The organism is Pseudarthrobacter sp. 902506025 (genome assembly GCF_040702325.1).
GTDB lineage: Bacteria > Actinomycetota > Actinomycetes > Actinomycetales > Micrococcaceae > Arthrobacter.
The window spans coordinates 1-115,343 of record NZ_JBFBKW010000005.1 but is presented as its reverse complement, the minus strand read 5'-3'; the positions used below and the strand labels follow the sequence as shown (position 1 = coordinate 115,343).

At 65.4% G+C, this 115,343-nt stretch carries 105 protein-coding genes, 3 tRNA genes and 1 riboswitch (1 of these 109 running past the window's edge); of the genes, 46 read left to right on the top strand and 62 right to left on the bottom strand.

Features of this window, described 5'->3' with window-relative positions; genetic code table 11:
• The 6 genes from AB0280_RS11775 to AB0280_RS11750 all read right to left on the bottom strand — a co-directional run.
• A protein-coding gene (locus tag AB0280_RS11775; protein ID WP_159629536.1) for a branched-chain amino acid ABC transporter permease crosses the window boundary here: on the bottom strand, window positions 1-608 show its 5' portion. 274 nt of this gene lie to the left of the window's left edge; the window shows 608 of its 882 coding nt (coding positions 1-608); the start codon lies at window positions 606-608; its stop codon lies beyond the left edge, outside the window.
• 4 nt (window positions 609-612) lie between these two features.
• Window positions 613-1,323: an ABC transporter ATP-binding protein gene (locus tag AB0280_RS11770; protein WP_366367308.1), complete on the bottom strand. Its 711-nt coding sequence runs from the start codon at window positions 1,321-1,323 to the stop codon at window positions 613-615.
• Window positions 1,310-2,092: an ABC transporter ATP-binding protein gene (locus tag AB0280_RS11765; protein WP_159629532.1), complete on the bottom strand. Its 783-nt coding sequence runs from the start codon at window positions 2,090-2,092 to the stop codon at window positions 1,310-1,312. The genes AB0280_RS11770 and AB0280_RS11765 overlap by 14 nt, the downstream gene beginning before the upstream one ends.
• A gap of 134 nt (window positions 2,093-2,226) precedes the next feature.
• Window positions 2,227-2,514, bottom strand: coding sequence for a MoaD/ThiS family protein (locus AB0280_RS11760; protein ID WP_159629530.1), 288 nt, complete (start codon window positions 2,512-2,514; stop codon window positions 2,227-2,229).
• Complete coding sequence (locus AB0280_RS11755; protein WP_366367307.1) at window positions 2,507-3,616, bottom strand: WD40/YVTN/BNR-like repeat-containing protein; 1,110 nt, start codon at window positions 3,614-3,616, stop codon at window positions 2,507-2,509. Before AB0280_RS11755 ends, AB0280_RS11760 begins: the two co-directional genes overlap by 8 nt.
• 72 nt (window positions 3,617-3,688) lie before the next feature.
• A complete protein-coding gene (locus AB0280_RS11750) occupies window positions 3,689-3,889 on the bottom strand; it encodes a hypothetical protein (protein WP_366367305.1) in 201 nt (66 codons plus the stop codon).
• 277 nt (window positions 3,890-4,166) lie between these two features.
• On the opposite strand from AB0280_RS11750, the gene AB0280_RS11745 reads away from it, so the two are divergent.
• From AB0280_RS11745 to AB0280_RS11720, 6 genes are all read left to right on the top strand, one after another.
• On the top strand, window positions 4,167-4,931 hold the full coding sequence (locus AB0280_RS11745; protein WP_366367304.1) for a hypothetical protein: 765 nt from the start codon (window positions 4,167-4,169) through the stop codon (window positions 4,929-4,931).
• A 105-nt stretch (window positions 4,932-5,036) separates the two neighbouring features.
• Window positions 5,037-5,792, top strand: coding sequence for a class F sortase (locus tag AB0280_RS11740; RefSeq protein ID WP_366367302.1), 756 nt, complete (start codon window positions 5,037-5,039; stop codon window positions 5,790-5,792).
• An 80-nt stretch (window positions 5,793-5,872) separates the two neighbouring features.
• Window positions 5,873-6,382 (top strand): universal stress protein, encoded by a 510-nt coding sequence (locus AB0280_RS11735; protein ID WP_224023842.1) that lies wholly within the window; start codon window positions 5,873-5,875, stop codon window positions 6,380-6,382.
• 298 nt (window positions 6,383-6,680) lie between these two features.
• Window positions 6,681-7,040, top strand: coding sequence for a metal-sensitive transcriptional regulator (locus AB0280_RS11730; RefSeq protein ID WP_159629518.1), 360 nt, complete (start codon window positions 6,681-6,683; stop codon window positions 7,038-7,040).
• A gap of 52 nt (window positions 7,041-7,092) precedes the next feature.
• Entirely contained in the window at window positions 7,093-7,332 is a 240-nt protein-coding gene (locus AB0280_RS11725) for a heavy-metal-associated domain-containing protein (protein ID WP_307490817.1), read from the top strand.
• Between the two features lie 28 nt (window positions 7,333-7,360).
• Complete coding sequence (locus AB0280_RS11720; protein WP_307490815.1) at window positions 7,361-9,643, top strand: heavy metal translocating P-type ATPase; 2,283 nt, start codon at window positions 7,361-7,363, stop codon at window positions 9,641-9,643.
• A 29-nt stretch (window positions 9,644-9,672) separates the two neighbouring features.
• Here the strand turns inward: AB0280_RS11720 and AB0280_RS11715 are convergent, their stop codons facing one another.
• Window positions 9,673-9,945 (bottom strand): DUF2277 domain-containing protein, encoded by a 273-nt coding sequence (locus tag AB0280_RS11715; RefSeq protein WP_224023850.1) that lies wholly within the window; start codon window positions 9,943-9,945, stop codon window positions 9,673-9,675.
• A 213-nt stretch (window positions 9,946-10,158) separates the two neighbouring features.
• On the opposite strand from AB0280_RS11715, the gene AB0280_RS11710 reads away from it, so the two are divergent.
• Window positions 10,159-10,422, top strand: coding sequence for a WXG100 family type VII secretion target (locus AB0280_RS11710; protein ID WP_110545130.1), 264 nt, complete (start codon window positions 10,159-10,161; stop codon window positions 10,420-10,422).
• Between the two features lie 105 nt (window positions 10,423-10,527).
• Here the strand turns inward: AB0280_RS11710 and AB0280_RS11705 are convergent, their stop codons facing one another.
• A complete protein-coding gene (locus AB0280_RS11705; protein WP_307490810.1) occupies window positions 10,528-11,562 on the bottom strand; it encodes an EamA family transporter in 1,035 nt (344 codons plus the stop codon).
• 71 nt (window positions 11,563-11,633) lie between these two features.
• On the opposite strand from AB0280_RS11705, the gene AB0280_RS11700 reads away from it, so the two are divergent.
• Window positions 11,634-12,179 (top strand): CGNR zinc finger domain-containing protein, encoded by a 546-nt coding sequence (locus AB0280_RS11700; RefSeq protein WP_307490808.1) that lies wholly within the window; start codon window positions 11,634-11,636, stop codon window positions 12,177-12,179.
• A 42-nt stretch (window positions 12,180-12,221) separates the two neighbouring features.
• Here the strand turns inward: AB0280_RS11700 and AB0280_RS11695 are convergent, their stop codons facing one another.
• The 3 genes from AB0280_RS11695 to AB0280_RS11685 form a co-directional block, all read right to left on the bottom strand.
• Window positions 12,222-12,599 carry a hypothetical protein gene (locus AB0280_RS11695; protein WP_224023856.1) on the bottom strand — a complete coding sequence of 126 codons (378 nt, stop codon included), beginning with the start codon at window positions 12,597-12,599 and terminating at the stop codon, window positions 12,222-12,224.
• A 100-nt stretch (window positions 12,600-12,699) separates the two neighbouring features.
• Window positions 12,700-13,290, bottom strand: a complete 591-nt coding sequence (locus AB0280_RS11690; protein ID WP_307490807.1) for a hypothetical protein — start codon at window positions 13,288-13,290, stop codon at window positions 12,700-12,702.
• Window positions 13,291-13,358: 68 nt separating this feature from the next.
• Window positions 13,359-14,711 carry an MATE family efflux transporter gene (locus tag AB0280_RS11685; protein ID WP_307490804.1) on the bottom strand — a complete coding sequence of 451 codons (1,353 nt, stop codon included), beginning with the start codon at window positions 14,709-14,711 and terminating at the stop codon, window positions 13,359-13,361.
• Between the two features lie 109 nt (window positions 14,712-14,820).
• Here AB0280_RS11685 and AB0280_RS11680 point away from each other — a divergent pair, with 109 nt between their 5' ends.
• Both AB0280_RS11680 and AB0280_RS11675 read left to right on the top strand, forming a co-directional pair.
• On the top strand, window positions 14,821-15,258 hold the full coding sequence (locus AB0280_RS11680) for a DoxX family protein (protein ID WP_224023859.1): 438 nt from the start codon (window positions 14,821-14,823) through the stop codon (window positions 15,256-15,258).
• 132 nt (window positions 15,259-15,390) lie between these two features.
• Window positions 15,391-16,407: an acyl-CoA thioesterase gene (locus AB0280_RS11675; protein ID WP_307490802.1), complete on the top strand. Its 1,017-nt coding sequence runs from the start codon at window positions 15,391-15,393 to the stop codon at window positions 16,405-16,407.
• Here the strand turns inward: AB0280_RS11675 and dnaB are convergent.
• Window positions 16,404-17,789, bottom strand: coding sequence for a replicative DNA helicase (gene dnaB / locus AB0280_RS11670; RefSeq protein ID WP_159629496.1), 1,386 nt, complete (start codon window positions 17,787-17,789; stop codon window positions 16,404-16,406). The two genes, AB0280_RS11675 and dnaB, sit on opposite strands and share 4 nt — an antisense overlap.
• A 642-nt stretch (window positions 17,790-18,431) precedes the next feature.
• On the opposite strand from dnaB, the gene AB0280_RS11665 reads away from it, so the two are divergent.
• Both AB0280_RS11665 and AB0280_RS11660 read left to right on the top strand, forming a co-directional pair.
• A complete protein-coding gene (locus AB0280_RS11665; RefSeq protein WP_307490799.1) occupies window positions 18,432-18,749 on the top strand; it encodes a hypothetical protein in 318 nt (105 codons plus the stop codon).
• 2 nt (window positions 18,750-18,751) lie between these two features.
• The gene (locus AB0280_RS11660) at window positions 18,752-19,318 is read left to right on the top strand and encodes a hypothetical protein (protein ID WP_307491047.1); all 567 of its coding nucleotides are present in this window, start codon (window positions 18,752-18,754) and stop codon (window positions 19,316-19,318) included.
• Here AB0280_RS11660 and AB0280_RS11655 read toward each other — a convergent pair.
• From AB0280_RS11655 to rpsF, 6 genes are all read right to left on the bottom strand, one after another.
• Window positions 19,315-19,941 (bottom strand): FMN reductase, encoded by a 627-nt coding sequence (locus AB0280_RS11655; RefSeq protein ID WP_159634976.1) that lies wholly within the window; start codon window positions 19,939-19,941, stop codon window positions 19,315-19,317. The two genes, AB0280_RS11660 and AB0280_RS11655, sit on opposite strands and share 4 nt — an antisense overlap.
• A 105-nt stretch (window positions 19,942-20,046) precedes the next feature.
• Window positions 20,047-20,895: a PhzF family phenazine biosynthesis protein gene (locus AB0280_RS11650; protein WP_307490797.1), complete on the bottom strand. Its 849-nt coding sequence runs from the start codon at window positions 20,893-20,895 to the stop codon at window positions 20,047-20,049.
• Window positions 20,896-20,976: 81 nt separating this feature from the next.
• Window positions 20,977-21,429, bottom strand: a complete 453-nt coding sequence (rplI, locus tag AB0280_RS11645; protein ID WP_018769834.1) for a 50S ribosomal protein L9 — start codon at window positions 21,427-21,429, stop codon at window positions 20,977-20,979.
• A 17-nt stretch (window positions 21,430-21,446) separates the two neighbouring features.
• A complete protein-coding gene (rpsR, locus tag AB0280_RS11640) occupies window positions 21,447-21,686 on the bottom strand; it encodes a 30S ribosomal protein S18 (protein WP_003800144.1) in 240 nt (79 codons plus the stop codon).
• Window positions 21,687-21,811: 125 nt separating this feature from the next.
• A complete protein-coding gene (locus AB0280_RS11635; protein ID WP_141158852.1) occupies window positions 21,812-22,387 on the bottom strand; it encodes a single-stranded DNA-binding protein in 576 nt (191 codons plus the stop codon).
• A 72-nt stretch (window positions 22,388-22,459) separates the two neighbouring features.
• Complete coding sequence (gene rpsF / locus AB0280_RS11630; protein WP_015939036.1) at window positions 22,460-22,765, bottom strand: 30S ribosomal protein S6; 306 nt, start codon at window positions 22,763-22,765, stop codon at window positions 22,460-22,462.
• Window positions 22,766-23,152: 387 nt separating this feature from the next.
• Window positions 23,153-23,304: riboswitch (cyclic di-AMP (ydaO/yuaA leader) on the top strand.
• Window positions 23,305-23,307: 3 nt separating this feature from the next.
• Here rpsF and AB0280_RS11625 point away from each other — a divergent pair.
• The 3 genes from AB0280_RS11625 to AB0280_RS11615 all read left to right on the top strand — a co-directional run bounded on the left by AB0280_RS11625 (window position 23,308) and on the right by AB0280_RS11615 (window position 27,210).
• The gene (locus AB0280_RS11625; protein ID WP_366367300.1) at window positions 23,308-24,411 is read left to right on the top strand and encodes a glycoside hydrolase family 16 protein; all 1,104 of its coding nucleotides are present in this window, start codon (window positions 23,308-23,310) and stop codon (window positions 24,409-24,411) included.
• A 121-nt stretch (window positions 24,412-24,532) separates the two neighbouring features.
• Window positions 24,533-25,726, top strand: a complete 1,194-nt coding sequence (locus AB0280_RS11620) for a glycosyltransferase (protein ID WP_366367299.1) — start codon at window positions 24,533-24,535, stop codon at window positions 25,724-25,726.
• On the top strand, window positions 25,723-27,210 hold the full coding sequence (locus tag AB0280_RS11615) for an oligosaccharide flippase family protein (protein WP_366367298.1): 1,488 nt from the start codon (window positions 25,723-25,725) through the stop codon (window positions 27,208-27,210). Before AB0280_RS11620 ends, AB0280_RS11615 begins: the two co-directional genes overlap by 4 nt.
• 12 nt (window positions 27,211-27,222) lie before the next feature.
• Here AB0280_RS11615 and AB0280_RS11610 read toward each other — a convergent pair whose 3' ends face one another.
• The 7 genes from AB0280_RS11610 to AB0280_RS11580 all read right to left on the bottom strand — a co-directional run bounded on the left by AB0280_RS11610 (window position 27,223) and on the right by AB0280_RS11580 (window position 36,470).
• On the bottom strand, window positions 27,223-28,236 hold the full coding sequence (locus AB0280_RS11610) for an aminoglycoside phosphotransferase family protein (RefSeq protein ID WP_364398293.1): 1,014 nt from the start codon (window positions 28,234-28,236) through the stop codon (window positions 27,223-27,225).
• Complete coding sequence (locus tag AB0280_RS11605) at window positions 28,233-30,209, bottom strand: dTMP kinase (RefSeq protein WP_366367297.1); 1,977 nt, start codon at window positions 30,207-30,209, stop codon at window positions 28,233-28,235. Before AB0280_RS11605 ends, AB0280_RS11610 begins: the two co-directional genes overlap by 4 nt.
• A 50-nt stretch (window positions 30,210-30,259) precedes the next feature.
• Window positions 30,260-31,063: a glycoside hydrolase family 16 protein gene (locus AB0280_RS11600; RefSeq protein ID WP_366367296.1), complete on the bottom strand. Its 804-nt coding sequence runs from the start codon at window positions 31,061-31,063 to the stop codon at window positions 30,260-30,262.
• 7 nt (window positions 31,064-31,070) lie between these two features.
• Window positions 31,071-33,284 carry a hypothetical protein gene (locus AB0280_RS11595; RefSeq protein ID WP_366367294.1) on the bottom strand — a complete coding sequence of 738 codons (2,214 nt, stop codon included), beginning with the start codon at window positions 33,282-33,284 and terminating at the stop codon, window positions 31,071-31,073.
• Window positions 33,285-33,359: 75 nt separating this feature from the next.
• Entirely contained in the window at window positions 33,360-34,661 is a 1,302-nt protein-coding gene (locus AB0280_RS11590; protein ID WP_307490775.1) for a glycosyltransferase, read from the bottom strand.
• Window positions 34,658-35,662, bottom strand: a complete 1,005-nt coding sequence (locus AB0280_RS11585) for a glycosyltransferase family 2 protein (protein ID WP_201302369.1) — start codon at window positions 35,660-35,662, stop codon at window positions 34,658-34,660. Before AB0280_RS11585 ends, AB0280_RS11590 begins: the two co-directional genes overlap by 4 nt.
• Complete coding sequence (locus AB0280_RS11580) at window positions 35,655-36,470, bottom strand: glycosyltransferase family 2 protein (RefSeq protein ID WP_236560671.1); 816 nt, start codon at window positions 36,468-36,470, stop codon at window positions 35,655-35,657. The genes AB0280_RS11585 and AB0280_RS11580 overlap by 8 nt, the downstream gene beginning before the upstream one ends.
• Before the next feature lie 516 nt (window positions 36,471-36,986).
• Here AB0280_RS11580 and AB0280_RS11575 point away from each other — a divergent pair.
• From AB0280_RS11575 to AB0280_RS11565, 3 genes are all read left to right on the top strand, one after another.
• Window positions 36,987-39,230, top strand: coding sequence for a PKD domain-containing protein (locus AB0280_RS11575; RefSeq protein ID WP_366367293.1), 2,244 nt, complete (start codon window positions 36,987-36,989; stop codon window positions 39,228-39,230).
• Between the two features lie 430 nt (window positions 39,231-39,660).
• Window positions 39,661-42,345, top strand: coding sequence for a helix-turn-helix transcriptional regulator (locus tag AB0280_RS11570; protein ID WP_366367292.1), 2,685 nt, complete (start codon window positions 39,661-39,663; stop codon window positions 42,343-42,345).
• A gap of 180 nt (window positions 42,346-42,525) precedes the next feature.
• Window positions 42,526-43,185 (top strand): NeuD/PglB/VioB family sugar acetyltransferase, encoded by a 660-nt coding sequence (locus tag AB0280_RS11565; RefSeq protein WP_307490766.1) that lies wholly within the window; start codon window positions 42,526-42,528, stop codon window positions 43,183-43,185.
• Window positions 43,186-43,187: 2 nt separating this feature from the next.
• On the opposite strand, the gene AB0280_RS11560 is transcribed toward AB0280_RS11565, so the two are convergent.
• The 15 genes from AB0280_RS11560 to AB0280_RS11490 all read right to left on the bottom strand — a co-directional run bounded on the left by AB0280_RS11560 (window position 43,188) and on the right by AB0280_RS11490 (window position 61,274).
• Entirely contained in the window at window positions 43,188-44,489 is a 1,302-nt protein-coding gene (locus tag AB0280_RS11560) for a M18 family aminopeptidase (RefSeq protein ID WP_307490763.1), read from the bottom strand.
• A gap of 22 nt (window positions 44,490-44,511) precedes the next feature.
• Window positions 44,512-45,918 (bottom strand): amino acid permease, encoded by a 1,407-nt coding sequence (locus AB0280_RS11555; RefSeq protein WP_224023908.1) that lies wholly within the window; start codon window positions 45,916-45,918, stop codon window positions 44,512-44,514.
• 271 nt (window positions 45,919-46,189) lie between these two features.
• A complete protein-coding gene (locus AB0280_RS11550) occupies window positions 46,190-47,083 on the bottom strand; it encodes an ABC transporter permease (protein ID WP_307490761.1) in 894 nt (297 codons plus the stop codon).
• Window positions 47,080-48,006, bottom strand: coding sequence for an ABC transporter ATP-binding protein (locus AB0280_RS11545; protein ID WP_366367291.1), 927 nt, complete (start codon window positions 48,004-48,006; stop codon window positions 47,080-47,082). The genes AB0280_RS11550 and AB0280_RS11545 overlap by 4 nt, the downstream gene beginning before the upstream one ends.
• 145 nt (window positions 48,007-48,151) lie before the next feature.
• Window positions 48,152-49,648 (bottom strand): bifunctional phosphatase PAP2/diacylglycerol kinase family protein, encoded by a 1,497-nt coding sequence (locus AB0280_RS11540; RefSeq protein WP_307490757.1) that lies wholly within the window; start codon window positions 49,646-49,648, stop codon window positions 48,152-48,154.
• A gap of 21 nt (window positions 49,649-49,669) precedes the next feature.
• The gene (locus AB0280_RS11535; protein WP_159629439.1) at window positions 49,670-50,884 is read right to left on the bottom strand and encodes an MFS transporter; all 1,215 of its coding nucleotides are present in this window, start codon (window positions 50,882-50,884) and stop codon (window positions 49,670-49,672) included.
• Window positions 50,881-51,654 (bottom strand): DeoR/GlpR family DNA-binding transcription regulator, encoded by a 774-nt coding sequence (locus AB0280_RS11530; RefSeq protein WP_366367290.1) that lies wholly within the window; start codon window positions 51,652-51,654, stop codon window positions 50,881-50,883. Before AB0280_RS11530 ends, AB0280_RS11535 begins: the two co-directional genes overlap by 4 nt.
• 49 nt (window positions 51,655-51,703) lie before the next feature.
• Complete coding sequence (locus AB0280_RS11525) at window positions 51,704-53,386, bottom strand: ATP-binding cassette domain-containing protein (RefSeq protein ID WP_366367289.1); 1,683 nt, start codon at window positions 53,384-53,386, stop codon at window positions 51,704-51,706.
• Window positions 53,387-53,410: 24 nt separating this feature from the next.
• Window positions 53,411-55,399: a penicillin-binding transpeptidase domain-containing protein gene (locus AB0280_RS11520; protein ID WP_366367288.1), complete on the bottom strand. Its 1,989-nt coding sequence runs from the start codon at window positions 55,397-55,399 to the stop codon at window positions 53,411-53,413.
• 72 nt (window positions 55,400-55,471) lie between these two features.
• Window positions 55,472-56,914 (bottom strand): phytoene desaturase family protein, encoded by a 1,443-nt coding sequence (locus AB0280_RS11515; RefSeq protein ID WP_366367287.1) that lies wholly within the window; start codon window positions 56,912-56,914, stop codon window positions 55,472-55,474.
• Window positions 56,907-58,370, bottom strand: a complete 1,464-nt coding sequence (locus AB0280_RS11510; RefSeq protein WP_366367286.1) for a glycosyltransferase family 87 protein — start codon at window positions 58,368-58,370, stop codon at window positions 56,907-56,909. The genes AB0280_RS11515 and AB0280_RS11510 overlap by 8 nt, the downstream gene beginning before the upstream one ends.
• 47 nt (window positions 58,371-58,417) lie before the next feature.
• Window positions 58,418-58,549: a hypothetical protein gene (locus AB0280_RS11505; protein WP_263422181.1), complete on the bottom strand. Its 132-nt coding sequence runs from the start codon at window positions 58,547-58,549 to the stop codon at window positions 58,418-58,420.
• Window positions 58,550-58,894: 345 nt separating this feature from the next.
• On the bottom strand, window positions 58,895-59,029 hold the full coding sequence (locus tag AB0280_RS11500) for a hypothetical protein (protein ID WP_255173822.1): 135 nt from the start codon (window positions 59,027-59,029) through the stop codon (window positions 58,895-58,897).
• A gap of 155 nt (window positions 59,030-59,184) precedes the next feature.
• Window positions 59,185-59,769 (bottom strand): histidine phosphatase family protein, encoded by a 585-nt coding sequence (locus AB0280_RS11495; protein WP_159629414.1) that lies wholly within the window; start codon window positions 59,767-59,769, stop codon window positions 59,185-59,187.
• Window positions 59,766-61,274, bottom strand: coding sequence for a CCA tRNA nucleotidyltransferase (locus AB0280_RS11490; protein WP_366367285.1), 1,509 nt, complete (start codon window positions 61,272-61,274; stop codon window positions 59,766-59,768). The genes AB0280_RS11495 and AB0280_RS11490 overlap by 4 nt, the downstream gene beginning before the upstream one ends.
• 208 nt (window positions 61,275-61,482) lie before the next feature.
• Between AB0280_RS11490 and AB0280_RS11485 the strand changes: the two genes are divergently transcribed.
• From AB0280_RS11485 to AB0280_RS11460, 6 genes are all read left to right on the top strand, one after another.
• On the top strand, window positions 61,483-61,983 hold the full coding sequence (locus AB0280_RS11485) for an NUDIX hydrolase (RefSeq protein ID WP_159629410.1): 501 nt from the start codon (window positions 61,483-61,485) through the stop codon (window positions 61,981-61,983).
• A gap of 60 nt (window positions 61,984-62,043) precedes the next feature.
• Window positions 62,044-64,185, top strand: a complete 2,142-nt coding sequence (gene murJ / locus AB0280_RS11480; protein WP_307490740.1) for a murein biosynthesis integral membrane protein MurJ — start codon at window positions 62,044-62,046, stop codon at window positions 64,183-64,185.
• Window positions 64,186-64,352: 167 nt separating this feature from the next.
• Complete coding sequence (locus AB0280_RS11475; RefSeq protein WP_366367283.1) at window positions 64,353-66,038, top strand: discoidin domain-containing protein; 1,686 nt, start codon at window positions 64,353-64,355, stop codon at window positions 66,036-66,038.
• Between the two features lie 215 nt (window positions 66,039-66,253).
• Window positions 66,254-67,210, top strand: coding sequence for a thioredoxin-disulfide reductase (trxB, locus tag AB0280_RS11470; RefSeq protein ID WP_275181734.1), 957 nt, complete (start codon window positions 66,254-66,256; stop codon window positions 67,208-67,210).
• A 36-nt stretch (window positions 67,211-67,246) separates the two neighbouring features.
• Window positions 67,247-67,573, top strand: coding sequence for a thioredoxin (trxA, locus tag AB0280_RS11465; protein WP_307490734.1), 327 nt, complete (start codon window positions 67,247-67,249; stop codon window positions 67,571-67,573).
• 1,184 nt (window positions 67,574-68,757) lie between these two features.
• The gene (locus AB0280_RS11460; RefSeq protein WP_307490732.1) at window positions 68,758-69,099 is read left to right on the top strand and encodes a hypothetical protein; all 342 of its coding nucleotides are present in this window, start codon (window positions 68,758-68,760) and stop codon (window positions 69,097-69,099) included.
• A 3,235-nt stretch (window positions 69,100-72,334) separates the two neighbouring features.
• Here AB0280_RS11460 and AB0280_RS11455 read toward each other — a convergent pair.
• The 8 genes from AB0280_RS11455 to rpmH all read right to left on the bottom strand — a co-directional run bounded on the left by AB0280_RS11455 (window position 72,335) and on the right by rpmH (window position 78,071).
• Window positions 72,335-73,639, bottom strand: coding sequence for a ParB/RepB/Spo0J family partition protein (locus AB0280_RS11455; RefSeq protein ID WP_307493222.1), 1,305 nt, complete (start codon window positions 73,637-73,639; stop codon window positions 72,335-72,337).
• 65 nt (window positions 73,640-73,704) lie between these two features.
• On the bottom strand, window positions 73,705-74,787 hold the full coding sequence (locus AB0280_RS11450; RefSeq protein WP_307493224.1) for a ParA family protein: 1,083 nt from the start codon (window positions 74,785-74,787) through the stop codon (window positions 73,705-73,707).
• An 89-nt stretch (window positions 74,788-74,876) separates the two neighbouring features.
• Window positions 74,877-75,527 carry a 16S rRNA (guanine(527)-N(7))-methyltransferase RsmG gene (rsmG, locus tag AB0280_RS11445; protein WP_307493225.1) on the bottom strand — a complete coding sequence of 217 codons (651 nt, stop codon included), beginning with the start codon at window positions 75,525-75,527 and terminating at the stop codon, window positions 74,877-74,879.
• 20 nt (window positions 75,528-75,547) lie between these two features.
• Window positions 75,548-76,111, bottom strand: a complete 564-nt coding sequence (locus AB0280_RS11440; RefSeq protein ID WP_307493227.1) for a protein jag — start codon at window positions 76,109-76,111, stop codon at window positions 75,548-75,550.
• Window positions 76,111-77,082: a membrane protein insertase YidC gene (gene yidC / locus AB0280_RS11435; RefSeq protein ID WP_307493229.1), complete on the bottom strand. Its 972-nt coding sequence runs from the start codon at window positions 77,080-77,082 to the stop codon at window positions 76,111-76,113. The genes AB0280_RS11440 and yidC overlap by 1 nt, the downstream gene beginning before the upstream one ends.
• 15 nt (window positions 77,083-77,097) lie before the next feature.
• Window positions 77,098-77,490: a membrane protein insertion efficiency factor YidD gene (yidD, locus tag AB0280_RS11430; protein WP_201302365.1), complete on the bottom strand. Its 393-nt coding sequence runs from the start codon at window positions 77,488-77,490 to the stop codon at window positions 77,098-77,100.
• A complete protein-coding gene (gene rnpA, locus AB0280_RS11425; protein WP_224023943.1) occupies window positions 77,483-77,893 on the bottom strand; it encodes a ribonuclease P protein component in 411 nt (136 codons plus the stop codon). Before rnpA ends, yidD begins: the two co-directional genes overlap by 8 nt.
• A 40-nt stretch (window positions 77,894-77,933) precedes the next feature.
• The gene (rpmH, locus tag AB0280_RS11420) at window positions 77,934-78,071 is read right to left on the bottom strand and encodes a 50S ribosomal protein L34 (protein ID WP_003800212.1); all 138 of its coding nucleotides are present in this window, start codon (window positions 78,069-78,071) and stop codon (window positions 77,934-77,936) included.
• A 470-nt stretch (window positions 78,072-78,541) separates the two neighbouring features.
• On the opposite strand from rpmH, the gene dnaA reads away from it, so the two are divergent.
• The 12 genes from dnaA to AB0280_RS11360 all read left to right on the top strand — a co-directional run bounded on the left by dnaA (window position 78,542) and on the right by AB0280_RS11360 (window position 91,850).
• Entirely contained in the window at window positions 78,542-79,963 is a 1,422-nt protein-coding gene (dnaA, locus tag AB0280_RS11415) for a chromosomal replication initiator protein DnaA (protein ID WP_224023945.1), read from the top strand.
• Between the two features lie 538 nt (window positions 79,964-80,501).
• Window positions 80,502-81,626 (top strand): DNA polymerase III subunit beta, encoded by a 1,125-nt coding sequence (dnaN, locus tag AB0280_RS11410; protein WP_214945168.1) that lies wholly within the window; start codon window positions 80,502-80,504, stop codon window positions 81,624-81,626.
• A gap of 135 nt (window positions 81,627-81,761) precedes the next feature.
• A complete protein-coding gene (gene gnd, locus AB0280_RS11405) occupies window positions 81,762-82,646 on the top strand; it encodes a phosphogluconate dehydrogenase (NAD(+)-dependent, decarboxylating) (protein WP_224023949.1) in 885 nt (294 codons plus the stop codon).
• Window positions 82,647-82,691: 45 nt separating this feature from the next.
• Window positions 82,692-83,897, top strand: a complete 1,206-nt coding sequence (gene recF / locus AB0280_RS11400; RefSeq protein ID WP_366367278.1) for a DNA replication/repair protein RecF — start codon at window positions 82,692-82,694, stop codon at window positions 83,895-83,897.
• Window positions 83,887-84,441 carry a DUF721 domain-containing protein gene (locus tag AB0280_RS11395; protein WP_224023953.1) on the top strand — a complete coding sequence of 185 codons (555 nt, stop codon included), beginning with the start codon at window positions 83,887-83,889 and terminating at the stop codon, window positions 84,439-84,441. The genes recF and AB0280_RS11395 overlap by 11 nt, the downstream gene beginning before the upstream one ends.
• A 378-nt stretch (window positions 84,442-84,819) precedes the next feature.
• Complete coding sequence (gyrB, locus tag AB0280_RS11390) at window positions 84,820-86,907, top strand: DNA topoisomerase (ATP-hydrolyzing) subunit B (RefSeq protein ID WP_275181753.1); 2,088 nt, start codon at window positions 84,820-84,822, stop codon at window positions 86,905-86,907.
• A gap of 55 nt (window positions 86,908-86,962) precedes the next feature.
• The gene (gene gyrA / locus AB0280_RS11385; protein ID WP_141158797.1) at window positions 86,963-89,641 is read left to right on the top strand and encodes a DNA gyrase subunit A; all 2,679 of its coding nucleotides are present in this window, start codon (window positions 86,963-86,965) and stop codon (window positions 89,639-89,641) included.
• Window positions 89,634-90,284 (top strand): DUF3566 domain-containing protein, encoded by a 651-nt coding sequence (locus tag AB0280_RS11380; RefSeq protein WP_307493238.1) that lies wholly within the window; start codon window positions 89,634-89,636, stop codon window positions 90,282-90,284. Before gyrA ends, AB0280_RS11380 begins: the two co-directional genes overlap by 8 nt.
• Window positions 90,285-90,382: 98 nt before the next feature.
• Window positions 90,383-90,456 (top strand) — tRNA-Ile (locus AB0280_RS11375).
• A gap of 8 nt (window positions 90,457-90,464) precedes the next feature.
• On the top strand, window positions 90,465-90,644 hold the full coding sequence (locus AB0280_RS11370; RefSeq protein WP_425328600.1) for a DLW-39 family protein: 180 nt from the start codon (window positions 90,465-90,467) through the stop codon (window positions 90,642-90,644).
• Between the two features lie 72 nt (window positions 90,645-90,716).
• Window positions 90,717-90,792: transfer RNA gene (locus AB0280_RS11365), tRNA-Ala, on the top strand.
• 83 nt (window positions 90,793-90,875) lie between these two features.
• Window positions 90,876-91,850, top strand: a complete 975-nt coding sequence (locus AB0280_RS11360) for a DMT family transporter (protein WP_307493239.1) — start codon at window positions 90,876-90,878, stop codon at window positions 91,848-91,850.
• A 3-nt stretch (window positions 91,851-91,853) separates the two neighbouring features.
• Here AB0280_RS11360 and AB0280_RS11355 read toward each other — a convergent pair whose 3' ends face one another.
• Window positions 91,854-92,729: a glycosyltransferase gene (locus AB0280_RS11355; protein ID WP_275181758.1), complete on the bottom strand. Its 876-nt coding sequence runs from the start codon at window positions 92,727-92,729 to the stop codon at window positions 91,854-91,856.
• Between the two features lie 101 nt (window positions 92,730-92,830).
• Entirely contained in the window at window positions 92,831-93,772 is a 942-nt protein-coding gene (locus AB0280_RS11350; RefSeq protein ID WP_275181759.1) for a hypothetical protein, read from the bottom strand.
• A gap of 154 nt (window positions 93,773-93,926) precedes the next feature.
• Here AB0280_RS11350 and AB0280_RS11345 point away from each other — a divergent pair, with 154 nt between their 5' ends.
• The 3 genes from AB0280_RS11345 (at window position 93,927) to AB0280_RS11335 (ending at window position 96,372) form a co-directional block, all read left to right on the top strand.
• Window positions 93,927-94,472 carry a peptidylprolyl isomerase gene (locus AB0280_RS11345; protein ID WP_141158792.1) on the top strand — a complete coding sequence of 182 codons (546 nt, stop codon included), beginning with the start codon at window positions 93,927-93,929 and terminating at the stop codon, window positions 94,470-94,472.
• A gap of 9 nt (window positions 94,473-94,481) precedes the next feature.
• Window positions 94,482-95,360 (top strand): rhomboid family intramembrane serine protease, encoded by an 879-nt coding sequence (locus tag AB0280_RS11340; RefSeq protein WP_307493243.1) that lies wholly within the window; start codon window positions 94,482-94,484, stop codon window positions 95,358-95,360.
• Window positions 95,361-95,904: 544 nt separating this feature from the next.
• Complete coding sequence (locus AB0280_RS11335) at window positions 95,905-96,372, top strand: carboxymuconolactone decarboxylase family protein (protein ID WP_224023963.1); 468 nt, start codon at window positions 95,905-95,907, stop codon at window positions 96,370-96,372.
• Between the two features lie 215 nt (window positions 96,373-96,587).
• Here the strand turns inward: AB0280_RS11335 and AB0280_RS11330 are convergent, their stop codons facing one another.
• Both AB0280_RS11330 and AB0280_RS11325 read right to left on the bottom strand, forming a co-directional pair.
• The gene (locus tag AB0280_RS11330; protein ID WP_159634951.1) at window positions 96,588-97,199 is read right to left on the bottom strand and encodes a DNA-3-methyladenine glycosylase I; all 612 of its coding nucleotides are present in this window, start codon (window positions 97,197-97,199) and stop codon (window positions 96,588-96,590) included.
• 34 nt (window positions 97,200-97,233) lie between these two features.
• A complete protein-coding gene (locus AB0280_RS11325) occupies window positions 97,234-97,485 on the bottom strand; it encodes a cell division protein CrgA (protein WP_141158788.1) in 252 nt (83 codons plus the stop codon).
• 173 nt (window positions 97,486-97,658) lie between these two features.
• Here AB0280_RS11325 and AB0280_RS11320 point away from each other — a divergent pair, with 173 nt between their 5' ends.
• From AB0280_RS11320 to AB0280_RS11310, 3 genes are read left to right on the top strand one after another with little or no spacing between them, the layout of a single operon-like run.
• Window positions 97,659-98,453, top strand: coding sequence for a class E sortase (locus AB0280_RS11320; RefSeq protein ID WP_159629355.1), 795 nt, complete (start codon window positions 97,659-97,661; stop codon window positions 98,451-98,453).
• Between the two features lie 2 nt (window positions 98,454-98,455).
• A complete protein-coding gene (locus AB0280_RS11315; RefSeq protein ID WP_201302364.1) occupies window positions 98,456-98,626 on the top strand; it encodes a hypothetical protein in 171 nt (56 codons plus the stop codon).
• On the top strand, window positions 98,623-99,264 hold the full coding sequence (locus tag AB0280_RS11310; protein WP_159629353.1) for an aminodeoxychorismate/anthranilate synthase component II: 642 nt from the start codon (window positions 98,623-98,625) through the stop codon (window positions 99,262-99,264). Before AB0280_RS11315 ends, AB0280_RS11310 begins: the two co-directional genes overlap by 4 nt.
• Before the next feature lie 27 nt (window positions 99,265-99,291).
• On the opposite strand, the gene pknB is transcribed toward AB0280_RS11310, so the two are convergent.
• Genes pknB through AB0280_RS11275 form a run of 7 tightly spaced genes read right to left on the bottom strand, consistent with a single transcriptional unit; the run spans window position 99,292 to window position 108,820 of the window.
• Entirely contained in the window at window positions 99,292-101,301 is a 2,010-nt protein-coding gene (pknB, locus tag AB0280_RS11305; protein WP_307493248.1) for a Stk1 family PASTA domain-containing Ser/Thr kinase, read from the bottom strand.
• Between the two features lie 15 nt (window positions 101,302-101,316).
• Window positions 101,317-103,047 (bottom strand): protein kinase domain-containing protein, encoded by a 1,731-nt coding sequence (locus AB0280_RS11300; protein WP_307493249.1) that lies wholly within the window; start codon window positions 103,045-103,047, stop codon window positions 101,317-101,319.
• A complete protein-coding gene (locus AB0280_RS11295; RefSeq protein ID WP_307493251.1) occupies window positions 103,044-104,504 on the bottom strand; it encodes a peptidoglycan D,D-transpeptidase FtsI family protein in 1,461 nt (486 codons plus the stop codon). The genes AB0280_RS11300 and AB0280_RS11295 overlap by 4 nt, the downstream gene beginning before the upstream one ends.
• The gene (locus AB0280_RS11290) at window positions 104,501-105,889 is read right to left on the bottom strand and encodes an FtsW/RodA/SpoVE family cell cycle protein (protein WP_307493253.1); all 1,389 of its coding nucleotides are present in this window, start codon (window positions 105,887-105,889) and stop codon (window positions 104,501-104,503) included. Before AB0280_RS11290 ends, AB0280_RS11295 begins: the two co-directional genes overlap by 4 nt.
• Complete coding sequence (locus tag AB0280_RS11285) at window positions 105,886-107,595, bottom strand: PP2C family protein-serine/threonine phosphatase (protein WP_370871850.1); 1,710 nt, start codon at window positions 107,593-107,595, stop codon at window positions 105,886-105,888. Before AB0280_RS11285 ends, AB0280_RS11290 begins: the two co-directional genes overlap by 4 nt.
• 2 nt (window positions 107,596-107,597) lie before the next feature.
• Entirely contained in the window at window positions 107,598-108,080 is a 483-nt protein-coding gene (locus tag AB0280_RS11280) for an FHA domain-containing protein FhaB/FipA (RefSeq protein WP_159629345.1), read from the bottom strand.
• Window positions 108,077-108,820 carry an FhaA domain-containing protein gene (locus AB0280_RS11275; RefSeq protein WP_159629343.1) on the bottom strand — a complete coding sequence of 248 codons (744 nt, stop codon included), beginning with the start codon at window positions 108,818-108,820 and terminating at the stop codon, window positions 108,077-108,079. The genes AB0280_RS11280 and AB0280_RS11275 overlap by 4 nt, the downstream gene beginning before the upstream one ends.
• Window positions 108,821-109,216: 396 nt before the next feature.
• Between AB0280_RS11275 and AB0280_RS11270 the strand changes: the two genes are divergently transcribed.
• Window positions 109,217-109,299 (top strand) — tRNA-Leu (locus AB0280_RS11270).
• A 173-nt stretch (window positions 109,300-109,472) separates the two neighbouring features.
• On the opposite strand, the gene AB0280_RS11265 is transcribed toward AB0280_RS11270, so the two are convergent.
• Window positions 109,473-110,177: a FadR/GntR family transcriptional regulator gene (locus AB0280_RS11265; protein ID WP_307493257.1), complete on the bottom strand. Its 705-nt coding sequence runs from the start codon at window positions 110,175-110,177 to the stop codon at window positions 109,473-109,475.
• A 23-nt stretch (window positions 110,178-110,200) separates the two neighbouring features.
• The gene (locus AB0280_RS11260; RefSeq protein WP_307493259.1) at window positions 110,201-111,328 is read right to left on the bottom strand and encodes an L-talarate/galactarate dehydratase; all 1,128 of its coding nucleotides are present in this window, start codon (window positions 111,326-111,328) and stop codon (window positions 110,201-110,203) included.
• Window positions 111,329-111,480: 152 nt separating this feature from the next.
• Between AB0280_RS11260 and AB0280_RS11255 the strand changes: the two genes are divergently transcribed.
• A complete protein-coding gene (locus AB0280_RS11255) occupies window positions 111,481-112,410 on the top strand; it encodes an NADP-dependent oxidoreductase (protein ID WP_307493260.1) in 930 nt (309 codons plus the stop codon).
• Between the two features lie 15 nt (window positions 112,411-112,425).
• Here the strand turns inward: AB0280_RS11255 and AB0280_RS11250 are convergent, their stop codons facing one another.
• A complete protein-coding gene (locus AB0280_RS11250; RefSeq protein ID WP_307493262.1) occupies window positions 112,426-113,136 on the bottom strand; it encodes a TetR/AcrR family transcriptional regulator in 711 nt (236 codons plus the stop codon).
• A gap of 82 nt (window positions 113,137-113,218) precedes the next feature.
• Between AB0280_RS11250 and AB0280_RS11245 the strand changes: the two genes are divergently transcribed.
• Complete coding sequence (locus tag AB0280_RS11245) at window positions 113,219-114,664, top strand: flavin monoamine oxidase family protein (RefSeq protein ID WP_307493264.1); 1,446 nt, start codon at window positions 113,219-113,221, stop codon at window positions 114,662-114,664.
• Window positions 114,665-114,731: 67 nt separating this feature from the next.
• A complete protein-coding gene (locus AB0280_RS11240; RefSeq protein WP_159629334.1) occupies window positions 114,732-115,214 on the top strand; it encodes a pyridoxamine 5'-phosphate oxidase family protein in 483 nt (160 codons plus the stop codon).
• Window positions 115,215-115,343: the final 129 nt, after the last annotated feature.

Genomic DNA, 115,343 nt, shown 5'->3' with positions numbered 1-115,343 from the left:
CCGGCAATCGCCCCCAGGGTGGCGGCAAGTCCCCATCCCACCATGAGCAGGCGGCCCACCGGCAAGCCGGAAAAAGCGGCCGACGCCGGGTTGTCGGCAACGGCGCGAAGGGCCAGTCCCAGCTTGGTGCGCAGGAAGAGCAGCTGCAGGACCACCATGATCACCACGATGGTCACGGCGGTGGCAAGGGACCTGACGCTCACCACGGCCCCCAGGATTTCAACGCTGGTCAGCGGGAAAAGCGACGGGAAGCCCAGGTTGTTGTAGCCCCAAAGGACCGCGCAGATGCCGGTGACCAGGGTGAGCAGGCCGATGGTCACCACCACTGCGGTGTCCGGATCCCCCCGTTCAAACCGCCGGATCAGGAAGCGTTCCACCAGTGCGCCGAAGAGGAAGGACAGGACAATGGCAATGATGATGGCCAGGATGAGCGGCAGGCCGAGCTGCACGAAAACGTAGGCGATGTAGGCGGACAGCACAGCCATGCCGCCCTGCGCGAAGTTGATCAGGCCGGTGGCCTGGTTCACCAGCACGATGGCCAGGGCCAGGGCGGCGTAGATGGAGCCGGTGGCCAGGCCGTCGACGACGAGTTGGATGAAGGTTCCCATACGCTCAGCCCCCCAGGTAGGCGCGGCGGATTTCGTCCATGCCCTTGAGTTCGGCCGAGGTTCCGGTGAGGACGTTCCGGCCCGTTTCCAGGACGGTAGCGGTGTCCACCAAGGAGAATGCGAGGTTCGCATTCTGTTCCACCACCAGCATGGCGATCCCGGATTCGAGCCGCAGCCGCCGGATGGCCTCGTAGACCGTCTTGGCGGTGCTCGGCGCCAGCCCCAGCGAGGCTTCGTCCAGGAGCAGCAGTTTGGGTTTGGCCATGAAGGCGCGGCCAACCGCGAGCATTTGTTGTTCGCCGCCGGACAGTGCCGCTGCCCGCGAGCCAACCCTGTCCTGCAGTTGCGGAAACAGGTACAGGCAGTAGTCGATGTCGCCGGCGATGGCCTTCCGGTCCTTGCGCAGGTAGGAGCCCACCATCAGGTTCTCGCGCACGCTCAGCTGGCCCAGCGTGCCCCGGCCCTCGGGCACGTGGGCTATGCCCAGCGCGGCCACCTGGTCCGGCCGCAGGCCCCGGATGTCCCGGCCATCGAACCTGATCCGTCCACCGGTCCTGACGCTGCCGCTGATGGCGCGGAGCGTGGTGGTCTTGCCCGCCCCGTTCGCACCCAGGATGCCCACGGACCCGCCGTCCGGCACGCTGAGCGCGACCCCGTCCAGGACCTGCACGGGGCCGTAGGACGCTGTCACGTCCGTGAGTTCAAGCAGCGTCATCAGCGGCGTCCTTCCCAATGTAGGCCTCGATGACGCGCGGATCGGACTGGGCCTCCGCGGCAGTTCCCGACATCAGCTTCCGCCCGTGATCCAGGACCACCACCTGGTCCGTGAGCGCGGAGATGAGTCCCATGTGGTGCTCCACGATGATGATGGTGACGTCCTGCTCGGCGCGGAGGCGCTTCACGGTGGCGATGAGTTGTTCAACTTCCCCGTGGGAGAGCCCGGCTGCCGGCTCGTCGAGAAGAAGCAGTGCGGGCCTGGAAAGAAGGGCCCGCCACAGCTCGATGCCTTTATGAAGCCCGTGGGAGAGTTCGTCGGCAGGCACATCCGCCGCCCAGCCCAGCCCGGCCTTGGCGAGGAGTTCGAGCGCCTCGCTGCGGACGGCGCGCTCGGCCCGGACGGTGTAGGGCATCCTGAGCGCCCACGAGACCGGGCCGCCGGGCAGCCGCGTGTGCCCTCCGAGGAGCACGTTCTGCAGAACTGTGGCGTTCAGCTGCAGTGCCGGATGCTGAAAGGTGCGTGCAAGTCCAAGGCGGGCCATCCGGGACGGGGCGCTCCCGGAAACCTCGGTCCCGTCGATGGAAATCGAACCGGAGCTTGGCCGGTAATGGCCGCTGATGCAGTTGAACAGGGAGGTCTTGCCGGCACCGTTCGGGCCCACCAGGCCAAAGATCACGCCGGGCTCGACGTCGAAACTGACGTCCTGCAGCACCTTGACCCCGCCGAAGTGCAGGCTGACGTCCTTGAGGCTCAGGCTCGCGGCCACCCTGTACCTTCCTGTCGCATCATCGCTAGGAATGGGTGCAGTCGATCACCACTGCACGAAACCGACGGTACGGATCGCGGACGAAATTGTCAACGATTTTGGAATCGTTTGGCGGTCAGGACTTCGGGCGCGGCTTAGCCACCCGCAACGGACTGGATCACCAGCACTTCCTGGCCGGGTTGTACCTCGGTGTCCAGGCCCTGCAGGCGCCGGACTTCGTCGCCGTTCACATAGATGTTGACGAATTTGCGCAGGGCCCCGGTCTCGTCGCGGAGCCGCCGGCCCAGCACGGCATAGTCCGCGGCCACCGCGTCAAGCAGGTGTGCCACCGTCACCGGCCCGTCGGCCCGGGTGGATAGGACGGCCTGCCCGCCGGCCAGCGGCTGCAGGACACCGGGAAGCAGCAGCGAGATTTCAGGCACCGGCCACCACTGCCGCCCGGACGCAGAGGACGTCCGGCAGGTGCGATGCCACTTCACTGAAAGTCTCCCCTTCGTCGGCACTCGCGTAGACGGACCCGCCCCGGGTGCCGAAGTAGACGCCGGCGGGTTCGGCCGTGTCCACCGAGGCGGCGTCCCTGAGCACGCTGTTGTATTCGTGCCCGGGGAGTCCGGTGCTGAGCCGCTTCCAGCTGTTCCCGGCGTCGTCCGTGCGGTGGACGGCGAGCTTTCCGTCGGGAGGAATGCGTTCGCCGTCGGCCTTCAGCGGAACAACCCAGGCGGTGCCGTCCCGGCGCGGATGCGTCAACATCACGAAGCCGAAGTCCGCGGGCAGGCCCTCGGCGATGGAGTTCCAGCTGTCGGCATTGTCGTCTGTCCGGTAGACCCCGTGGTGATTCTGCGCGTAGAGGCGTCCTGCCACCGCGGCATCGGCAGCGATCTTGTGAACGCACTGGCCGAACTCCGGGTTGGGGTCCGGCATGAAGTAGGCCGAGATGCCCTTGTTGCGCGCTTCCCAGGACGTGCCGCCGTCGAGCGAGCGGTACACGCCGCCGGTGCTCATGGCGACGTGCACGGTTTCACCGGCAGGGTCCACCACGATCGAATGTGCCGCTGCACCGCCATAGCCGGCTCCCCATTCACTGCGGTGCGGGTGGTCCCACAGGCCCCGGTTCAACTCGAAGTGCTCGCCGCCGTCCGTGGACTTCCAGACGGAGATGGGCTCGGCGCCGGCCCACACCACCCCGGGACGGGACTCTGCGTCCGGGTGGATCTGCCACACACGGTCCAGGGCGGCGCCGGTGTCCTCGGGAAACGTGATGGCACCATGTTCCGGCTCGGACCACGTGGCGCCCAGGTCATCGGAGTGTGCAACCGTGGGCCCCCAGTGCGGGCTGCGGACGCCCACCAGGATGCGGGTGCGGCCCTCCCTGGTATCGATTCCGATGCTGGGGATTTCAGCCATGAGGAAATGCGGGCCGGTGAAGGACCACTCCCGCCTGTCCGGGCTTGTGGCGAGCCACAGCCCTTTCTTGGTGCCGATTGCCAGGAGGAATGATTCTGCCGCCGTTGCCATGCGGACCATGCAACCACCGCAGTGGCCAAGGCGCAACGGGTACAGGCCCCCTTCAGCTCCCGAACTGCCGGCGGTTGGGGGTCAGTCCACGAATTCCGACTGGGTCTCGATGAAGTCCCAGTCCGCGGCGGTCAGTACAGCAGCGGGGTTGCCGGGGTGCGGACCGCCCGCCTCTGCGATCCCCTGGAGCACCGGAAGCGGCAGTTCCTCTGCATGGAGGTTTTGGCGCAGCCACTCCTTGCTGGCGAGGTCCAGGTCCAGCCACCACATGAAGATTTCCACGATTCCCCTCCTTGCTTCACTTAAAACGTTAGGCGCGGCCCACCCGGCGGACAAGGTCCGGCGCGGAAAGCAGGTGGCGCGGCCCGGCTTTAGGGTACTGGCAGGTAACTTGGCAGGCCTGCCCCGGTGAAAGACAAGTACCCCCTACTGGCGACTGCCCCGGGCGGCGCCCCTAGCCTGAAATCTCAAGGCAAGCTGACCGTGCTGCTGGGGCATACGGCGCCACCGCTGGTACGTCCCCGCCATGGTCCGTTTCACACATATATGGGGAGAAATCATGAAACGCACCTTAGCCACACTGGGGGTGGTTGGGCTCGGCCTGATCAGCCTCACGGCGCCCGCCATGGCCGCGGGAGAGAAAGTCACCGTTTGCCACAGCGACGGCAGCACCTGGGCACCATTGGAATTCAGCATCAATGGGCTTGGCGGCCACGACCAGCATCCGCTGGACATCATTCCGCCGACGTCCAAATCGCCGGGCAAGAACTGGACCAGCGCCGGAAAGGCACTTTACGTCGCCAAGTGCGCGCCGCTGCCGCCCGGCGAGGTGCTCGATCCCGTGGATCCGCCGGTCGTCGTCGATCCTCCCGTCACGCCGCCGGTCGTTACCCCGCCCGCCGTCGTCGACCCTCCCGTGGTCACGCCGCCAGCTGAGCAACCGCCGGCGGTGACTCCCCCGGCCAACGAAACGCCCGTCGTCGTGGACAAGCCCGTGGAACAACCCGCGGTGCAGCCTCCAGCGGAGAGCCCTGTTGCGGAAACCCCTGCGGTGGTGCCACCGGCCGCAGTGGCACCGGCAGCGGTGGCACCGGCAGCCGTACCCGCCCAGGCAACCCCTGCCCAGCAGGCCGCCGCCGCTCCCAAGGCAGCCCCCGCCGCAGCGGCCGCCAGCGTGGGAACCAACCAGGGCTACAACGCCCAGACGGCTGTGGGCGCCGCCGACGGCGCGCCCGGCTGGCTTGCAGGTGTGGGAGCGCTGGCTGCCGCAGGAGCAGCAGTGGCAGTACGCCGCCGGCCACGCCCACTGCACACCGCCGGCTAGCCCGCCATCCGCCACTTCCCGTGGCTTCCCGACAAGGAAGGCGTCCTGCCAGTGCCCGGCAGGGCGCCTTCCTTCCTTTTCACCGACCACCCGTGAGGAAATGCCATGCCACAGGACCGACGCCGGCACGCAGCGCCAGGGCGACGCATCGCCACCTGGCAGCGGTGGAACAGCGGCGATCTGGCCATCCTTTGCTGCGGCGTCCTCACCTTCCTGTCGTTTACGGCGGGCGCACCCCTCTTCCACGAGGCACCCGTAATGACCGTCCCCGGCATCTCCACTTCGACTCTCGGCGTCCGCGCCGCCGCGGCGCCTGCCGGGGCAGCGGCCCCGATAGCGGAAACCGGTGTGCCACAGCCGGCAGCGGCGGCCGCCCAGGCTCCGGCCCGTCCGGCGGCGGCAACACCTGCCCTTCCCCCGGCTGCCCAGCCAATCCATATCCGTTACCCGGCCGCCGCCTTTGACGTAGCCGTCCAACCCCTGGACCTGGACGGAGAAGCCCAGGCCAGCCGCACCATAGAACCCCCTGCCACCAAGGACGGGTACTGGCTCACGGCCTTCGGCACCCCCGGGAAGGGCTCCGGCAACACCACCTACGTCATCGGCCACAGCTGGGAGGGCGCGGACGCCCCGTTCAACCACCTCAGTTCCGCCGCGGCCATTGGCGACCTGCTTGATGTCCAGACTCCGGCCGGAACCATCAGCTACCGCGTGGACAGCGTCACGACCTACCTGAAGACCGGCCTCAAGGACAGCCCGGTCTGGGACATGGTGCCCAACCGGCTGGTCCTCATCAGCTGCTACACGGAAGATCCGTGGGGCAGGAACGTGGTTGTCACCGCCTACCCCGCAGTTCCCTAGCTCCGGGCCCGGCGCTCCGGGACCTGCCCGGGCCTAACGTACCTGTTCAGGCGGCCTTGGGCGGGCGGACAATGGGCAGCATGACGTGGGAACATTTCGACGGGGCCCCGCTGCTGGTGGGAATCATGCCCAAACAGCACCCGGAGGTCATCCAGACCGCAGCCACCCTGGCTGCCCGGCTGGGCGCCCCCTTGGTCTGCGCGTACGTGGACGAAGCCAGCTACCTCGTGGAGTGGGATCCGGCCCGCTCCGCCCACCGCCTTTCCCGGCACCCGGACGCTGATGACGACATGCTGGAACTCGCAACGGAGCTCAAAGCACAGGTCCAGGCCACCGTGGACAAGCTGCCCGGTGGCAGCCCCCCTGACTGGTCCTTCCGCACCCTTACGGGCGACGCAGCCCGTGCGCTGGGACAGCTGGCCGCGGAAGTGGATGCCCCCATGATCATCGTGGGAACCTCGGAACGTGGATTGTCCCATCGCCTTTCCGAGGCTTTGGGTGGGTCCGTTGGGGCGTGGCTCAGCCACCATCAAAGCCGGCCGGTGCTGGTGGTTCCCTACCGGATGCCCGCACATGAGGACCGGCCATGACCGGCGCATCCAGGGCAAAATGCCTCCGTTCCGGGCGTGATTAAAGTAAAGCGAAAGTAGTTATTCGCGGTGCTGGCGCAGTCCCGTACCAGCCAGTAAGCTGATTCAAGCAAGGCCGATCCACCCAGGTGGAAGCCGGAATTGCCCAAGAGCTGCTCCGGAGTGCGTATCCCCCAATAACGCACTCCGGAGCTTTTTTATGCCCTGACGGACCGGGCCTTGCGTGTGCCGCGGCCCTTCTGCAGATACCCCCAGGGGGTACTTGCATTGATACCCCCAAGGGGTATATGTTGGCTCCATGAACGCTACCGAAGAAGCCGTTGCGGCCGCCGAACAGCCGGCTGTGGAGGATGGCGCTGCCCCACAGCACGGGTACACGGGTAACAAGGACGCATACCTGCGGCGCCTGAAGCGGATTGAGGGCCAGGTGCGGGGCATTGCCCGGATGGTGGATGAGGACAAGTACTGCATCGACATCCTGACCCAGGTTGCCGCCGTCACCAAGGCCCTCCACGCCGTCAGCCTGGGGCTGGTCGAGGAACACATCGGCCACTGCGTGGTGGGGGCGGCCTCCGAGCCGGACCCCGACGCACGCGCAGAAGCCATCGATGCCAAGGTAAAGGAAGCTGCCGACGCCATCGGCCGGCTGCTTCGCTGACACACCCCCACACCAACCCGGCCACCGCCGGCACCACATGAAGGAGCAAGCCATGAGCACCACCTCACCCACCACCACAACCATCAGCGTCTCGGGCATGACCTGCGGACACTGCGTGTCGGCAGTCAGCGAAGAACTCGAAGCCATCGACGGCGTTGAAGCAGTGGCCGTGGACCTGAACGCCGGCGGCATCTCCACGGTGACCATCACTTCAGGCAGGGAACTCTCCCCCGCGGAAATCGGCGAAGCCGTAGCCGAAGCCGGCTACCTGGTGGTTGCCAACGAAGCCTAGAAATCCTTCCACCACCGGAAAGCTGACAATGAGCCACCAGGAACTGCTCCACCCGCCGGGCACCCGCGTCGTCGAACTCGACATCGAGGGGATGACCTGCGCGTCCTGCGTCAACCGCGTGGAGAAGAAGCTCGGCAAGCTCGACGGCGTGGCTGCAACCGTCAACCTGCCACTCGAGTCGGCCTACGTCACGGTCCCGGACGGCGTCACCGACGAGCAGCTGGTGGATACGGTCAACGCCGCCGGCTACAAGGCCCGGGTACGCCAGCAGCGCCCCGCAGGCCCGGAAGCCGGCACCGCGGCTGAGCCCGCTGCAATCCCTGCATCCCTGCTCCGCCCGCGCCTCATCCTGGCCGCAGTCCTGACCGTCCCGGTGTTCCTGGTCAGCATGGTCCCGGCGTTCCAGTTCGCCAACTGGGGCTGGGTGGCGGCGGTGCTGGCGCTGCCGGTGGTCACGTGGGCCGCGTGGCCCTTCCACCGCGCGGCCGCCATCAACGCGCGGCACTTCGCCTCCACCATGGACACCCTGGTGTCCCTCGGGGTCGCCTCAGCGTACCTGTTCTCGGCCTGGCAGCTGCTGGCGGATCCCCGCATGACTGAGCACCCTGGCATGGAGGGCATGTCCGGCGGCCTGTACTTCGAGGTGGCGGCCGTTGTCACCACCTTCCTGCTCCTGGGCCGGTACCTGGAGGCCAATGCCAAGCAGAAGGCCGGTGACGCCCTCCAGGCACTGCTGAACCTGGGCGCCAAGGATGCCACGGTCCTGCGCAACGGCAAGGAAGAGAGGATCCCCGCCGACCTGCTGCAGGTGGGCGACGTCCTGGTGGTCCGCCCGGGAGAGAAGATCGCCACGGACGGCGTGGTGGTGGACGGCGCCTCGGCCGTTGACGCCTCGCTGGTGACGGGTGAATCAGTCCCCGTGGAGGTGGGGCCGGACAGCCGTGTCACCGGCGCCACCATCAGCACGTCCGGCCGCCTGCTGGTCCGGGCTACCCGGGTTGGTTCCGAAACCACCCTTGCCCAGATGGCGCGGCTGGTGTCGCAGGCCCAGACCGGGAAGGCGCCCATCGCGCGGCTCGCCGACCGGATCAGTGCCGTCTTCGTGCCGGTGGTCCTGGCACTGGCGGTCGTGACGTTCGTGCTCTGGCTCCTCCTCGCAGGCCCCGCCGCTGACGGCGACAACCTTCGGCAGGCCTTTACGGCCGCCGTCGCCGTGCTTGTCATTGCCTGCCCCTGCGCACTCGGCTTGGCCACGCCGGTAGGCCTGCTGACCGGCACCGGCCGCGGCGCGCAGCTGGGCATCCTGATCAAGGGCCCGCAGGTCCTGGAGGACACCCGCACCGTGGACACCATCCTGCTGGACAAGACAGGCACGGTCACCACCGGCGTCCTGGCCGTGGACGCCACGGCAGCCTTCACCGGTTTCCAGGACGGGGCCGTCCTCCGGCTTGCCGGAGCCGTCGAGGCAGCCTCCGAGCACCCGGTGGCCCGCGCCATCGCTGCCGCAGCTGCCGCGGTCCCGTCCACGGGCGCCACGGCCGGCGCCGGCACGTTGCCATCCGTGCAGGGTTTCAGTTCCGCGCCGGGCGGCGGAGTGTCGGGAACCGTTGAGGGCAGGGCCGTGATGGCCGGGCGGCGCGGCTGGCTGGAGCAGAACGGGATCATTCTGGACGCCGCCCAGCAGGCCACGCTCGCATCGGCAGAAGAGGGCGGCGCAACGGCCATCTGCGTCGCCGTGGACGGGAAAGCCGCCGGAATCATCAGCCTCAGGGACACCGTCAAGGCGGGGTCCGCGGCCGCCGTCGCCCGGCTGAAGGCACTGGGCCTGCGGCCCATCCTGCTGACCGGTGACAACGCCGCCGTGGCCGCCCGGGTGGCTGCCGCCGTCGGCATCGCTCCGGACGATGTCTACGCCGGCGTCCTGCCCGAAGGAAAGGTCGAGGCAGTACGGAAGCTCCAGGCCGGCGGTGCCACGGTGGCCACGGCCGGCGACGGCGTCAATGACGCTGCGGCGCTGGCGCAGGCCGACTTGGGAATTGCGATGGGGTCGGGCACGGATGTGGCCATCGAAGCCGCGGACCTGACGGTGATGGGCAACGACCTCGCCCAGGTGGCGCAGGCCATTGAGCTGTCCCGGAAGACCCTGGGCACCATCAAGACCAACCTGTTCTGGGCGTTCTTCTACAACGCGGTGGGTATCCCGGTGGCCGCCCTGGGGCTGCTCAATCCGATGATCGCCGGCGCCGCCATGGCCGCCAGCTCGGTCCTGGTGGTGACCAACTCGCTGCGGCTGCGGAGCTTCGGCAAGTAGCCGCAGTCCCGGCGGGTGCGGGCGGGGGCTCAGGCCGCGCCGTACCGCACCGCGGCACGCGCCTTGGCCTTGGCCGCCTCCGCCTCCCTGTCCTTGGGCGGGGCCTGCGTCACCAGCGCATCCAGCAGATGCTGCGTGATGTGCGCGATCTCATGCACGGCGTCGTCAAAGGCCTCCTGGTTGGCCTTTGACGGCTTGGTGCTGCCGCTGATCTTGCGGACATACTGCAGTGCGGCCGCATGCACTTCCTCGGATGTGGCGTGTGGCTCGAAGTTGTGGAGGGTTCGGATATTCCGGCACATACCGCCATGCTAGGCTCTTCCAACGCCTGGGATCGACCCCTTTTTTCATGGTCTCCACCCGGCGTCCATGGGGAGCCCGGCATGGGCAGGGCTGCCCATCGACACTGTTTGGGGGCCCGGGATAGGTTTTAGGCAATGGATATTCCGGATGAGCCGGGGGGCCGCTGGGGATGCCGATCTGGTTCGGATCCACAACCTAACAAGGAGAAACTGATGGCTATTTGGGGTGCAGACGTTGAGCAGCTTCGCCAGCTCGGCAGCAAGCTTCAGGCAGGGGCGTCCGAGATCGAGACGCAGAAGTCCACTCTCACCAAGGTTCTGAGCAGCACCAACTGGGAAGGCCCGGACGCAACCAAGTTCCGCAACGAGTGGTCCGGTACCCACACCGCGATGCTCACCAAGGTTGCCGAGGCACTGAAGGAAGCCGGCTCGCAGGCCAAGCGCAACGCTGAAGAGCAGAGCCAGGCCTCCCACTAGGCTTACCGCCGCTGGCGGGGGCAGGGACACCAACCGGTGTCCCTGCCCTTTTTTGTTGCATCTTTTGTTGGCGTCCGACGCCGGCGCCTGGCTGTGCAGGTCCGCCTAGGGGACGGGTTCGACGTCGTTCGCGTGTTCCAGGGGTGATGGCGGAACCCCGGCGCGCTCTCCGGCGGCGGCGGGGGCGGGGGCCCGGAGCTCATCCACCCGGACCAGGATGACGCCGCCGACGATGAGGACTCCGCCGAGGAGCTGGATGGCGCCGGGAAGTTCCCCGAGCAGCAGCCACGCCCACAGCACGGCGAACAGGACCTCGGTGAGCGACACGAAGGAGGCCACCTTGGAGCCGAGGGCCCGGGCGGCCATGATGCCCGAGGTGTATGCGAGTACGGTGGCGAGCACCACCAGCCCGGCCAGGGATACCCACCAGGGAGTGGTCCAGGGACCAAGCGTGGTGTCCGCGGTACTGAACGCCATGGGCAGCAGGCCGGTGGCGGCAGCGAGCCACATGACCGCCGCGCCCGTCAGGAGACCGCCGGATGCGAGCACGATGGGCGGCAGGGTGTCGTTTTCCCTGGCCGTGATGAAGAAGTAGATGGCCAGGCAGACTGCCGCCGCCATGCCCCAGAGGACGCCCACCAGGTCCACTTTCACCGCTCCCGTGAGGTCAAGGACCAGCACCAGCCCGGCCAGGGACAGCAGTGTTCCGCCGGAGGTCAGCAGCCGGGGGCGCCGGCGGCTGGCCGCCCACAGCCACAGGACGATGATCACCGGGGCAAGGTACTCCAGCAGGAGTGCCACTCCCACGGACAACCGTGCCACTGCGTTGAAGTAGAACAGCTGGCAGGCCGCGACCCCGATGAGCCCGAACAGCATGATGGTGAGCCAGTTGTCGCGCAGCTGGTGCCAGCGGCCCCTAAGCGCCCAGGCGGCGGGCAGGGCGAGGATCAGGGCGGCACCCGTCAGGCGGGCGGTGACGGCCGCCCCCGGCGACCAGCCGGTTTCCAGCAGTGACTTGGCGAACGATCCGGACAGGCCAAAGACTGCGGAAGAGAAGAGCGCGGTCCCAATTCCGGAGGCCAGGAAGCCGGGCCGCCCGGTGGGAAGCCCCGTGGTGGTGTGGTTGTTGGCGGCAGGCAACGTCGCCTCCTGTCAGGAGTAAAGTGGGGTAATGCCCATGACACTACGCCCGGGTGCTGTAAGGAGTCAACATGGTTTTCGCCCCTGACACTGAGGTGGCGCTGCGGACGGTGGTAAACCTCATCAATACCGCTGCGAATGGCAGGGAAGGACTGTCCTCGGTTGCGGACCTGGATGCCTTCCTGGCCGCTGAGGGGTTTTCCGGAGGGCGGGCCCGGGATGCCGCGGAACTGGAGAGTGTGCGGCAGCTGCGCCGTGAACTGGCGGCGGTGTGGACAGCAGATGAGGATGCCGCCGTTGACACCGTCAACCGGCTCCTGCGGGACGCGAACGCACTGCCTCAGCTGATGAAGCACGACGGCTGGGACTGGCATCTGCATGCAACGGCACCGGAGGCTCCCCTGGCGGACCGGATGAGTACCGAGGCAGCCATGGCGCTGGCAGACGTGATCCGCGGCAAGGAGAGGGAGCGGCTGCGCACCTGCGAATCCGACGACTGCGATGCCGCCGTGCTGGATCTGAGCCGCAACCGGTCAAAGCGGTATTGCGACACGGGAAACTGCGCCAACCGGGCCCACGTTGCGGCCTACCGGGCCAGGCAGGCGGCCGCGAACTAGCAGGCCGGCGCGGCCAGCGTTCCGTTGTGCGCCGGTGTGGCCCTAGCGCTGGGGTGTGCCGTCGGCGCCGTCGCCGGATGCCGGCGGGTTCTGGCTGCCCGGAGCACCGAAGCCGTGGCCGGATCCTCCATGGGGGGATGCCTTGGGCGCCGAGCTCAGGTTCACGCCCGAACCCTTGCCCAGGTGTTCGGCGTTCTCCTTGTAGCTCATCGAGAGCATGGCCGCGATTACCAGGGTCACGATGAAGGCGATGCCGGCCGCCGTGAAGGCGAGGTCGAAGCGGGGCGCCCGGGCGCTTCCCCCGGAGGCGAAGATCAACACTGCAACGAAGGCGACGACGGCCCAGAAGGCCGAAAACATCAGCGGCCCCTTCACCGAGGTCCGCAGCTTGCGCGGTTTTCCTTGATGCTGGTCAGCCACGGTGGTTCCTCCCTGCAGGCGGCGCACGGCCGGCCTGGTGTACGAATTGCGATTTTCGCACCCGATTTTCTACAGAAAGTAGAAGGGCGCTCCTCCTAGTTTACGGCTTTCCTGCGCCGCCCCGGGCATCGTGCCGCAGGGTCAGGCCGGACAGCACCCACAGGACGCCGGAAATAATCGCCCCTCCACCGGCCACGCCCAGCAGGGCGTGGGCGCCGAGGTTGATGAAGAACGGCAGCAGCACCGCTGTTCCAATCCCGATGATCCCGGACGCTATCCAGTCGCGCGCCAGGACGTGGCGGCCCCGGCGCTGCAGGCCACAGGCCAGCTCGAGGACACCGGCCACCCCCAGGCCCAGGGCGGCAATCACCCCGAACAGCAGGTCGCTGTGCAACAGGAGCACCGCAAAGCCTGCGCCGGCCAGGACGGCGCCGGCGCCGGAAAGCAGCTTGCCGGAGAGCGACTTCGGGGCGATCCCCGCGGCAGGGATGGCGCGGAGGGAAACCACGCCCGTGGCCAGGAGATACAGGCCGCCGGCCCAGCCCATGACCTCCACGGAAGGCGAAGTCCAAAACACCGTCACGGCACCGAATGCCAGGGCAGCAGCCGAGCGCAGCAGGACCGGCTTCCAAAGGTCGTTACGGGGGGCAGTTCCCGGGGCAGCGCCCGCAGGGGTGGATGGTTGCGTCACCGGTCCAGTTTAGTGGGGGCTGCCGGAAGGTCGAACCGGGCACTGCGCCCACTTTGCCGGCACTCGATTCAGGCGGAGCCCAGGACCATCCAACGGTCGGACCGGGCGCGCACGCCCAGCGTGAGTGCCCGCGCGGCCATGTATCCCACGCCAAAAGCGGCCCACAGCCAGCCCAGCCCTGCGGCGCCGGTGGCACCGGAGAATGCCACCCAGGCCAGCAGCGGCACGTAGATGGCGATGTTCACCAGCCCGGCGAGGGCGAGGTACCGGGCGTCGCCCGCGCCGATCAGCACCCCGTCCAGGACGAAGACGTAACCCGCGATGGGCTGCCCGGCAGCCAGGACCCAGAGGGCGACCATGAGCGCCGACTGCACCTGGGGATCCGGGGTGAACAGGGCTCCTGCCCAAGGGGCAACCACGGCCAGCAGCAGGCCGGTCACCACGCCGAACCCCGCGCCCCATCTGATCATGGTGCCGGTCAGAAGCCTGGCCCTGCCGGCATTCGAAGCACCCAGCTCCTTCCCGATGAGCGCCTGCGCGGCGATGGCCAGGGCATCCAGGGCGAACGCCAGGAAGGAAAAAATGGTCATGGCAAGTTGGTGGGCGGCGAGGTTGACCTCACCCTGGGCCGTCACCACCAGCACCGTGGCCAGGATGGCTGCCCGCAGGCTGAGCGTGCGCAGCATGAGCCAGGATCCGACGCGGGTCATGCTGCGGATTCCCCGCCAGCTGGGCAGCAGGCTTACGCCGTGGCGGACGGCGTTCCGGCGCACCATCACCACATAGACCGCGGCCATGGCCCACTGGGCCACGCTGGTGCCGATCGCCGAGCCCGCCACGGACAAGCCCAGGCCATAGACCAGCCACAGGTTCAACACAATGTTCACGCCAAATCCGGCCGTTGCCACCACCAGCGGAGTCCGGGTGTCCTGCAGCCCCCGCAGCACGCCGGTGCCGGCGAAGATCAGCAGCATCGCCACCAGGCCCGGCATGGACCAGCGGAAATAGTCGACGGCAAACGTGCGGGCACTGCCCTCCGCGCCCAGCAGGTCGATGAGCGGTTCGGCCGCGGCGAACCCGGCCACCGCCAACAGTACGCCGAGGAGGGCTGCCAGCCACACGCCGTCGCGCCCCGCGGCCAGCGCCTTGCCCAGCTGCCCTTCGCCGATGGCGCGGGCCACGGCGGGTGTCGTGGAGTAGGCCAGGAAGACCATCAGTCCGACGGCGGTCTGCAGCACGGCCGATGCCAGCCCCACCCCCGCGAGCTGGGCGACGCCGAGATGCCCCACGATGGCAGAGTCCGCCAGCAGGAAAAGGGGTTCAGCCACCAGCGCCCCGAAGGCAGGGACGGCGAGGCGGAGAATTTCGCGGGCGGGGGCGCGGGTGCCGGCCGCGGCGGCAAGGGCAGGTTGTTGGGGCACGCTGCCAGCTTAACCGCGCCTGCCGGCCGGACCGCCTCCGGCATGACAAATCCCACAACCAGGGCAACTTAGTTGACACTTCAACTAGATATCGGGAACAGTGGAGGGCATGAACAAGCAAGCACTGACCACTACTGCCCTTGCCGCCCTCCGCATCATCCTTGGTTTTCTCTTCGCAGCCCACGGCTGGCAGAAGTTCAACGAATGGACCATCGCCGGCACCCAGGCTTCCTTCGCCAAGATGGGAGTTCCGGCCGCCGACGTCATGGCGCCCGCCATTGCGGTCCTGGAACTTGCCGGCGGTATTGCCCTGATCCTGGGGATCCTCACCCGCGTGGTGGCCGCCCTCCTCGTCCTGGACATGCTGGGCGCCCTGTTCCTGGTGCACGCGCCTGCCGGCGTGTTCGCGGCAAACGGAGGCTACGAACTCGTGCTGCTTCTGGCTGCGGCATCCTTCGCCCTGGCCCTCACCGGAGCCGGCCGGCTCTCCCTGGACCGCGCCCTGTTCGGCCGCCGCCCGGAGTCCCGCCTGGCGGTCCTCGCCTAGCGGCTCCTGCATGACCGAACGACGGCGGCAAGGCACCCAGGGTGCCCTGCCGCCGTCGGACTTTTAAGCTGCGCCTTGGCTTTGTTGCAGCGCCAACCGGCCGGTAACCGGGGCCGCCAGTAGGATCGCAGCATGACTGAGTCCGGCCGTCCCAACTCCGTAACCCTCCGCTTCCTCGCCGCTCCCACCGACGTGGGGCACAGCGGCTCGGTGGATGCCGGCACGGTGCTCGAGTGGGTGGACAAGGCCGCCTACGCCGCAGCGGTGGGGTGGGCCAAGTCCTACTGCGTGACTGCCTATGTGGGAAACATCCACTTTGCCGATCCCGTCAACAGCGGGGACATGGTGGAGGTGGAAGCGACCATCGTCTATACGGGCCGGTCCTCCATGCACATCCACACGGTGGTCTCTTCCGGGGATCCGAAAGGCGGCCCGGCCACAATGCGCAGCCAGTGCATGGTGATCTTCGTGGCGGTGGGGGCGGACGGCAAGCCCATCCCGGTGCAGCAGTTCGAACCCGCCACCCCTGCCGAGATCGAGCAACGCGACCACGCACTGGCCCGGATCAAGGTCCGCGAGCAGATTGTGGAAGCCATGAACCGGCAGGAATATACGGATGCCGGTACGGCCGAACGCGTAACGCTGCGCTTCATGGCCGCCCCTACCGATGTGAACTGGGGCGGCAAGGTGCACGGCGGCATCGTTATGAAGTGGATCGACGAAGCCGCGTACGTCTGCGCGTCCCGGTACTGCGGCCGGGACACCGTGGCGGTCTTCTCCGGCGGCGTGCGCTTCTACCGGCCCCTGCTGATTGGCCATGTTGTGGAGGTGGAGGCGAGGCTGGTCTACACGGGGACCAAGGGCATGCACATCGCGGTCCACGTCCGTTCCGGCGATCCGAAGGGCCGGGAGTTGAACCTCACCACCTATTGCCTCACCGTGATGGTGGCGCGCGACGACGAAGGAAACTCAGTGCCCGTCCCGGCATGGGTGCCGGTCAGCGAGGAAGACAAGCGGCTCCACGCACACGCCCGCGAACTCCTCGAGATCCGGGGTACGGCTCCGGGGAACCGCCTGCCGAACCATCTTCTCGCCGCAGCGGGACCTGCCGGCAGCGCCGCGTCCCGCTCCGGGAGCGAAGGCCCCTAGAAGCCGCCACCGCCGCCGGCGTCGCCCGCCATGTTGGCAAAGCGGGAGTAGTGGCCCTGGAACGCCACCACAATGTCCTTGGTGGGGCCGTTACGGTGCTTGGCCACCAGGATGTCCGCCTCGCCGGCGCGGGGTGATTCCTTGTCATACACGTCTTCGCGGTGGAGCAGGATGACCATGTCGGCATCCTGCTCGATGGAACCGGACTCACGGAGGTCCGACACCATGGGGCGCTTGTCCTGGCGCTGTTCCGATCCACGGTTCAGCTGGGACAGGGCGATCACGGGAACCTGGAGTTCCTTGGCGAGGAGCTTCAGCGCACGCGAGAACTCGGAAACTTCCTGCTGGCGGGACTCCACCTTCTTACCCGAGCTCATGAGCTGCAGGTAGTCGAGGATAACCAGCTTGAGGTCATGCTGCTGCTTCAGGCGGCGGCACTTGGCCCGGATTTCCATCAGGGACATGTTGGGGCTGTCATCGATGAACAGCGGGGCATCGTTCATCCGGCCCATGGTGGTGGCAATCTTGGACCACTGCTCGTCCTTGATGGTTCCCTTGCGGAGGTCCTGGAGCCCAATGGTGGCTTCGGCGGACAAAAGCCGCATCGCGATCTCGTTCCGGCCCATTTCCAGGGAGAACATGACCGTGGAGAGGTTGTTCTTGATGGCCGCGGACCGGGCGAAGTCCAGGGCGAACGTTGACTTACCAACGGCGGGGCGTGCGGCGATGACGATCATCTGTCCGGGGTGGAGTCCGTGGGTCAGCTCGTCGAGTTCGTAGAACCCGGTGGGGACACCGGTCATGCCCTCCCCGCGGTGGCCGGACGCCTCAATTTCGTCCACCGTGGACTCCATGACGTCCTTCAGCACCACGTAGTCCTCGGCGGTGCGGCGTTCAGCCACGGCGTAAACCTCCGCCTGGGCCTGGTTGACCAGGTCCTCCACCTCGCCGTCGGAGCCGTAGCCCAACTGGACGATCTTGGTGCCGGCGTTCACCAGGCGGCGAAGCACCGCACGTTCAGCGACGATCTCGGCGTAGTAGCCGGCGTTGGCTGCAGTAGGCACGGTCTGGATGAGCTCGTGCAGGTAGGCAGGGCCGCCGATCCTGTTGATCTCGGCACGCTTGGTCAGTTCATCGGATACCGTAACCGCGTCCGCGGGCTCCCCGCGGCCATAGAGGTCGATGATGGCCTCGTAGATGGTCTCGTGCGCCGGGCGGTAGAAGTCCTGGCCGCGGAGGATTTCAACAACATCCGCGATGGCGTCCTTGGACAGCATCATGCCGCCAAGAACCGACTGTTCGGCGGCGATGTCCTGCGGCGGCTTCCGGCTCGCGTCCGATCCACGGGTTGCCTCAACAGGGTCCAGATGCGCGATTGACAAAGCTGCCGTCCTCCATTTGTACCGGGCGTGCGGCCCGGTGGTCCATCCTGTTCACGGCCTCCGACAACCGGATCCGCCACCCATCCAGGTCTACCCGCAGGCCCTGACAATCAAGCTCCGGGGTCCGGAAACCAGCTCCGGGCCGGAGTTATCCCCAATATCCACAGCTTTTCCACAGAAAGACGTGGGAGGCGGCGCGAAGGGCCCCGAAAACCGACCCAGGGACCCTGTTTCGACTGTGGAGAACAGGTACCCCGCTACGCTAGCCGCCACGGCGCCACCCGCAAAGCCAGCATGCCGCAGGCCCTGTGGATAACCTGTGCAGTATGCGGCATAGCTTGTGCACAGCCTGTGGGGAACTCTGTGGATACAAAATTTTTTTGGCCCACTTTCAGCGTCTGACCTGCGGAAACAGGAGGGCTTGCTTGTGGAGTAAATATTTCCTCCAAGGAATTTCATCCACAGGCGCTGAAGGGGATGTGCAGCGGCAGGAGGGCTGCAGGGTCCCCGGAGCGTCCCTCTCCGCAGGCCCGTGGTGCTCCTCATATTCCGTGCCGGAAGTTTGACTGCCGCGCGCCAGGGCCTGTATGCGCACACGTGAATATTGCTGTGGATAAACCCAATCTGGATTAAGCTCTACGTATGGGCGATCTCCTGCTGGTGCTGTTGCCGGCGATAGCTTTAGTGGCGCTCATCTGGGGCATTGCCACCGCACTGCGGCCGCGTGATGCGGGAACGTCGGAAGCCGACAAATACCAGCGCGAGCTTGCCGAGCGCTCGGCACGCCATTACGCAGCCCAGGTCCAGGCTGCCACCGCTGCCAGGGCCCGCCTGGCGGCGGCTACCCACCCCAGCCAGAACGCCCAGCAGCACAACCAGCAGCAGGAATATATCCGGGCGGGTGGCCAGCAAAGCAACCGCACCTGGCAACGGCCAGGAAGTACAAAGAACGGCTCATGAAAATGGAATCCCTTGTGGCCCCGGTCCTCATCCTGCTCGCGGTGATTGCGGGGGTCCTGGTGGCATACAGCGCCGCCCGCAGGCGCAAAGCAGCCCGCGGCGCCGCCCCGTCCCAGCCCGCCGCCACACCCCAGGAACTGGCCCGGACAGCTGCCGGGCGCCTGACGGAGGAACAGCACCGGCGGATCTACGCCCTGATCGCGCAGGGCCAGGCCATGGCCGCCATCAAGCTCTACTACGAGGTCACCGGTGAAGGGCTGCGGGCCTCACGCGATGCGGTGGGCGCGTTGGCGGCCCACCCCCAGCCCTACGTGGGCAAGGAGCCCGTACCGGTCCTCGAGGAGGACGACGACGAGCCGCAGCGGTTCCCGTACCGCTACCGGGCGATCGCCAGCAAAGGCGACGTGACCCGGGAAGTCAGCAGCAACATGCTCAATGACGAGATCTACGGAAGGATCCGCACGCTGGCCCGGAGCGGCGACACCGAGGCGGCGGCCACGGCGCTGACGCGGCACTCCGATATCTCACTCAAGCAGGCACGGGAATTCATCGCGCTGCTGGACGACTAGCGGGATCCGGAAATACCGGCCAGCAACTGCTCGAACGGGAGGGATTCCAGCGGGGCGGACTTCCGGCCCGGCTGAAGGCCCTCCAGCAGGCGGGTGAACTCCCCGGCAGCACGTTCGATCCGGTCCGCGAGGGATGCCCCGCCTTCCTCGGCGGTTCCCCAGTCCTGGGGCCCAGCGAAGACGCCGGTGGCCGCAATGCGCGTCCGAAGGTAGCTGAACAGGGGCCGAAGAGCGTAGTCCAGGACCATCTGGTGCCGGTCCGTTCCACCGGTGGCGCCCAGCAGGACGGCCTTGCCATCCAGCGACTTGGGATCCAGGACGTCGATGAAGGACTTGAAGAGGCCACTGTAGGAGGCGCTGAAGACCGGGGTCACGGCGATGATTCCGTCCGATGCCTCCACACCCGCGATGACGTCCGCCAGCCTCGGGGCGGCGTAGCCGGTGACGAAGTTGTTGGCGATGTCCACCGCAAGGTCGCGGAGCTCGACGACGTCCACGGCCACCTGGTAGCCGCCTGCCTCAAGCTGCCTCGCAGCAGCCGCTGAAAGCTGGTCGGCCAGCAGCCGGCTGGATGAGGGTACGCCAAGTCCTGCGGAGAGGACGGTGATGCGGCGGGTTTCCATGGCATTCTCCTGGTGCTCGTTCAAATCATCATACATGCGTTTGCATCTATACCGTTGAACTGCCGCAGGTGGCGGAGTATTCCCGGAGGTTCTGCGGGACCCTGATCAGAGCAGGACGGTTCCCTGGATGCACGTGGTCGATTCGCCGCCCACCCAGATGTCCCCGCCCTCAGCGCTCACATGGATGCGCCCGGCCCGGCCCAGCACGGTCCCCTGCGAGGCCACATACTGCTCCGGCGCCCTGCCGGTTCCCATCAGCCATTGGGCTGCACCGGCATTGAAGCTGCCGGTGACGGGGTCCTCCGCCATCGCGTCACCGGGCAGGAACGTGCGCACCTCAAAGTCGGCGCCGACGCCGGGAGCGTGCGGCCCTATGACGCCGATCTTTAGGTCGCCCATGGCTGCGTGGTCCGGTTCCAGGGCCAGCACCTGCCCGGCGGACTCCAGCAGGACACCGATCCATTCCGGCCCGTTCACCAGCCAGCACGCGTCGACGATGTCGCCGGGGGCCACGCGCAGCGCCGCTGCCAGCTGCCGGCGGACGGGCTCCTCCACGGGGCCGGATCGCGTCAGGGGCGGCGCCGCGAAAGCCAGCCTCCCGCCGTCGCGCTTGATCCGGACAAGCCCCGCCGCGCATTCCTGCACCACGCAGCCGTCGGACTTCGGCACCCCTCCGCTTTCCAGCCAGGTATGGGCAGAGCCCAGCGTCGGGTGGCCCGCAAACGGGAACTCCTCGCTCCCGGTGAAAATCCTGACCCGGTAATCGGCGCGGGGATCCCGGGGAGGCAACAGGAAGGTGGTTTCCGAAAGGTTGGTCCAGTTGGCGAAGTGCTGCATGGTTGCCGCGTCCAGGCCTTGGGCATCAAGCACGACGGCGAGCGGATTTCCACGGTAGGCCAGGCCGGCGAAAACATCCACTTGGTGGAAGGGGCGGGGGCGGGGGTTCGGGTTCACCGGAGCAGGCTACCACCGCACAAACGAAAGACCCCCGCCGCCGGAGTCCGGCGACGGGGGTCGTGACGTGGAGTGGGGAAATTACTTTCCTGCCACCACGTCCAGTTCGATCACAGCGGCAACGTCAGCGTGGAGGCGGACGTTGGCCTGGTAGGAACCGACCGACTTGATGTGTGCGGGCAGTTCAACCTTGCGCTTGTCGATCTTGCCAAGGCCAGCGGCCTCAACAGCGTCGGCGACGTCGCCCTGCTTGACGGTGCCGAACAGGCGGCCGGACTCGCCGGCCTTGACGACCAGCTTGACCGGCTTGGCGGACAGTGCAGCGGCCTGCTTCTGAGCATCTTCCAGGGAAGCGTGCTCGCGGGCGGCGCGGGCAGCCTTGATGGACTCAACCTGCTTCTCGCCACCCTTCGACCAGGTCAGGGCGAAGTTACGGGGCAGCAGGTAGTTACGTGCGTAACCGTCCTTGACCTCGACAACATCGCCGGCAGCACCGAGACCGGTGACTTCGTGGGTCAGAATGAGCTTTGCCATGTTAGTTAATCCCTTCCTTAGCCGCGGCCAGCGCCGGAGTAAGGCAGCAGAGCAACTTCGCGGGCGTTCTTGATTGCCTGGGCGATCTTGCGCTGTTCCTGCACCGTGACGCCAGTGACGCGACGGGCACGGATCTTTCCGCGGTCGGAGATGAACTTGCGCAGCAATGCTACGTCCTTGTAGTCGATGACAGTGATGTCAGCGGCCTTCAAGGGGTTGGACTTTGGTTTGGGCTTACGGAGTTCAGCCTTAGCCATCGTGGAGCTCCTATTCTAGGGAGCCCGTGGATATTGATCCACGGGATGGTGGTGGTCCGACGGCGGCAGTGCCTTGGGTGCGTTTCGCACCCGGGCAGTCCCGGCGCCGGGCCGTTATTTGGGTTTTAGAAGGGAGGTTCGGAATCGGGGCCGTTGCCCCAGCCGCCTGCGTTGGAGACACCGGGCGTAGCCCAGGGATCGTCCTGTGCAGCCTGCTGGTTGCCGCCGCCCCAGCCTCCACCGGAGTTGCCGCCCTGGTTTCCACCAGAGTTGCCTCCTCCGAAGCCACCGCCGCTGTTGCCGCCGCCGAAGCCGCCGCCACCCTGTCCGCCGGAGCGCTGGGTGCGGTTGACCTTGGCATTGGCGTAGCGCAGGCTGGGGCCGATTTCGTCGACCTCAAGCTCGATAACGGTGCGCTTTTCGCCTTCTTTTGTTTCGTAGGAACGGCTCTTCAGGCGGCCGGTCACGATGACGCGCATGCCCTTGGTCAGGGATTCGGCGACGTTCTCGGCTGCTTCACGCCATACGGCAGCGCGGAGGAACAGGGTTTCCCCGTCCTTCCACTCGTTGGACTGGCGATCAAAGGTGCGGGGGGTGGAAGCGATGGTGAAGTTCGCTACTGCCGAACCTGACGGTGTGAACCGCAATTCCGGGTCATTGGTGAGGTTACCGATGACCGTAATGGTGGTCTCGCCTGCCATCTACTGCCTCCTTGTTCGATCCTGGGTGAAGAGTGCGTTTCCTGCGGGGTAAAGAATGAAGACGGTGCTGAATTACTCAGCAACAACCTTCTGCTCTTCGGGGCGGGTGATCTTGGTGCGCATGATGGTCTCGTTAAGAGACAGCTGGCGGTCAAGTTCCTTGGCGGTCTCCGGCTTGGCAGTGAAGTTCACCACGGCGTAGATCCCTTCGGACTTCTTCTTGATGTCGTAAGCCAGACGGCGACGGCCCCAGATGTCAACCTTTTCGATGGTTCCACCATCGTTGGTGATGACGTTCAGGAACTTCTGAAGCGACGGCTCAACGGTACGCTCTTCGACCTCGGGGTCGATGATTACCATCAATTCGTAAGGACGCATATGTGAACCCACCTCCTTTGGGCTAAGCGGTTACGGCATTTCCGTAACAGGAGGTTCATTTGCGATTCCGTGCAATGCCTTGCCGCCGGAACGGAGGCAGGACGCAGCACAGACTTCAATATCTTAGTGCATTTGGACCCGATAGGCGATTCGCGCCTGACCCTAGGCTAGCCCCGGTGGAGGTGGGCAGCAGCCGTAGGTTCAGCCATGTGGAAAACCCTGCCGTCAGTGGCGCCTATTACCAATGCACTTTTGCCGACTGGGGAGCGCCACGCCAACTCAGTGAGGTCCGTTACCTAATTGTGATTCTTGGACCCTTTTCGTGTACGGTCGTCCGGGGGCCGCCCCCAGCCGGCTCCAGTCCCGGATGCCGCCCAACTCTGCCGCGTCCGTGATTCACCAGATTCCAGGCAGAGGCGGGGGACCCAAGCGTCCCGGGCACGGCCACGCGCCTGCCCTTGGGGTGAAGCCGCAGCACGCGGCCGAATGCCCTCATTCGAACCCGACAGCTAACTCCGCAGGCGACGAGAGGTAGCATCCCCATGCCCGCACCCCGCAAAGGCAGCGCCACACGAGCGCACCGTTATCAAAATGAGACAGATCCCGCCGGGACATCCCCGGCCTCCAAGTCCGGTGCTCCGGCCCGGGCGCGCCGCCGCTGGCCCCTTGCCGCCGGTCTTGCCGCAGCACTCCTCGGAGCAGGTTCCCTTGGCCTGGGCCTGACCCACGGTGACGGAACCGCTGACGTGGCGCGGGTGGCGAGTGCAGAGGATGCCGGCAGCGCCGCACCCACCCAAACTCCCGACGTTCGGGTCCCCGCTCCAGCGCCGGTCCCGGCAGTTGATGCCGCTCCTGCCGCCCCTCCTTCCCCGGCAGAGGCACCGGCACCTGCCCCCGCAGCAGTACCGGCACCCGCTGCCCCTGCCCCTCCCTCCGAGGCCCCCATCGCCGTGGCGCCTGCGGCGGCACAGCTGGCCAGCACCGGGACGCCTGCGCCCGCCGGGGTCCCGGGGAACTGGACCATGACCTTCGCCGACGAGTTCAACGGGGCCGGACTGGACACCGCGAAGTGGTCCGGCTGCTGGTTCTCCCCCGGTTGCGGAACCATGAACAAGGTCTCCACCAGCCCGGCGAACGTCTCCGTGGCCAACGGGAACCTGGCCCTGGGGCTCAGCTCATCCACCTCCGGCGGACTGGTATCCACCAACCCGAAGGGCGGGGCGGGGACCGGCTTCCAGTTCACCACCGGCTACGTCGAGGCCAGGATCAAGTTCCCGGGCAACGCCAACGGCCTCTACAACTGGCCTGCCTTCTGGACCACCGGACAGTCGTGGCCGGCCACCGGCGAGAATGACATCGCCGAGGTCCTGCAGGCCAAGATGACCGTGAACTACCACTCCGGTTCCGGCTCCCACAACCAGGGCGGCGTGGGCGGCAACTGGGCCAACGAGTACCACACCTTTGGCCTGCACCGGATGGCAAACTCCTCGGACGTGTACTTCGACGGCGTCAAGGTCAAGTCCTACCCCACCGACGACGGCAATGCCCCGCAGTACATCGTGCTGAATGTCGGCGCCTCCTCCACGAACCCGGCCTACGGCGCGCCGTCCCAGATGATGGTGGACTACGTGCGCGCCTGGCAGTAGCAGGCCACGCACCCAGGTGAAAGGGCGACGGCGGGACCTCCCGCCGTCGCCCTTTTTCGGCTTCCCTCAAGGTTGCCTAAAGCAACCCTCCGGGGACGATGTGATCCAGTACACTCTTGCAATGAAGCTCCTGTACGTGACGGAAAGCGTGCCCAACCGGGATCCGGAACTGGGGGATGGAAGCTCGATGATCCCGTACGAAGTGATCCTGCACCTCCCCCCTGGCGTTGCCGTCACGCTGCTGACTTTCTCGGGTCCTGTTCCGGTTCCGGCAGAGATCAGGAACCGCTGCGATACCGTGTACGAACTGGCCCGGCGCGAAGAACTTTCGGCCTTTGCCCGCTCCGTGGGCGGCCTCACCGGACTGGGAAAACACCGGCGGTCCACCCCGTCCGCCCGCGCCGCCGCGGCCCGGTTGTCCGCAATCCGGGACGCCACCCTGATCCATGGCCCCCATGCCCTCTTCCTGTCCCACTGCGTCACCGGTCCCCTGGTGCTGCAGACAGTGGACCCCTGGTCCATCCGGGCCGGCATGGACACCGCCATCGCCCGTACCTTCCGGCCCGCCTACCGGCTGCGCGAACAATTGGCCGCCCGCGCTGAACGTCAGCTGCCGCCCCGGGCCAGGCTCCTGACCGTCGGAGCCCAGGACGCAGCGGCCTGGTCCGCCACGCTCGGCAGGCCAGTCACGAGCATCCCCAACGGCACGGCGGTGGCCACCGGTCCCCGCCGGGAGCGGAAAGCCCCGGTGGTGTGCTTCGCAGGCAGCCTGAACTACGCGCCGAACGTGGACAGCGCCACGGTACTGGTCAACAGGATCGCGCCGCTGGTGTGGCGGGAGGTCCCGGACGCCCGCTTCGTCATCGCAGGGCGGCGCCCCACACCGGCGGTTCAGGCGCTGGCCGGACCCCGGGTGGACATCCTGGCCAACGTGCCTTCCATCCTGGACGTGTTCCAGGGCGCGGATGTGGCGGTTTTCCCGGACGAACACGGCGTGGGTATCCGGAACTCCGTCCTGGAGGCCCTCGCCGCGGGGCTGCCCGTGGTGGCCACGCCTGTGGCCGCGAGGGAACTTCCCGCACATCCGCTGCTGGCGGTTCGGGACAGCCAGGACGCCCTTGTCCGCGAGGTGGTGGAGCACCTCACCGCCCCCAAGCAACCGCCCGGGCCTTCCCACTGCGCTGCCGGAACGGCCGCCGCAGGCGCAGTCCGCACTTGGGACACCGTGGCAGGCGAATACCTGGCGGAAGTCCGTGCGGCCATGGCCGGTTCATCCCCGGCGGGGGAGCTTACCCGGACGAACAGGCAACCATGACGTACGCGCCGGGGGAACTGGAGCGGAAGGGAGTCCGGGGAGCCCTGTGGCAGGGGCTGGCCTTCGCCTCGGGCAGGGTGATCGTGCTGGTGACCACGGTGGTCCTGGCACGGCTGCTCTCACCTGAGGAATACGGCCTCGTCGCCTTGGCGCTGGTGCTGATGGCGTACGCCGAGACCATCGCCGATGCCGGGGTGGGTCAGGCGTTGGTCTACCTGCCCAAGACACCGGTCATCGCCAGGTCGGCGCTGCTGCTTTCCGTTGCCCTGGGCGCATTGCTGGCCGTGGCGGCCCTGCTCGCTGCTGACGCGGTGGAGGACCTCCTTGGGCTGGACGGCGTGGCCCCGCTGGTGCAGGTCCTTGGCGTTTCGGTGCTTGCCACGGCCTGCGGTGCCGTCCCGGAAGCCATCATGCGCCGGGACCTGAAGTTCAGGCAGCTCACGGCGGCTCCTGTACTGCGCGCCGCAACCATGGGAACGGTGACCCTCTACCTGGCCTTCACCGGCCACGGCGCCTGGTCACTCGCCGTCGGAACGGCTGCCGGGTCGGTGGCCTATGCCGCCACCTGCTGGTTCCTGGTCCGCCGCGAGGCGCCCTGGCAAATCTGGCGCGTGAGCAAAAGCGCCATCGGGGAAAATGTCCGCTTCGGTGCCCCCGTCGCCGGCAGCACCATGCTTGCCCGGGCGATCTTCGACGTCGACTACCTGGTCATCGGCATTGTGCTGGGCGCACACGCCCTGGGTCTCTACACCCTCGCCTTCCGGCTGCCGGAGGCCCTGATCCTGAACGTGTTCTTTGTGCTGTCCACCGTCCTGTTCCCCCTGTACACGCAGGTCCGGGGCGACCGGCAGCGGCTGCGGGACGGCTACCTGAAGAGTGTCACCGTGCAGGCGCTCTACGGCATCACGGCAGGTGTGGGCCTGGCCGTGGTGGCGCCCGTCCTGGTCCCGGTCCTTTTCGGGCAGCAATGGGAGGAGTCGGTCACGCCGCTGGTATTCCTGGCCCTGTACGCGGCCGCCCGCTCCCTGGGCGCCGGGGCCAATGACGTCTACAAGGCGATGGGCCGGCCCGGTCTTTCCATCTGGATCTCCGTGGTCCGCCTGGTGGTCCTCCTCCCGGCCCTGGTCTTTGCCACCCAGTGGGGCATCGTGGGGGTCGCCTGCGCCCAGATGGTGGTGGCCGTGGTCTTCGCGTTCGGCATGCAGGCAGTAGCCGCCAAGGTCATGGGGACAAGGATGCGCCGGATGATGCGGGCCGCCGCTCCGGGCCTGGTGTGCGGCGCCGCGGTTGGCCTGGTGGGCCTGGTCAACCTGGCACGGCATGCCCTGGGACCGGTCCCCACACTGGCTGTCATGGTGGTGGCCGGAGTGGGCGCGGTGTACGCGGTGCTGCGGTTCGGCTACCGGGACCTGCACGACGAGATCCTGGGCCTTTTCCGGCGCACCCACGAAAACCCGGGAGCGGCGGACAGCCGGACCTCCTAGCGGGTGGCCGCCCTACGCGGCTTCCACAACATGGCGCCACAACCAGAAGTCCCTGTCCGCCTGGAGGGCGGCCCGGACTTTCCCGTTTCCCTGCGTCGGATCAGCCTCCGCCTCCTGCGCCAGCCGGTCGGCGAGCGTGGCGGTGGACCGCGCCCACGTGGCGATGACCAGCAGCGGGAGGAGTGAGTGGTCCACTCCCCTCATGCCAAGGTGGCGGGAAAGCGGCTCCAGCGCCCAGCCGCCCTTGCCGAAGGCTTTGTCAAAGGCCGCCATCTGGGCCTCCCGGGCGAACGCCTGTTCACTGGATTCGCTCAAGTACTGGAGGTAGAACACCAGGTCGTGCCCGGGCACTCCATCCGTGAGCGAGCGTTCCCAGTCCATGACCTGCAGGGCGCCGCCGGGTTTAACAAGGAGGTTCGGATGGCTCAGGTCGCCGTGTTCGATGACCGCGGGCAGTTGCGAGCGGCGCAGCGGGGCAAGGAGTTCGTGCGTGCGCCCAACGAGTTCGTTTGTCCGGGCATCCGGGCCGGCCAATCCTTCCAGGGCCGCCAACGGCGCGGCGACGGCGCGCTGGTACCAGTCCACGTTGCCGGCGGCGGGCTGCGTGCAGGGAAGTGCCCCCACGAACGCGGCCCCGGTGGCGACGGCGGCAGGAAGGTCCGCTGCCACCGTCCTGGGATCGAGCGGCAGGCCGGTCAGCGCGGTTTCGACCAGCACCGTGTACGGCCCCACGTCCCGGATTCCCACCAGTCGTGGAACACCGGCGCCTGAGTCGCGGACGGCGGCGGAGAGTTGGGCCAGCATGGCCGCCTCACGGCGGACGCCGCTGTTGTCCCCGGGCTGCCGCGGCACCTTCACCACCAGGGCCGGTTCGCTGTGCCGGGAGGGGAACACCAGGGCCACCACGTGCCGGGAGGTTGCGAACCGCGGGGTCAGCAGCAGCGTCTCCCATTGTTTGCCCAGGCCGTACTGGTCCAGGGAGAACTCGTCGAAGTGGTCCCGCAGGAACTGGTCTATGAAGCTCATTGCGCCGCGTTCCTCTCCGGAAGCCGCCCGGTGACGGTGCCCTCGGGGACCAGGAGGTCGAAGACGTGCAGCGCCAGGGCCATGTGCACCGCAGCCGCTTTGAGGGCCCCGAAGCGCACATCCTTGCGCAGGGCCAGGGTGTCCCGGATGGATACTCCGGACCGCACCGGAACCAGCCGGGCTGTCCGCTCCCGGTTGGGGGCGTTCCAGTACAAGGCAACGTCCTGGTACCCCCGGCGTTCCAGCGTCCGCTTCCACCCTCGCAGCGTCCGGGGTCCGGAACGCTGGAGCAGGGACCGGCTGGCTTCCACGCAGATCCAGCCTCCCGGTTCCAGTGCCAAGCCTGCGCTTTCGATCTGGCCGGGGCCCGGCGAGGCCAGCAGCACCACGTCGCATGTCCTGCCGGCCGGCCTCGTGTCCGGCTCGTCCAGCCGCACAGCCTGCGGGTCCAGCAGGCGCAGCGCCGATTCTGTTTCCGCGCTCACCCTTCCGGCGAAGCCCAGGGTGCGCGGCTGCAGGACCGGAAGCAGGAACCGCCAGTCCAGGAGCCGCCACAGGTGCAGTGACAGGGCCTCCCCGGCGACGGTTTCCGCCGCGGCCGGGATCTGGGAAGTGGGGCCGACGGCGGTGGTGCGGTGCGGGGCCCGTCCTGGGGTGGTTGCCCTCCCGGCAGCCGGGGAGCACGTGTCCCAGATGATGCCGGTAGCCACGCGCTGCACGGCCTCCACCGGCTGGGCCGCATCAACCACCCGGCTGCCGGGGAGCCGGCCCGCCAGCTGGAGGTAGTCGTTCCGCCAGGACTCCAGGAGCTCCGGGCTGTGTTCACCTTTACGCTCGAACATCACCGCGCCGGGAACATCAAGCACCAGGAGCACGTCCGGGGCAGGGATGACGGCCAGGGCCAGGGCGTTGCTGATGCGTGCCAGGGGACCGCCGCCGGGGCCGGCCAGCAGCGCGTCGTACGCCACGCGGTCCATCAGCACCACTTTGCCCATGCGGCGGTAGAACCTGGCCAGGATCCCGCCACGGACCAGCCGGTACACCTTCTTGGCCGTCCTTCCGCCGGGAATCCGGTTGAGCACAGCATCAAAAGGCCCCGCGCCCCACAGGCCCATATATACGTATTTGGTGGGCAGCGGCACGTCGGCGTGGAGTCCGTTCAGCAGGGTGGTCTTTCCCGCTCCGTCCGGAGCCATGACGCCCAGCAAGGGAGTGTGCCCCCGGAGCCGGGCGCCCGAGCGCCTCAGTGTCCGTCTGACCGCTTCCATGAACGCAGGGTTCGCCCCGCCACTCCAGGACGCCCTCATCCTGGAGGCCATCGCGGGAGCATCCCCGAACCGGCCGGCGAGGACCAGGTTCAACATGTCGGTTGCCAGCCCCGCACCCACCCTGCGCCGGACCGACTCCGCAATCCTGCCGCCGTCGGCCGCCACCTTGGCAGCCGCCCGCGCAGCCTCCTGCCGCGCCGGCGTGATTCCACCCTTGTCCATGAACAGATGCAGCAGCAGCAGCCAGGCTTGGTCCGCGGCGTCGGGCATCCAGTAGGAGCCATGCCGGATCCTGCGGCGCAGGCAGCGGGGCGCCCACGGGGTACGCCACTGCTGGCAGGAGCCGAATGCCAGGTCGGAGACGACGTCAAGCTTGATCCAGGCTCCGTCGCCGGGTGAGTAGCTGAAGTAGAACCTGTGGCTGCCGTGTCCCCATGCAAGGACCCTGCAGAACCCTGCTGCCGCCATCACGTCGTCGAGCCGGGAAAGGAGGTGCTTGTCCACGAGGATGTCCACGTCCCCCGCAGGCAGGGCCAGATCGTCCTCGCCGCGGAGCAGGAGCCACGGCAACCCGGTCCCGTCGAGGGTGTCGAAGACCGCTGCCACCCGGGGGTGGATCTGTTGCCTTCCGGCGACGTCGGGCTCCGTCAGGGCACCCGGGTGACCCAGCTCTTCGGGAACCGGAAGGTCACTGGTGATTTCCATGGTGCAATCCCCCAAATCGTCCTAAACCGCGGTCGCGGCACTTGGTTCGTTCACGGCGTGTAGGCATACTGGGCCACCCAATCAACCTGCAGGTGCCCTGCCGTGCCGGCGGCCGGAAAGGTTGCTTTGGCGTCATCGGCGGTCTCCGCCTGAAGGGTCCAGCGCATGGGCGTGTTCGGCACACCCTTGGGTTTGGTTGTCTGGTCCACCAGCCCGCCGTCCAGGAACCACCGGACCAGGCCGGGGCTCCATTCGATGGTGGCAACATGCCACTGGCCTGCGCGGGAGTCCGAGTACTTCTTGTCGGCGGGGTCGAACTCCATCCCGTCGGTGGTGCGGGTCCCTTTGATGGCGGAGTTCCCGTAGAGGGACCCGTCCAGGGCTCCTTCCGGCCAGTCGATCTCCCCTTCGTTCCAGTCGTCGCTGGCCGGCCAGAGAAGGAACGCGATCTTGTAGCCCGGGATGGAATCGTACCGGAACCTCACCGAGTACCTTCCGTACGTCTGGCCGGTGTAGCCGAAGGGAATGACGCTGGCCACCCGCGGACTGCTGTCCGAGTAGTGAAGGTAGAAATCGAGGTAGCCGTCATGGACCGAAAGGACATCGTCGGGCGTGTACGTGCCAAAGCCCGATGAGTCGGAAAAACCGGAATATCCACGCATGTCCGGCCCGTACACCTGGCCCACCGCCCCCAGCGGGGCCGGGACGTCGAAGTCCTGGACCATGGTCTGCCGCCAGGACGGCAGATCCCCTTTCGGAGCCCCGGTAACCTTCGAGGAATCCGCGTGCAGGGCCAGCAGCGCCGCCCCGACGATGGACAACGACGTTACCGTGACGAGCGACAACTGGTACACCCGTCCGCTACTTTCCCCAGTCAGCACGTGAAACCTCGTAGATCCGCACCGACTTGTTCTCAAACACCAGCTCGGTGCCCCTGGCCACGTTCAGGTCATGCTCGAGCGGGACCAGGACATCCTTGGGGAACTGGCGTGGAACGCCGGTGGATGTGCGCTGCTGCAGGTCCGATACCACCACGAAGACCCGGTCCGAGGGGCGCAGCCTGGCTGCTGCCCTGGTCTTGTCAACGTAGGCCAGCATGTCATCCCCGGTGAACGGCTGGGCGGTGTTGTGCAGCTTCGGCGCCACCGAAACAAGCTGCCCGGTGCGGAGGTAGAAGGCGTAGTGCGAGCCGACCAGCAGCGGCAGGTGGTAGTTCGTTTCCACCACTGCGTCACCCCGGCGGACGTTGGAGTCGAGCCAGCGGCTGGCCGATACGTCTGCGGCCGGTACCCGGACGTTGGCTTCATTCTGGAAGTACACGGCCGTGAACAGCACGGCCATGACCGAGATGGCCGAGGTTACGCCCACTACGGCCTTCCTGCCCGGGAGTTTCCCGGACCAGAAGAGCCAGGCCGCGCCGATGGCGAGCCACGGAAGGGCGAACATGAAGACGCGGAGCCTGCCCTCGCCGCCGTAGGACGTGCCGAAGAGGCCAATGATGGGGGTTGCCGCAAGCGTTCCCACGATCAGGGTGGTGCGGACATTGCCCCGGAGGATGTTGCGGATGAACCCCAACCCGGCAAGCAGGGCGGTGAACAGGGACAACGCCAAGGCTTCGCGTGCCAGCCACCGTCCGGAGAGGAGGGACGGTCCTGGTGCGCCGCTGGAGGCTTTGTAGCCGGCGTTGGCGAGGAAATCGAAGCCGTTGAGCAGGCCGTACTTGTCCTTGACGAACTCGGCGTTGGGAAGGAGGTAGAGCAGGGCCATCAGGAGCAGCGCGGGCGCTACCCAGGCCGGCTTGAAGTAGCGGGCCAGGAAGAGGGGGAAGAGCCCCAGGATGGCCAGGTACGGGGTCAGCTGGTGGCTCATTACAATCATTGCCTGCAGGACCAGGACTGCGGCGATGGCCAGTGCCTGCTGGCGGCCGCTGTAGGTCCTGACCTCCTCCGGCTCGGGGGCCTCTTTTGAGAAACGGCCGGACAGCCGCTCCTCAAGCCTGAGTACCCAGGGGGCCGGGTTGCCGCGAAGGTAGGTGAGGATCAGCAGGCACATGGTCAGGTGCAGCGTGTAGGCGAAGGCCTGCGGCGAGTAATAGTTTTGGTTCAGCCAGTTGGAGAGGGCGAAAACCAGCGCACTCGTCCAGTAGATCCGCGGGTTCTTTGTCAGGGCCCGGGCGATGGCAAGCACCAGGGCGACGTTTATCAGCGCGAATACCGGCTCGGCCCATCCGGCGTAGGCCATGGCGTCCTTGTAGCCGCTGGATTCACCCAGGAACGCGCTGAACAGGAAGAAGCCGGGCCAGCGGTTGTAGATGTCGATGTCCGGGTCGAACTGGCCGATGGTCTGGATCAAGTCGGTGACGGCTATGTGCTTGTAGGTCCAGGGCAGCCGCGGGACGTTGGCCAGCAGCCCGGCGGAAGAATAAAGGATGACCACCAGGCCCGTGATCGAGGCACCGGTAAGCCACCCGGAGTGCTCGCCCTGCCGGACGATGCTCCAGATGCAGAGTGCCACCACGACGGCCAGCGCCAAGTACCAGGTGACAGGGAAGGCGGCGAGCAGGCCCAGGTCGCCGAGGTGGGGGTTTGTGAGCCCTAGTGTGGCGGCCCACGTGACCATGGCGGCCAGGAGAACCAGCCAGGGTGCATAGGTTTTGAGCTCCGGACGTGGCAGCCGGGTTGCGGCGGCCCGGGGGCTGGGTGGCCCCGGCACCAGGAGGGCGGCCGCGGAGGCCAGCATGATGCCGACGGCGGCGGGCCGGGGATTCCAGAGCTGGAGCCACCCCATGACGGCGGCGGCCAGGGCAAGTGCCGTGGCGCCGGCGACGACGGTGAAGATCAGGCGGGCCACCGGGTCCACATTCCGGACCCACCGCACCAGTGCCCAGCCCGGAATGAGGAGGCACACCAGGAGTTTGGCGCCCGCAATGGACTCGCCCCCGACGTCGAACACGATCAGGACCGCCGTCACGGCACCGAGCAGTGCCAGGACGTAATCGGAATACCCTGGCCTGCGCCGGCGTGAAGGGCGGGAGTTCATCGGGCCGGACACGTCACCCCTGATGAGAAGCGCCATACTGTTTCAACTCCTGGATTGCTTGCCGCCGGTGGAGCGACCCTCCGCCAACGGCCCCGACTGTGGACTGTTGTCTTAGCTGCCCGCGGCAGCCCTGCGCGATTGCAGATATTTGTAGGGGCCCAGGGCCACAGCCAGAAGCTGCAGCCAGACGAGCCGGTCGACCTGGGCCTCCAGCGAACTGTGGATCGGCGGCCCCTGGAGCGCCGGCTGGCCGGCCTGTTGGCGCCGGTTCAGGAACTCGAGTCCAACGCCCCAGCTCCTGGCCAGGGCCAGCCTCGCGGTATGGGGGTCCATCATCACCTTCGTCATCCAGGCCCCGAGGCCGTTGCCGTAGCCCCGCGCCTGTACCCGCAGGTCTTCGAGGCCGTCCCGGTGTCGGTGCCAGACAATGGCGGCCGGCTGGACCACCAAAGCGTGCCCCGCGAGGATGACCCGGGTGAACATGTCGATGTCTTCCCCGCCGCCCGTGGGAGTTCCCACCCCCAGGGCGGGATCGAACCCGCCGAGGCGAAGTGCCGGCTGGCGCCTGAGGGCGAAATTGGCTCCCGTACCGAAAGCACCGGGGCTGAACGGGAACTTGGGGAGCGCCGCGGGCGGGTTGGCGAGCGAGTAGACCTGCGGAACCAGGCTCCGTGACCAGCTGACCTTCGAATCGAAATAGCCCTGGGTGGGGGTGCGGAGCTCTCCCGCGGGAACCAGCCCCGTAACGCAGGCAGCCCCGGGAACGGCTTCGAAGGCGGCGGCGATCTCCCGCAGCCAGGACCTGTCCACCACCACGTCGTCATCGGTGAAGGCTACGACGTCTCCCCTGGCGTGCCGAAGGCCGGTGTTCCTGGCGTGGGAGAGGCCCGGAACGGGTTCGGTCACCAGCCGGACCCGCTGGTCCCTGAACTCGCGCCGGACCAGTTCTTCAGTGGCTTGCGTGGCGGGGGCGTTGTCCACCACCACCACGTCAAAGTGCGGGTAGTCCAGGGCAAGGATGGTCAGGAGCGCACCCCGCAACTGCAGGGTGCGGTCCCTGGTGCACACCACCACCGTGATGTGCGGGGTGGTCACCGCCGGCGGGAACGATGCGACTGGCGGCAGGGCCGCCAGGGCGTCCTCGAAGACAGTCCGATCCACGATTCCCGCCGGCGACGGCACGTCGACAAATCCCCGCACAGCCCCCGACGCACGCACCAGCAGCCGTGCCCGCTCGTATCCAGCATGGTTCTCCAGTTCAAAGCGCGAACAGTCCGCGAGGTCTTCCAGGTCCACCGACCCGATCCACCGCGCCCCCGGCCAGGCCGGCGGCAACAGCGACTCCATGGCGGGCACCAGGATCAGCGCCTCGCCCTGGAGATCCTCAAGCACCTGGCCGGCACCTTCGCTCATTGCACTTCCCTCCACTGTGCCCCGGCCGGGACCAGGACCACGTCCTCTTCCTCCGGGCCCGTCCAATGCTGAAGCCGGCGCCCCTGGAAGTACCCGGCCGCGGTGCAGGCCAGGACCGCGATGACCGCGCCGGCACGGCCCAGCCCGTCGGGACTGCCATCGCGCCCCCACGACTTCAGGCCGGTGAACACGGCGCGCGGGAGCACGCTGCGGACGTAGCGGCGTTCCGGGCCGAGTGCCCGTTTGTGGCCCACCAACTGGCTGACCTGGGCTTTGGACAATCCCTCGGCCCAGGACCGGGACATCATGTAGCGCCATGTCCCACGGGATGCGGGAACATGATGGTGTACCAGCGCCGCGGGTTCATAGACGATCCGCGAACCCGGCAAACCCATCCGGGAGCGGATGCAGATTTCGGTCTCCTCGCATCCCAGTGGCAGCGTGCCTTTGCGGCCCAGCGACTGGTTGAAGCCGCCCACCTGGCGCAGCACCTCAAGCCGGAAGGACATGTTGGCGCCGATCACGTTGCGGACTTCCGAAGCGACGCGGGGCAGGCCGCGATGGCTGCAGCCCACAATCCAGTCCAGTTCCTCCGCGAAGTACCCCGGGCGGCCGGATTCCCACAGCGGGACCACCTTCCCGCCCACACCCAGGACATCCGGATCGTCGTACAGCGCAACCAGGCGTTCGAGCCAGTCCGGCGCCGCCTCGGCGTCGTCATCAAGGAAGGCGACGATGTCCGATTCGGCGAGCCCCACGCCCGTGTTGCGGGCCCCTGACAACCCGGGCAGGCCTTCGCTCTCAACCACCGTGACGTCGTCGACGATCTCGATGAGCCGCTCGTAGAGGTCCTCGTTGTGGTCGATGACCACCAGCACCTGGTCCGGGGCAAGCGTCTGGTTGCGGACTGATTCGATGACGTCGAGCAGCATTCCCCACCGCTCGGAGGTATACGCGCAGATCACCACTGTCACGGACAGTGGCTTGATGCGGTCAAGCATGCCGGCTCACCGCCGCGACGAGGGTGTCATGCTGTTTTACGGCCGGGGCGAGGACGCTGTGCGGATCCACCGGAAGCCGTGGGAAGTGGACGTTGGAGTAGGTGTACTTCACGCGGCGGAGCGCCTCCGGGCGGGCACCTGCCGTGGGTGCCTCCCACAGGGTGCATTCCCGGGCCAGCGTGTGCAGCACCCGCCACCCGTCGCGGAACGTCTGGAGGTTGGATGCTCCCGAAATCCGGTCGAGCTCAAGGCTGGGAACCTCGGCGATCCTCAGCCCGCCCTTGGCGGCCCTGACGATAAGTTCCGTCTCGATCTCGAAGCCGTCCGACTGCAGCTCCAGCACCTGCAGGCATTCCCGGCGGAAGGCGATGTACCCGTAGCAAAGGTCCGAGTAGTTGCTGTGCAGTACAGCATTAGCGAGTCCGGTCAGCGCCCGGTTGCCGGCCTTCCGCAGCCGGGTCAGGTCTTCCGACCCGCCGCCGGTGACGTGCCGGGAGCCCTTCACGAAATCAAAATCGTGCTGGAGGGGTGCAACGAACCAACCAATCTCCTGGGGGTCCATGCTCCCGTCCGCGTCCAGCATCACGATGATGTCCCCCTTGGCGGCGTTGAAGCCGGCGCGGAGGGCCACACCCTTCCCTTTGCGGGTTTCATTGACCACCACCACGTCCGGGCGGAGGGCCTTGGCCACTTCAACAGTCTTGTCCTGCGAGCGGCCGTCGACGATGATCACCTCATCGACGTAAGAGGGCATCCGGCGGAGAACCCAGGGGAGGTTCTTTTCCTCGTTCAGGGTGGGAATGACCACGCTGATTGAGGCTTGTGGAAATAAATGTCCCGGCTCGGAAAAGAGAGCTGGAAGTTGGGGGGAAATCGACAATTGCCTCACCACTTCATGACAGTTCGGATTCTTGACAAGGCCGCCGGCCGTTATGGCGGTGGCACTAACGCTTCATCCGGTCATGGTCTGGTCGCTGACCCCCCAGCAAACCGTCGCCAATCCTCTGGCCGTTCCGGAAGACTACCCCCTACCTAATGCGGGTATCACGAGTAGTAGGTACTCACTTTTTACCCGGGGTTTACCCCCTGTTAGGCAAGTAAAGGGCTTGGGGGAGGCCGAAAAGATTAGGTATAGGGGGAACCGGGTGCCGGGAAAACGTTAGGTAGGGGGATGGGAGAAACCCCTATTTAGGTATGGCACTTGCATTGCCCCAGCTCCTGTCCGGGCATACGCTTCTCGGTACTTGGGGGCTGAGAGCTCTTTGTGACTGGGCCAAACGGGCAGACGTTCCCCGAATTCTTCCTATGCCCCAGGAGTTCCCTTATGAAGCTCAGACGCAGACACTTTTTCAGCCGGACAGGCCAGGCCCTTGCCGTTGCAATGGTTCTGGCGGCCTCCATCCTCGGTTTGCCCGGTACGGCCTTAGCGGATCCCGTCTATGGCACGCAGAGCATTGCGTATTCAGGGGTGTCCAATCCGCCGACGTCGGACAAGCCGCAAAGCAAGCTGTGGTGGAATGACGGATCGTGGTGGGCCGACATGTGGAAGTCCGGCACCGGATGGAGCATCTACCGGCTGGACCGGGCCTCCAACAGCTGGGTGGACACCGGGGTGGTCAATGACACCAGGGGAAGCACCTTGGCGGACACCATGTGGGACGGGTCCCACCTCTACATTGCCTCCCACGTGGTGACCATCACCGGCGATGGAACACCCAAGCCGTCACTTTCCAACTCCCCGGCCAAGCTCTACCGGTACAGCTACGCCGGCGGCAAATACACGCTCGACAGCGGATTCCCCACCACCATCACCAACAATTCCAGTGAATCCATGACGATCGACAAGGACACCACCGGCCGGGTCTGGGCGACCTGGACGCAGGTGGCCGGAAACTCTACGTCGGGATACACCAACACCGTGTACATGAACGCCGCCACCAACAGCGGCACCTCCTGGGGGACCCCCTTCGTCCTTCCCGTCAGCAACCCGAACCCCGCTCCGGATGACATCTCCGCGGTGGTGGCTTTCGGCAACGGGCAGGTCGGTGTCATGTGGAGTGACCACAAGTCCGACACCGTCTGGTGGGCCACGCACAAGGATTCAGATGCTGCCAACTCCTCCTGGAAACTGCAGCCGGCCCTGCGCGGCAACGGCCAGTCCGATGACCACATGAACCTCAAGACGCTGCAGGCGGACACCACCGGCCGGGTCTTCGCGGCGGTCAAGACGAGCCTGAATGACATCTCCAGCGACAAGACGCTGCCGCAGCTGATCCTCCTGGTCTTCAAGCCCGGTACCGGAGCATTCACTCAGTCCACGATTGCAAAGACCGGCGACTGCGTCTCGCGGCCGCAAATCATCCTGGACACCCAGAACAACCTGGTGCGGGCGTTCCACACGGCACCGCCAACGTCGGTTTCCGGCTGTGCCTACTCCGGCGTCGCGGGAAGCATCTATGAGAAGACCGCGTCCATGGACAATCCCGTCTTCGGTTCCGGCCGCGGCACGCCCATCATGCAGGCAGCGTCGTCGTCGAACATCAATGACGTGACCACCAGCAAGCAGAGCGTGAACAACACCACCGGACTGGTGGTCATGGCCAGCGACAACGTAGCAAAGCGCTACTGGTTCTCGGACCGGTCGCTCGGCGGCACCCCGCCGCCCGCGGGCCAGGCTCCGGTAGCGTCATTCACCGCCAACCCGACGTCGGGTGCCGCGCCGCTGAATGTGACCTTTACTGATACGTCCACCAATGCACCCACCTCGTGGGCATGGACCTTCGGCGACGGCGGCACGTCCACAGCACAGAACCCCAGCCACTCGTACACGACGGCCGGGACCTACACCGCCAAACTCACGGCGACCAATGCCACGGGATCATCGTCGGCGACGGCCACCATTACCGTTGGCTCGGCACCACCGCCGGCAACAGGCGGCATTACCGTGGTGAATTCCAGCACCTCCAACTCCGGGACTGCCGTGACCACTGCGTCATTGACAGTTCCTGCCGGTACCGCGGCGGGTGACGTCCTGGTCGCCTCCATCACCACGGACCTCAACCCGAACCTTACCGCCCCTGCCGGCTGGACGGCAATGGTCAATGCAAAATCCATCAACAGCACCTCGACCTCCGGTGCACGGGCGTTCGCGTACTACAAGGTGGTGGGTGCCTCGGATCCGGGAACGTACAGCTGGGCGCTCAGTTCGGCGGCCAAGTGGGGTGGCGGCATCACCGCCTACCGCGGCGTCAACAACACCACGCCCCTGGACAGCCCGGTGGTGACGGCCGCTGACACCAGCTACTCGGCCACCAGCATCACGGTGGGCAGCATCACCACGGCCAGCAACGGCGCGATGCTGATTGGCGGGGTGGCCTGCGACTGCAGCGCACCCGTGGTCACAGCCCCGTCGGGCTGGACCGAACGCTGGGAGGCAGCGGCTGGGCAGATCGCCGAGCAGGCGGACAAACCGCAGGCAACGGCGGGCGCCAGCGGAACGGCCACGTGGACCCTGAGTGCCGCACGGGCTGTTGCCGCCTGGCGGACCGCCCTCAAGCCGGCGGCCTAGTGGAACCCATAACTGAATAGACAACTGAATGAATAACTGAACAAGGAGCGGCTCCGGCCCGCCGGCATGGCGGACCGGGGCCTATTCGATTCAAGATCGTTCCACTTGCTCACAATGGTGAAGCGGTCCACGAATGAAAAGCCTGATTTAGAATCTGCGATCCGACCTCGAAGCGGGCCGGAGTTCTTCCCGAGCAGAACGGTCAGGGCCCCCGTGATGAGGTGTTCCGCCGCGTGTCCAGGGATCGCGTCTTGAGCAAATGCAGCGTCCAATCTTGATGCAATCCAGCGGTAACCCTGCGGTGTCCTTGTTTGTGGGGGCGTTATATTCGCTCTATATCGGCCTAGGCCCGCGCTGGGGAGCGGGAGCCGGGGCAGTGAAAATTGGTTCTGCTGGAAGCGGTCTCCTTCTTTGATGATTGGGGAACGCCATGGCGCTTTTTGGCCGTCACAGAGAACTTGACCGCATCCATTCGGTCATCCGCGGGCCAAAGGAAGCAGTTCTCTCAGTAGTCGGACGCAAGGGGGCAGGCAAAACTGCCCTGCTGTCGGAAATTCCTACTCTTTCCGATTACCGCACCGTGTTCCTAGCCGCCAGTGCTGCAGAATCGGACTGGCCGTATTCGGGGCTGACCGCACTTCTGAACGACATGGACGATCCAGTCCTGAACCGCCTCCTCGACGAGCTCCTGGGGGACATCGGTGCCATGAGCACCCAAACGGTGTCTAGCATGCTCCTCAACGGCTTGCACCAGCGCTCGTCATCACGCACCATCGTCGTCATCGACGACGCCGACCATCTGGATCCCGGCAGCCAGGCAGTCATCGGATTTATGGCCAGGCGGTTAGCAGGTACGGACATCGTCCTGATTGTCAGCGTGCGGGAGGACCTCCCCGAAAGCCCATTCAGCGGCCTTTCTGCCCTTCGCCTCGGCCCATTGGACTTCAGCGACACCGTTCGGATGTTGGAGAGCATCCCGGCTAAACGGACCACGACAGCGGCACCCCACGCGGTTGCATCAGCCAGTCGCGGAAACCCACTTGCAGCCATCGGCCTCTACGACCGGCTGTTGGAGAGGCATGCCGAGGGCATATACGCGCTGCCCGTCCCGCTACCTTCAGGGGGCAGCTTTGACGCGGAGTACGCGTCGGCCCTGAATGCGCTGACCCCTGCCGCCCGCAACATCCTGGACCTGCTGGCCCTTTCCTTCCGCAGCGACATCTCGACGATTGAGAAGATCGACCGCGACGTGTGGACGGTCATTGACGAACTGCTGGCTGCCGGCTTGGTCACCCGAAGGGGGTCTCATCTGTGGATCGGCGACCAACTGCTAAGGGGATATGTCTTCATGGCCATGGCACCGGCCGTGCGCATGGCCAACCACCACGTCCTCGCGGAAGCAGCAAGCGACACGGACCCCAACGCCTGTAGGTGGCACGTCAGCTTCACTGCGCTGGAACAGCAAACCCCGTTCCAGCTGCTGCAGCACGCCCTTGAACTGGTCCACGGCGGTGAAGTGAGTTTTGCGGTCGAGTACATTGAGCGCGCCCTCACTATCAGCCCTTGCGAAGCCGAAACCGCGGCGCGGTTGACCAGCTTGGCTGAACTTCTGTTCAACCGGGGTGAATTCGTTTACGCGCGCCGCTACCTGGAATGGGCACAGCGGATTACCCGCAACCCTGGACTTATCCTGCGATTGACCGGCTTGTCATTCGAAATTCAGTTCGCTCAGGGCGCTGCCGTGCGTTCAAGCATGGTGCTCCGGCTCGTACAGGAATTCGGCCACCACGATCCAGCGTATGCCGCCAGGCTGCTGGCCATCGGCGCAATTTACTACACCGAACGGTGGGAACTGCAGGAAGCCTCCGAGCTCTTAGGCCACCTTAGTGAGCTACGCAGTTCGGCATCTGCGCAGTGCCTGGGTATCGCCGATCGCGCCAAGCTGCTGATCGAATCGATCGGGGGTGACACTGTCAGTCGCGGCCGCCAGCAGGAGCGAACGGGCACCGCCCGGATAGTCGGCCTTCTGATGCAGGGCCGGACCCACACTTATGCCGAGCACTATGAAAGCGCCCACGAGGCCTTCGCCTTGCTCAATAGTTTCGACGAACCGGGCCACGTTAACTGGCAAAGAACCGCAGCCTACATGGCAGTGGACAATGCAATCCGCGCCGGTAACGTGCGCGCAGCCGTCCGGATGATTGACGAGCTTGAACTTTCTGACCCCGAACTCAAGTACCACCGCGGGACGCGGCACCTTTTCCGGGTGTGGCGCGCGCATTCCCTTGGCGACGATGCACAGGCCAATGCCTATGCAGCCGAGGCACTTCGGTATGGCGGTGCGGACAGCCACCCCGCCATCACGGCCCAGCTGGCGGCCTACCAAGGCCACTTCGCGCTGCTGCGGGGCGATTTAGCAGAATCCGCTGCCCAGCTGTCCAGGGCCGCCGAAATTGGCATGCGGTTTGGCAACCCTACCCTTCTTCGCTGTGAAGCGGACTTGGTGGAGGTTCTTATCCGCTTGGGAAGGCACCACGAGGCGACACAGGCGCTTCTGCGCCTCGAAAGCCGCTCTGTGGGGCTGCGGTCCCCGTGGCTAATGATGGCTGTTGCCCGGAGCCGTGCGCTTCTCGCGGACGGTGAACAGTCGCTGCAGCTTTTCAGTGAGGCTCTCCAGAACAGGAACGGACATTCGCTTGAAAGGGCGAGAATTCTTATGTGCTATGCGGAGCGACTGCACGCGTTCGGCAGGCTGCGCGATGCCCGGGACGCACTGCTCCGGGCCAAGGTAATGTTCGATGAAGTGGGCGCGAATGCGTGGGCCCAGCATGTGGACGCCCTTTTGCTGGATGAACGCATGGAGCCTGCCCGTCCCAAAGGCAATCCGGCGATGCTGGTGCTGGCGGACCACGAGCAAGCACTGGCCAAGATGGTGGCCAGGGGCATGCGCAACAAGGAAATTGCCGCCACCCTGTATGTATCCGTACGTACGGTCGAAGTGCGCCTCACCGCCATCTACCGCAAACTGGGCGTTGAATCCAGGGCGCAGCTAACCGCCTTGGCCGCAGGCAAGGGAACCGGGGCCACCGAGCCGTATCTCCTGCCTGTCCTGTAATCCGGGATTTTGTCATTGCAGGTCCCGCAGTTCCCACAATTCGTCGTGGGAAGGCACAAACTAGCCCCGCCTTCCATGGTGTACTGCCACTTTGGCGGCTAGCTTGGCAGCACGCCGGCAAGGAAAGCGAGGGCGGAAAGGTGCAGCAATGGCAGGGACACACCCGAGTAAGGCCCCTCTATGAGCGAACTCATCCTGATAGGTGGCGGCGGCCTTGCCCGTGAGGTGCTCGCAATGGTTCGCAGCAGTGGGCAATACGACGTTGTGGGCGTGCTGGACGACGACAAGGAAATGGCTGGGAGCTCTGTGGACGGTGCGCCCGTACTGGGCAGCATTGACAGTGCACCCAATTACGTCCACGCCTTCTTCCTGGTCTGTGTGATGCCCAGCAAGGAACGTGAGGCAATGGTTACGCGACTTGCGGCAATAGGAGTCAGCGAAGCGCAGTACGCCACGGCAGTGGATCCCTCCGTCCAGTACCCAGAGGGGTGCCGGATAGGGCGGGGTAGCATACTTTTACGAAACGTCACTCTCACGGCCGCCGTTAATCTTGGTTCTCACGTGGCTGCCATGCCGTCCGTCACGTTCTCGTACGACGACCACGTATCCGATTTTGCGACGTTCTCTGCGGGTGTCTCCCTTGGGGGCGGAGTACGAATCGGTAGAGGTGCCTCTCTAGGCTTGAATTCCAGTGTTCGGGAAAGGACCTCGGTCGGAGCCTACGCGACCATAGGGATGGGCGCTGCTGTACTAAGTAATGTCCCCGACGGGGAAACGTGGGTGGGCGTTCCCGCACACGAGATCGACCCCAGTGAGTTTCACTATCGCAGGACACATTAGAACTACGCGCCCGTCCGGAAGAACAGATCCGTGACGGCGGCCAGGCGAAGGGGATCCTCCACGCCGCACAGCTCACGGGCGGAGTGCATGGACAGCAGCGGCACGCCCACGTCGACGGTGCGGATCCCGAGCCGGGTGGCGGTGAGCGGGCCGATCGTGGAGCCGCAGGGCATCACGTTGTTGGAGACGAATTCCTGGTACGGCACCCCGGTTTCGCCGCAGAGCCGCGCCCAGAACGCCGCACCAAAGGCATCCGTGGCGTAGCGCTGGTTGGCATTGATCTTCAGCAGCGGACCGCCGTTCAGCACGGGGTGGTTGGCGGGATCATGCCGCTCGGGGTAGTTCGGATGCACTGCGTGGCCGGCGTCGGCGGAGAGGCAGAACGACGCCGCCAGGGCCTGCCGCCGCTGGCTCACCGTTGCACCCAGTCCGTCGGAGATGCGCACCAGGATGTCTTCCAGGATGGGTCCGCACGCACCGGAGCGGGAGTTGGACCCGATTTCCTCGTGGTCGAAGGCAGCGAGCACCGCAATGGGACTGCCGGTGCCGGCGGAACCCGCGTGCGCAATCAGTGCCGCCAGGCCGGCGTGCGTGGCCGAAAGGTTGTCCAGCCGCCCGGATGCGAAGAACTCCCCCTTGCCCCCGAAAACTGCCGGTGCCTGTGTGTCCGCAATGACGACGTCGTACCCGCCGATCTGCGCCGGATCGACGGATGTGCCGGCAACCGAAGCTGCCAGCACACCCAGCAGGTCCGAGTCCGTGGGATTCCCCAGGCCCCAGACGGGGTTCATGTGCCGCTGTTTGTCCAGGGTGAGACCCTCGTTCACCGCCCGGTCCAGGTGGATGGCCAGTTGCGGGAAGCGCAGCAGCGGTCCGGTGGCCGCGAGGTGCTCCGTGCCATCGAGCATCACCAGGCGGCCCGCGAGCCGGAGCTCGCGGTCCAGCCAGGAATTCAGCAGCGGTCCACCGTAAATCTCCACCCCGGCCTGCAGCCACCCGTGGGCGCCGGTGGTGGGTTTGGGCTTGAGTTTGAACGACGGCGAATCGGTGTGCGCGCCGAGGATGTTGAACCCCGTGGCCGGTCCCGCACCGTCCGGGACCACCCACGCGATCAGTGCACCGTCGCGGATCACGAAGAATGATCCGGCGCCACCCTCCCACGGCTGCAGTTCATCCAGGCGGACGAATCCGGCTTCCTCCAGCCGCCTGCCTCCCTCATGCGCAGCATGGAAGCTCGACGGCGATGCGCTCACATACGCGCCAAGGTCCTGGATGTGGTCTGCGGCAGAGGAAGGAAAAGGCATGGTCCCGAGTCTAGCGCCGCGCCTATTCTGCGGGCGCCGGAGCTGCCTCGGCTGCTACTGCGGACTGTCCGGCGGCTTCCGCGCCCTTCCGCCGGTAGCGGAGCACGCCCACTGCCACCACTACGGCAGCCAGTGCCAGCGAGAGCAGCAGGGATTCACGGGTGGATTCCACGATCACCATGCCGATGAGCAGGGCCACGATGCTGATGATGGCCGCCCAGGTGAGGTACGGGAACAGCCACATCTTCAGCTGCAGGTCCTTGGCTGCGGCACCCATCCGACGGCGGAGGACCAGCTGCGAGGCCGAGATGACCAGCCACACGAACAGGGCAATGGCGCCCGAGGTGTTGACCAGGAACAGGAACACGGTGTCCGGGGCAATGTAGTTCAGGCCAACCGTCACGAAGCCCACCACGGTGGAGGCGAGCACGGCGGCAGCGGGGACACCGCGGCGGGAGATACGGGTCCAGGCACGGGGTGCGTCACCGCGGGTGGAGAGCGAGAACAGCATGCGGCTGGCCGTGTAGAGGCCGGAGTTCAGGCAGGACAGCACGGAGGTGAGGACCACGACGTCCATGATGGTTCCGGCGCCGGGGATACCGAAGAGTTCGATGACGGCCACGTAGGGGCTCTTGGCCACGGAGGCGGAGTTCCACGGAAGCAGCGTGACCACGATGGCGATGGAGCCGATGTAGAAGACCAGGATGCGCCAGACAGTGGATTTCACGGCCTTCTTCACGGCGTCCACGGGGTTTTCGGACTCACCGGCCGCGATGGTGGCGATTTCTGCGCCGAAGAAGGAGAAGACCACCACGAGGATTCCGGCCAGGACGGCTCCCGGGCCATTGGGCATGAACCCGCCGTTGTTGACCAGGTTGCTCAGGCCGGGTGCGGGGACGCCGGGGATGAGGCCGAGGATGGCGGCGACGCCAAAGATGAGGAAGAGGACGATGGCCGCGACCTTGATGGAGGCGAACCAGAATTCGAACTCGCCGTAGGACTTTACGGAACCGAGGTTGGTGAGCGTCAGCAGCACCATGAGGACAAGGGCCCACACCCACTGGTCGATGCCCGGCACCCAGCGGTGCATGATGGCAGCGCCCGCGGTGGCCTCGATGCCCAGGACGATGATCCAGAACCAGGCGTAGAGCCAGCCGATGCTGAACCCTGCCCAGCGGCCCAGCGCCTTGTCTGCATAGGTGGAGAAGGAGCCTGTCTCAGGGTTGGCTGCGGCCATCTCGCCCAGCATGCGCATCACCAGGATGACCACCAGGCCGGCGGCCGCGTACGCCACGAGGATGCCCGGGCCTGCCTGCTGGATGGCTGCCCCCGAGCCGACGAAAAGGCCTGCACCAATGACGCCGGCGATGGCGATCATGGACAGGTGCCTGGGTTTCAGGGACTTTGAAAGTTGCTGGTCAGCATGCATGGAAGCGCCGTCCTGTTGGGAAATAGCATGGGTTGAGCGACGTACCTTGGTGGACCACCGGCGGACCGTGTGATGCACCACATCGTCGTTTCACCCTAGATCCGCCATTATGCGCCTTGCTTTGTGCAGTCCAACAGATCTGATTCCCGCCAACAGGACGGCACTCCAAGCGGAAACACCCAGGAGCAATAAAAGTTTCCCTTCAGGCATATTTGTAATGTGCCCGAAACCACGCGCCCGGCGCGGCCGCGTGGCGGAAACAGGATTGGTGCTACACGTCCCGGCGTTTCAGCAGGACGGCTGCGAGCAGAACCGGGATGACCACCCAGGCGCCCAGGACCAGCCCCGCCTGCCATGCCTCCAGGGTGTCCGGAACGTGCTGGGCAGCCGTCAGCGGCTCCACGGTGTTGCCGGGCAGGTACTTGCGGGCTTCCTTGAAGAAGTCCCCGGGAATCAGCTGGAACGCAATGGGCGCCACGAAGAAAATGCCCACCAGGCTCATGATGCCGCCGGCCGAATTCCTGATCAGGGTGCCCAGGGCCATGCCGATGGCAGCCACCGCAGCCACATAGACACTGTTAACCAGGAGGAGCTTCACCGACTGCGAACTGCCCAGGTCCAGATTGAGCCCATAGTTGTCCAGGATGGGCACCGCCGCCAGGCCCGCCACCCAGGTGGAGACGGCAGTGACTGCGAACGATGTCACCATCACCACCACCAGCTTGGCGGCGAAGGCGGGAAGGCGCCGGGGCACCGCAGCAAATGTGGACCGCGCCATGCCGGTGGTGAATTCGGCGCTCATCAGGAGCACGCCAAGGGACCCCAGGATCAGCTGGGCAAAGGCGATGCCCGACGTGGGCACGCTGACGGCAAGGTCTCCGCCCTGGGCCGCCATCCTGGCCGCAGCCTGCGGATCCCGGTTGGCCGCATCCGCGAACTGGCCCGTCCCCCATGCTGAGAGGGCGCCGAAGCCAACCATGACCACAGCGGTGGAAGCGAGCAGGATCAGCGTGGAGAGCAGGCTGCGGAACTTAATAACTTCAGAGTTGAGGACACGGACAAAGGTGGGGCCGGGAAGGGACCGTCCGGCGTTGCGGGCGGCGTGCCCGGCAGGGGAGGGCGCCGGCTCGCGCGCGGGCATGGATTCGGTGGTCGTGGAGCTCATGGGTGGCTTACCTCCGCAGCGGGCAGGGAGTGGTATTCGACGTCGTCCTTGGTCAGTTCTATATATGCCTCCTCCAGGCTCGCAACAAGCGGCGTGAGTTCGTACACCATGACCTGGTTTTCAAGGGCCACGGCTGCAATGGCTTTCGGGTCCAGGCCCGTGACCTCGAGCAGTTCACGTTCCGGAACGGCAATGGAAGCACCCCGTTCGGCGAGCAGCTGGTGGAGGCGGTCGGGCTGGTCGGTGCGGACGCGGACCCGGGACTGGCCCTTGCCGGTGATGATGTCCTGGATCGGGGCGTCAGCAATGACCCGGCCGCGGCCGATGACGATCAGGTGGTCGGCCGTTTGAGCCATTTCGCTCATCAGGTGGCTGGAGAGGAACACTGTGCGCCCCTGCCCGGCGAGATACCGGACCAGGTTGCGCACCCACACCACGCCCTCGGGGTCCAGACCGTTGACGGGCTCGTCGAGGATGAGCGTCTGCGGGTCGCCCAGCAGGGCAGCCGCGATTCCCAGGCGCTGGCCCATGCCCAGCGAGAACCCGCCGGCCTTTTTGCGCGCCACCGCTTCCAGTCCGGTCATCTCGATCACCTCGTGCACCCGTGCTTTGGGGATGCTGTGGGTGGCCGCCATGGCCAGCAGGTGGTTGTAGGCGCTGCGGCTGGTGTGGACTGCCTTGGCATCAAGCAGGGCGCCCACCTCCCGCAGGGGAGCCCTGTGCTGGACGTAGGGCAGGCCGTTCACCGTGGCGGACCCCGACGTCGGCCGGTCCAGGCCCATGATCATGCGCATGGTGGTGGACTTTCCTGCCCCGTTGGGGCCAAGGAAGCCGGTAACTTGCCCGGCCCGGACGGTGAAACTGACACCGGCTACGGCGGTTTTGGCGCCGTAGACCTTGGTCAGCCCGTTTACCTCGATCATGAATCATCCTTTGAACGGCAGCGGACGGCTGCAGACGTTGTGGGGTTCGGGTACCTTCCCCACGGTACCGAGCCCGCCGCCGCTTTTCGCCGCTTCTCAGGGATGATTCAGGGGCGAATCAGGGTAAGTCTCCATCCCGGCCCCGCTACGGACGGGGCGAATAGTAGGTCAGCGCACGGGGCCGTACTTCATAGGCCACTTTGCGCACCCCGGCCAGCGCTTCTCCGTCCACAGCCAGTGCCATCGGGGCGCCGCCGGCGTCGATCCGGACTTCCGTTGCCTCCCGGAGGTGCGTGATCCCGGAGCTTGCCACCGTTCCCGTCAGCACGGACCAGAGCAGGCGGAGCCGGGCAAAGCGTTCATCAGCGGTGATCAGGCGGACGTCCAGGACCCCGTCATCCATCACGGGCCTGATCAACGGCGCGTGGTCACGCGGGTAGAAACGGCCCCGGCCCAGGTAGGCGATCCATACCTTGTGCCGGACGCCGTCCACGGTCAGTGTGATGGGCGTGCCGGCCGCGAACGTCCGGAACATGGCCACGACCCCGGCCAGCGGCTTTCCCAGGGCCGGTTGCAGGTGCTCCCGCCTGCGCACAAAATTCGGGTAAAGGCCGACGCTGGAGGTGTTCAGCATGACCATCTCCGACACTTCAGGGTTTCCGGCCAGCCCGCGTTCCGCAGTGACCACGCCAACGTCCGCCAGGGCAGCCTCGCCCTTGTTCGCAGCCTCGACCGCATCCTTCAGGCTTCCGGTTCCCGCGTCGCGCGCAAAGTGGTTGAGCGTGCCGCCGGGCAGGACCAGCAGGGGAATGGAGCGTTCGACGGCGGCGGCGGCCGCGGCGCCCACAGTCCCGTCGCCGCCCCACACACCCAGGGCGCGGGTCCCGGGAAAGTCGGCAGTGGCCCTGATGCGCTGCACCAGGTCTTCGTCCGGCTGCACGGTGTTTATATGCGCCTTTGGGAATACTTCCTGGAGCGCCGATGCGGTCTCCTCCTTAAAGGAGCCTCCGAGGGTATTCACCACAATGCTGAGCCCCTCGCCGTCAGGAAGCGCTGGGGCGTTGGTCCACATACGCGTGGTCTGCGGGATGGGCGGCCGCACCGGCCACCAGTGGCGGGTTATGAGGGCAGCACCGGCACCCAGCGCCGAACCGAAGAGGACATCCGAAGGCCAGTGCGCCCCGGTGTGGACCCGGGAGTACGCCACACCCAGGGCTGCCGGGGCCAGGGCGGCACCAAGGGCCGGACGCACCAGTCCGGCTCCCACCGCGAATGCCACGGCCGACGCCGAATGCCCGGACGGCATGGAGGAGCTGGTCGGTTGCGGGTGCACGAAGCGGAAGACGGGCAGGTGCTCGGGCAGTGGACGCGTCCGGGGGAGCAGCGTCTTGAAAACCACGTTGGTGACGGCGGATGCCACGCCCTGGGCGATCAGGCCATGCACCGCCGCCCTCCGCGTCTTGCCGGGGAAGAGCGCCAGGACCGCGGCCGTTCCTATCCAGAGCTTGCCCTGGTTTGCCGAGGCGGAAAGGCGGCGGAAGAAATCGTCGTGGTTCCCTCCCGGCAAATTGGAAACATGCCCTAGAAGGTATCTATCGAGGCGGCTGATCCACGTCCGGCCCCTGCGCCTGGTGCTTTGCATGTGATCACCCTAACCCCACAGCTACTGCCCTTCAGCGGACTCCGGCTCAACGCGCAGGGGCCTGGCCGCTCCCGCAAGGAGCAGAGCCACCAGGATGGGCGCCATGATTGCCAGCAGTGCCGTATGGATGCCGGTCAGGTCGCCGAGGTAGCCGAGCAGCGGCGGTCCGGCCAGGAACGATATATACCCCAAAGTGGATACTACGGAAACACGGGCCGCTGAGTGCTTCGGATCATCTGACGCTGCCGACATGCCCATGGGGAAGGCCAGGGCGGCACCTATTCCCCACAGGGCGGCACCTACGCCGGCCAGCCAGATATTGGAAGCCAGCACGAAGAGACCCAGTCCTGCGGCCGCCGCGGCCATGCTGGCGCGCAATACCGCTACCCGTCCATATTTGTCGATGACACGGCCCCCGAGGAACCGCATTGCCGTCATGGCCAGGACGAACAAAGCGAACATGAGGGCGCCGGTGGATTCGGAGGTGGCGAGCCCGTCCACCGAGGCCTTGGCGATCCAGTCGTTGCCGGCGCCTTCGGTAAGCGTGGCGCCGAGAACCACCACACCAATGAGCAGGGTCCTGCTGTCCCGCCAGGCGGACGGTCCCTTGGCTTGTTTCGGCTCCCCGTCCACAGGGGCAGTTGAGACGTGGGGGAGGAAGTAGCGTGGCACCGTCAGCGCCACCAGCACCACCACGGCTGCGATCACCAGGAGGTGCAATGGCAGGTCCACGCCGAGGGTTGACAGTCCCGCCCCCACCAGGGCGCCCACGAAGGCGCCGCCGCTGAAGGCTGCGTGGAACTGCGGCATGACGGTCCGCCGGAGCTTGTGCTCCACGTCAGCCCCTTCGATGTTTTGCGCCACATCCCAGAGGCCAATTCCAATGCCGAAGAAGAACAGTGACACGGCCGTTCCGGGAATGGATGTCGCCAGGAGCGACATGGCGATGCCCACGCCTGCGGCCGCGGCCAGGAGTCCGGCAAAGCGCACCGTGTTGGCCGTTCCAATCCTGCCCACCACCAGGCCGGCGGTGGGCAGCGCGAGCAGGGAGCCAACGGCCGTGCACAGCAGCAGGGTGCCCATTTGGCCGGAGGTGATCTGCAGCGTCTGGGTGACGGCGGGGATCCTGGCCGCCCAGCTGGCAAAGACAAGCCCGTTGATGCCGAAAACCACGAATGTTGCCACAGCGGCAGCCTTCAGGCCTGCCTGCTGTTCCGTACCGGTGTTGGTGCTCATACGCTCACTACTTCCACTGAGTATTTTTCGAGTTCGGCATTGTCCTGCGCGCTGAATTTCCGGTCGGTCACGATGACGTCCACCCGGGCCAGGCCGGCCACGAGCACCCTTGCATGTGCCTGCCACTTTGCAGCGGAGGCGGCCACCACCACCCGTGCTGCTGATTCGAGGCCGGCTGACTTGACTGCCGCGTCGTCAAGGTCGTGGGCCAGGAGGCCGTCCTTGAAGTCCACGGCACAGGGCGTGAGCACGGCGGTGTCAAAGCGGAGCGACCTGATGTTGGACTCGGCCAGGGGTCCACGGAAGCAGAGTTCACCGGGCACCACGCTGCCCCCGGGCAACAGCACTGCCGGGCGTGAGCCGTCGGTGCCCCCGCTCCCGGCCACTGCATTGAGGGCCTGAAGGGACATGGGCATCAGCGTCAGTTCCCTGCCGGCCAGGGCCCGGGCCACGGCAGTGGCCGTGCTTCCGCTGTCCAACCAGACGTGTTCGCGGTCAGCCAGGAGGCCGGCAACCGCAGCCGCGATACGCATCTTGCCGTCCTGCTCCTCCAGCTCGCGCTGTCCGTAGCCAGGGTTCTGCCCCTGCCCGATCAGGCTCCTGGCGCCCCCATGGACCCTTCTCAGCACGCCGTGGCCGGCCAGTACCTCGAGGTCGCGGCGGATGGTCGCGCCGGAGGCACCGCAGGCCTGCATGAGCTCCTCCACGCTGGCCTTTGACTGCCGCCGGAGGACCTCGGCTATGGCCCGGTGCCGCTCATCGGTCTTCATGATCAAATGCTATCAAGCGATGATCATTTAATCATTACGTGATCATGCTTCAGCGTGCGCGCTCTACCCGCTGCTCGTCCCACACCGGTTCCGGGGATTCGTACACTTTCCCGTCCGAGCCAAACACCAGGAACCGGTCGAATGTCCGCGCAAACCAGCGGTCGTGGGTGACTGCCAGGACGGTCCCTTCAAAAAGGTCGATGGCGCGTTCCAGCGCCTCGGCCGAATGCAGGTCCAGGTTGTCCGTGGGCTCGTCCAGCAGGAGCAGCGTGGCACCGCTGAGCTGGAGGAGCAGGATTTGGAACCGCGCCTGCTGTCCGCCGGAGAGGGACTCATACTTCTGTTCCGACTGCCCCGCCAGGCCGTAGCCGTCCAGCGCGCCGGCGGCCGCCTCGCGGCCCAGTCCGGACCGGTGTTCGTCCCCGCGGTGCAGGATTTCCAGCAGCGTCTTGCCCAACAGGTCCGGACGGACATGGGTCTGGGCGAAGAAGCCGGGCCGGATCCGGGCACCGAGCTTCACGGTTCCCTCATGCGGCACCTCGGCGATCTCCACGTCCGAGACCGGCAGGTGTTCGCGTTCAGGGTCGGTGCCGCCCGTAGCCAGCAGCCGCAGGAAGTGCGACTTGCCCGAGCCGTTGGAGCCCAGGACGCCCACGCGGTCACCAAACCACACTTCGGTGGAGAACGGCTTCATCAGCCCGGTCAGCTCCAGCCGTTCAGCCACGATGGCCCGCTTGGCGGTCCGGCCGCCCTTGAGCCGCATCCGGACGTTCTGCTCGATGGGCAGCGCCTCGGGCGGACCGGCTTCGAGGAACTTGGCCAGCCTGGTCTGGGCTGCGTGGTAGCGGTTGGCCATGTCAGAGCGGAAGGCGGCCTTGTTCTTGTACATGTTGACGAGTTCCTTGAGCTTGATGTGCTCCTCGTCCCAGCGCTTGCGGAGTTCCTCGAAACGCGCGTTCCGGTCCGCGCGGGCCTCCACGTAGGAGCCGAAGCCGCCACCATGGATCCAGGCCGCGGCGCCGTTGATTCCGGGTTCGAGGGTGACGATGCGGCCGGCAGCGTTGTTCAGCAATTCCCGGTCGTGGCTGATGAAGAAGACCGTCTTCTTCGACTCATTCAGCTTTTCCTCGAGCCAGCGCTTGCCCGGGACATCCAGGTAGTTGTCCGGCTCATCCAGGAGCAGGAGGTCGTCCGGGCCGGCGAAGAGTGCTTCCAGCACCAGGCGTTTTTGCTCCCCGCCGGAAAGGGTCGACGCCGGGCGGTGCTGGGCGCGGTCAAAGGGGAGTCCCAGCGCGGCCATGCAGACCTCGTCCCAGACGGTTTCGACGTCGTAGCCCCCGGCATCGCCCCAGTCGACGATCGCCTGGGCGTACCGCATCTGGGTGGGTTCGTCGTCGTGCTCCATCATGGCCAGCTCAGCCTCGTCCACCTCGCGGGCAGCGGCCGCCAGGGCCGGGGGAGCGGCAGAGACCAGGAGGTCCCGGACGGTGGAGCCGTCCCGGACCTGGCCCACGAACTGGCGCATGATGCCCATGTTGCCGGAGCGGCCAATGACGCCTTCGTCCGGAACCAGGTCCCCCGCGATGATCCGGAACAAGGTTGTCTTGCCTGTCCCGTTGGGGCCGATCAGGGCGGTCTTGGTACCGTCCGGAACCTTGAAGGTCACCCCGTTCAGGAGCTGGGTGCCGTCGGAGAGGAAGTAGTCAATGCCGGAAACGTCAATATGGGCCACGCCGTCAATCCTCCCATGCCGTACCTAGCCGGCGGCGGTGAGGAACTGCTTCAGGAGCGGGCCGGAGGTGGTGGCGCCCAGGCCGCCGTCCTCGACGAAGACGGCCACGGACAGGTCGCCGTGGACGGCCACGATCCAGGCGTGGGTCTTGGGCGGATTCTCCGTGCCGAACTCGGCCGTTCCGGTCTTGGCTCCCACCGGAGCCCCGGGGACGCTCGAAAGGAAGCCCGCGTGTCCGGAGGTGACCACGGCGCGCATCATGTCGGCCAGCAAGGCCGCCTCCGCTGCGGTGATGGGCTTGTCCGACGCCGTGGAGGGCGCCTCGGCCGTGGCCGTCGCCGTCGCTTCGGCTGCTGGAGCAGTGGAACCCGCCGTTGTCCCGGCGGCGGGAGCGCCGGCGTCGGGGTTCAGGACAAGCTGCGCAGAGACCGGGGCGCCCTTGGCGACGGACCCGGCCATGATCGCTGCTGCCAAAGGAGAGAGCAGCACCTTGCCCTGGCCGATCATGGAGGCTGCGTGTTCCGTGCCCTGGGCCTGGCCGGGAACGGATCCCAGGAACGCCTCCGCACCAAGTTTGGGTGCCTCGACCGCCACACCCATGGACGTGGCAGCCGCTTCAAGCTGGCCCTGTGAAACCGCGTCGCGCTGTGAGATGAAGGCGGTGTTGCAGGAGTGCGCGAAGGCGTCCCGGAGCGTGACGGCGCCCAGGGAGGTCTCGGGATAGCCTTCGGAGTTCTTGAAGGTCCGTCCGTCCACTGCTAGCGTTGGGGTGCACTGGACGGTGGAATCAGGCGTCATTCCGTTGCGGAACATGGCCAGGGAATCCACCATCTTGAAAATGGAGCCCGGGGCGTACTGCCCCAGCATCGCGGTGTTGTAGCCGTTGCTGCCGGGCCCCGAGGCCGCTGCCAGCACGGCGCCCGTGGAGGGGCGCAGGGCCACTATTGCCGAGGCCGGGCCTACTTTTTCGAGAGTGGTTTCAGCCAGCGACTGCAGCCGGGGATCGAGCGTGGTCTTCAACGGCGTCCCGGGCTTGGGCGCCACCTGGAAAAGGACCCGCCGGGGATCGGTACCCGCGGACTGGATTTGTTCCCGGGTCAGGTCTGCCCGCTGCGCGCGGATCACGACGGCGTCTGATCCGCGAAGCTGTTCGTCATACTGCTGCTGGAGCCCGCCGATGCCCGTCACGTCGCCAGCAGTGAGAACGCCTTTCGACGCGTCGATTTGTTCTGCGGTGGCTTCGCCAACGGAGCCAAGCACTGCGCGGGCAAACGTCCTGCTCGGGGCCAGGGGGGTTGATGCGGGGATGCCGCGGGCGCCCGGAATGGCCGCGATCTGTTCGTCCGAGATGGTGCGGCCTTCTTCACGCAGCGTGATGGCGGGAACGAAGGCCTGCGCCCCTGCCGCCTTGACCTGCTGCACGTACGCGGCGGGGTCCACTCCCACCAGTGCTGCCAGCTTTCCGGCGGAATCGGCGGGGTCTGCGGCGCCCAGCTGGGGCTTGTCGATGCCCACATTCACCACGGGACGGTAGGTCACCAGCGGGACGTCTCCGGCGCCAAGGATGTCGGCGCGTTGGGGGGACTGGGATCCCTTGGTCACAATCTCGCTGTCCGCGAGGCCTGGTGCCAGGATGGCCGGGTCCCAGACGGTGAGCCATTTGTCCCCGGACTTCTTGAAGTTGGCCCCGATGGTGTACTTCCATTCGGCATCGCCGAGCTTCCAGGTGTAGTTCAAAGGCGCGGACGCCTTGTCTCCGTCCAGCGTCAGTGCACCGGCCTGGACCTCGGGCTTTTGCGGGTCCAGGGCGGCAAAGACCTGGTGCAGCTGGTCGTTGGCGGCGGCGGCGTCCTTGCCTTCGAAAGCCACAGACCCTACGTCCAGCGCCGAGACCGCGCCGGCAAGCTGTTGTGCCGCGGCTTCCGCCCCGGATTTTCCGTCATCGCAGGCCACCAGCGAAGTACCAAGGATGAGTCCAGCTATGGCAAGCGAAAGTTTTGTTGATTTCCCCATCGCGCCATTATCCCCCGGCCCGGGCGCTGGAAATGCCATTCCCGGCGCCTGCACCGGCCGTCACCGGTGCTTCTAGGAAAGCCCCAGATCCGGGACCGGCAGTTTGAAGATGTCCTTAAGGGCGTACTTTGCCGCGTGCATCCCGGGCATTCCCGTGACCCCGGGGCCGGGAGGTGTGGACGACGAGCAGAGGTAGACACCCAGCAGCGGGGTCCGCCACGGGACGGGGGACACCACCGGCTTCTGGATAAGCCCGCGGACGTCCATCACACCGGCGCTGAAATCGCCCCCGATGTAGTTGCGGTTGTACTCAGCCAACTCCGCCGCGGTGATGACGTGCGATTCCACCACCAGGTCACGGAAGCCCGGCGCGAACCGTTCCAGTTGGGCCACCACCTGGCTGGTCATGTCCTGTGTTGAGCCGGAGGGCACGTGGCAGTAGGTCCACAGCGTGTGCCGGCCCGCCGGAGCGCGGCTGGAGTCGAAGCGGGAAGGCTGCGCCACCAGCACGTAGGGCCGTTCGGGATGGCGTCCGGAACTGACCTCGTTCTCCGAGCGGGCCAGTTCTGCACGCGTGCCGCCCACGTGCACCGTGCCGGCGTCGGAAAGCCCGGCGGCCTGCCACGGCACCGGCCCGGACAGGATGAAGTCCACCTTGCAGGAGCCGTTGCCGTAGCGGAAGCGCTCCAGGGCCCGTCGGTAGTGGGCGGGAAGGGCCTTGCCCGCCATGCCGAGCAGCCCTGCGGGCGCCACGTCCAGGAGGGTGGCGCGGGCGGCGGGAAGCTGTTCCAGCCGGTCGATCGGGGTTTCGGTGTGGATCACCCCGCCGTGGGCCCGGATGTCATCGGCAAGTGCTGCCGCGATGGACGCCGAGCCGCCGCGGGGGATGGGCCATCCGCCGGCGTGCCCCAGGGCGCCGAGCATGAGTCCGGCTCCGGAGGCTGCGAGGGAGGGCAAATGGGAGATGGCGTGCGCGGCCACGCCGCTGAGGAGGGCAGGGGCAAGGTCGTCCCAAAACCTGGCGTTCCACAGCCCGGTCCCCTGTTCCAGGGTCCGCAGTCCATAGATCCCCGCCACCAGGGGGTTCTGGGGGATCCGGAGGAGCTGGTTCTGGGTGAAGTCCATGACATCGTCGATATGCCGGACCAGCGGTTCCATGAGCCGCCGGTAGGCGGGGCCGTCCTGGCCCAGCTCCGATGCCGTCCTGTCCAGCGATTTGTAGGCCAGCGCCGCGCGGCCGCCGTCCAGCGGTGACCCGAAGGAAATTTCCGGAGTGACCAGGTCCACCCGCCGGGGCAGCTCGAAGGCACGGAAGAAAGGGGATGCAATAGCCATGGGATGCACCGCGGAGCAGACGTCATGGAAGTGCTCCGGCTGCATCAGCTCCGTGGTCCGGGTTCCACCGCCAATTTTGGCTGCAGCCTCGAAGACCTCCACTGAGAGCCCGGCCCGCGCCATGACCGCTGCCGCCGAAAGTCCGTTGGGACCGGAGCCTACTACCGCGACATCAGGCATGGGACCTTACTTTCGGAGGAAGGAGCGGGGTGCCGGGCCGGAATGGGTGCAGCCGGAACCGGTCCGGCGCATTCGCGAATGGGCCGCCGTGCGGGTCATCCAGGTGGTGCCGGCGGATGGGGTCGTACGCGGGATCGTAGATATCCCAGACCACCCGTGCCATGAGGTAGCCCACCGCGGCCATGTGCGCGGCTACGGCGAGGACGTAGTAGGGCATGTCCAGGTTGTGCTGGGAGGAACCGGCGCTGGTCACCTGACCAAGGTACATCCAGATCGCGGCCCAATGCAGGGCTTCGATGCCCTGCCACACCAGGAAGTCGCGCCACCGCGGCCTGGCCAGGGCCAGCAGCGGAATGAGCCACACGACGTACTGCGGCGAATAGACCTTGCTGGTCAGGATGAAGGCAGCCACAACCAGGAAGGCGAGTTGTGCCAGCCGTGGGCGGCGCCGCGCCGTCAGGGCAACAGCGGCAATCCCGGCGCATGCCAGCACAAAGAGTCCCGTGGACAGAATGCTGACGCCGTCGGCACCAAGCCCGGACCAGCCCAGCCGGTCAGCCACAAGGTTGTACGCGAACCATGCTGAGCTGTAACCGGCACCCCGGTCGGCGCTGTACTGGAAGAAATAGGCCCAGCCGGAGGGGTTGGCGACAGCGAAGGGCAGATTGACCACCAGCCACGTGGCAGCCGCGCTGCCGGCGGTTACCAGCAGGGGGCGCCATCTCCCGGTGCGTACCGCAAGCAGCAGGATGGCCCCCAGCACCAGGAGCGGATACACCTTGGTGGCTGTTGCCAGGCCGATCATCACTCCGGCGGGAACGAGGCGCTGCCGGGCAAAAAAGTACATTCCCAACGCGAGCAGGCACGCAGCCCACAGGTCCCAGTTGATGGTTCCGGCCAGTACGATTCCCGGCGCCACCGCCACCATGGCCGCGTCCCAGGGACGCCGGCCGGGCATGCGGGCCGTCACCAGCACGGTGAGGATGGCAACCGCCGCCAGCAGGACGGCGTTGATGTCGAAGTAGGCCAGAGCCTGGGCGTTGGTATCTCCACCCGGCACCAGCCAGGCTGTCAGCCCCGCGATCAAACCGATGAGCACCGGGTATTCAAACTGGCTGCCGCTGCCCAGGATGGGAAAGAGTCCCGCCGCCATGCCGCGGTTCCGGAACAGCTCCGGGAAGTCTGAATAGCAGGTGGCATAGAACTGTGTGGGCGTCGCCCACCCGTTGACCCTGCAGTAACCCTTCAGCAGGATCCCCAGCAGGGCCGCCAGCGCCGTGAGGACAATGAGCACCCGCTCCACGGTGAAGATGCCCGGTGTGACCACGCCGGGATCAGCGCTGGTCCCCAGCGGGCCGCCGATCACCTCCGTGAAATTCCGCAGCAGAGAATCACTGCGGCTGGGCACCACGATGCGGGGCCGTCGTGCATCCTCCGGCGGCTGGGTCTCGTGCATGGAATCGAGCTTACAGCCGGCCCCTTCCCCCAGGTTGGGGCCAGCTGTCAGCGCAGTCCGCCCAACTGCTGGTGCATCAGCACGAACACGTCGTTCCGGTGCTGTTCCAGCAGGGCACTGTTCAAGGAACTGCGGCGCTGCTGGGGCCGGGACAGGAGTCCCAGGATTCGTCGTATCAAGGGAGCCACCTCCTTTCTTTGATAATCAGGAATGGAAAAGGGCACAAAGAATCAGCACCGTTTTATGGCAGAAAAGAGCATGCAAAAACGGTGCGGGAATTCCACAAAAGGAATCAGTGCAAATTGCACGAATCAGCGCAATTAGACAGGGCGGCGCGAAAGAGGCAGTTGCGGAACTGCAAAAGCCGAATGCCAGTTTCTCCGGGCAAGGACCGTTTGAAGGCAGTGCACGTGGCTACGCCAAGAACTGCTTCGGGGAGTCAGCGGGGAACCGCAACGGTCTGCTGCCGGGAGGAACTGGCCGGATACCGCAGCGGCAGTCCCGGCGGGGAAAGCTGGTGCCGGTTAGCGGCGCCGCAGCAGGCCTGGGAGGGCGACGGGGCCGCCCATGCCGGCATTGACCGGGGCAACGCGCGCGGAATCAGCAAAGGCCGGGAACGCATTGATGGGGGCATTCCATTCGCCAGTCAAAGTCATCATTATCCCAACCTCCTTTTCTGCTGTCCGCTGCGTGGATTGCGATGCGGTCTGGAGCCCAGGTGGATCACCGTGGGGTCAGGAATAAAGGTACCGCAGGATTCCGTGAATTGCCAGCAATTTACCAGGAAAGAGTAAAACTTCCCGAAAAATAAGTTTTAGAGGCCCCAGCGGACAATAGCGGGTGTCTTCTTATCCCATCCCAGGGTGCAGACCTTGGCCGTCCCCAGGACAAAGTGCCGCCCCTCCGTGGGAGGCAATTCCAGCCAGCGGGCGGTCAATATCCGGGAGAAATGCCCATGTGCCACGATCAGCACGTTATCCATCCCGGATTCCAGGATCCGGCCAATGATCTTGTCCGCCCTCGCGGCCACCTCGTCCAGGGTCTCGCCGTTGGGCACGCCGTGCGTCCAGATCAGGTAATCGGGGTTGTCCTTGCGGATCAGGTCGGAGCTGATGCCTTCGTAGTCGCCGTAGTTCCATTCCACGGCGAGCGGCTCGTGCCGGGCATCGGGGAATCCAGCCAGCTCGGCGGTTCGCCGTGCGCGCCGCAACGGGGAGGTGAGCACCAGGTCGAAATCGACGCCGTCCAGCACCTTGCGGGCCTCCACGGCCTGCTGCTCACCTTCCACGGTCAGCGGGAGGTCGGTGAGGCCGGTGTACTGTCCGCTCTTGGACCATTCGGTCTCGCCGTGGCGGAGGATCCAGAGCTGGGGGCGCGGGGCTAGGGCGGGACTGGTCACTTGGACTCCTCAACGGGTGAAGGTTCGACGACGGCGGGAGAGGCTTCGGCCCCGGGGCCGGCAGGTGCTGATTCAGGCTGTTCGGCCCACCAGCGGAGCAGGCGCGCCTCCGCCTCCCCGGCGGGCAGCGGACCGTGCTCCATGCGTTCATTCAGGAGGAACTTGTAGGCCCGGCCCACCACGGGGCCCGGCTTGAGGTCCAGCAGGGCCATGATCCGGGCACCGTCCAGGTCCGGGCGCACCGCGTCCAGGGACTCCTGCTCACGCAGGGCTGCGATCCGTGACTCGAGGTCGTCGTAGGCGAAAGCCAGGCGTTCGGCCTTCCGCTGGTTCCTGGTGGTGACGTCGGAGCGGGTAAGCCGGTGCAGCCGCTCCAGCAGTGGCCCGGCGTCCGTGACGTAGCGGCGGACGGCGGAGTCGCTCCAGCCGGCGTCGCCGTACCCATAGAAGCGCATATGGAGCTCCACCAGCCGAGCTACGGCCTTGGTGGTGTCATTATCGAACCGCAACGCCTTCATGCGCTTGCTGGTGAGCTTGGCACCCACCATGTCGTGGTGCCGAAAGCTCACCGCGCCGCCCGGTTCAAAACGGCGCGTAGCCGGCTTCCCGACGTCGTGCATCAAGGCTGCAAAGCGCAGCACGAAGTCCGGCCCGGGCACGGGCCCGTCCGCGTCCGTTTCAAGCTCGGCCGCCTGTTCCAGCACCTGCAGGGAGTGCTGGTAGACGTCCTTGTGCCGGTGGTGCTCGTCGGACTCGAGGCGGAGGGCGGACACCTCGGGCAGCACATGCTCGGCCAGCCCCGTGTCCACCAGGAGGTCGATACCTGTCCGCGGCCGGGCCCCGCAGACCAGCTTGACCAGTTCGTCCCGCACGCGCTCCGCGGAAATGATCTTGATCCGGTCGGCCATGCCCGTCATGGCATCCCGGACGTCATCGTGGACCGAGACCCCCAGTTGGGCGGCGAAGCGTGCGGCGCGCATCATCCGCAAGGGGTCGTCGGAGAAGGACGCTTCCGGCGCTCCCGGCGTGGCCAGCACGGAGGCGTGGAGGTCGCGGACACCTCCGAAGGGGTCCACCAGCTCCATGGAGGGCAGCTTCAGCGCCATGGCATTAATGGTGAAGTCCCGCCGCAGCAGGTCATCCGTCAGGGAGGAACCGAACGCCACCACCGGCTTGCGGGAATCAGGATCGTAGGCCTCGGCCCGGTAGGTGGTGATCTCGATCTGGAAACCGGCCTTGCGCATGCCGATGGTGCCGAAAGCCCGGCCTATCTCCCAAAAGTTGTCCGCCCATTTCTTGACCAGGGCCACGGTCTGGTCCGGGGTGGCATCAGTGGTGAAGTCGAGGTCGGGGGAGGTCCGGCCAAGGAACAGGTCGCGCACGGGACCGCCCACCAGGGACAATTCGTGGCCGGCGTCCACGAAGCGCTGTCCGAGCTCCAGGACCACCGGGGGCACCTTGAAGTCGACAGTGTGGGAATCAATCTTGTGATGTGCGTGCGCCATAGTTCCTTAAGCTTGGCAGAAACCAGCGCCTTGGCAGTCCAAAAAAGCGTCACGATCCGCGCTGATTCGTGTTCCCCTCCGGAAAGTGCGTCATATCCCGTCCATGTTGGTGTCATGTTCCGGTCATCACGGGAGGGCAACAGTCGTTAGAGTGGACTCCATGGCCCATCCAGTACCGAGCGCTCCAGGCAGGAGGACAAACGCACCATTGCCGTCGGCAATCGGTGCGCACGTTGCCCCTGCCCAGCAGTCGGCACCGGCATCGCTGCCCACGGTTGAGGAAGTGTCAGCCGGCGGCGTTGTGGTGGACACGTCCGACGCCGAATTGAGGGTGGCGATTATCGCCCGCCTTAACAGGGGTGGACGCCTCGAGTGGTGCCTGCCCAAGGGCCATCCGGAGGGCAAGGAAAACAACGAAGAGGCCGCCGTCCGGGAAATCGCCGAGGAAACCGGCATCGAGGGCATCATCCTGGCACCGCTGGGCAGCATCGACTACTGGTTCACCGTCAGCGGCCACCGGGTCCACAAGACCGTGCACCATTACCTGCTGCGTGCCACGGGCGGCGAGCTGACGATCGAAAACGATCCCGACCAGGAAGCCGTGGACGTGGCCTGGGTGCCCATCCAGGAGCTGGCCCGGAAGCTGTCCTTCCCCAACGAACGCCGCATCGCCGACCTCGCCCGCGAGGTCCTGCCCGGACACCTTTAAGCCCGGACGCCGCCGTCGCCATTGCGGTGTTAAGTGCGCGCGGGTGAGACGATGAAGTCGATGTCAGCTACCAACTTTCCTTCCGACCGGTCCGGCCGGCCCGATGACGCCGCGCCCGACGGCGTGCCCCCTGAGCCGGCGGCACCGGACCTTGCGGAGCCTGCAGCGGCAGGCGTCAGCGAGACCCGGTCCAGCGCCATCATGGCTGCCGGGACGCTCGTGTCACGTTTCCTGGGCTTCGCCAAGACCTGGATGCTCGGCACCGCCCTGGGCCTGGGTTCAACGGTCAATGACACGTTCATCAATGCCAACAACCTGCCCAACCTGATCTTCCTCCTGGTGGCCGGCGGCGTGTTCAATGCCGTGCTGGTCCCGCAGATCATCAAGGCCAGCAAGGCTCCGGACAGGGGAGCGGACTACATCAGCCGGCTGCTGACGCTGGCTGTCCTGCTCCTCTTCGGCCTGACAGCGCTGGTTACGCTGGCGGCGCCGGGGGTCATCGAACTGACCACGCAGGGGTATTCGCCACAGCAGAAGGCCCTCGCTGTCACCTTTGCGTTCTGGTGCCTGCCGCAGATCTTCTTCTACGGCCTCTACGCCCTGCTCACCCAGGTCCTGAACGCCAACGGCGCGTTCGGCCCAGCCATGTGGGCGCCCATCCTGAACAACGTGGTGGCCATCGCCGGCCTGGGGATGTTCATCTGGATCTTCGGCACCAACGACGTCAATACCCACACCCTGGACAACTGGGGTTCCACCCAGACGCTGTTGGTGGCCGGGTTCTCCACCATTGGCGTGCTGTCGCAGACGGCCATCCTGCTGGTGCCGGTCTTCCGGTTGAAGCTCGGACTCCGCCCCAGGTTCGGCTGGCGCGGCGTGGGACTTGGCCACGCCGCAAAGCTGAGCGTGTGGACGCTGCTTACCGCCGCCGTCGGGCAGCTGGCCTTCCTGTATGTCATGCGCATCGCCACCATTCCCGGCGCGGAACGCATCCGGCTGCAGGAAGCGGGGGACCCGGCCGCGTCCACCCTGCCCGGCAACGCCGTCCTTGAAGTGGCCAGCCAGCTGTACCTGCTGCCGCACTCGATCATCGCGCTGTCCCTGGCCACTGTGCTGTTCAACCGCATGACCCGCGCCTCCCAGGAGGGCAACCGGGCCGAACTGCGGGATGCGCTCTCGCATGGGCTGCGGACCATGGCCGTCGCCACCGTCTTCGGTGCGCTGGCGCTGTTTGCGCTGGCCGGGCCGCTGGGCATGTTCTTCTCTGGAGGCTTGCGCCAGGACGGCGTCATGCTGGCCCAGACGCTGACCATCCTCGCCCTCAGCACCCCGTTCATGAGCGCCAACTTCATGATGTCCCGCGTCTTCTACGCCAACGAGGACGCCCGCACCCCGTTCTACGTGCAGCTGCTCCTGGCAGTGGTTTATGTGGCCGGTGCGTTCGCCATCCAGTTCCTGCCGGTGGGCCAGATCATCTATGCCATCGCCATCCTCTACATGGTGGGCAACATCCTCTCCGTGGTCATCAGCGCATTCTTCCTGCGCCGCATGCTGCGGCACCTCGATGGGGCGCGGATCGCCAACTCTTACATCCGCATGGGGTACGCGGCCCTGGGCTCGGCCATTGCCGGCGCAGGTGCCCTGTGGCTCATGGGCAGCTACAACCCGGACGGCTTCGCGTGGAGCGGCCGCCTCCAGGCACTCGTGACGCTCGCCGTCGTCGGACCGGTCATGCTGGCCGTGTACTTCCTGCTCCTCCGGGTGTTCCGTGTCTCTGAACTCAGCGACATGCTGCGGCCCCTGCTGGGACGGATCGGCCGGGGCGGCCCAGCCGCTGCTCCGGAAGCCGGGGACGCGCCGTCGCCCTCTCCTTCCGAGGGATCCTCCACTGACCGCGGGAACCACCCAGAGCGTGCCACCACCTCCGTGGACACCGGCCTCATTCCCCGGATTTCCGGCGAGTTCGACGCCGTCTCCTTCCGTGCGGGCCCGGACCCCCAGCGTGGGGCCCGCCGCCCGGAATCGTACGACGCCGGCGCGCGGCAGGGTGCCGAAGGCGCCTACCTGCCGGGTGAGGACCAGCCCAGCACGGCCCGTGGAGGACTGCTCAGCGAACAGATTCCGCTTCCCGGCCGCCGTACCTACCAGGGGAAGGCCGGCGAGAACCCGTTTTTCAGCAGCCGGCGCAAGCGTAAAAAGTAAATCCCGTGCGCTGCGGCGCCCGTCTTCTCCGCAGCCGCCGGGAGCGGATCGGCTAGGATCGAACAGGTACAGGGGTAGTTGCATTCAGGGCAGGCCGTGCGACGCGGGCACCTGAAGGGCGGTTGCGTCATCGAGGCCGGCAATCCCGGACAGTCTAGGAGGAACACGTGTCCAACCCGATCGATGTCGGATCAGTACTGGGCGGCCGCTACAAGGTCACCGCCACAGTGTTGGCCTCGCACGACCACGATCTGGTGCTGGATGGTGTGGACCAGGTCCTCAACCGCCCGGTCAGCATCCTGGTTGCCGGACCGGAGAACACCGAGCAGGTTGCGCAGAGCGCCCGCGAAGTGGCCACCGGCGAACGTCCCGGAACGGTGCAGGTCCTGGACCTTGGCGTGACCGAGGACGCCACCTACCTCATTACCAACCACACGTCGGCCGCCGACCTCCTGGACCTGGTGGTGGCCCCCAATCCTCCCTACGTGGAGCCGTTCTTCACGGACACCCTGGGCAGCGAAATCTTCGGACAGGCGCGGTCGCACGAGCCCGAACCATACGACGAGGAAGACCACGTCGAGGCGGGCTACATCAGCTACGCCGACTCTCACCCCAACCAGGTTGATCCCTACCGCTCTGCCCCGGACCGGCCTGCTCCTGCCCGGTCGGCTCCTGCCGTCCCGCCCAGGCCTCCGGTCCGGCCCGCCGCCCAGCAGCCGGCTTCCACCGGCCGCACTGGCGCCGGTGCGGGAGCTGCCGCGGCAGCTGCTGGTGCCGCTGTATCTGGTGCCGCGGCTGCTGGTGCCGCGGCCCCCGCGTCGAAGACGGGGACTGGCTCCTCTCGGACTGATCCCAATGCCACCGCCGCGCAGCCTGTTGCGCACAATGCTGCAACCTCGTCGGAGCGTTCAGCCTCCGCAGAGGCGGATACGGGCCCGAACGATACCGCTGCCGTGGCCCACACTGCGGCAGCTGCCCAGCCTTCCGCCGGGGACCGCAAGCCCAAGGTGTCCCTCTGGTCCAATGACGACTACGCCCAGGCGGGGGATCAGGACCCCTACGAGGACACAGACGATGCTCCGGAGGAATCCCGCCCGGTCAGGAGCAAGTCGGCGCTCTTCGCCCGCGCTGCGGCGCCCGCTGCCGCCGGTGTGTCGTTTGCTGACCGGGACGACTACAACGATGACCGTGATGAGTCTGAAAACCAGCCCCGGTCGATGCGCTGGCTCGTTGGGGGCTTGCTGGCTGTAGTGCTCATCGCAGGCCTGATCTTCGCCGTGACCAACCTGGGAAGCCTCTTCACGTCGGAGCCGCAGGCCAAGCCGACGGCTGCTCCTGTTACCAGTGGCGCCCCGCAGAATTCTGCACCGGCAACGCAGGCAGCCCCGTCCGCGCCGCCGGTGGTCCCGCCGGCCATCGAAAGTGTCACCCGCCAGGGGAACTTTGATTTCGCCGCGACCTTCGACGGAGACCTGGTCAAGGCATATGACGGCAACGCCGCCAGCTACTGGTCGGACATGGAGTTCGCCACTGAGAACTGGGGTGGCCTGGCTCCCCAGGGCGTCCCGCTGGTTGTGAAGTTGAAGGGCACTGCCACCATCTCTTCCATCACGCTCTCCCAGCTCGGGGGATCGGGCGGCAACATCACCGTTTACACCAACGACAAGCCTTCCATGGACGGCGCCAAGGCAGTCGGGACGAACAGCTTCACGTCCACTGACCTGAACATGCCCCTCCCGGAACCCGTCCAGGCCCAGTACGTCATCGTATCGATCAATGCACTGCCCAAACTTGCGGCGCCCAAGACCCGGTACGGCTACGGTCTCCGGCTCGCCGAAATCAAGGTCCAGTAGCGCTTAGTCGCAATAGTGCACCCCTGCTGCTGGAATCCATTCCCCAGCAGCAGGGAATGTAGTCTACAAAGAGCGCCCTGCGACGGCTGGACCTCTGTCTCCTGCGATGGCCCACGGTGTCCGGGCGCTGGAATATTCAGCACCCGGACACAGTTGTGCCATGTGGCCGGCCTCCACCGGGAGGCGAGTCGAACAAGGAAGAGGTTCACGGTCCAGTGACCATCGAAGAGAAGACGGCGTCGGACGTTCGCGACGTCATTATTGTGGGCTCAGGTCCGGCGGGCTACACGGCCGCCGTCTACACAGCCAGGGCAAACCTCAAGCCTTTGCTGCTGGCTGGTTCGGTAACCGCCGGCGGCGAACTGATGAACACCACGGACGTGGAGAATTATCCCGGGTTCCCGGAAGGCATCATGGGCCCGGACCTGATGGAAAACTTCGAGAAGCAGGCGGCACGGTTCGGGACGGAGATCCAGTTCGAGGATGTAACTGCCCTTGAGCTCGACGGCCCCGTCAAGACGGTCACCATCGCTACGGGGGAGACCTTCAAGGCAAAGGCTGTCATCCTCTCCACCGGCTCTGCGTACCGGGAACTGGGCCTGCCCAATGAGAAGCGGCTCTCGGGCCACGGTGTGAGCTGGTGCGCAACCTGTGACGGTTTCTTCTTCAAGGATCAGGACATCGCTGTCATCGGCGGCGGCGACTCCGCCATGGAAGAGGCGCTGTTCCTCACCAAGTTCGCGAAATCAGTAACGGTTGTCCACCGCCGTGACTCGCTGAAGGCATCGAAAATCATGGCCGACCGCGCACTCGCCCACGAAAAGATCAACTTCGTCTGGAACAGCACCGTCGATGACGTCCTGGGAACCGAGAAGGTGACCGGTCTTCGGCTGAAGAACCTCCTGGACGGCTCCCTGTCCGATCTTCCCGTCACCGGTGTATTTGTCGCCATCGGCAATGACCCCCGCACTGACCTCGTCAAGGGCGTTCTGGATCTGACCCCGGAGGGAACCATTGCCGTGGACGGGAGGAGCTCCCGCACCAGTCTCCCGGGTGTCTTCGCTGCCGGTGACGTCGTGGATCCCACCTACCGCCAGGCGATTACCGCCTCGGGTTCGGGATGTGTTGCGGCCATCGATGTTGAGCACTACCTGGCAGACCTGCCCGCATAATCTGCGCCACTGTTATTCGAAGAGAAAGATAAGGTTATGAGCAACGCAAAAGATGTGACTGACGCAAGTTTCGGCACCGATGTCCTGTCCGCCGATAGGCCGGTAATTGTTGATTTCTGGGCCGAATGGTGCGGTCCCTGCCGCAAGCTCGGACCAATTCTGGATGAAATTGCAGTGGAATACGGCGAAAAGGTTAACGTCGTCAAGGTCAACGTCGACGACAACCCCGCCATTGCTGCCCAGTACGGAATCACTTCCATTCCGGCCGTCTACCTATTCCAGGGCGGCGAAGTGAAGAACACCGTTATCGGTGCCAAGCCGAAGCAGTTCTTCGAGAAGGAATTCTCTGACGTTCTGTCCTAGTATCGGGGGACCCTGCGGGTTTAGCCGGGGTCTAACGGAAAGTGGCCATCGCCTTCGGGTGGTGGCCACTTTTTTGCCTGTGCTCCGGAGATCTGGAGCTCTGGAGCTCTGGAGCCCTGGAGTCATGGTGGTAGACATGAGACGTGTGTGCAGGTGTGCGGATGGTCCGAAGCCTGCGCCTGGGTGCCCGTTGCCGGTACGTTTCACGTGAAACACGACCGGCCCGGAACGCGTCTCTGCCAACCGTGCCGATTCACTACCATCGAGCCACCTGGCCTATGCCGGGCAGTGTTGTTCATAAGCAGCAGGTCATATGTCAGCTACCGATATTTTTTGATTGAGCAACACATTCTGGCAGTGGCAGCAGCATGCCAGGCGAATCGACGACGGGAATAAATCGACGACGGGAAGATTCATAAGGTACCTTTGCGAGGCGTTGAGGCCCCGAGGTCTGGGGAGCCCGCAGCGTAGAGCACTCAGCACCGTCAAAGGCCGCCGAAACGTCTTTACCGATGAGCCTGGGACAACGTTTAGACCCCTGTTTCACGTGAAACATGCACACAGTGCCCACATCTAGCCTCTAGATCGGGGCGGGCAAACCTCTACGCTCCTGAGTACGTCACCATTCAGCGGAAGCAGCCTACGGGAAGGCTCCACCTGGGGGCGGATCGGCCGGAACAGAGTTGCCCTACATTCGACAGGTGTGCGCCTGGTCGTCCGGATGCAAATATCCATTGTCCAGCGTGCTTCGTGCGCCATTGCAGAAAGCAGGTACCCGCATCGGAGACGCATATATCAGAGTCGAAGGTATAGGGACCTGGATGCTGGCCTTCTGCGTCGGCTACAGGACGAGCGCCGAGCAGGGAACCCGCAGCCGCCTACATCCATGTTGGATGTGGCTGGACAGCACGTGCACAGGCGGGCGAACCTGGTAGCTTGGGCGCGCGTGTTTTGGGGTTGCGTACAAAAGATGCTGCAGCACACCATCGCGACGATAGGTCACCATAGTTTGAGGATCACCGTGCGTATAGCGGGTACCAAAAGCGTCTACCGGGTACAAGACGCTTAGCCGCACGGATCCGTAGAGGTTGGCTCGGCGCGGGTCATGAATGCGGGCGACTCAGTAACGCGCGCGCCAGCCAGGGCCACGCTTGGGGGTTGGGGTGGCCACCATGGAAGCGTGCGTGAACGATCTGAAAGCCCACGTGCCCCTCGGTGGACCCCTGATGTCCACTCACAGATTCAGAAGCAACGCAATCACGCGTTTGGCAACTCCGACGGAATCTCACGGCCCTCCAGCTACTCCTGTGCCGTTTCACGTGAAACAATCCATGGCGACAGCCGGCATGTTTCACGTGAAACGGCGGCCTCTGAACACTGGGCGCAGAGGTCTGCGCCAGGTCGAATACGGCCTCCGCAGCGACTTCGTCTTTGCGCTGAAGAAAGAGCAGGACGACGCCGACACCCGGCAACGGGAAGCGATCGGTATCGAAGCCGAGTGGCGGAACAATCGGGATCCGTGCTAACACGGGATCGGACACCATCCAGCCGGAAGCCCGCCCTGGATGCGGCTGCCCATCATGGCAACCGGCGTGGTAAAGATGGAGCGCCCGCAGCCTCTGGAGGCAAGCGCCCACGAAGTGCGTGTCATATTCAAATAGGACCGCCATCACAGCGGGTCCTGGGGGCCCGGAACGTCGGCTCCTCCCGCTTGAGTGTCCGCCACTGGAATCTGCTGTCCTATGCAAGGTTGTAGGGGGGGCTGGGTGAGGACCTGCCGCCTGCCCTGAACATGCATCAAGCAAGCAAATACGCTGCCGCTCGAAGCACTCAGCTCAGACCGTTATGCCTCTCAGGGCCACGCTAAGGCCAAGCAAACTTACGGACTGGCCGCGAAAGACAGGGCTGAATACTGCAGCTGTCCGCTGACTCCGTCACTGGCACCATACCCATAAGCGGCAAGGGACTGTGATTTTATCCACACTGTTATCCACAACATAGCGCCTCAGTAATCCACACACTTATCCACAGGCTCCCGGCGCTTTCGAGTCTGCGTCCACTGGAGCTAGTGCGGGGCCCGTGGCCGGCATGACCCATACTGAGGTCTTGGAGTATAAGCCCACCGACGTGACACGCTATCCATGGGGCCCCTAGCCCCGCACCCAAGGGCGTTCCGTAACCAATTTGAATAGTCTATGCATCGTCGGCCCGCAAGTAAGGTCAGCCCCAGCTGTTTCACGTGAAACATCCGGGAACACACTGCGGCGTCATTGGTTCCACGGCCTTAGTCGTGCGGTCGTGACCAACCCTTTGCGGCACTCCCAGGGGTTAGTCCCGGTGCAATGCTGGCGCGTGATATCCCCAACGTTATCCACAGGGATATCCACCGTGCACTTGCCCTTCCCGTTAGGGCAGGAACGGATTCTGCTGCCCTGGCCCGGGCGGCCAGGAATGCGGGAGTGCTGCCTGGAAGACTTCCGCCCGCTGGTGACTCCAGTCGAAGACAGGTTCCTCCCAGGCGACGGGCAGGAACTCGTACCCCGAAAGGGGGACTGCACGTCGGCAGAGGCCGCCCGCCTACCCGCGCGTGGCTGGACTGCTGCAGGCTCACCACCGACAACCAGCTATACCGCATCCCTGGGACTGCAGGACGCCACGGGGGAGGACCAACGCGTGACAGGAAATGGAACCGTGCGACTGGACCGGTAACACGCCTAGCGGCTCTCCCCGGATGTCAGGCACGGAGGCTCAGCAGTGCGCAGCCGGTCACTCAGGGAGCTCGACATTCCCCTCGGTAGCGGGCTACATTCCTGAGCGCAGTGCCGAAGTGCCAACGGCACCGATGACGTGCACCAGTTGGTGGGACTAATGTCGCAGACTACACAACAACACCATGGAGAGCGCGGTAAAAAAGACAGGGCCCAAAGTATGCGGCTTCCTACCTGCCGGCGGTCCGCATACCGGGGAGTGCAACGTGACCGGAACAGAGAAAGCTCAAAGGTGAGTCGAACCCTCAGCGCTTCAGCGCGGTAACGCAGCAAGGCAGCAGGCAGTAGCGCAGCAAGGCGAATAGCCCTACGTCGCCGCGGCTAGGAGCCCAGACAGTCACCGGGGCCACGGAGTGTAGAGGCATGGCTATTGTCGCTCCCGGCCGATACTACGTGCCTCGGGCCTGAGACTAGCCGACAAGCAAGTCTCCATGACTCGGAGGACTGCAGGCGTGCTGACGCCGCTTGACGCCTGATGGGTCTTTGTAGGCGGGGGAGTACGCAGCACAGCCCCACTATGCCCTGGTCGCTGCTAGTAAGTCGCCACTCCTAGCGGAGGGGCTGCTCCGCTTGTTTCACGTGAAACGCTCGCAAGCCCTCGAATCGGGGTACTCGGTATAGATGCACGAGCATAACGACCCGATGGAGATGCATCCGATCGTCTACTTCAGTCGTGGACATCTGAGTTGGGTCCTCGTCGGTGCATGGCAGATGAGGTTTGCCGAGCCTCTTGAGGCCACCCCACGCCCGGCCGCCAGTATCGGGCGGCATCCGCCCACGGTTTAACGCAATGCAGTGCAAGGTTTCGCGTGAAACGTCCACGCTCACCACGGGTCACCGTATGTTTCACGTGAAACCGGCACACGCTCCGGCGAGCATAAGCTCTTCCCTCAAACGTCCCCGTCTCTTTGCCGAGCGAAAGTCCCCCAAATCCGCGTCGTCTTCTCGAAGAATCGGCAAAGGATGGGTACCAGCGGATACGCAGAGTAGACCATCCGAACACTACGAAAGCGGATTACGGCGCAGCGCACGCTGCCTCGCCGGGGGCCAACAGCGCCACGACGAGGCGGCAGGTAGTGGCAGAAAAATACTGCATTCTGACGCCACTGAATGCGGCGCACTCCTTTGATCTGGTGGCCGCATCAGCGCGCGGCTCATGGGCCGCCAGGGCGCTCATCCCGCGCACTCCCGTTTACAGTACGGATTAACAGGGGATGACATGTACAGCGCACCAGGAGACGGCCTTTAGAGCCGACAGTAGGGGCTAACTCACGGCATGAGGGACCCACAGACCATGTCCTGCCCGCGGTCGAGCGTGTACTTGCGAGATCCCGGCCTGTGCCTACACCCGCTCAAGTGGGCGCCGAACGTCGCCGCTTCTCCTAGGCGACTGCAATGTCCGTTGTACAACGCACTTTGCCCCTACCACAGGGCGGCAAAAAGGCCCACAGTGTCGCTCTTTATACAACAAACGCTTCGTATTTGGGGGTGCGGGCACCAGTACGGCTGAGACCAGTACGGCTGGGTCAGAGGACTCGGTAGTTCTGGCCTACCAGGGGTTTCACGTGAAACGTCGACGCGGGGCGTTGACGCGGTGAAACGCAATCCCCGCCGGGATCCTGCACGCGTGACGGAACCGCAGAAGCGCGGGTCGGAGCCTTCATGAACCGCTTCCTGTCCGCGTAAATCCCGGCGAAAAACTCCTCGACCAGGAGTCCTTCAAACATTCATTTCCACACGGTTCCGACGGGGGCGGGCGCGGGCTGCTCCACGCCTCTCGGTCATCCGAACCCGGTATGGTGACGACGGTGCCTGACGCAATCCACCCCCCCTGCGCGGACAAGGAGCATCGAAACCACAAGACGCCGGTAAGGGGTTGCAGGTATAAGCATCTACACCTAACAGCAGGCCGCTGGGCGGGCTGGATGAGCTCCTGCGCCACCTAAGACATAGAAAAGGCCCGATTCACAAAGAATCGGGCCTTTCTCAGGGATTAGTTACTGGAACCTGGAGCCAGGACGTCCATGATCCGGTTCAAGTCCTCAACGCTGGCAAACTCGATACTGACCTTGCCTTTCCTGACGCCCAGCGAGATCTTGACGTTGGTGTCAAGACGGTCGGAGAGCGAGGATGCAAGATAGTCCAGCCGCTCGTGCCTGGCACCGGGGCGTGGAATGTTGTTTTTGGCCGGCTTGGCAGGATCCTGGTAGAGGGTCACTGCTTCCTCTGTTGCCCTAACGGACATTCCTTCCGCCACGATCTTCTGGGCCAGCCGTTCCATGGCTGCTGCATCCGGAAGCGACAAAAGGGCTCTGGCATGGCCTGCGGACAGCACACCGGCGGCCACGCGGCGCTGCACCAGAGGGGGCAGCTTGAGGAGGCGCAGTGTATTGGACACCTGGGGCCGCGAACGGCCGATACGGTCCGCCAGCTGCTCGTGGGTGGTGCCGAAGTCCTCCAGGAGCTGCTGGTAAGCCGCCGCCTCTTCCAGGGGGTTCAGCTGGCTACGGTGAAGGTTCTCGAGCAGGGCATCCCGCAAGAGGTCGTCATCCGTGGTGTCACGGATGATCGCGGGAATGGTTTCCAGCCCTGCTGCCTGCACAGCACGCCACCGGCGCTCACCCATGACGAGCTCATAGGGCTCGCTACCGTCTTCGGTTGAAGTACGGACAACAATTGGCTGCAGGACGCCGATTTCCCGCACGGAATGAACAAGCTCAGCCATGTCGTCTTCATCAAAGACGCTTCGGGGCTGTTTCCGGTTGGGATGGATATCGGCAACGGAGATTTCCGCGAAACGGGCGCCCGGAACCTCCACGAGTTCGACACCGGAGTCCGCATGACCGGTTACCTCGGCGGCAGCAGGATCAACGTTGCTCTCTGCCATGGCAGCAGATGCTTCCACTGAGGGGTCAGCTTCAGCTGCTGCCTTCACCTCAGGGTTGGGTGCGGGCGCCTTTTTGGCGGGAGCCCTTTTCGTTGGAGCGGTAGCTGCAGCTGATGCTGCCTCCTTCTTGCCGTCTTCACTGACCTTGGCCCCAGTGGACTTGGCAGCCGCCGGCCTGGCTGAGGACCGGTTGCCCGAACCCGCGGAATCCTTTGCCTGGGTCTTGGCAGCGGCGGGCGCGGCAGGCGTCGCAGGTTGCTCCAACGGTTCAGTCTTCTTCCGGCCCTCGGGGAAGAAGAGATCCACGGGCCGGGACACCGCCCCACCGTTACCGGAGGACCCATTGGCTGCGGCGGAACTAGGAATCAGCGCGCCAAGACCGCGGCCTAGGCCCCGTCGCTTCTCGCTCATGGGTAAATCCCTCCAGTGGTAGACCCAGGACCAGCCTGGCTCCGTGCGTTGCGGTATTGAAGATTCTAGCGTTCGGCTATTTCAGCAGCGGCTTCCAAGTAGGACAGTGCACCACTTGAGGAAGGGTCGTACGTCATGACGGTCTGCTGGTAGCTGGGGGCCTCGGAGATCCGCACAGACCGCGGCACGACGGCCGAAAGCACCTGCTCGGGGAAGTGCTGGCGCACCTCGGCGGCTACCTGTGCAGCGAGGTTTGTGCGGCCGTCGTACATGGTCAGCAGGATGGTGGAGACAACAAGATCTGCATTGAGGTGCTTCTGGATCATCTCAATGTTCTTGAGGAGCTGGCTGAGGCCTTCCAACGCGTAGTACTCGCACTGGATGGGGATCAGTACCTCGTTGGCCGCACAAAAAGCGTTGACGGTCAGCAGGCCCAGGCTCGGCGGGCAGTCGATGAAGACGTAGTCCAGGCGCTCTTCGCCGTTCTTCTCGCGCACCTTCGCGTAGACGTCGATGGCCCGCCGCAAACGCTGTTCGCGGGCCACGAGCGACACCAGTTCAATTTCCGCGCCGGCAAGGTGGATGGTGGCCGGCGCACAGATGAGCTTCCCGATGTCCGGGCACGGGGCAACAACATCAGCCAGCGGGACGTCATTGATCAGTACGTCGTAGATGCTGTCCACGTCTGCGTGGTGTTCGATCCCCAAGGCAGTGGAAGCATTGCCCTGCGGATCGATATCGATGACCAGGACGTTGAGTCCGGCAGCAGCCAGCGCGGCGGCGATGTTCACGGTGGTGGTGGTTTTGCCCACACCGCCCTTTTGGTTGGACACCGTGAAGATCCGGGTCTTCTCAGGGCGCGGGAGCTTTCGTCCCATCAGGCGCTCACGGCGCTTCGTCTCGTGGGCAAGCTCGCGGGCGATGGGACTCGAGTCGTCAATGGCGTCAATGACGTTGGAACGACCGCCGGAGGTTGTTTCACGTGAAACCGCGCTACCGGACGAGGGAGAGGCAACCGTCTTAGGGTGATTACCGCCCCGGCCCGGAGCCATGGCGGTGCCCGCCAGTCCCGACCCAGCGACAGAACGTGCCGACCCCAAGGACACAAACGGCGGGATCCGTTGTGCGGAGGCTTCACTACTGGTCACTGGGGCACACTCACTCTCGTTCAGCCAATTTTGCTGCCGTTGTCTAGCCTAACTGCTCGCACCTGCTGACAGCCGTCAGCGGGCCCGCGTTAGGACTTCTTTTGGGACTTGTTCACCACGATGCGGACCACCGTGGTGGGCTCTTCCAGCAGGTTGTCACCCACCGTCAACACCGAGGTCTCCACACCACCCAGCTTGCGGATGGTCTTTGCCGCCTTCTCGATCTCTTCGCCGGCGCTGCGGCCCTTGATCGCCACCACTTCACCGTGCCCTCCCAACAGGGGGATGGTAAGGCCGGCAAGGTTGGTCAATGCCGATACGGCGCGGGCGGTCACAACGTCGGCCTCCACGTGTCCCACGGCCAGCTCGGCCCGGGTACGCATCACCGTGACATTGTCCAGGCCGAGGTCATCAACCACTTCCTGGAGCCAGATCACCCGGCGCTCCAGCGGTTCGATGAGGGTCAGTTCAAGGTCGGGACGCGCGATGGCGAGGCAAAGGCCAGGCAGCCCTGCGCCGCTTCCGACGTCGGCCACATGGCTCCCGTGGGCGATCTCGCTTTCAATGACCGCGCAATTGAGCACGTGGCGGCTCCACAGCCTGGGAACCTCGCGCGGGCCGATCAGGCCCCGTTCCGTCCCGGACGTAGCGAGGTGCTCAACGTACCGCTTGGCCAGCTCGAGGCGGTCGCCGAAGATCTTCTCAGCAGCGCGAAGCTCTGCTGCCGTGATGTCAACCATAACTATTGGGTCAGCATTCTCTAGTCTGCGGAAACAACAATGTGGCGTCCGGCGCCTTCGCCCTCGGACTCGCTGACCAGGCCGAGATCGGCAATGGCGTCGTGCACGATCTTGCGTTCGTAGGCGCTCATCGGCTCAAGGGCCACCGACTTGCCGGTTTCCTTCACGGAAGCCGCGGCGTCCTCGGCGATCTTCTGCAAATGCCCGGTACGTTCCTGCCGGTAGCCGTTGATGTCCAGGACAAGCCGCGAACGGTTCTCCGTTGCGGACAGCACTGCCAGGCGGGTGAGCTCCTGCAAAGCTTCCAGGACTTCACCGTCCTCGCCAACCAGGCCTTCCAGCCCCTCGGCCTCATCCTCGGCGACGATGGAGATGTAGGTCCGTCCGTTGCGGACCTCAATGTCGATGTCGCCGTCGATGTCGGCGATGTCCAGCAGCTCTTCCAGGTAATCGGCAGCCACGTCGCCCTCTTCTTCGAGGCGGCTGGCAGCGGAACCCTTGGCGGCGGAATCGTCCTCGCTCACGGACCCGGCCTGATCTTCGATCTCTTCGGAATAGGCCTGCTCGGTGCTCTCAGCTGACATTACTTCTTCTTCCTGTTCTTGCGCTGGGGCTGGACGCGCTGCGCCTTGATCTCAACTGCGGCCGCCGCGGCGGCGTCGGCTTCTTCATCCCGCTTCCCGGTCAGCACGGACAGGGCCGGCAGGCCCTTGGCGGCACGGCGTTCGGCGAGGGCCTTGGCTGCGGGGGATCCCGGCGTCGGCATGCGGCGGATGACGAAGAACTGCTGGCCCATGGTCCAAAGGTTGGTGGTGGTCCAGTAGATCAGCACACCGATGGGGAAGTTGATGCCACCCACGCCGAAGACGAGAGGCAGGATATACAGCATCATCTTCTGCTGGCGCATGAACGGGCTGGCCATGGCTTCTTCAGACATGTTCTTGGCCATGATCTGCTTCTGGGTGATGAACTGCGAGGCCGTCATGGCAATGATCATCACGATGGAGAGCACCACGACGGCGACCTGGCCGCTGCCGCCCCCGCCGTGCAGCAGGGAAGCGGACAGCGGAGCACCAAAAATGCTTGACGCATCGAATTCCACTACCTGCTCGTGGCTCATGGCCCCAATGCCTGCGCCCTGGTCCTTGGCGGCGGAAATACCGGAGAGCACCTGGAACAGGGCAAAGAAGAACGGCATCTGGATCAGCATGGGCAGGCACGCCGAGAACGGGTTGGTCCCGTGCTTCTTGTACATGGCCATCTGTTCCTGGGCCATCGCCTGGCGGGACAGCTGGTCAGTCTTGCCCTTGTACTTGTCCTGGAGCTTCTTCAGGTCCGGCTGCAGCAACTGCATGCCGCGCTGGGCCTTGATCTGCTTGACGAATACCGGGATCAGTGCGGCACGGATCACCAGCACCAGTCCGATGATGGACAGTGTCCACGTCCAGCCGTTCGCGGCGGGCATCCCGATGGCGCTCAGGCCATCGTGGAATCCAATCATGATGATGGAAACCAGCCACTTGAACGGGGCCATGATTGTTCCAAAGAAGTCCATACTTATCCCTATTCGTCAGGCCGCACTGCGGCCTTCTTCATCAGTCCGAGCAACCAGGTACCTGTCCGGATTGTTCAGCACAACAATTGTGGGGGTCTGGCCTGGAGGCCATTCCCGGCCGCCGGCGGGGACGTGGTCCACTCCACCGGCGTTCCATGGGTGGCAGTGGCCAAGCCGGCGCGCGGCAAGCCAGCTTCCCTTGACCGCGCCGTGGACGGTGACCGCTTCAAGGGCATAGGCCGAGCATGAAGGGAAGAACCGGCAGACCGGACCGTACAAGGGAGAAACCACCTTGCGGTAGGCCATCAGCAGAAGGATGAGGATGTTCCGGGGCAGGTTCCAGAGGAACTTCCCGACGGCGGCAAACACTGTGCGGAGACGGGCGACGACGGCGGTGGCGTTAGGCACGCGGTGTCCCCTCCTGTGTTGTACCGGCTGAACCCCTGGCAGCAGCCCGCGAAGGGCGGCCGGCCAGCCGGTTCAGCGTAGATTCCAGTGCAGCGTTGTAGTCCGATAGCAGCTGGTCCCAGCTGGCGGAAGCGGACGCAGGAAGCGCCCGCACCACGATAGCGAGTCCTGTGCCGTGCTCGCGCAACGAGGCAGCACCCGCTTCTCTCAGTCTCCTCTTAACGAGGTTCCTGACCACAGCGTTCCCTACACTCTTGGAAACAATGAACCCGATCCGGCTGGGTTCGTCGGCAGCAATGGCTGCCGCATATAACACTACGTTCCGGCGCCCATTGCGGACACCGGAACGTACAGTTGTTGAAAAATCAGTTGAGGTCCTCAGGCGGTTGCGGGTGGCCAGCACCTTAAACTCGCAAAGGGATGTCTACCGATAAGCCAGTTATTTAGGCCGACAGTTCGGTGCGGCCCTTGCCACGACGGGCTGCCAGGATGGCACGGCCGGCACGGGTACGCATACGAAGGCGGAAGCCGTGCTTCTTGGCTCGACGGCGGTTATTCGGCTGAAAAGTCCGCTTGCTCACGTTAGTTACTCCAGTGGATCAAAGGTGCGCCCACCCGATCAGTAATGGGGAAGAACTGGCCGACGCTAAGTTTTGTATATGCACGCTTCCCCCGGCTGCTCCAGGCGCGTTGCGCTTGGATGTTCAGATGGGGCCAAAAAGCGGACACAAAGGACTTCACAACGTTAGGGCAATCTGCAAGCCCGAGTCAAACCGGGGCGGCCCATCACGGCTGTCCCCAGCTGTTCCTAACTATCCCCAACAGCCTGTGGATGAAGTGGCTCACAGGGGTGCTTCCGGAACCACAACCGTGTAATTATCCACAGCCGGATAGCCAGCTATCTTCTAGGCTTTTCATCCCCTAGAGTGTCCCAGTAGCCGATTATCCACGGACTGTGCATAACCCTGTGGATTAAGCTGGGCCAGCACCCTGGTTCCGGACTTGGGGCTGCAGGCAATGCAGGCATAGCAAGTTTTGAGGGAACCGATTGATGACAGTAGACGAAGCCAACCACGCCAATACTGTCGGAAGTTCCTGGCGCCGGGTTGTCAGCCTGCTGGAACAGGACCACCGCGTAACACCGCGCCAGCGTGGCTTTGTCATCCTCGCCCAGGCGCAGGGCCTCATTGGTTCCACGCTCCTGGTCGCCGTACCCAACGAACTCACCCGCGAGGTGCTCCAGACCCAGGTCAAGGAAGCCCTCGACGATGCACTGCACAATGTCTTCTCCGAAGACATCCGCTGCGCCATCGATGTGGACACCGATCTGGTCCCCCTCCACGAGGAACCCGAACCCATCGTCGAGCCGGCTTTCGCACCGGACCAGGTCATCGAGCAGAAACCGCAGCCCATGCTGCCCAGCACCTCGCACGAATTCGGCCGGCTGAACCCCAAGTACGTCTTTGACACCTTCGTGATTGGTTCCTCGAACCGTTTCGCCCACGCTGCCGCCGTTGCTGTTGCCGAAGCACCTGCCAAGGCATACAACCCGCTCTTCATCTATGGTGACTCCGGTCTGGGCAAGACCCACCTCCTGCACGCCATCGGCCACTACGCCCGGCGCCTGTACAGCGGGATCCGCGTCCGATACGTAAATTCCGAAGAGTTCACCAACGACTTCATTAACTCCATCCGTGATGATGAGGGCACGAGCTTCAAGACGACCTACCGCAATGTGGACGTCCTGCTGATCGATGACATCCAGTTCCTGGCCGGCAAGGACCGGACGCTGGAGGAGTTCTTCCACACCTTCAATGCCCTGCACAACAACAACAAGCAGGTGGTCATCACCTCGGACCAGCCGCCCAAGCTGCTGGCCGGCTTCGAGGACCGCATGAAGTCGCGTTTTGAGTGGGGCCTGCTGACGGACATCCAGCCGCCGGAACTTGAGACCCGAATCGCCATCCTCCGCAAGAAGGCGCTCAGCGAGGGCCTGTCGGCGCCGGATGATGCCCTCGAGTACATCGCATCCAAGATCTCCAGCAACATCCGCGAGCTTGAAGGTGCACTGATCAGGGTGACGGCGTTCGCCAGCCTGAACCGCCAGCCGGTGGACGTGGCCCTTGCCGAGATGGTCCTGAAGGACCTGATTACCGACGACGGCGCCCAGGAGATCACGTCCGCCCAGATCCTCCAGCAGACAGCTGACTACTTCAAGCTCAGCATGGAGGAACTCTGCAGCAAATCCCGGACCCGGACGCTGGTGACCGCACGCCAGATCGCCATGTACCTCTGCCGGGAGCTGACGGACATGTCACTTCCCAAGATCGGCCAGGAACTCGGCGGCCGCGACCACACCACCGTCATCCATGCCGACCGGAAGATCCGCGAGCTGATGGCGGAGCGCCGTGTGATCTACAACCAGGTGACCGAGCTGACCAACCGGATCAAGCAGCAACAGCGCGACTCCTGAATCCACACCGCGCCCGGCACTCTATACCTTATTAACAGGGGCATGTGGATAAGCCTGTGGATACTTAAGGGGACAAGCGCGGTTAATGGGCTTAAAACCCTTAAGCCGTCTGTGGATCGTTAAAAATGGCCCTTTGCGTTGTCCCCATCCACACCCTGTTTAAAACCCACTTAACGCACAGCGGGTGAACAGGGCTTAAGCGCGGAACCACGCGGCAGGACCGGGTTATCCACAGTTTCCACAGCAGTTATTAACACTACTAATCCCAAAAAATTGAAATCCCTCAAACAACAAGAACGATCCGCGCATCCGACACAGGGGGCCTGCCGGCCCCCGGCGGACTGGACCGGACCCTGGGGGATGGGTTAATCCCCGATCTTCCGGCTAAGCTGTCAGCAGCGCTCCCATCCCTGGGTTTTCGTGTGGTTTCCGTTTTCGCGGACCATGCACCAGCCGGGGTGCGCCCAACTTCTTCCGGAGTTTCCTGCGAAATTCCCGGGTTTCACATGGCAGCAGCAATGAAAGGCGGCACCCTTCCGTGAAGTTCAGAGTCGATCGGGACGTCCTGGCAGAAGCCGTCACCTGGACAGCCCGGTCGTTGTCTCCGCGGCCGCCCGTGCCCGTCCTCTCCGGCCTGCTTTTGAAAGCTGAAGCGGGAACCGTCAGCCTTTCGAGCTTCGACTACGAGACGTCGGCACGGCTCGAAATCACCGCAGACATCAGGGATGAAGGCACCATCCTGGTATCCGGCCGGCTGCTCGCGGACATCTGCCGCAGCCTGCCTTCTGCTCCCGTGGACGTGGAAACCGACGGCAACAAGGTCACGCTCACCTGCCGTCGAAGCAGCTTCCATCTCGCGACCATGCCCGAAGCCGAATACCCACCCCTGCCATCCCTGCCGGCCATCAGCGGAACCGTCCCGGGAGATGCTTTTGCCCAGGCCGTCTCACAGGTCATCATCGCGGCAAGCAAGGACGACACTCTCCCCATCCTCACGGGTGTGCGGATGGAGATCGAGGACGATCTGATCACGCTGCTGGCCACCGACCGTTACCGGCTCGCCATGCGCGAAGTTCCGTGGAAGCCGGTCACGCCAGGCATCTCCACCAGCGCCTTGGTCAAGGCCAAAACCCTCAACGAGGTAGCCAAAACGCTTGGTAACAGCGGCGACATCAACCTCGCCCTGTCCGACGACGACAGCCGGCTCATCGGCTTCGAAAGCGGCGGCCGCACCACCACGTCACTGCTGGTGGACGGGGACTACCCCAAGATCCGCTCTCTGTTCCCCGAGTCCACCCCCATCCACGCCACCGTCCAGACCCAGGAGCTCGTTGAAGCTGTCCGCCGTGTATCCCTCGTGGCAGAGCGCAACACTCCGGTCAGGCTTGCCTTCACCGCGGGGCTGCTGAATCTCGATGCCGGCACCGGTGAGGACGCCCAGGCATCGGAAGAACTCGAAGCCCAGCTGTCCGGTGATGACATCACGGTCGCTTTCAACCCGCATTACCTGATCGAGGGACTCAGCGTCATCGAGACCAAGTTTGTCCGGTTCTCCTTCACCACAGCTCCCAAGCCCGCCATGATCACGGCCCAGGCGGACGCAGACGGCGAAGACCAGGATGACTACCGCTACCTGGTGATGCCGGTCCGGCTTCCCAACTAGTCCCCACCGCCCCCCTTGCCTCGCAAGCTCGGCCAGGGAACCCGGGCGGCGTGGGCCCACCCATCGCCACCCTCGCGGCGCGGGACCACCCCAGTTGAGCAACCCCTTCCCAACCAGCGCAGAAAAGAGTTCACCATGCACATTGGACTGATCGGCCTCGGCAAAATGGGGTTCAACATGCGTGAGCGCCTGCGCAAGGGAGGACTGGAAGTAACCGGTTACGACCGGAACCCGGACGTTACTGATGCTGCCAGCGTCGATGAGCTGATCGCCGCCGTACCGGCGCCCCGGATCATCTGGGTGATGGTGCCCTCAGGCCCCATCACGGACGCCGTCATCACTGAACTCAGCGAAAAGCTGGAAACCGGCGACCTCGTCATTGACGGCGGCAACTCCCGGTTCACCGAGGACCAGAAGCACGGCGAACTCCTCGCCGCCAAGGGAATCCGCTTCGCGGACTGCGGCGTGTCCGGCGGAGTCTGGGGCCTGCAGAACGGCTACGGACTCATGGCCGGCGGCGACGCCGCCGACATCGAACGTGCCCTGCCCGTCTTCGATGCGTTGCGTCCTGAAGGTGAAAGGGCGGACAGCTTTGTCCACGTCGGCGGCATCGGGGCAGGCCACTACGCCAAGATGGTCCACAACGGAATCGAATACGGCCTCATGCAGGCCTACGCCGAAGGCTACGAACTGCTCGCCGCCAAGGACATCGTCACCGACCTCCCCGGCACGTTCAGGGCATGGCAAAAGGGAACGGTAGTCCGTTCATGGCTCCTTGACCTCATGGTGAAGGCCCTTGACGAAGATCCCGGTTTGGCCTCCATTGACGACTACGTGGAGGATTCCGGCGAAGGCCGGTGGACCGTGGAGGAAGCCATCGCCAACGCGGTCCCCGCCCCGGCCATCACCGCCGCGCTGTTCGCCCGGTTCGCATCCCGGGAAGACACCTCGCCCGCCATGAAGATGGTTTCCGCGCTGCGCCACCAATTCGGCGGCCACGCAACCCGCCCCGCCAAGTAGCACCCACCGGGGACCAGCAGAGTTCCCAGAATTGCCGAAAACCGCGTGTATCTGGAACACCTTTCCCTGACCGACTTCCGCAGTTACGCCCAGGTTGACCTCACCCTGGGACCGGGCGTCACCGTCCTGGTGGGTTACAACGGCATCGGCAAGACCAACCTGATGGAGGCCATCGGGTACCTGGCCACGCTCAGTTCCCACCGGGTCAGCTCGGACGCGCCCCTGCTCAGGTTCGGGACGGAACGTGCACTGGTCCGCGCGCGGCTGGTCCGGGGCACGCAGACCACAGTCCTTGAGCTGGAGATCAACGCCGGCCGCGCCAACCGGGGACGCATCAACCGCAGCAACCCGGTCCGGGCCCGCGACATACTCGGCATCTGCCAGACAGTCCTGTTTGCCCCCGAGGACCTGGCACTGGTCAAGGGGGATCCATCAAACCGGCGCCGCTTCCTGGACGAGCTGCTGGCAAGCCTTATCCCGCACCACGCTGCCACCCGCAGCGACTATGACCGGGTCTTGAAACAACGCAACGCCCTGCTCAAATCAGCCCGCGCCGGCAGGTTCACCACAGCACACGAATCCACCCTGGACGTGTGGGACCAGCACATGGCCCGGGCGGGCGCGGAGTTGCTGCACGCGCGCCTGGAACTGGTTGAACGGCTCCGCCCGCACCTTGCCCGGGCCTATGCCCAACTCACGGACGCGTCCAAACCGGCGGATGCCACCTACCGGTCAACGGTCCAAAGCCAGATGGACGACGACGGCGTCCCGGCGGGAAGCGCGCAGCGCTCCGCAGCAGGAGGTACTGCAGACGGCCAGGATGATCTCCGGCTTCTCTCCGTGGAACAGCTCACCGAACGCTACGTGCAGGCATTCGCTGAATCCCGCAAGAAAGAACTGGAACGGGGCATATCCCTGGTTGGCCCGCACCGCGACGAACTGGAGCTCATGCTCGGGCAGGCGCCCGCCAAGGGATACGCGTCGCATGGTGAGACCTGGTCCATGTGCCTGTCCCTCCGGCTGGCCTCGTACTACGTGATGCTTGACGACGCCCGGACCGGAGGTTCTGCTCCCATCCTCATCCTGGACGACGTCTTTGCCGAACTGGACGTCCAGCGGCGGCGTAAACTGGCGGCAATAGTCTCCGGCGCGGAACAGGTCCTGGTGACCGCCGCCGTCGACGCCGATATTCCGGAAGAACTGTCCGGGCGGCGGGTGAAGGTCATCCCGGGAGGTATCGATGAGCAGTGACCAGGGCGGCGGGCTCCAGCCCGGCCGCGAGCCTGACGACATCGATGCGCCGCAGGCGGCGCTGAACCGGATGCGGGAAGCCGCGGCAGCGCGCGGCGAAGTCCGGCGGAAAGTTGCACGGCCCGGTTCCGCAAAGGCTAAAGGCAGCATCCGGGACACCCGCGGCTTCAGCCAGTTCCACGCCACCGGCCGGGACCCGTTGGGCCTGGGGAAGGTAGTAGGACGGCTGGTGGCGGAGCGGGGCTGGACCTCACCTGTGGCTGTCGGCTCGGTCATGGCGGAGTGGTCCACGCTGGTGGGGCCCGAAATCTCCGCCCACTGCACCCCGGAAAGCTTCACCGACACCACCCTGCACGTGCGGTGCGATTCCACTGCCTGGGCCACCCAACTCCGTCTCCTGAGCAGCAGCCTGCTCGACAAATTCCGCCGTGAACTGGGAGACGGGGTGGTCACCAGCATCCAGGTGCTGGGACCCTCCGCACCAAGCTGGCGCAAGGGCGGACGCAGTGTCAACGGCCGTGGTCCGCGGGACACGTACGGATAGGTCAGGACGGCAGCTCTTGAAACTGCGCGCAACGGCGTGTAGGGCGCTGTAAGGACCGCAGCGCGTATAGGCACCCGGAGGGCGTACCGCTGGGCCGCCCTAGGCGCGGCCAAGAGCCTCGCACAGCCATATTCAGTGGCGCTGAAGGCCCCGGAATGCGGGGATATGTCCTGGTTCACGGTAGAATTGATGCAGATAACTGGGCGCGGATGAAACGTTGACTTCAGTCCGTTCTGCGCGCGCTCTCCGCGCGCGGGGCGCGGACCACCAACCGTCAGCAGGTCACCGGCGCCATAAGTTTGTGCCTGTTGGCGGGTGGCTTTTCCCTGGGAAAGGCACCGGCCGGCCATCATCGAGAACAGAGGAGTCGCAGCGCCTGTGGCTAACGACAATACAGATATTCTGGCAGCAGATACAGCAGTCGAGGATGGCCGCACCCCTGATACTCCACCCGCGTCAGCCACTCCAAGGGAATACGGCGCCAGCGACATCACCGTGCTGGAGGGCCTTGAAGCTGTCCGCAAGCGTCCGGGCATGTACATCGGCTCCACCGGACCCCGTGGCCTGCACCACCTGGTCTACGAAGTGGTGGACAACTCGGTGGATGAGGCGCTGGCCGGTTACTGCAGCCATATCGAGATCGTCCTGCAGGCCGATGGCGGCGTGAAAGTGGTCGATGACGGCCGCGGCATTCCGGTGGATATGCACCCCACGGAACACAAACCCACCGTCGAGGTGGTCATGACCATCCTGCACGCCGGCGGCAAGTTCGGCGGCGGCGGATACGCCGTTTCCGGTGGCCTGCACGGCGTGGGCATCTCGGTGGTCAACGCACTCTCCAGCCGCGTGGATACCGAAGTGCGCCGCCAGGGGCACGTGTGGCGGATGTCCTTCGCTGACGGCGGCAAGCCGCAGGGCAGCCTGGTCCAGGGCGAAGAGACAGACGCCACCGGCACCACCCAGACCTTCTACCCGGACCCGGCGATCTTCGAAACCACCGAGTTCGACTTCGAAACGCTGCGCGCCCGCTTCCAGCAGATGGCCTTCCTCAACAAGGGACTGCGGATCACCCTGACGGATGAGCGCGCACCAGCCGGGGACGACGCCGACGGCGACCTGGACCTTGACGACCTCAGCACCGAGGGTGAAGTCAGCGCCGAACACCGCACCGTGGTGTACCAGTACAACGAAGGCCTGCTGGACTACGTCAGGCACCTGAACTCGGGCAAGAAGGTTGAGGTGGTCCACGAGGACGTCATCGCCTTTGAAACCGAGGACACCGAGCGCAAGATCGCCCTGGAAATGGCCATGCAGTGGACCAGCGCCTATTCCGAAAGCGTCCACACCTACGCCAACACCATCAACACCCATGAGGGTGGCACGCACGAAGAAGGCTTCCGCGCTGCCATGACCTCCCTTATCAACCGGTATGCCCGCGAAAAAGGCATTATCAAGGAGAAGGACGACAACCTCACGGGCGACGACATCCGCGAGGGCCTCACCGCCGTCATCTCGGTCAAGCTGGCCGAGCCCCAGTTCGAGGGCCAGACCAAGACCAAGCTCGGCAACTCCGAGGTCAAGGGCTTCGTCCAGCGTGTGGTCACCGACGGGCTGGGCGACTGGCTGGAGCGCAACCCCGGCCCCGCCCGCGACGTGATCCGCAAAGCGATTTCCGCCGCGCAGGCCAGGATGGCTGCGCGCAAGGCCCGCGACAATGCCCGGCGCAAGAGCCCGCTGGAGTCCTTTGGCATGCCCGGCAAGCTTTCGGACTGCTCCTCAAAGGACCCGGAAAAGTGCGAGGTCTACATCGTGGAGGGTGACTCGGCCGGTGGTTCCGCCAAGCGCGGCCGCAACCCCGAGACCCAGGCCATCCTTCCCCTCCGCGGCAAGATCCTCAACGTGGAGCGCGCACGCCTGGACAAGGCCCTGGGCAACGCAGAAGTGCAGTCCATGATCACTGCCTTCGGTACCGGCATCGGCGAGGACTTCGACCTGGCCAAGCTGCGGTACCACAAGATCGTGCTCATGGCAGATGCCGACGTGGACGGCCAGCACATCACTACGCTGCTGATGACCCTGCTGTTCCGTTACATGCGGCCCCTGATCGAGAACGGCTACGTGTACCTGGCCCAGCCCCCGCTGTACCGGATCAAGTGGTCCAACGCCCCGCATGACTACGTGTACAGCGACCGGGAACGCGACGCCAAGCTCGTGTCGGGCCAGGCCGCCGGGCGCCGCATCCCCAAGGACAACGGCATCCAGCGCTACAAGGGCCTTGGCGAGATGGACTACACCGAGCTGTGGGACACCACCATGGACCCCGACCACCGCACCCTGCTGCAGGTGACCATGGACGACGCCCTGGCTGCCGACCAGATCTTCTCCGTCCTCATGGGCGAAGACGTCGAATCCCGCCGCAACTTCATCCAGCAGAACGCCAAGGACGTCCGGTTCCTGGACATCTAAGGATCCGCTCCAAAGTATTCGGAACCAGACATATACCTGAAACGGAAAATAACTAATGAGCGACGAAATCCCCGAGAACTCCGCCCCTGAGGGCGGAACTCCGGACACCGTTCTTGAAGGCGACGTGCTGATCGACCGCGTGGAACAGGTGGACCTGCAGACGGAAATGCAGCGGTCCTACCTGGACTACGCCATGGCCGTCATCGTGGGCCGTGCCCTTCCCGACGTCCGCGATGGCCTCAAGCCCGTGCACCGCCGCGTGCTGTACGCGATGTTCGACGGCGGTTACCGCCCCGACCGGTCCTTCAACAAGTGCGCCCGCGTGGTGGGCGAGGTCATGGGCCAGTACCACCCCCACGGCGACACCGCGATCTACGACGCCCTGGTGCGCCTCATCCAGGACTGGACCATGCGCTACCCGCTGGCGCTGGGGCAGGGAAACTTCGGATCCCCCGGCAACGACGGCGCTGCCGCACCGCGGTATACCGAAACCAAGATGGCGCCGCTGGCCATGGAAATGGTCCGGGACATCGACGAGGAGACCGTCGATTTCCAGGACAACTATGACGGCAAAAACCAGGAACCCACCATCCTGCCGGCCAGGTTCCCCAACCTGCTGGTCAACGGTTCTTCAGGTATCGCCGTGGGCATGGCTACCAACATCCCGCCGCACAACCTCCGGGAAGTAGCCGACGGCGTGCAGTGGTACCTCTCCAACCCGGGTGCCACGCGCGAGGAACTCCTCGAGGAATTGCTGGTGCGGGTCAAGGGCCCGGATTTCCCCACCGGAGCCACCATCCTTGGCCACAAGGGCATCGAAGACGCCTACCGCACCGGCCGCGGATCGGTCACCATGCGCGCAGTAGTTGCCGTGGAGGAACTGCAGGGCCGCACGTGCCTGGTGGTCACCGAACTTCCGTACCAGGCCAACCCGGACAACCTGGCCATCAAGATCGCCGAACTGGTCAAGGACGGCAAGATCCAGGGCATTGCCGACCTCCGGGATGAAACGTCCGGACGCACCGGCCAGCGCCTGGTGATCGTGCTGAAGCGCGACGCCGTGCCCAAGGTGGTGCTGAACAACCTCTACAAGCACACCGAGCTGCAGAGCAACTTCTCCGCCAACATGCTGGCCATCGTGGACGGCGTGCCCCGGACACTGAGCCTTGATGCGTTCATCCGTCACTGGGTCACGCACCAGATGGACGTTATCGCCCGCCGCACCCGGTACCGCCTGCGCAAGGCGGAGGAAGAAGCCCACATCCTTCGGGCCCTCCTCAAGGCGCTGGACATGCTGGACGAGGTCATTGCCCTCATCCGCGCTTCCAGCACCACCGAGGCCGCACGGGACGGGCTGATGGAGCTGCTGGACATTGATGAGCTGCAGGCCCGGGCCATCCTGGACATGCAGCTGCGCCGCCTGGCCGCCCTGGAACGCCAGCGGATCCAGGAGAAGCACGCAGAACTCGAAGCCCTGATCACCGAATACAAGGAAATCCTGGGGTCGGAGCAGCGCCAGCGCGAGATCATCAGCACTGAGCTGGGCGAGATCGTGGACAAGCACGGCGATGACCGGCGCACCAGGATCCTCATGGGCTACGACGGGGACATGTCCATGGAGGACCTCATCCCCGAAGAGGAGATGGTGGTCACCATCACCCGCGGCGGCTACGTCAAGCGCACCCGCAGCGACAACTACCGGTCGCAGCAGCGCGGCGGCAAGGGCATCAAGGGTGCCCAGCTGCGTGGTGACGATGTGGTGGAGCACTTCTTCGTCACCACCACCCACCACTGGCTGCTGTTCTTCACCAACCTGGGCCGGGTCTACCGCGCCAAGGCGTACGAGCTGATGGAAGCGGGCAGGGACGCCAAGGGCCAGCACGTTGCCAACCTGATGGCATTCCAGCCCGACGAACACATCGCCCAGGTGCTGGACCTCAAGGACTACCAGCAGGCACCGTACCTGGTGCTCGCCACCAAGAGGGGCCTGGTGAAGAAGACCAGGCTGGAGGACTACGACACGAACCGTTCGGCAGGCGTGATCGCGATCAACCTGCGTGACGGCGACGAACTGGTCTCCGCCCAGCTTGTCTCGGAAACCGACGACCTCTTCCTGGTGTCCCGCAAGGGCCAGTCCATCCGCTTCACCGCCACCGATGACGCACTGCGCCCCATGGGACGTGCCACATCCGGCGTTACCGGCATGAAGTTCCGCGAGGACGACGAACTGCTGGCCGCGGACGTGGTCACCGACGGTTCGTTCGTGTTCATCGTGACCGAAGGCGGGTACGCCAAGCGCACGGCGGTGGAGGAATACCGCCTGCAGGGCCGTGGCGGACTGGGTATCAAGGTCGGCAAATACCAGGAAGAGCGCGGCCACCTCGTGGGTGCACTGATCGTCCAGGAAGAAGATGAAGTCCTGGTGGTCATGGAGGGCGGCAAGGTTGTCCGTTCCTCCGTTGCCGGGGTTCCTGCCAAGGGCCGCGACACCATGGGCGTCATCTTCGCCAAACCTGACAAGAATGACCGGATTATCGAGGTGGCGCGCAACAGCGAACGCGGTCTTGAGGACGAGGAATCCGCCGGGGATGACGTAACGTTGGCTGAAGATGGCGGGACCGCTGGGGAATCCGCCGCGCCAGCAATGGCAGAAGAATCACCGGCCGTTGAGTCAGAGGACGCCTCGGGCGACGCTGAGCCGAACGAAGACAACACGGAGGTAACGAGTGAGTAATTCCGACTCATTTCCCAAGCCGAACAGTACTGTTCCCGACGGGAACCGGCCTTCAGCGGCACCCCGCGTGAACGCCCCCGTTCGTCCGCCGCAGCGGCCCGCTGCGCCGGCCGGCGCTCCAGGCCAGCGCCCCGCCGTCCCTGGCCAGCGGCCGCAGCAGGGCGACCGCCCCGTGCAGCCCGGCCAGCGCCCCTTCCAGGGCCAGCCCGGACAGAGTCCTGCACAGGGCGCCTCCAGCCAGGGAACCCCTGGCCTGGTGAAGCCGGCTCCGAAGGCAAAGGTCCGGCGGGCCCGGCTCCTGATCAGCAAGGTGGACCCGTGGTCCGTCCTGAAGATGGCATTCCTGCTGTCCGTGGCACTGGGGATCGTGACTGTGGTGGCCGCCATTGTCCTGTGGACAGTCCTGGACCTCACCGGGATCTTTGACCAGGTGGACAGCCTGCTCGGCACGCTCGCCGGCTCGGAAAGCGGCGGCTTCGAATTGAAGAAGGTAGCTTCGCTGGGCCAGGTTGCGTCGTTCGCCACCATCATTGCCGTGGTCAACGTAGTCCTGCTGACGGCACTGTCCATGCTTTCCGCTGTCCTCTACAACATCTCCGCCACCCTGGTGGGTGGCATTGGCGTGACCCTCACCGACGATTAGGAAGCCATTTTCGCCGGGCCCGCACCGGTGAAAAGGCCCGATTTGAGATCGGGCCGGGGTGTGCTGTAAAGTCATGTCTCGGCCCGATGAGGGATTGAGGGCGTATAGCTCAGGCGGTTAGAGCGCTTCGCTGATAACGAAGAGGTCCCAGGTTCAAGTCCTGGTACGCCCACGGAACCTGTGCAGGTTTCAGACGGAGGTTTGGTCCGGAGTTATCCGGTACCGGATCGGAACGGGGAGCATGTGAAAAAGTTGCTTGTACTGGCAGCGGCAATCGCAGGCTTCCTGGTCTACCGGAAAGCACAGGAATCCGAAGCCCGGAAAACAGTCTGGAGCAAGTCAACCGATACGGTGGACTAGGCCGGACACCCGCTCCGGGAGCCTGTCAAGGGCTCCCTGGTTCTAGGGTATGATGGACGGGTTGCTTCTTATGGGGGCATGGCGCAATTGGTAGCGCACCTGCTTTGCAAGCAGGGGGTTCGGGGTTCGAGTCCCCGTGCCTCCACCATAAGGAAGTCCCGGTCAGCGGAAACGCCGGCCGGGACTTTTTGCTTTCCATCTGCGCAAGGAACCAGAACCAAGGGGGCTGCATTGAACTTCTTCTTCGCGGCCCTGGGAGTCCTGGGCGTTGCATCATCCGGGCCCTTGATCGCGGCCACGCTCGGCGCCACAAGTGTCAGCGCCCTTGCCATCGCCTTCTGGCGCAACGCCATCGGCGCGGCCGTCATGGCCTCCCCCACCCTGGTCCGGGAACCCGGCCAGTTCCGCAGGATCAGCCGCAGCGAGTTCCGCTGGTCGATGCTGGCAGCCGTCGCGCTTGCCCTGCACTTCGCCTGCTTCATCACATCCCTTCAGCTGACATCCGTAGCAGCCGCCACCGCCCTGGTCTGCCTGCAGTCAGCCTGGATTGCCGTCTTCCAGCTCTTCCGCGGCATCCGCCACCGCTGGCAGGTCCTGGCGGGGCTGGGAATCGCCTTTGGCGGGGTCGTGGCGATCACCGGCTTCGACATGGGCTCTTCCCCGCAGGCCCTCACGGGAGACCTGCTGGCGATGGCTGGCGGCGCCCTTGCCGGCCTTTACACGCTCGCGGGTGGCAAGGCACGGCAGAGTATGACAACAGGAACCTACACCACGCTCTGCTACGGAATGTGCGCTGCCCTCGTGGCCGCCCTGGCCCTGTTCGCGGGCCAGCCCCTGGCGGGGTTTGAGCCGGCCGGGTGGCTGGGCATCGCAGCAATCACCGTCTGTGCCCAACTGGTGGGCCACACCGCCTTCAACCACCTGCTGGCCACCATGAGCCCCCTCATCGTCTCCATGATCATCCTCCTGGAAATCCCGGGGGCAGCGCTGTTGGCAGCCGTGTTCCTGCACGAGACGCTGCCCGCAGGAACTTACGCCGGGCTCGGCCTGATCCTGGCGGGACTCGCCGTCGTGGTCCTCGGTCAAAGGAACAGCAGAGGTCAAAGGAACGGCAGGGGCCAGGGGAATGGCAGCCGGGGCAGCCGTGGAACGGCACCGCAGGAGGAACCGCCGTCGGACCGCCTGGCCGGGCTGGGAACTGACTGAGCGCTACTGACCGCCGCGGCGGACCGGCTGGGCCGTGTTAACGGTGTGGATGGCCCTGAGGAGCTTGGCCGGAAAGTACACCGAGAAGAAAACCACCATGGGGGCCTTCAGCGCCATCTTCCTGACGTTGTGGGCTTTGTAGGTCCGGTCGAACCGGGTGACGTAGTAGCGGTAGTCCCGCGGTGAATCCTCAAGCCGCCGCGCGGACATCCCGGACACCATCTGCGGCCAGTAGCGCACCGGCAGTTCATGGTCGGCCAGGTGCAGGGACAGGTCGATGTCCTCGTGCATCTCGTCCTTCTCGTCCCGGCAGGTCTCGGAACGGATGGTCTCCCAGGCCGTGGCCCGCAGGGCCATGTTGGAGCCGAACAGGAAATGGTACTGGTGCTTGGCCAGCTTCAGCATGAGCTGGCGCATCTTGTCGTCCGCCTTGAGTCCGAACCGGCGCATCGGCATGTCGTAGTAGACCACCGGGCCGGTGGCAGCCTGGACCGACTGGTCAGCGAAGGCCTTCTGCACCTGTTCAACCCAGTCGGGTTCGACAATGGAATCAGCGTCAATCCGCCCCAGGATGTCCCCGGTGGCACTGTCCAGCCCGAAGTTCCTGGTGGGGATGAGTCCCTGTTCCCGGTCCTGGCTCAGGAGGATGATGGGGCTTTCCGGATACTCGAGCTGCATCTGGCGCACAATGTCAGCGGTCCGGTCCTTCGAAAGGTTGTCCACCACGATGATCTCGTGGGCGGGAACGGACTGGTAGATCGCAGCTATCAGGCACTGCCTGATCACGCTCTCCTCGTTGTACGCCGGGATGACGACTGACACGCGGAGCTGTACGGCTGCGTCGTTCACGGCATCCCCAGAGGATCGATTGGCTGACATCACTTCAAATCTAGCATCCGCGAAAGATGCCTCCGCGGACGGGAAGAGACACAAAAAGGGGCCCCGCCGTCAAACGGAGCCCCTTGTGTGAATGGCGAAGATCAGGCCTGGCTGCTGCCCTTGTCTTCATCGGCAACCGTCTTGGCGCCGCCTTCGGTGTCGTCGGCAACGTGCTTGGCCTTGTCGGCGGCATCGGCTGACTTATCAGCGACCGTCCCAGCTGCGTCCCCGGCCTTGTCCGCGGCAGCACCGGCCGCGGATGCGGCTGCGGAAGTGCCCGTGTCGGCGGCGTCGGCAGTGGTTGCCTTGACGTCGCTGACGGTAGTGGCCGGAACGGGTGCCGGGGTGGGGGTGACCGGCGACGGGGTCTTCCAGGGGTCCTCGACCGGCTTGGATGCCTTCCAAGCGGCAACGCCCGCTGCAACCGCTGCGGCCACCACACCGAAGATCAGCCAGCCACGCTTCTTGGGCTTCTCCGGCTGGGCAAGCTGCACGTCCATTGCGCGGCTTGCCCCTGCCGCGGCTGCCTTCAGCTGCGTGCCGGTGGCCTGGGCCTGCTCCTGGAGGGCGTGGATGATTCCCACGTCCCCAAGCTTCTGCGCCACTGCGTCAACCCGTGCCGGGGTGTTTTCCAGGGTGCGGTGAACGGCGCCGGACGCCACGCCAATCTGGTCCGAGAGCTTGGGCAGGTACTCCACCACTACCCGGTCCCGGGCGTTCAGGACCACCGGGGTGGCCTTGTCCAGGGCCTCGTGCAGCCTGGGCGATGCGCCTTCAACCACGTCATTGATCTTCGGGGCCAAATGGGCCAGTCCGTCCTGGATCCGGGGAGTCACTGTGGCAACGCCGTCGGCCAGGCTGTGGGCCGCCGTCTTCAGGCCTTCCTGGATCTTGGGAGATGCGCTGTCCAGGCCCTGCTGCAGCCGGGGAACAGCCCAGTCCACGGCAGCTTCCACCCGGGGGGCCGCCCAATCCTTGGCGTTTTCCACCGCACTGGTGACCGACTGCTCAAGGTCACGGGCAATACGATCCGATTTCTTCACAACTACCTCCCGATTAATGTGACGGTTCTGTCGCTAGCCTACGTGCCCAGATCACCTCGGGCTATTCACTCTGCGGATTTTAGGGGGATTTCACCCAGCGCGGAACTGCCCCCGCAGCCGTGGCTGCCCAGAACCGGCATGGGAGAATCAACCTATGACTGCCATCGCAACTGCAAAAGCAACCATCCACACCAGCCTCGGCGACATCGTGGTTAACCTCTTCGGCAACCACGCGCCCAAGACGGTCAAGAACTTCGTGGGCCTTTCCACCGGCGAGCAGGCCTGGACCCACCCGGAAACCGGCGAGGACAAGACCGGCACGCCGCTTTATAACGGAACCATCTTCCACCGCATCATCAAGGACTTCATGATCCAGGCCGGCGATCCCCTGGGCCGTGGAACCGGTGGCCCCGGCTACCGCTTTGACGACGAGATCCACCCTGAACTGAGCTTCAACCAGCCCTACAAGCTGGCCATGGCCAACGCCGGCATCCAGATGGGCAAGGGCACCAACGGTTCACAGTTCTTCATCACCACGATTCCCACGGACTGGCTCCAGGGCAAGCACACCATCTTCGGTGAAGTGGCTGACGAGGAGTCCAAGAAGGTCGTAGACGCCATCGAGGGTGTCCGCACCGGCATGGGTGACCGCCCGGTCGAGGACGTCACCATCAACAGCATCGACATCGAACAGCTGTAACGCCCCACCATGAGTTACGGAATTCCGTCGGCTGAGCCGTCCGCCCAGGTTCCGGTATGCCCCCGGCACCCGGACCGGCCGTCCTATGTGCGCTGCCAGCGCTGCGGGCGCCCCGCCTGCCCGGACTGCCAGCGGGCGGCCGCCGTCGGATTCCAATGCGTTGACTGCGTCAACGAGACACGACGTACGACGCCGGAAGTACGGAGCGTCTACGGCGGTGCCGTTGCCACTGGCAAACCTTTGGTGACGTACGGCATCATTGCAGCCTGCGTTGTGGTCTACGCACTGCAGATGCTTATTCCGGGGGACTGGGTATACAAACAGTTCGCGTATAACAACATCTTTGCCGCACCCCAGTACGGCGCGTTTGAGCCGTGGCGGATGGTGACCTCGGCCTTCCTCCATTCCACGGATTCGCTGCTGCACATTCTCCTGAACATGTATACGCTGTGGATTTTCGGCCAGGCCCTGGAGCCCATCCTTGGCCGGGTCCGCTTCCTGGCGCTGTACCTTATCTCCGCCTTTGGTGGTTCAGTGGGCTACCTGCTGATGAACCCCGTGCTGGTGCCAGGGCAGGGCCTGGTGGGGCTGGTGGGCGCCTCCGGTGCCATCTTCGGCCTCTTCGGCGCCATGCTGCTGGTCCAACGGCAGCGCGGCGGGGACACACGGCAACTGTGGGTCCTTATTGCCATCAACGGCGTCATCGGCTTCCTGATTCCGCATATCGCCTGGCAGGCCCACCTGGGCGGGCTCATCACCGGCGGCCTCTGCGCCGCGGTTCTTGCCTACACGCCCCGGGGACGCCGCCAGGGCCTGCTCCAGGCATTGGGACTGGCCGCCGTTTTTGCGCTGCTTGTAGCCGCGAGCTGGGTCCGCGTGACGCTTTAGCCGCCACATATCCACGACCAACCGGAATGCCCCCGTCACCCTTGGTGACGGGGGCATTCGTGTTTTCCACAGCGCTTTTCCACAGTGTTGGTAACTTACATAGCTGTAGTTCAGGTGCTGGATCGGCCCGTCCCGGCCCTTTGCGGCTTATGCCGGGGCAACAGCCGGGCGCTTCTCCACAGTTGTGGATAACCTGTGGGGATATTGCTGTGCGTAAGTGGATAAGAGGCACTTTCCGGGCACCTCTGTGGAAAAACCGACCCATGGGATGCCCGACGAACCGCTCTGCCGACGTTCGCGGCGGGTTATCGACATCGGTATCCACACTGTTAATAAGTCACAATGCTGTTGTTCGCAGTCCCGCGCGACCCGCAGCAGTAAGGGCAGGGCCGGCCAGGGGCACCGATTTCCACGCGGTTTCCCACAGCTGTGGATAACTTGTGGGTATCGCATTGTTGGTAAGTGGATAAACACCAGAGGGTCGCGCTCTGGCCGCCTGCCTATGATGGTTGCCTGCCAAGCCGCCCAACCGACAAGGACACCCGTGACTGCCACTGAGCACCTGTATCTGGATAAACAGCATCCGGCCCTGTGGAGGGCGATCAGCGGCCTGGGCCTGAAGGTGCAGGAAGCGGCAGAAGAGGCTGGGATCGGGAGGGGCCTGTTGGAACTGCTCAACGTGCGGATTTCCCAGATCAATGGCTGCGCCTATTGCCTGGATCTTCACGTGCGGAAGGCCGGCGAGGAGGGAGAAAGTGCGCAGCGGCTGGCGGTGTTGCCTGCCTGGCGTGAGACCGCCCTGTTCACGGACCAGGAGCGGGCCGCGCTGGCCTTGGTGGAAAGCATCACCGAACTCCCGGATGAGCGGTCAAGGGAGCACGCGGAGGCTTACGCGCGGGAGCGGCTCAGCGCCGACGCGTTTTCGGCCGTGAGTTGGCTTGCCGTGACCATGAACGCATTTAACAGGGTGTCCATCACCAGCCACCACCCGGTCCGGCGGACACGCCCGTAGTCTCCAGCGCCGGCCCGTCGGGACCGTGTCCCCTTCAGGCTCCTGAACTTATCCACAGGTATTCCACACTGTTAATAACCACATCTTCTCGGCAGGTTTTGGCGGAAGGGTGCTGCACAGGGATGCTGGCGCCTTCTACAGGACCCCTGGGGAAGGTTGTCCACAGTGTGGATAACCTTCCCAACAGTTGGGGATAACGGGCGGCGGTAGGGTCTTTAGGCCTGCATGGACCAAATTCCGGAGGAGCCGCGGCGGTGGCTGTCCAGCAGATGGGTGTCCACTATTCCCACGGCTTCCATCAAGGCGAACATGGTGGTGGGACCCACAAAGGAGAAGCCCCGTTTCCGGAGCGCCTTGGACAGGGCCACCGATTCCGCCGACTGCGTGGGGACATCGGCGGCCACCGCGGGCTCCGGGGTGCTGGCCGGGCGGAAGCTCCAAACAAAGTCCACCAGTCCGCCGTCGTTGCGAAGTTCCAGGGTGGCCTGCGCATTCTTGACCGCGGCAAGGATTTTGAGCCGGTTCCTGATGATTCCCGGATCCTGCATCAGCCGTTCCACGTCCTCGCCGCTGAACAAGGCCACCTGTTCGGGGTCGAAGCCGGCAAAGGCGGCACGGAAGGCAGGGCGCTTGCGCAGGATGGTGGCCCAGGAAAGACCTGCCTGGAAGCCCTCCAGGCAGATGCGCTCGTACATGCCCTGCTCGTCAGTGACGGGCAGTCCCCATTCCTGGTCGTAATAGTCGCGCATGAGCGGATCCGTGGCGGCCCAGGCAGGACGGGCCAGGCCATCCTCGCCAACGATCACTCCGCTGGACTCGGGAGCCAGTGTGGTTCTCCTTGGAACAGTTCCGCGGCGGGCGCTACGAGCGCCAGCGGGTGGTCATCAGGAACCCGACGATGGCGATGCCAAAGCCTGCCACGATGTTCCAGGACTGCCAGGCCTGGACCGGGAAGCGTCCCTCGCTGATGTAGAAGGTGATGATCCAGAAGAGGCCGATGATCATGAGGCCGAACATGACCGGCTTGAACCACACGGGGTTGGGCTTGTACGCCTGCGGGGATGCCGGCTGGGCGGTGCTGGCGGTCTTCCTGCGAGGCTTTGACTCGGGCACTGGCTCTCCTTGGCGGGCTGGGCAAGCTCGGCGGCCCGGGCTTGGTATCCTGCAAGAAGGAAATTGCCAGCGGTCTGCGCGATCTTGGTCAAATCTGGATTCTTACTAGCAGCCAATTCTAGCCGCAGTTGATGGGCACCCGGTGCCCAGGGTGAATGCCCGGAGGGGAACGCGTGGTATTGCAGGAGAAGGCGGAGCCCGCCACTGCGCCCGCGCGCCGTCGTGCCCTCCTCACTGGCACCATCTCGGTGCTCGGCGAGCTGCTGATTACTGCCGGCGTCATCCTCCTGCTCTTTGTCGCGTGGCAGCTGTGGTGGACCAACGTGGAATCCGATGCCAAGCAGAGCCAGGTCATCAAGGAATTCGCCCAGGACCTGGGCAGTGCCGCTCCCGCCACGGCCGCCCCGGCCCCCGCGGCGCCCCCTGCCGCCGGCGAGGATTTTGGCAAACCCGTGGTGGGTACCGCTCCCGGCCACGCCGGCACCATCGGCATCATGTACATCCCCCGGTTCGGCCCCACCTATACGCGTCCCATCGTCCAGGGGACCAGCCAGGACGTCCTGGATACGCTGGGCCTGGGGCACTACAGCAATACGGCAATGCCCGGTGCGGTGGGCAACTTTGCCGTCGCAGGGCACCGGCAGACGCACGGGGCCGTGCTGGACAACATCCACACGCTGGTGCCCGGCGACAAGATCTACGTGCAAACCAAGGACGGTTACTACGTCTACGTCTTCCGGAACAACCAGATCGTGATGCCCTCCCGAACTGACGTCCTGGAACCTGTCCCCACCCAGCCGGGCGTCGCGCCCACCGAAAGCTACCTCACCATGACCAGCTGCAACCCCCGCTTCGGCGCGGAAGAACGCATCATCGCCTACGCCCTGCTGGACAGTTGGCGGCCGGCAGCCGCAGGGCCGCCTGCTGAGATCGCGGCGCAGGTTGCAGCAGCCACCGGAAGGAGCTGACCGTGTACGCCTGGATTTTCCGCCACCTTCCCGGGCCGCTCTGGCTCAGGATCATCATCTCGCTGGCACTGATCTTCGTGGCCCTGGTCCTGATGGTCCAGTTCCTTTTCCCCTGGATGTCCCACTTCACCCAATTCACCGACTCAACGATTGGTTCCGCAGACCAGCCATGACCACAACCAAGATCCTTGTAGTGGATAACTACGACAGCTTCGTCTACACACTGGTGGGCTACCTCCAGGAACTCGGTGCCGAGACCACGGTGGTCCGGAACGATGACGTCACCCTGGCCGAGGCCATCGAGCTTGCCAGTACCCGGGACGGCGTCCTCATTTCTCCCGGTCCCGGAAATCCTGCGGAGGCGGGTGTCTGCATCGAGCTGATCAAGTGGTGCGGTGAGAACAGCGTTCCCATGTTCGGCGTGTGCCTGGGACATCAGGCCCTGGCAGAGGCCTTCGGCGGCAAGGTGACCCACGCCCCCGAGCTCATGCACGGCAAGACGTCCCAGGTGGAGCACACCGGCACCAGCGTGTTCGCCGGCCTCCCCTCCCCCGTCACTGCCACCCGCTACCACTCGCTGGCGGCGGTCCGGGAGTCCATTCCCGAGGTCCTGGAAGTGACGGCGCAGACCGCGTCCGGCGTGGTCATGGGGCTGCAGCACCGGACTGCACCGTTGTGCGGGGTGCAGTTCCATCCCGAATCGGTCCTCACCGAAGGCGGGTACCAGATGCTCGGCAACTGGCTGGAGTCGCTGGGCATGAAGGGTGCGGCCGCGCGGGCTGCGAAGCTAAGCCCGCTGATCCAGCACTAGCAGGGCCAGCCCCCGCCAGGCCGGGCGTCAGCCCTTCCTGGTGGGCTTCGGCGTCGGCGTTGCTGTCGGCGTGGGCGTTTCCGTGGGGGTTTCCGTGGGCGCCGGCGGGGGCGGCGGCGGAGCCTTTGCCACCACGATGGTGATGGTCTTTCCCTGGTCGACGGCGGCGTTGACGGGGTCGCTCTGGTCAGTGACCCGGCCGGGCTCCACCTGCGAGTTTTCCGCCTCGACCACTGAAGCGACCAAGCCACGTTCCTTCAGGGCGGCCTCGGCCTCTTCACGTATCATGCCGCGCAGTTCGGGGACAACCACCTTGCCGGTAGAGACGATGAGCTCCACGCTGGTGCCGACGCCGACGCTTTGCCCGGGCGCCGGGTTGGAGGTGATGACGATCCCGGCGGGGACAGTGGCGCTGTTGGCGGTGGTGGTTGACGGAGCGCCAACCAGCCCAACTTGGCGGAGGATGTCCCGTGCCGCTGCCTCGGTCTTGCCGGGGAGGCTGTCCGGGATCTTGACCGAGCTGGGGCCGTCGGAGACGTTGAGGATTACGTCGGCCCCCGGATCCAGGGAACCGCCGGCCGCGGGATCCGTCCCGATGGCGGTCCCCTTGGGCACCGTGTCGTTTGCCGACCTGGCGATCCTGGGGCGAAGGCCCGCGTTGTACAGCTCCTGGAGCGCAGCGGTTTCCGTCATGGACGCCACCGATGGGATTGCTACCTTTGGCGGAGCGGGAGCTGGCCGGTTCACCGTTTGGTATAGCCACAGGCCGCCGCCCGCAAGAATCAGCAGGGTGAAGATCACCAGGGTGGCGATCCAGGCACGACGGCGGGACTTCTGGCGGGTGGACCGCTCGCCTTCGGGAGCGAGGCCAAGCGGGAGCGGACCGGCCCCGAAGGCATCCGCACCATACCCATCCGGCCCGTGCCCATCCGAATCGTGCCCATCCGCCAGCTCCAGGGGAACCGCGGATCCGCCGTCGTCACCGAACAGGCTGGTGGCAGCCAACCGCCCGGTGGGCGCGTCATCAAGGAAGCCTGCCCCCGCTGCGGCGAACGCCTCGGTGGGCGGCGCCGCCTGGGGTACGTGGTCATTCGGATCGGTGGGTGCCTCAGACGCCGGCACGGCCGGGACGGCCACTCCGGCCTTTGCAGCGCGCAGGGCACGCCGGAAGGCTGCCGCATCCTGGAAGCGGTCTGCGCGGTTCTTCTGCAGGGCCTTGGCGAGAACGGTGTCCAGTGCCGGTGACACCTCGGGGTTGAGGCTGCTGGCCGGCTCCGGGATTTCGCGGACGTGCTGGTAGGCCACGGAAACCGGGCTGTCCCCGACGAACGGCGGCCGCGAGGTCAGCATTTCGTAGAGCAGGCACGCGGCGGAATAGAGATCGCTGCGGGCGTCGACGGTTTCGCCCCGGGCCTGTTCCGGCGAGAGATACTGGGCCGTTCCCACCACTGCCTGGGTCTGCGTCATGGTGGCGGAGGAATCGGCGATGGCCCGCGCAATGCCGAAGTCCATCACCTTCACGGAGTTGGTGCCGGGGCAGTACATCACGTTGGCAGGCTTGATGTCCCGGTGCACAATGCCGGCCTTGTGGCTGTATTGGAGGGCTCCCAGGACGCCCAGGCAATAGTCGATCGCCTGGCTGATGGTGACCTCGTTGCCGCGGATCAGTTCGCGCAGGGTCCTGCCCTCCACGTACTCCATGACGATGTACGGCACCCGTACATCCTCGGCGGAGCCGTCGTGGACCACGTGTTCCCCGGTGTCGAAAATCGCCACGATGGAGGGGTGGTTGAGGGCGGCCACCGCCTGCGCTTCACGTTTGAACCGTGCCTGGAACTGCGGATCCCGGGCCATGTCGGGCCGCAGCAGCTTGATGGCGACGGTCCTGCCCAGGCGGGTATCGGTGCCCCTGTAGACGTCCGCCATGCCGCCCCGGCCAATGAGGTTACCCAGCTCGTAGCGCCCGTTCAGGACACGCCGGTTATCCACCGGCAGGCTGTCCTCCCGGTGCAACGGTGTGCGTGGTGACTCATTCACTGGTGGTCCCGACGGTCAGGGTGCGCAGGTTGGGGGTACTCCCGGCGTCTGGCCGGCGGCACAGGTTGCCAGGGGCGAGATGGGCGTCGGTCCCGCCACCGGGGACGAGGACGTGGGGGCAGGGCTTGGCGCCGTCGTCGTGGGCGCGGGGCTGGGAGCCGTGGCGTAGATAACGGTAATGAGCGAACCCTTGGGCACCGTCCCGGTGGGATTGAGCTCCAGCACAGTACCAGGCGTCTCGGTGCTGCTCTCCTGCGGAAGGACAGTCACCTGGAGTCCCAGGCCCGCCAGCGCGGACTGGACCTGCCGGTAGTCCTTGCCAAGGTACGCCGCCGGTATGACGTTGACCGTGGCTTGGGTGGGCTGCGTGGTGGGTGTGGGCGTCGGCGTGCTGCGCGTCTGCGTGGGCGTGGCCGAGGCGCTGGTCCGCGTGGGCGTCGCGGACGACGGCGGTACGCTGCTGGCGGTGGCGCTGGAGCTGGGGTTGCCGGCCGGCGAGAAGAGCCCCACCTGGTTCAGGAGGAAGCCCACCAAGGCGAAGAGGAGCAGCAGGATCAGGGCAACCAAGGGCCAGGTCCACGGGCTGCGTCCCTTGCGCCGGGGCTCATCGGAGGGCGCGTCGTCGTACGTTTCCTCCTCCTGGTCCCAGTTCCGCTCGGCAGCCAATGCGTTGGCGCGGGCCAGCGGCCCCTGCGCGCGCTCCCCGCCATCGGCTGATGCGCCGTGGGCGCTGGCAGCCATACCCGCCGCAGCGCCTGCCGCGGCCGCGCCCATCACCGGGAGGGCGGATGTGGCGGTGGGGGCCGAGTCACGCTGTCTGCCGATGACGCCCGTGGGGGCAGTGGCCGTGTCAACGGGTGCGGTGATGGGGCCGGTATCGGCGTCGAATAGAAGCATGCCGGGCACCGCGGCACGGGCAGCGCCCACATCCCCGTTACGGATGGCTTCCGCAGCTTCGGCGAGCTTGATGGCATTCGCCGGGCGGTCCTTGGGGTCCTTGGCCAGCATGGACATCAGGAGCGCGCGGACCGGCGTGGGCAGGCTCTCCGGAAGGGGCGGCGGGGCGTCGTTCACCTGGGCCAGGGCAATGGCGATCTGCGATTCGCCGGAGAACGGGCGGTGGCCGCTAAGGCACTCGTATCCGATGACGCCCAGTGAGTAGATGTCCGACGAACCGGTTGCGGTCTGGCCCGTTGCCTGTTCGGGCGCCAGGTACTGCGCCGTACCCATGACCTGCCCGGTCTGGGTGAGGGGCACCTGGTCGGCGAGGCGGGCGATGCCGAAGTCGGTGACCTTGACCCGCCCGTCAGGGGTGATCAGGAGGTTGCCAGGCTTGACGTCGCGGTGGACAAGGCCCTGGGCGTGCGCAACGGCCAGGGCGCGGGCGGTCTGCGCGATGATCGACAGCGTACGGTCAGGCGAGAGCACCTGCTCGTGTTCGATGATGCTGCTCAGCGGCTGCCCAGGGACCAGTTCCATGACCAGGTAGGCTGAGCCCTCTTCTTCGCCGTAGTCGAAGACGTTGGCGATCCCCACGTGGTTCAGGAGGGCGGTGTGGCGGGCCTCGGCGCGGAAGCGCTGGAGGAATCCCGGGTCGCCGGTGTACTCCTCCTTCAGCACCTTGATGGCGACGATGCGGCCCAGGACGAGGTCTTTGGCCTTCCAGACTTCCCCCATGCCGCCGATCGCAATCCGCGTGGTCAGCTGGAATCTGCCGCCGAGGGTGATTCCCGTTGTAGGCCTCACTTATTCAACACCGCCTCAAAAATCTTCTTCGCGTTAGGACTGGTCAGCTTTGCTCCCGCGTAGATGTCTACGCCTTCCATGACGATCGTGACGCTGACCTTGGGATTGTCAGCGGGGGCGAACCCGGTGAACCACGAGTTGTTGGTTCCGTTGCCCAGCTCGGCGGTGCCGGTCTTGCCCGCGACCTGCACGCCGGGCACCGCAGCACTCTTGGCGATACCATCCGTCACCACGCTGGTCATCCATTCGGTGATTTGCTTGGCGATCTCCGGGCTGGTGGACGTCCTGAGCTGGGCCGGCTGTGGCTCGTCAATAACGCGCAGATCAGGGGACCGCAGCGTTTTGACCAGGCTGGGCGCCATCTGGACGCCGCCGTTCGCGATGGCGTTCGTCATCATGTTCACCTGCAGCGGCGTCACCCGGACATCCTTCTGGCCGATGGCGGACTGGGCCAGGCCCGGCGCGTCCAGCTTGTCGGGGAACCCGTTCCCCGTTGCGTGGCCAAGCTTCAGCTGGTTTCCAACGTCCTCGCCGAACCCGAACTTCTTGTACTGGGCGGCAATGGCGTCACGGCCAAGGTCCAGGGCGATGCTGGCGAACGGCGTGTTGCAGGACTGCTGCAGGGCGAAGGCGAACCCCGCGGTGTCCCTGGTGTAGCAGTTGCCGCCGGCGTAGTTGGGAAGCTTGTACTGGATGCCGTCGAAAGGCATCTCGGCGGGGTTGGGCAGGACGCTGTCCTTGTTGTACTTCCCCGACGCCAGGGCCGCGGCAGTGTCCACCAGTTTGAAGACCGATCCCGGAGCGAGCAGCTCGCCGGTGGGGCCGCTGACGTTCTGGTTCAGGTTGATGCCGGGGACCTTCACCAGTTCGTTCATGTTGGCGCTTTCGGCGGCGGCGTCCTGCGTGGCGGCGAGGTTCGGATTGTAGGACGGCTTGGATGCCATGGCCAGGATGGCACCGGTCTTGGGGTTGGTGACCACGATCGAGCCGCGCTGGCCGTCCGGGATCAGGCTGTAGGCGAGCTGCTGGATCTGGGGGTCGATGGTCAGTTCGACCGAGGCGCCCTTGGGCTGGTTGCCCAGGAAGAGCTGGCCCACCCGGTCAAGGAAAAGCTGGTCCGAGTTGCCTGCCAGTTCGGCGCCCATGGCCTGTTCAAGGCCCGTGGCCCCGTAGTTCTTCGAGAAGTAGCCGGTGATCCCGGCATACAGCTCAGGCTGGGGGTAGGTGCGCTGGAACTTGCAGGTCTCCGAACCGGTCTCCACGGACTCGGCCACGGGGGTGCCGCCGACGATGATGGCGCCGCGGTCGTTGCAGTAGTTCTGGAGAATGGCGCGCTGGTTCAGCGGATTGGTCTTGAGGTCGTCGGCGCCCACCACCTGCACAAAGCTGATGGCGCCGAAGAGCAGCGCGAACATGGCCACTGCGGCTACCCACGAGTGTCGGATTGCCTGGTTCATGCCTGCTTCACCGCCTCGGTTGGAGTGTCAATGCCGGTTGCCGCCGCCGCACCGGCGGGCGGGAGTGGAGTGGTGTCCACGGGTCCGCGGGCGGCGTGCGAAATCATCAGGAGCAGTCCCACGATGATCCAGTTGGCCAGGAGGGACGATCCGCCGGCCGCGAGGAAGGGCGTGGTGAGCCCGGTCAACGGAATGAGCCGGGTGACGCCGCCGATGACCACGAAGCACTGGAGGGCGACCGCGAAGGACAGGCCGCAGGCGAGGAGTTTGCCGAACGCGTCCCGGGTGCCCAGGGCGGCACGGAAGCCACGGGTGATGAACAGCAGGTACAGCAGGACCACGGCGAACAAGCCGATCAGCCCCAGTTCCTCGCCCAGGGAGGCGATGATCATGTCGCTGTTGGCGAAAGGAACGAGGTCCGGACGCCCCTGGCCAAGGCCCGTGCCCACCAGTCCGCCGTTGGCCATGCCGAACAGGCCTTCGATGACCTGCCGGCTGCCGTTCTCATAGACGTCGGGGGAGAAGGCGTTGAGCCAGCCGTAGACGCGCTGCTGGACGTGGGCGAACACCTGGGCCGCAACGAAACCGCCGCCGATGATCAGGGCCAGCCCGATCACCACCCAGCTGATCCGGCTGGTGGCCACATAGATCATGACGATGAACAGGCCGAAGAACAACAGGGAGGAGCCCAGGTCGCGCTGGAAGATGAGCACACCGATGCTGACGAGCCATGCGGTGATCATGGGACCCATGTCCTTGAACCGCGGAAACTGCATGGGGCCGATTTTGCGGCCGGCGAGCAGGATGAGGTCGCGGTTGGAGGACAGATACCCGGCGAAGAATATGGCCAGCGTAATCTTGGCGACTTCGCCCGGCTGGAACGTCATGGGACCGACCCTGATCCACACCCGCGCACCCAGGATTTCACCGGCGCTGATTCCCGGGACAAGCGGCAGGATCAGCAACAGGGCCGAGGCTGCCAGCGAAATAAAGGTAAACCGGCGCAGGATGCGGTGGTCCTTGAGGAAGAAGACCACGGCGATGGCCACTGCCATGGCAATGAGGGTCCACCGGAGCTGGTTGTTGCCGGTGTCCTCGCCGGGAGCATCAAGCCGGTGGATCATTGCCAGGCCCAGGCCGTTGAGGGCGACAACGATCGGAAGTATTACTGGATCGGCATATTTAGCGCGGAACCGCAGGACGCCGTGGAACACCAGGGCGGCCATTGCCAGCAGGCTGGACTGGAACCAGAAATCCGAGTCGAAAGCCTTCTCCTGGTCCACGCCCACCATCATGTTGGCGCCGATGCCGACGGCAAGGGCCAGCAGCAGCAACGCAAGTTCCACGTTGCGGCGAGGCTTGGGCATGGTGCTTACCTGGCTCATTTGGCCGCCTCGCAGGTGATGGTGGGAGTGGGTGAGGGTGACGGTGCGGACGGCGCCGGGGCAGGAGCGGACGCATCCGGTGCCGGTGGCGGCGCCGCTGCACTGGCAGGGGGCGCACTGTTGGAGGGTGCCGGGGCACTGGCGGACGCGGAAGGCTTGGGGCACTCTTCCTCGGGCGAAGTTGTTCCGGTGAGCTCCAGGTTCTTGACGATCCGCTGGGCGTCGTAGAGGTCATTGGCAGGCACCGTCTGCCGCACGCGCTGCTGCGAGAACGGCGGGAGGGAGTCCATGCGGATATCCGTCACTGCTTCCAGGGAGGAAAGCTGGATGGGACCCAGCCGCTGCGACACCCCGTTGTAGATGGCCACGCGGGAGTCGAACTCGCCCACGTAGTAGCGGGTCTGCGTCCACGCGTAACCAAGCCAGAGGCCAACGGCCACCACTACCAGGACGGCGGCCGCGATGGACCAGGTCAACCAGCGGCGGGGACGCAGTGGCGGCAAGGTGTCTTCCCCGTCTGCCGGTTCCGCCTTGTGCGTCAGGAGCGTTGCGGCCCGCCGGGCCACGGTACGGCCGGCGACGGTGGGGATGGAACCGGACTCCGCGGCAGCAGCAGCGGCGCCCACCAGTTCATGCGGGCGGGAGGCCAGCTCTTCGCGCAGGACCTCGGCGGAGAGGTGTTCCCCAAGGTGGGGGTCGGTGCCGCCGGAGTCGGCCGGGCTGGCGTCGCCGTCCTTGGCGCCGGCGCCGTCTTCCGTTTCCTTGGCAGGCCCGGTATCTGGCTTGGGAGCTCCGGCTTCCGAACCGGCCACCTCCTTGCCATCGGCCGGCACGGCGGCAGCAGCCTGGGCTGCGGGTGAAGCATCCGCCGCGGCAGCGGGCTTGCTGCCCTGCACCGGCGGGACAATTTCGACGGCTGCCGTGCTGACGTCGTCGGGCGTTTCCTCCACGATGTCCACCATGACCACGGTGACGTTGTCCGGCGAACCGGCCTCAAGGGTCAGTTCAACAAGGGTTTCGGCGCACTCATGCAGGTTGTGGGTTTCGCGGACAGTCCGCTCCACCGCATGCGCGGCCACATAGTTCAGTCCATCCGAGCACAGCAGCCAGCGGTCCCCGGGCCGGGCGTCCAGGGTGTCCAGGTCCAGCTCGGGGCTGGCATCGACGTCACCCAGGACGCGCATGAGGACGTTCTTGTGCGGGTGCGTTTCCGCTTCCTCAGGCCGCAGCCGGCCTTCGTCGATGAGCCTCTGTACGAAGGTGTGGTCCACGCTGACCTGCTTGAATTCACCGTCGCGGAGCCGGTAGGCGCGTGAGTCGCCGATGTGGGCGAAATGCAGTTTGTCATCCGCCAGCAGGAGCGCAGTGACGGTGGTGCCCATACCCGCGAGCTTCGGGTTGATGTGCACCAGTTCAGAGAGCAGGGAGTTGGCAGTTTGGATCTCATCGGCCAACACGGTCCCGGCGTCCGCCCCGTGGTCCGCGCTGTCCAGGTGGATCATGTCCAGGACGGTCGCAGCTGAGGCAACATCGCCGCCCGCATGGCCGCCCATGCCATCTGCGACCACTGCGAGATGGCGGCCGGCGTAAGCGGAATCGTCGTTCTTGGAACGGATCCGGCCCACGTCCGACCGCGCGGCGAAGCGCATGATGAGGGGCCGCTGAGCCGGACTGGAGCCGGTTGCGGGGGTTTCAGCCTCGGCCACAGTTACGGCCTCAATTCAATGACCGTCTTGCCGATTCTCACGGGTACCCCTGGCTCGACAGGCAGGGCACGGGTAAGTTGCTGGTCCCCCAGGTAGGTTCCGTTGGTGGAACCAAGATCTTCGATGAACCAGCGGCTGCCCTGCGGGAAGAGCCTGGCGTGGCGGCCGGAGGCGTAATCGTCCTCAAGGACCAGGGTGGCTTCCTGGGCGCGTCCAAGCAGGATGGGGCTCGCTGCCAGGGGCACGGTCCGGCCCTTGAGCGGACCTTCGAGCACCACCAGCTGCCGGGCCTGCTGTTTCACGGGCTGCGGCGGCGCTTCGGCCAGTTCGGGGTTTCGCCGGATCTGGCGGGCCGTGGGTGCACCGGCCGCAGCCTTGCGACCCAGCATCAGGTCCCGGCGCATGGCGGAGACGATGCTGAAGATCAGGACCCAGAGGAGCAGCAGGAAGCCGAACCGCAGCGCGGTGATGGTGAGGTCGCTCATGCGTGGCCACCCTGGTTGGCAGGAAGCAGGCGGAAGATGATCTTTGTCCGTCCCATCGTGATGGTGGAGCCGTCTGTGAGTTCGGTGCTTCCGGAAACCTTTTGGCCGTTGACGTAGCTGCCATTGGTGGAGCCCAGGTCCACGGCGCTGGTGACACCGTTGGCCGTGCGGATCTCCAGGTGGCGCCGGGATACGCCCGTGTCTTCGATGTGGATGTCCGCCTCTGAGGACCGGCCCAGGATGATGGACGGGGCGTTGAGCGAATAGCGCTGGCCGTCAATGTCCAGCACCGGCTGGAGCCTGACAGGCTGCCGGCTCGGGGCCGCCGGAACGTTGGGCTGGGGCTTCGGCTGGGCGGCGGATCCCTGGGATTTTTCGGTGGAGGAGGCTATTTCGAAATCCCCGGCGCGGAGTTCGGAGTCGCGCCGGAACGAAATGCGGACGGGGCCCTGGAGGGTGTAGCCCTGGCTGCGGACGTGGTTGATGACCACGTCGCAGAGTTCTTCGGCCAGCGGCGTGCCCCATTCCTGTGCGCGGCCAAAGTCATCGTCACTGAGCTGGACGTCGAAGACGTTGGGTACCAGCGTGCGTCCGGCCGCCACGGTGAGGGCTTTGTGGTCCACCTCGCGGCGGAGCCGGCTGGCGATCTCAACGGGCTCAACCTGCGCTTTGGAACCGGTGGAGAAGACGCCGCGGACGGCCTTTTCGATGCCGCGTTCAACCTTGTCCAGCAGACCCATGGTTCTTCTCCTTTCCCCCCGGCTCCGGGGCAGTAGTTGTTGCTGGCCAGCACCTGCAGGGCAGTCCATCGTTGCGCGGTGATACCCGCGGGCAGTGGCCACTCCTACATCCGATACTAATGGCCAGCCCTGCGAATGACCTTAATCCACAACGGCCGGGCGCCGGCAAAAGTTCGGATGCGTGACTGCTCCGGGCTGTTGCGGCGGGGAAATCGGGGGAGCGGCTGATTACCCTGGGATGCCTGCTTTTCCGCGGTTTTTAGCCTGTCGTAGAGGCGCGCGGGAGGGCGGACGGGGGCCAATTGGTAATTTGCGGCATCTGTCCGTTATGCTTGATCTCGCTGCTTTTGCGAGGCGCGGAACGGGAAACCGGTCCGGCTAAGTGGAAGAAGTTGCGCGCGAGTGGCGGAACGGCAGACGCGCTGGCTTCAGGTGCCAGTGTCCGAAAGGGCGTGGGGGTTCAAATCCCCCCTCGCGCACGCAAATGGAAGAGCCCCGGTCTTGGACCGGGGCTCTTCTGCGTTTCCCGCATGGATCAGCGGTTCTGAAGGATCGCCCCCGCGCACGGACTTCGCACCCCGCGCGTTCCAGGGTGGTTCGTCCGGTGGCGGGTGCGTTGAGTGCCTGGCCGGCGGCGCTAACGGACGGGGCCCTAGCTGGACGGGCGCGCCGAAGCCTTGAACCGGCGTCGTGAGTTGGCCAAGTGGCTGCGCATGGCTGCCGCCGCGGCAGCCTCGTCACGGTCGGCGATCGCCTCCAGGATGGACCGGTGCTCCTGGACCACCTGGTCAAAATGGTCCCGGGCGTAATGCTCGACGCCGGTCATCAGGCGGGTGCGGGGCATGGCAATCATGGGCTGGCCCAGGGCCGCCAGGCAGTCCGAGTAATAGGGGTTGCCGGATGCTGCGGCCACGGCCCGGTGGAACTCGAAGTCCGATTTCATGGCATGGGCAGGATGGCCCGCGCTTCCGGTGAAGGCCTCCAGTGCCGTACTGGCGGCGCGCAGTTGCCGGTCCGTGTGGTTCCGGGCGGCCAGGGCCGCAGCCTCCGTCTCCACGCCCATGCGGAAGGCCAGCAGGTGCAGCCGGTCCTCTGTAGTGGCCACGGGGCGGACTCCGGGCACTGCCAGCGGCCCTTCCGCGGGCGGAGTAAGGGCGAAGCTGCCGCGGCCGCGCTCGGTTTCGACGAGGCCCTCCGCCTGCAGCCGGGTGAGGGCGGCCCGCACCACAGTGCGGCTGACGCCGAAGTCGCTGATGAGTGTGTTCTCGCTGGGCAGCTTCTCGCCCGGCTGGATCACGCCGTCCACGATGCGGTTGCGGAGGTCAGCGGCAAGGTCCGCGGTGAGGTTCCGGCTCATGGCTCAAGGGTACGGCGTCGGGGTTACGCGCCGAACTCAACGCTTTCGGTGGTCCAGGCCCGTGCCTGGTCGCTCAGTGTGACGCCCAGGCCTGGGCGGTCGGGGACGATCATCCGGCCGTCCTTGGTTTCCAGGCGCTCGTTGAATAAGGGGTCCAGCCAGTCGAAGTGCTCCACCCAGGGCTCGCGCGGATAGGCGGCAGCGAGGTGGAGATGGATCTCCATGGCGAAATGCGGGGCAAGTCCCAGTCCGCGCTCGTCCGCAAGGGCGGCGAGGCGGAGGAATTGGGTGATGCCGCCGACGCGAGGGGCGTCGGGCTGGATGATGTCGCAGCCGTTCGCGGCGATGAGGCCCTTGTGCTCGGCCACGGAGGCAAGCATTTCGCCGGTGGCAATAGGGGTGTCCAGGACCTGCGCCAGATGGGCGTGGCCTTCGAAGTCGTAGGCGTCCAGCGGCTCTTCAATCCAGATAAGGTCGAATTCCTCAAGGCGGCGGCCCATGCGCAGGGCGGTGGCGCGGTCCCACTGCTGGTTGGCGTCCACCATGAGCGGAACGTCAGGGCCGATGTGGTCGCGGATTCCGGCAACGCGGCGCAGGTCCTCCTTGCTGTCCGGCAGGCCCACCTTGATCTTGATGCCGCCGATGCCCTCCTCGGTCGACTGGGTGGCGCGAGCCTTTACTTCCTCCAGCGTGGCGTTCAGGAAGCCGCCGGAGGTGTTGTAGGTCCGCACGGAGTCGCGGTAGGAGCCAAGGAGCTTGGCCAGCGGCAGTCCGGCGCGCTTGGCCTTGAGATCGTACAAAGCGATATCGACGGCGGCGAGGGCCTGGGTGGCGACGCCGGACCGTCCCACGGACGCGCCTGCCCACAGGAGCTTGGTGTAGATCCTGGCGATGTCGTTGGGGTCCTCACCGATGAGGCCTTCGGCAACTTCCTTGGCGTGCGCGTACTGGGCCGGCCCTCCGGCGCGCTTGGAGTAGCTGAAACCGATCCCTGAATGGCCCAGTTCGGTGGTGATCTCGGCGAACAGGAAGACCACCTCGGTCATGGGCTTCTGCCGGCCGGTGAAGACCTTGGCGTCGCTGATGGGAACGGTGAGGGGAAGCCTGGCGGTGGACAGCCTGACGTGCCGGATGAAGTCGACGGTGCTCATTTAATCTCCTAGGGCGGGGCGGGCTCCTTCGCCCACCCTCTTAGGATATAAGTCACCTACTTGTATTACAAGTAGGTGGGGTCGTCCGTGCGATGCGCCACTTACGGTGCCCGGCCGGAATAGCTGCAGGCCAGGAGGCTGTTGACGCAGGCATGAAGGCGATTACTTACAGCAAATACGGCAGCCCCGACGTCCTTGAGCTCACTGAGCAGCCCATGCCGAAGGTGGGACCCGGAATGGTCCTGGTCAAGGTCAAGGCGGCTTCGGTAAACCCCGTGGACTGGAAGATCATGGCCGGCTACCTGGATGCTGCGATGGACCTGCAGTTCCCGGCGGTCCCGGGATGGGACGTGGCGGGCGTGGTGGAATCCGTGGGAATCGATTCCCAACAGTTCAAGCCCGGGGACGAAGTCATCTCCTACGGCCGCAAGGATTATGTCCACGGCGGCAGTTTCGCCGAATACATTGCCCTTCCTGAAAGGCTCCTGGCCCGAAAGCCCGCCACCCTCGAATGGAACGAGTCCGCAGGGCTCCCGTTGGCCGGATTGACTGCCTACCAGGTCCTGAACCGCCTTGGCCTCGCGTCCGGCGAGACCGTGCTGATCCACGGCGGAGCCGGTGGCGTGGGATCCCTGGGCATCCAGATCGCCGTGGCCCTGGGCGCCCATGTCATTGCGACGGCGTCGGAAAAGAACCACGATTTCCTCCGGTCCCTGGGCGCGCATCCCATCACCTACGGTGACGGCCTTGCCGACCGGGTCCGGTCCCTCCGCCCGGACGGTGTTGAGGTGGTTGCCGATTTTGTCGGCGGCAATCTTGAGGCCACCCTCGCGGTGCTTGCTGACGGCGGCAGGCACGCGTCCATCGCCGACAGTGACGTGGAGGAACATGGCGGAACCTGGATGTGGGTAAGCCCTGTGGGCGCCCAACTCCAGGAGCTTGCGGACCTGGTGGACGACAGGAAGATGCGGGTGGAGGTCGCTGAGGTATTTCCGATGGACCGGGCCGCCGATGCATTCCGGCTCAACATGGCCGGGCATACCCGCGGCAAGATTGTTGTGGCAGTGGACCAAACTCCCTGAGGTCCATGAGGGCCGCTAGGTCCTGATGGCTCCGAAACCGGCAATCAGGGCCTCGAGCCCAAGCTGGAAGGCGGTATCGGCCGGGCGCCCACGTTCCTGCCCGGCCGGCCCGTCCTGCCCGTGGGCCGAACTCCGCACGGCCGCGGTGAAATGCGGCGTGGATTCCGCCATGGAACCGGAATCGAAAATGTCCTCCGGTGCCGTGACGTCGTACGCAGAGCCGAAAATGAAGGACTCCAGCGCCACGATGGCGGGGACAATGCGCTCCCGGGGGAACCCGGCGTCGAAAAACCCCTTGCTGACGGTTTCATACATGGCAAGGGTCTGGGGGGCGTCCGTCACCGGCAGGACTGCGATAACGGGAATGAGCGGGGTATGTTCGGCGAAGACATCCCGGTAGCTCCACGCCCAGGTGCGCACGGCGTCTTCCCAGCTGCCGCCCCCGAAACCTGAGACGTCCACCAGTGACATCAGGTGGTCCTCCACCAGGAGCAGTACGTCCTGTTTGGATTTCACATGGTTATAAAGGGCGGAAGGTGCCACGTCGAGCACCTTGGCCAGCGCCGCCATGGTCAGGCCGTCATAACCTTTCCGGCTCACCAGTTCCAGGGCGGCTGCCGTGATCCCCGCCTTGTCCAGCACTGCAGCCGACGGCCGGCCTGCCCGCCTCCTCTGTGCGCCGCCGTTGCTGGCGGAGCGCCCCTGTGCGGCTGATACTGCCGGCATTGCTGCCCTTTCGTCGGTGTCCCCTGCATTATTCCATCCAGCACTTCCGCTCCCGGCAGGCACCGGCTATAGTTCTAGCTAAATGAATGGCATTCATTTAGTGGTCCCCGTCACCGAGGGCCGCAGAGAGGACATCATGCTGAACCTGAACCGCGACGTCGTGGTCGTTGGAGCCGGGCCGTCCGGACTCACCGCCGCCCGTGAACTGAAGAAGGCCGGCCTCACCGTCGCCGTGCTTGAGGCCCGCGACCGGGTGGGTGGCCGCACCTGGACCGACACCGTTGATGGGGCCATGCTCGAAATCGGCGGCCAGTGGGTCTCGCCGGACCAGACCGCCCTCCTGGAACTGCTCCAGGAACTGGGCCTGGACACCTACCCGCGCTACCGCGAAGGGGAGTCCATCTACATCGGCGCCGACGGCTCACCCGTGCGCTACACCGGGGACACCTTTCCGGTGGACCCGGACACCGCCGTCGAAATGGACCGCCTGGTGGCGCTGCTGGACGGACTCGCCGCGGAGATTGGACCAACCGAACCCTGGGCGCACCCCAAAGCGCGTGAACTGGACACCATCTCCTTCCACCACTGGCTGCGGCAGAACTCGGCCAATGAGGAAGCCTGCAGGAACATCGGCCTGTTCATCGCCGGCGGCATGCTCACCAAGCCCGCGCACTCCTTCTCCGCCCTGCAGGCCGTCCTGATGGCCGCCTCGGCCGGCTCCTTCACCCACCTGACGGACGAGGACTTCATCCTGGACCGCCGCGTGGTGGGTGGAATGCAGCAGGTCTCGCTGCTGCAGGCGCAGGAACTGGGGGAGGACGTGGTCCTTGGCTCCCCGGTCCGCACCATCAACTGGGAGCCGGATGGCGACGGCGGCCACCGCGTCACCGTTGAATCCGACCGGGCCACAGTGAACGCCCGGTTCGTCATCATGGCCGTGCCGCCCAACCTCTACTCCCGTGTCTCCTTCAATCCGCCGCTGCCGCGCCGCCAGCATCAGATGCACCAGCACCAGTCCCTGGGCCTGGTCATCAAGGTGCACGCCGTCTACAGCACCCCGTTCTGGCGGGACAAGGGACTTTCCGGGACCTGTTTCGGGGCAGACGCCCTGGTCCAGGAGGTGTACGACAACACCAACCATGGCGATGCCCGCGGCACGCTGGTGGGCTTCGTCTCTGATGAGAAGGCCGACGCCGTTTTCGAGTTGAGTGCCGAAGAGCGCAGGAAGGCGATCCTCGACTCGATCGCCGGTTACCTGGGCGCGGAGGCCCTCGCGCCGGAGGTCTACTACGAGTCCGATTGGGGCTCGGAGGAGTGGACCCGCGGCGCCTATGCCTCCAGCTATGACCTGGGCGGACTCCACCGCTATGGCAAGGACCAGCACGCCCCCGTCGGCCCCATCTACTGGTCCTCGTCCGATCTCGCCGCTGAGGGCTATCAGCATGTGGACGGCGCCATCCGCATGGGCCGCATCACCGCGGCGCGCATCGCGGAAGTTGCCAAGGTTCCGGTGGCATCCGGCTGGTAAATAAGCATGCTTACTAATAGGCTGGCGACGGGGAGCGTCCCCGACTTTTCGACGAACGAGGTGAGGCATGACTGACGCCCAGAGCATCAGCAAGGTTACGGAGATCATCAACGATTCCAAGATCGGAATGGTCACCACCATCAACGAAGCAGGCGCCCTCGTCAGCCGGCCGCTGGCGGTCCAGGAGGTCAAGGACGACGGCGACATGTGGTTCTTCACGGGCCTTGGCACCTCGCAGGTAGCGCACGTCCAGGCCGACCCGCGCGTCAACGTCGCCTTTGGCAAGAAGACCGAATGGGTGTCCGTTGCCGGAACCGCGGAGGTGGTCACGGACCGGGCCAAGATCCACGAGATGTGGAACCAGGTTGTTGAAGCATGGTTCCCGGACGGTCCGGACACCCCCGAGGTGTGCCTGCTGCGGGTCGATTCGGATTCTGCCGAGTACTGGACCAGCCCGGGCGGCACCGCTGCCACGGTGCTTCAGTGGGTGAAGTCAAAAGTCACCAACAGCCGGATGAGCGTCGGCGAAAGCGGCACTGTGGAGCTGTAGCGCAGGCTAATCACAAGGGGCGGGGCGGCTACTGGGCGGGTTCTAGCGGTCGTTGCAACACCCAGAATTTTTGGGAGTTGCAACGACCGTGTCGTCTTCAACGGAGGAAGCTGTCGGGCGGAGGAAGTA

Bases quoted from the DNA above. Each gene is read 5' to 3' on its own strand.
- AB0280_RS11770 (WP_366367308.1), bottom strand. From the start codon at position 1,323: ATGACGCTGCTTGAACTCACGGACGTGACAGCGTCCTACGGCCCCGTG.
- AB0280_RS11755 (WP_366367307.1), bottom strand. From the start codon at position 3,616: ATGGTCCGCATGGCAACGGCGGCAGAATCATTCCTCCTGGCAATCGGC.
- AB0280_RS11745 (WP_366367304.1), top strand. From the start codon at position 4,167: ATGAAACGCACCTTAGCCACACTGGGGGTGGTTGGGCTCGGCCTGATC.
- AB0280_RS11740 (WP_366367302.1), top strand. From the start codon at position 5,037: ATGCCACAGGACCGACGCCGGCACGCAGCGCCAGGGCGACGCATCGCC.
- AB0280_RS11735 (WP_224023842.1), top strand. From the start codon at position 5,873: ATGACGTGGGAACATTTCGACGGGGCCCCGCTGCTGGTGGGAATCATG.
- AB0280_RS11730 (WP_159629518.1), top strand. From the start codon at position 6,681: ATGAACGCTACCGAAGAAGCCGTTGCGGCCGCCGAACAGCCGGCTGTG.
- AB0280_RS11725 (WP_307490817.1), top strand. From the start codon at position 7,093: ATGAGCACCACCTCACCCACCACCACAACCATCAGCGTCTCGGGCATG.
- AB0280_RS11720 (WP_307490815.1), top strand. From the start codon at position 7,361: ATGAGCCACCAGGAACTGCTCCACCCGCCGGGCACCCGCGTCGTCGAA.
- AB0280_RS11715 (WP_224023850.1), bottom strand. From the start codon at position 9,945: ATGTGCCGGAATATCCGAACCCTCCACAACTTCGAGCCACACGCCACA.
- AB0280_RS11710 (WP_110545130.1), top strand. From the start codon at position 10,159: ATGGCTATTTGGGGTGCAGACGTTGAGCAGCTTCGCCAGCTCGGCAGC.
- AB0280_RS11700 (WP_307490808.1), top strand. From the start codon at position 11,634: ATGGTTTTCGCCCCTGACACTGAGGTGGCGCTGCGGACGGTGGTAAAC.
- AB0280_RS11680 (WP_224023859.1), top strand. From the start codon at position 14,821: ATGAACAAGCAAGCACTGACCACTACTGCCCTTGCCGCCCTCCGCATC.
- AB0280_RS11675 (WP_307490802.1), top strand. From the start codon at position 15,391: ATGACTGAGTCCGGCCGTCCCAACTCCGTAACCCTCCGCTTCCTCGCC.
- AB0280_RS11665 (WP_307490799.1), top strand. From the start codon at position 18,432: ATGGGCGATCTCCTGCTGGTGCTGTTGCCGGCGATAGCTTTAGTGGCG.
- AB0280_RS11660 (WP_307491047.1), top strand. From the start codon at position 18,752: ATGGAATCCCTTGTGGCCCCGGTCCTCATCCTGCTCGCGGTGATTGCG.
- AB0280_RS11655 (WP_159634976.1), bottom strand. From the start codon at position 19,941: ATGGAAACCCGCCGCATCACCGTCCTCTCCGCAGGACTTGGCGTACCC.
- rplI (WP_018769834.1), bottom strand. From the start codon at position 21,429: ATGGCAAAGCTCATTCTGACCCACGAAGTCACCGGTCTCGGTGCTGCC.
- rpsR (WP_003800144.1), bottom strand. From the start codon at position 21,686: ATGGCTAAGGCTGAACTCCGTAAGCCCAAACCAAAGTCCAACCCCTTG.
- AB0280_RS11635 (WP_141158852.1), bottom strand. From the start codon at position 22,387: ATGGCAGGCGAGACCACCATTACGGTCATCGGTAACCTCACCAATGAC.
- rpsF (WP_015939036.1), bottom strand. From the start codon at position 22,765: ATGCGTCCTTACGAATTGATGGTAATCATCGACCCCGAGGTCGAAGAG.
- AB0280_RS11625 (WP_366367300.1), top strand. From the start codon at position 23,308: ATGCCCGCACCCCGCAAAGGCAGCGCCACACGAGCGCACCGTTATCAA.
- AB0280_RS11620 (WP_366367299.1), top strand. From the start codon at position 24,533: ATGAAGCTCCTGTACGTGACGGAAAGCGTGCCCAACCGGGATCCGGAA.
- AB0280_RS11615 (WP_366367298.1), top strand. From the start codon at position 25,723: ATGACGTACGCGCCGGGGGAACTGGAGCGGAAGGGAGTCCGGGGAGCC.
- AB0280_RS11610 (WP_364398293.1), bottom strand. From the start codon at position 28,236: ATGAGCTTCATAGACCAGTTCCTGCGGGACCACTTCGACGAGTTCTCC.
- AB0280_RS11605 (WP_366367297.1), bottom strand. From the start codon at position 30,209: ATGGAAATCACCAGTGACCTTCCGGTTCCCGAAGAGCTGGGTCACCCG.
- AB0280_RS11595 (WP_366367294.1), bottom strand. From the start codon at position 33,284: ATGGCGCTTCTCATCAGGGGTGACGTGTCCGGCCCGATGAACTCCCGC.
- AB0280_RS11590 (WP_307490775.1), bottom strand. From the start codon at position 34,661: ATGAGCGAAGGTGCCGGCCAGGTGCTTGAGGATCTCCAGGGCGAGGCG.
- AB0280_RS11585 (WP_201302369.1), bottom strand. From the start codon at position 35,662: ATGCTTGACCGCATCAAGCCACTGTCCGTGACAGTGGTGATCTGCGCG.
- AB0280_RS11575 (WP_366367293.1), top strand. From the start codon at position 36,987: ATGAAGCTCAGACGCAGACACTTTTTCAGCCGGACAGGCCAGGCCCTT.
- AB0280_RS11570 (WP_366367292.1), top strand. From the start codon at position 39,661: ATGGCGCTTTTTGGCCGTCACAGAGAACTTGACCGCATCCATTCGGTC.
- AB0280_RS11565 (WP_307490766.1), top strand. From the start codon at position 42,526: ATGAGCGAACTCATCCTGATAGGTGGCGGCGGCCTTGCCCGTGAGGTG.
- AB0280_RS11560 (WP_307490763.1), bottom strand. From the start codon at position 44,489: ATGCCTTTTCCTTCCTCTGCCGCAGACCACATCCAGGACCTTGGCGCG.
- AB0280_RS11555 (WP_224023908.1), bottom strand. From the start codon at position 45,918: ATGCATGCTGACCAGCAACTTTCAAAGTCCCTGAAACCCAGGCACCTG.
- AB0280_RS11550 (WP_307490761.1), bottom strand. From the start codon at position 47,083: ATGAGCTCCACGACCACCGAATCCATGCCCGCGCGCGAGCCGGCGCCC.
- AB0280_RS11545 (WP_366367291.1), bottom strand. From the start codon at position 48,006: ATGATCGAGGTAAACGGGCTGACCAAGGTCTACGGCGCCAAAACCGCC.
- AB0280_RS11540 (WP_307490757.1), bottom strand. From the start codon at position 49,648: ATGCAAAGCACCAGGCGCAGGGGCCGGACGTGGATCAGCCGCCTCGAT.
- AB0280_RS11535 (WP_159629439.1), bottom strand. From the start codon at position 50,884: ATGAGCACCAACACCGGTACGGAACAGCAGGCAGGCCTGAAGGCTGCC.
- AB0280_RS11530 (WP_366367290.1), bottom strand. From the start codon at position 51,654: ATGAAGACCGATGAGCGGCACCGGGCCATAGCCGAGGTCCTCCGGCGG.
- AB0280_RS11520 (WP_366367288.1), bottom strand. From the start codon at position 55,399: ATGGGGAAATCAACAAAACTTTCGCTTGCCATAGCTGGACTCATCCTT.
- AB0280_RS11515 (WP_366367287.1), bottom strand. From the start codon at position 56,914: ATGCCTGATGTCGCGGTAGTAGGCTCCGGTCCCAACGGACTTTCGGCG.
- AB0280_RS11510 (WP_366367286.1), bottom strand. From the start codon at position 58,370: ATGCACGAGACCCAGCCGCCGGAGGATGCACGACGGCCCCGCATCGTG.
- AB0280_RS11500 (WP_255173822.1), bottom strand. From the start codon at position 59,029: ATGATGACTTTGACTGGCGAATGGAATGCCCCCATCAATGCGTTCCCG.
- AB0280_RS11490 (WP_366367285.1), bottom strand. From the start codon at position 61,274: ATGGCGCACGCACATCACAAGATTGATTCCCACACTGTCGACTTCAAG.
- murJ (WP_307490740.1), top strand. From the start codon at position 62,044: ATGTCAGCTACCAACTTTCCTTCCGACCGGTCCGGCCGGCCCGATGAC.
- trxA (WP_307490734.1), top strand. From the start codon at position 67,247: ATGAGCAACGCAAAAGATGTGACTGACGCAAGTTTCGGCACCGATGTC.
- AB0280_RS11455 (WP_307493222.1), bottom strand. From the start codon at position 73,639: ATGAGCGAGAAGCGACGGGGCCTAGGCCGCGGTCTTGGCGCGCTGATT.
- rsmG (WP_307493225.1), bottom strand. From the start codon at position 75,527: ATGGTTGACATCACGGCAGCAGAGCTTCGCGCTGCTGAGAAGATCTTC.
- AB0280_RS11440 (WP_307493227.1), bottom strand. From the start codon at position 76,111: ATGTCAGCTGAGAGCACCGAGCAGGCCTATTCCGAAGAGATCGAAGAT.
- yidC (WP_307493229.1), bottom strand. From the start codon at position 77,082: ATGGACTTCTTTGGAACAATCATGGCCCCGTTCAAGTGGCTGGTTTCC.
- dnaA (WP_224023945.1), top strand. From the start codon at position 78,542: ATGACAGTAGACGAAGCCAACCACGCCAATACTGTCGGAAGTTCCTGG.
- gnd (WP_224023949.1), top strand. From the start codon at position 81,762: ATGCACATTGGACTGATCGGCCTCGGCAAAATGGGGTTCAACATGCGT.
- AB0280_RS11395 (WP_224023953.1), top strand. From the start codon at position 83,887: ATGAGCAGTGACCAGGGCGGCGGGCTCCAGCCCGGCCGCGAGCCTGAC.
- gyrA (WP_141158797.1), top strand. From the start codon at position 86,963: ATGAGCGACGAAATCCCCGAGAACTCCGCCCCTGAGGGCGGAACTCCG.
- AB0280_RS11355 (WP_275181758.1), bottom strand. From the start codon at position 92,729: ATGTCAGCCAATCGATCCTCTGGGGATGCCGTGAACGACGCAGCCGTA.
- AB0280_RS11345 (WP_141158792.1), top strand. From the start codon at position 93,927: ATGACTGCCATCGCAACTGCAAAAGCAACCATCCACACCAGCCTCGGC.
- AB0280_RS11340 (WP_307493243.1), top strand. From the start codon at position 94,482: ATGAGTTACGGAATTCCGTCGGCTGAGCCGTCCGCCCAGGTTCCGGTA.
- AB0280_RS11310 (WP_159629353.1), top strand. From the start codon at position 98,623: ATGACCACAACCAAGATCCTTGTAGTGGATAACTACGACAGCTTCGTC.
- AB0280_RS11295 (WP_307493251.1), bottom strand. From the start codon at position 104,504: ATGAACCAGGCAATCCGACACTCGTGGGTAGCCGCAGTGGCCATGTTC.
- AB0280_RS11290 (WP_307493253.1), bottom strand. From the start codon at position 105,889: ATGAGCCAGGTAAGCACCATGCCCAAGCCTCGCCGCAACGTGGAACTT.
- AB0280_RS11280 (WP_159629345.1), bottom strand. From the start codon at position 108,080: ATGAGCGACCTCACCATCACCGCGCTGCGGTTCGGCTTCCTGCTGCTC.
- AB0280_RS11275 (WP_159629343.1), bottom strand. From the start codon at position 108,820: ATGGGTCTGCTGGACAAGGTTGAACGCGGCATCGAAAAGGCCGTCCGC.
- AB0280_RS11265 (WP_307493257.1), bottom strand. From the start codon at position 110,177: ATGAGCCGGAACCTCACCGCGGACCTTGCCGCTGACCTCCGCAACCGC.
- AB0280_RS11260 (WP_307493259.1), bottom strand. From the start codon at position 111,328: ATGAGCACCGTCGACTTCATCCGGCACGTCAGGCTGTCCACCGCCAGG.
- AB0280_RS11255 (WP_307493260.1), top strand. From the start codon at position 111,481: ATGAAGGCGATTACTTACAGCAAATACGGCAGCCCCGACGTCCTTGAG.
- AB0280_RS11250 (WP_307493262.1), bottom strand. From the start codon at position 113,136: ATGCCGGCAGTATCAGCCGCACAGGGGCGCTCCGCCAGCAACGGCGGC.
- AB0280_RS11245 (WP_307493264.1), top strand. From the start codon at position 113,219: ATGAATGGCATTCATTTAGTGGTCCCCGTCACCGAGGGCCGCAGAGAG.
- AB0280_RS11240 (WP_159629334.1), top strand. From the start codon at position 114,732: ATGACTGACGCCCAGAGCATCAGCAAGGTTACGGAGATCATCAACGAT.